This is a genomic window from Halomonas sp. JS92-SW72 (genome assembly GCF_003547075.1).
Lineage (GTDB): Bacteria > Pseudomonadota > Gammaproteobacteria > Pseudomonadales > Halomonadaceae > Halomonas > Halomonas alkalicola.
This window is the reverse complement of record NZ_CP032147.1, coordinates 899,627-1,009,429: the sequence shown is the minus strand read 5'-3', so window position 1 is coordinate 1,009,429 and position 109,803 is coordinate 899,627. Positions and strand designations below refer to the sequence as shown.

At 69.0% G+C, this 109,803-nt stretch carries 110 protein-coding genes and 1 tRNA gene (2 of these 111 only partly in view); 36 read left to right on the top strand and 75 right to left on the bottom strand.

Going from position 1 to position 109,803, the window contains the following annotated elements:
* From D1793_RS04775 to D1793_RS04765, 3 genes are all read right to left on the bottom strand, one after another.
* Positions 1-777: the 5' portion of a fumarylacetoacetate hydrolase family protein gene (locus D1793_RS04775; RefSeq protein WP_119021125.1), read on the bottom strand. The gene continues 75 nt to the left of window position 1, outside the view; 777 of the gene's 852 nt are visible here — the first part of the coding sequence; it begins with the start codon at positions 775-777; the stop codon falls past the left edge of the window.
* A gap of 94 nt (positions 778-871) precedes the next feature.
* Positions 872-1,621, bottom strand: a complete 750-nt coding sequence (locus D1793_RS04770) for an SDR family oxidoreductase (RefSeq protein WP_119021124.1) — start codon at positions 1,619-1,621, stop codon at positions 872-874.
* A gap of 206 nt (positions 1,622-1,827) precedes the next feature.
* Positions 1,828-3,396 (bottom strand): aldehyde dehydrogenase (NADP(+)), encoded by a 1,569-nt coding sequence (locus D1793_RS04765; RefSeq protein ID WP_119021123.1) that lies wholly within the window; start codon positions 3,394-3,396, stop codon positions 1,828-1,830.
* 172 nt (positions 3,397-3,568) lie between these two features.
* Here D1793_RS04765 and D1793_RS04760 point away from each other — a divergent pair, with 172 nt between their 5' ends.
* Together D1793_RS04760 and D1793_RS04755 are read left to right on the top strand one after the other, a co-directional pair.
* The gene (locus D1793_RS04760) at positions 3,569-5,374 is read left to right on the top strand and encodes an IlvD/Edd family dehydratase (protein WP_119021122.1); all 1,806 of its coding nucleotides are present in this window, start codon (positions 3,569-3,571) and stop codon (positions 5,372-5,374) included.
* Positions 5,375-5,416: 42 nt separating this feature from the next.
* Entirely contained in the window at positions 5,417-6,883 is a 1,467-nt protein-coding gene (locus tag D1793_RS04755; RefSeq protein ID WP_119021121.1) for a mannitol dehydrogenase family protein, read from the top strand.
* 43 nt (positions 6,884-6,926) lie between these two features.
* Here the strand turns inward: D1793_RS04755 and kduD are convergent, their stop codons facing one another.
* The 10 genes from kduD to gloB all read right to left on the bottom strand — a co-directional run bounded on the left by kduD (position 6,927) and on the right by gloB (position 18,194).
* Positions 6,927-7,679 carry a 2-dehydro-3-deoxy-D-gluconate 5-dehydrogenase KduD gene (kduD, locus tag D1793_RS04750; protein ID WP_119021120.1) on the bottom strand — a complete coding sequence of 251 codons (753 nt, stop codon included), beginning with the start codon at positions 7,677-7,679 and terminating at the stop codon, positions 6,927-6,929.
* Complete coding sequence (locus tag D1793_RS04745; RefSeq protein ID WP_119021119.1) at positions 7,676-8,656, bottom strand: D-glycerate dehydrogenase; 981 nt, start codon at positions 8,654-8,656, stop codon at positions 7,676-7,678. The genes kduD and D1793_RS04745 overlap by 4 nt, the downstream gene beginning before the upstream one ends.
* A gap of 34 nt (positions 8,657-8,690) precedes the next feature.
* Positions 8,691-9,674: a sugar kinase gene (locus tag D1793_RS04740; RefSeq protein WP_119021118.1), complete on the bottom strand. Its 984-nt coding sequence runs from the start codon at positions 9,672-9,674 to the stop codon at positions 8,691-8,693.
* Between the two features lie 162 nt (positions 9,675-9,836).
* Entirely contained in the window at positions 9,837-10,118 is a 282-nt protein-coding gene (locus tag D1793_RS04735; protein WP_119021117.1) for a LacI family DNA-binding transcriptional regulator, read from the bottom strand.
* Between the two features lie 212 nt (positions 10,119-10,330).
* On the bottom strand, positions 10,331-11,935 hold the full coding sequence (locus tag D1793_RS04730; protein ID WP_119021116.1) for a dipeptide ABC transporter ATP-binding protein: 1,605 nt from the start codon (positions 11,933-11,935) through the stop codon (positions 10,331-10,333).
* On the bottom strand, positions 11,928-13,031 hold the full coding sequence (locus D1793_RS04725; RefSeq protein WP_119021115.1) for an ABC transporter permease: 1,104 nt from the start codon (positions 13,029-13,031) through the stop codon (positions 11,928-11,930). Before D1793_RS04725 ends, D1793_RS04730 begins: the two co-directional genes overlap by 8 nt.
* Positions 13,032-13,035: 4 nt before the next feature.
* Complete coding sequence (locus tag D1793_RS04720) at positions 13,036-14,106, bottom strand: microcin C ABC transporter permease YejB (RefSeq protein WP_119021114.1); 1,071 nt, start codon at positions 14,104-14,106, stop codon at positions 13,036-13,038.
* Between the two features lie 63 nt (positions 14,107-14,169).
* Entirely contained in the window at positions 14,170-15,936 is a 1,767-nt protein-coding gene (locus D1793_RS04715) for an extracellular solute-binding protein (RefSeq protein ID WP_240407818.1), read from the bottom strand.
* A gap of 208 nt (positions 15,937-16,144) precedes the next feature.
* Positions 16,145-17,350, bottom strand: coding sequence for a transglycosylase SLT domain-containing protein (locus tag D1793_RS04710; protein WP_119021112.1), 1,206 nt, complete (start codon positions 17,348-17,350; stop codon positions 16,145-16,147).
* A 76-nt stretch (positions 17,351-17,426) separates the two neighbouring features.
* The gene (gene gloB / locus D1793_RS04705) at positions 17,427-18,194 is read right to left on the bottom strand and encodes a hydroxyacylglutathione hydrolase (protein WP_119021111.1); all 768 of its coding nucleotides are present in this window, start codon (positions 18,192-18,194) and stop codon (positions 17,427-17,429) included.
* A 68-nt stretch (positions 18,195-18,262) separates the two neighbouring features.
* On the opposite strand from gloB, the gene D1793_RS04700 reads away from it, so the two are divergent.
* The 4 genes from D1793_RS04700 to nudC are packed head-to-tail and all read left to right on the top strand — an operon-like array spanning position 18,263 to position 21,103.
* Entirely contained in the window at positions 18,263-19,066 is an 804-nt protein-coding gene (locus D1793_RS04700) for a methyltransferase domain-containing protein (RefSeq protein WP_119021110.1), read from the top strand.
* Between the two features lie 4 nt (positions 19,067-19,070).
* Positions 19,071-19,538: a ribonuclease HI gene (gene rnhA, locus D1793_RS04695; protein ID WP_119023575.1), complete on the top strand. Its 468-nt coding sequence runs from the start codon at positions 19,071-19,073 to the stop codon at positions 19,536-19,538.
* Positions 19,539-19,583: 45 nt separating this feature from the next.
* On the top strand, positions 19,584-20,333 hold the full coding sequence (dnaQ, locus tag D1793_RS04690; protein ID WP_119021109.1) for a DNA polymerase III subunit epsilon: 750 nt from the start codon (positions 19,584-19,586) through the stop codon (positions 20,331-20,333).
* Positions 20,333-21,103, top strand: coding sequence for an NAD(+) diphosphatase (nudC, locus tag D1793_RS04685; RefSeq protein ID WP_119021108.1), 771 nt, complete (start codon positions 20,333-20,335; stop codon positions 21,101-21,103). The genes dnaQ and nudC overlap by 1 nt, the downstream gene beginning before the upstream one ends.
* Before the next feature lie 50 nt (positions 21,104-21,153).
* On the opposite strand, the gene D1793_RS04680 is transcribed toward nudC, so the two are convergent.
* The gene (locus tag D1793_RS04680) at positions 21,154-21,465 is read right to left on the bottom strand and encodes an SCP2 sterol-binding domain-containing protein (RefSeq protein ID WP_119021107.1); all 312 of its coding nucleotides are present in this window, start codon (positions 21,463-21,465) and stop codon (positions 21,154-21,156) included.
* Between the two features lie 141 nt (positions 21,466-21,606).
* Between D1793_RS04680 and sohB the strand changes: the two genes are divergently transcribed.
* The gene (sohB, locus tag D1793_RS04675) at positions 21,607-22,647 is read left to right on the top strand and encodes a protease SohB (protein ID WP_119021106.1); all 1,041 of its coding nucleotides are present in this window, start codon (positions 21,607-21,609) and stop codon (positions 22,645-22,647) included.
* Here sohB and D1793_RS04670 read toward each other — a convergent pair.
* Positions 22,644-22,967, bottom strand: coding sequence for a metalloregulator ArsR/SmtB family transcription factor (locus D1793_RS04670; protein ID WP_119021105.1), 324 nt, complete (start codon positions 22,965-22,967; stop codon positions 22,644-22,646). The two genes, sohB and D1793_RS04670, sit on opposite strands and share 4 nt — an antisense overlap.
* Positions 22,968-23,301: 334 nt before the next feature.
* Between D1793_RS04670 and D1793_RS04665 the strand changes: the two genes are divergently transcribed.
* From D1793_RS04665 to D1793_RS04655, 3 genes are all read left to right on the top strand, one after another.
* A complete protein-coding gene (locus D1793_RS04665; RefSeq protein ID WP_119021104.1) occupies positions 23,302-25,212 on the top strand; it encodes a propionyl-CoA synthetase in 1,911 nt (636 codons plus the stop codon).
* A 172-nt stretch (positions 25,213-25,384) separates the two neighbouring features.
* Positions 25,385-26,065, top strand: coding sequence for a 7-cyano-7-deazaguanine/7-aminomethyl-7-deazaguanine transporter (locus D1793_RS04660; protein WP_119021103.1), 681 nt, complete (start codon positions 25,385-25,387; stop codon positions 26,063-26,065).
* Positions 26,066-26,099: 34 nt separating this feature from the next.
* On the top strand, positions 26,100-26,888 hold the full coding sequence (locus D1793_RS04655; protein ID WP_119021102.1) for an alpha/beta fold hydrolase: 789 nt from the start codon (positions 26,100-26,102) through the stop codon (positions 26,886-26,888).
* Positions 26,889-26,906: 18 nt separating this feature from the next.
* Here the strand turns inward: D1793_RS04655 and D1793_RS04650 are convergent, their stop codons facing one another.
* A complete protein-coding gene (locus tag D1793_RS04650) occupies positions 26,907-28,304 on the bottom strand; it encodes an exonuclease domain-containing protein (RefSeq protein WP_346426390.1) in 1,398 nt (465 codons plus the stop codon).
* Positions 28,304-29,653 (bottom strand): ABC transporter substrate-binding protein, encoded by a 1,350-nt coding sequence (locus D1793_RS04645; RefSeq protein ID WP_119021100.1) that lies wholly within the window; start codon positions 29,651-29,653, stop codon positions 28,304-28,306. Before D1793_RS04645 ends, D1793_RS04650 begins: the two co-directional genes overlap by 1 nt.
* A 149-nt stretch (positions 29,654-29,802) precedes the next feature.
* Between D1793_RS04645 and D1793_RS04640 the strand changes: the two genes are divergently transcribed.
* Complete coding sequence (locus D1793_RS04640) at positions 29,803-31,509, top strand: potassium/proton antiporter (RefSeq protein WP_119023574.1); 1,707 nt, start codon at positions 29,803-29,805, stop codon at positions 31,507-31,509.
* Here the strand turns inward: D1793_RS04640 and D1793_RS04635 are convergent.
* Both D1793_RS04635 and D1793_RS04630 read right to left on the bottom strand, forming a co-directional pair.
* Positions 31,503-32,057: a YaeQ family protein gene (locus tag D1793_RS04635; protein ID WP_119021099.1), complete on the bottom strand. Its 555-nt coding sequence runs from the start codon at positions 32,055-32,057 to the stop codon at positions 31,503-31,505. The genes D1793_RS04640 and D1793_RS04635 overlap by 7 nt on opposite strands.
* Before the next feature lie 79 nt (positions 32,058-32,136).
* Positions 32,137-32,226 (bottom strand) — tRNA-Ser (locus tag D1793_RS04630).
* A gap of 119 nt (positions 32,227-32,345) precedes the next feature.
* Here D1793_RS04630 and D1793_RS04625 point away from each other — a divergent pair.
* From D1793_RS04625 to D1793_RS04595, 7 genes are all read left to right on the top strand, one after another.
* Positions 32,346-32,789 (top strand): NUDIX hydrolase, encoded by a 444-nt coding sequence (locus D1793_RS04625; RefSeq protein WP_119021098.1) that lies wholly within the window; start codon positions 32,346-32,348, stop codon positions 32,787-32,789.
* 92 nt (positions 32,790-32,881) lie between these two features.
* Positions 32,882-33,550, top strand: coding sequence for a Bax inhibitor-1/YccA family protein (locus tag D1793_RS04620; RefSeq protein WP_119021097.1), 669 nt, complete (start codon positions 32,882-32,884; stop codon positions 33,548-33,550).
* 76 nt (positions 33,551-33,626) lie between these two features.
* Positions 33,627-34,019: a sulfurtransferase complex subunit TusD gene (gene tusD / locus D1793_RS04615; protein WP_119023573.1), complete on the top strand. Its 393-nt coding sequence runs from the start codon at positions 33,627-33,629 to the stop codon at positions 34,017-34,019.
* Positions 34,020-34,028: 9 nt separating this feature from the next.
* A complete protein-coding gene (gene tusC / locus D1793_RS04610; RefSeq protein WP_119021096.1) occupies positions 34,029-34,412 on the top strand; it encodes a sulfurtransferase complex subunit TusC in 384 nt (127 codons plus the stop codon).
* 26 nt (positions 34,413-34,438) lie between these two features.
* Positions 34,439-34,732, top strand: coding sequence for a sulfurtransferase complex subunit TusB (gene tusB, locus D1793_RS04605; RefSeq protein WP_240407775.1), 294 nt, complete (start codon positions 34,439-34,441; stop codon positions 34,730-34,732).
* A complete protein-coding gene (locus D1793_RS04600) occupies positions 34,732-35,085 on the top strand; it encodes a TusE/DsrC/DsvC family sulfur relay protein (RefSeq protein ID WP_119021095.1) in 354 nt (117 codons plus the stop codon). The genes tusB and D1793_RS04600 overlap by 1 nt, the downstream gene beginning before the upstream one ends.
* A 7-nt stretch (positions 35,086-35,092) precedes the next feature.
* Entirely contained in the window at positions 35,093-35,665 is a 573-nt protein-coding gene (locus D1793_RS04595; RefSeq protein ID WP_119021094.1) for an ACP phosphodiesterase, read from the top strand.
* Between the two features lie 12 nt (positions 35,666-35,677).
* Here the strand turns inward: D1793_RS04595 and glp are convergent, their stop codons facing one another.
* The 11 genes from glp to D1793_RS04540 all read right to left on the bottom strand — a co-directional run bounded on the left by glp (position 35,678) and on the right by D1793_RS04540 (position 46,150).
* A complete protein-coding gene (gene glp, locus D1793_RS04590; protein WP_119021093.1) occupies positions 35,678-36,883 on the bottom strand; it encodes a gephyrin-like molybdotransferase Glp in 1,206 nt (401 codons plus the stop codon).
* Between the two features lie 77 nt (positions 36,884-36,960).
* Positions 36,961-37,482: a molybdenum cofactor biosynthesis protein B gene (gene moaB, locus D1793_RS04585; RefSeq protein WP_119021092.1), complete on the bottom strand. Its 522-nt coding sequence runs from the start codon at positions 37,480-37,482 to the stop codon at positions 36,961-36,963.
* Positions 37,479-37,799: a DUF1244 domain-containing protein gene (locus tag D1793_RS04580; protein WP_119021091.1), complete on the bottom strand. Its 321-nt coding sequence runs from the start codon at positions 37,797-37,799 to the stop codon at positions 37,479-37,481. The genes moaB and D1793_RS04580 overlap by 4 nt, the downstream gene beginning before the upstream one ends.
* Positions 37,800-37,900: 101 nt before the next feature.
* Entirely contained in the window at positions 37,901-38,956 is a 1,056-nt protein-coding gene (locus D1793_RS04575; protein WP_119021090.1) for a formate dehydrogenase subunit gamma, read from the bottom strand.
* Between the two features lie 11 nt (positions 38,957-38,967).
* Positions 38,968-39,612: a formate dehydrogenase FDH3 subunit beta gene (gene fdh3B, locus D1793_RS04570; RefSeq protein WP_119021089.1), complete on the bottom strand. Its 645-nt coding sequence runs from the start codon at positions 39,610-39,612 to the stop codon at positions 38,968-38,970.
* A 29-nt stretch (positions 39,613-39,641) separates the two neighbouring features.
* The gene (locus D1793_RS04565) at positions 39,642-42,494 is read right to left on the bottom strand and encodes a formate dehydrogenase subunit alpha (protein WP_119021088.1); all 2,853 of its coding nucleotides are present in this window, start codon (positions 42,492-42,494) and stop codon (positions 39,642-39,644) included.
* A gap of 31 nt (positions 42,495-42,525) precedes the next feature.
* Positions 42,526-42,729, bottom strand: coding sequence for a twin-arginine translocation signal domain-containing protein (locus D1793_RS04560; protein ID WP_110068731.1), 204 nt, complete (start codon positions 42,727-42,729; stop codon positions 42,526-42,528).
* 77 nt (positions 42,730-42,806) lie between these two features.
* The gene (locus D1793_RS04555) at positions 42,807-43,439 is read right to left on the bottom strand and encodes a molecular chaperone TorD family protein (RefSeq protein ID WP_119021087.1); all 633 of its coding nucleotides are present in this window, start codon (positions 43,437-43,439) and stop codon (positions 42,807-42,809) included.
* Between the two features lie 2 nt (positions 43,440-43,441).
* Positions 43,442-45,151 carry a 4Fe-4S dicluster domain-containing protein gene (locus D1793_RS04550; RefSeq protein ID WP_119021086.1) on the bottom strand — a complete coding sequence of 570 codons (1,710 nt, stop codon included), beginning with the start codon at positions 45,149-45,151 and terminating at the stop codon, positions 43,442-43,444.
* 34 nt (positions 45,152-45,185) lie between these two features.
* A complete protein-coding gene (locus D1793_RS04545; protein WP_119021085.1) occupies positions 45,186-45,722 on the bottom strand; it encodes a DUF3306 domain-containing protein in 537 nt (178 codons plus the stop codon).
* Positions 45,719-46,150 (bottom strand): DUF3305 domain-containing protein, encoded by a 432-nt coding sequence (locus D1793_RS04540; RefSeq protein WP_240407774.1) that lies wholly within the window; start codon positions 46,148-46,150, stop codon positions 45,719-45,721. Before D1793_RS04540 ends, D1793_RS04545 begins: the two co-directional genes overlap by 4 nt.
* A gap of 132 nt (positions 46,151-46,282) precedes the next feature.
* Here D1793_RS04540 and D1793_RS04535 point away from each other — a divergent pair, with 132 nt between their 5' ends.
* A complete protein-coding gene (locus tag D1793_RS04535) occupies positions 46,283-47,134 on the top strand; it encodes a formate dehydrogenase accessory sulfurtransferase FdhD (protein ID WP_119021084.1) in 852 nt (283 codons plus the stop codon).
* Position 47,135: 1 nt separating this feature from the next.
* On the opposite strand, the gene D1793_RS04530 is transcribed toward D1793_RS04535, so the two are convergent.
* Complete coding sequence (locus D1793_RS04530) at positions 47,136-47,768, bottom strand: XRE family transcriptional regulator (protein WP_119021083.1); 633 nt, start codon at positions 47,766-47,768, stop codon at positions 47,136-47,138.
* A 123-nt stretch (positions 47,769-47,891) separates the two neighbouring features.
* Positions 47,892-48,845, bottom strand: a complete 954-nt coding sequence (locus D1793_RS04525) for a histone deacetylase family protein (protein WP_119021082.1) — start codon at positions 48,843-48,845, stop codon at positions 47,892-47,894.
* A 115-nt stretch (positions 48,846-48,960) separates the two neighbouring features.
* Between D1793_RS04525 and D1793_RS04520 the strand changes: the two genes are divergently transcribed.
* A complete protein-coding gene (locus D1793_RS04520) occupies positions 48,961-51,708 on the top strand; it encodes a bifunctional acetate--CoA ligase family protein/GNAT family N-acetyltransferase (protein ID WP_119021081.1) in 2,748 nt (915 codons plus the stop codon).
* Positions 51,709-51,803: 95 nt separating this feature from the next.
* On the opposite strand, the gene pdxH is transcribed toward D1793_RS04520, so the two are convergent.
* The 3 genes from pdxH to D1793_RS04505 all read right to left on the bottom strand — a co-directional run bounded on the left by pdxH (position 51,804) and on the right by D1793_RS04505 (position 53,603).
* Positions 51,804-52,445: a pyridoxamine 5'-phosphate oxidase gene (gene pdxH, locus D1793_RS04515; RefSeq protein WP_110068723.1), complete on the bottom strand. Its 642-nt coding sequence runs from the start codon at positions 52,443-52,445 to the stop codon at positions 51,804-51,806.
* A gap of 109 nt (positions 52,446-52,554) precedes the next feature.
* On the bottom strand, positions 52,555-52,902 hold the full coding sequence (locus tag D1793_RS04510; protein ID WP_119021080.1) for an AzlD domain-containing protein: 348 nt from the start codon (positions 52,900-52,902) through the stop codon (positions 52,555-52,557).
* The gene (locus D1793_RS04505) at positions 52,899-53,603 is read right to left on the bottom strand and encodes an AzlC family ABC transporter permease (protein ID WP_240407773.1); all 705 of its coding nucleotides are present in this window, start codon (positions 53,601-53,603) and stop codon (positions 52,899-52,901) included. The genes D1793_RS04510 and D1793_RS04505 overlap by 4 nt, the downstream gene beginning before the upstream one ends.
* A 126-nt stretch (positions 53,604-53,729) precedes the next feature.
* On the opposite strand from D1793_RS04505, the gene D1793_RS04500 reads away from it, so the two are divergent.
* Entirely contained in the window at positions 53,730-54,416 is a 687-nt protein-coding gene (locus tag D1793_RS04500; RefSeq protein WP_119021079.1) for a cytochrome b/b6 domain-containing protein, read from the top strand.
* A 105-nt stretch (positions 54,417-54,521) separates the two neighbouring features.
* Here D1793_RS04500 and D1793_RS04495 read toward each other — a convergent pair whose 3' ends face one another.
* The 5 genes from D1793_RS04495 to D1793_RS04475 all read right to left on the bottom strand — a co-directional run bounded on the left by D1793_RS04495 (position 54,522) and on the right by D1793_RS04475 (position 57,019).
* The gene (locus D1793_RS04495) at positions 54,522-54,998 is read right to left on the bottom strand and encodes a cytochrome c (RefSeq protein ID WP_119021078.1); all 477 of its coding nucleotides are present in this window, start codon (positions 54,996-54,998) and stop codon (positions 54,522-54,524) included.
* Positions 54,999-55,090: 92 nt separating this feature from the next.
* Positions 55,091-55,492: a DUF2069 domain-containing protein gene (locus D1793_RS04490; protein ID WP_119021077.1), complete on the bottom strand. Its 402-nt coding sequence runs from the start codon at positions 55,490-55,492 to the stop codon at positions 55,091-55,093.
* Positions 55,492-56,115 carry an NAD(P)H:quinone oxidoreductase gene (wrbA, locus tag D1793_RS04485; protein WP_119021076.1) on the bottom strand — a complete coding sequence of 208 codons (624 nt, stop codon included), beginning with the start codon at positions 56,113-56,115 and terminating at the stop codon, positions 55,492-55,494. Before wrbA ends, D1793_RS04490 begins: the two co-directional genes overlap by 1 nt.
* A 34-nt stretch (positions 56,116-56,149) precedes the next feature.
* The gene (arsC, locus tag D1793_RS04480; protein WP_119021075.1) at positions 56,150-56,497 is read right to left on the bottom strand and encodes an arsenate reductase (glutaredoxin); all 348 of its coding nucleotides are present in this window, start codon (positions 56,495-56,497) and stop codon (positions 56,150-56,152) included.
* A gap of 78 nt (positions 56,498-56,575) precedes the next feature.
* Positions 56,576-57,019 (bottom strand): gamma-glutamylcyclotransferase family protein, encoded by a 444-nt coding sequence (locus tag D1793_RS04475; RefSeq protein WP_119021074.1) that lies wholly within the window; start codon positions 57,017-57,019, stop codon positions 56,576-56,578.
* Between the two features lie 137 nt (positions 57,020-57,156).
* Between D1793_RS04475 and smrA the strand changes: the two genes are divergently transcribed.
* On the top strand, positions 57,157-57,750 hold the full coding sequence (smrA, locus tag D1793_RS04470; RefSeq protein WP_110068716.1) for a DNA endonuclease SmrA: 594 nt from the start codon (positions 57,157-57,159) through the stop codon (positions 57,748-57,750).
* A 267-nt stretch (positions 57,751-58,017) separates the two neighbouring features.
* On the opposite strand, the gene D1793_RS04465 is transcribed toward smrA, so the two are convergent.
* The 4 genes from D1793_RS04465 to metH all read right to left on the bottom strand — a co-directional run bounded on the left by D1793_RS04465 (position 58,018) and on the right by metH (position 65,445).
* Positions 58,018-58,566, bottom strand: a complete 549-nt coding sequence (locus D1793_RS04465; protein ID WP_110068715.1) for a DUF934 domain-containing protein — start codon at positions 58,564-58,566, stop codon at positions 58,018-58,020.
* Positions 58,559-60,211: a nitrite/sulfite reductase gene (locus D1793_RS04460; protein ID WP_119021073.1), complete on the bottom strand. Its 1,653-nt coding sequence runs from the start codon at positions 60,209-60,211 to the stop codon at positions 58,559-58,561. The genes D1793_RS04465 and D1793_RS04460 overlap by 8 nt, the downstream gene beginning before the upstream one ends.
* A gap of 136 nt (positions 60,212-60,347) precedes the next feature.
* Complete coding sequence (locus tag D1793_RS04455; RefSeq protein ID WP_119021072.1) at positions 60,348-61,676, bottom strand: MATE family efflux transporter; 1,329 nt, start codon at positions 61,674-61,676, stop codon at positions 60,348-60,350.
* Positions 61,677-61,731: 55 nt separating this feature from the next.
* Positions 61,732-65,445 (bottom strand): methionine synthase, encoded by a 3,714-nt coding sequence (gene metH, locus D1793_RS04450; protein WP_119021071.1) that lies wholly within the window; start codon positions 65,443-65,445, stop codon positions 61,732-61,734.
* Between the two features lie 299 nt (positions 65,446-65,744).
* Between metH and nfuA the strand changes: the two genes are divergently transcribed.
* Complete coding sequence (nfuA, locus tag D1793_RS04445) at positions 65,745-66,335, top strand: Fe-S biogenesis protein NfuA (protein WP_110068711.1); 591 nt, start codon at positions 65,745-65,747, stop codon at positions 66,333-66,335.
* A gap of 174 nt (positions 66,336-66,509) precedes the next feature.
* Here the strand turns inward: nfuA and D1793_RS04440 are convergent, their stop codons facing one another.
* The gene (locus D1793_RS04440) at positions 66,510-67,535 is read right to left on the bottom strand and encodes a DNA-binding protein (RefSeq protein WP_119021070.1); all 1,026 of its coding nucleotides are present in this window, start codon (positions 67,533-67,535) and stop codon (positions 66,510-66,512) included.
* A gap of 278 nt (positions 67,536-67,813) precedes the next feature.
* On the opposite strand from D1793_RS04440, the gene D1793_RS04435 reads away from it, so the two are divergent.
* On the top strand, positions 67,814-68,959 hold the full coding sequence (locus D1793_RS04435) for a site-specific integrase (RefSeq protein ID WP_240407817.1): 1,146 nt from the start codon (positions 67,814-67,816) through the stop codon (positions 68,957-68,959).
* Positions 68,960-68,987: 28 nt separating this feature from the next.
* Positions 68,988-69,413, top strand: a complete 426-nt coding sequence (locus tag D1793_RS04430; protein ID WP_119021068.1) for a SufE family protein — start codon at positions 68,988-68,990, stop codon at positions 69,411-69,413.
* Positions 69,414-69,441: 28 nt separating this feature from the next.
* Here the strand turns inward: D1793_RS04430 and yidD are convergent, their stop codons facing one another.
* The 6 genes from yidD to D1793_RS04400 form a co-directional block, all read right to left on the bottom strand.
* Positions 69,442-69,807, bottom strand: coding sequence for a membrane protein insertion efficiency factor YidD (gene yidD / locus D1793_RS04425; protein WP_119021067.1), 366 nt, complete (start codon positions 69,805-69,807; stop codon positions 69,442-69,444).
* 2 nt (positions 69,808-69,809) lie between these two features.
* On the bottom strand, positions 69,810-70,256 hold the full coding sequence (hisI, locus tag D1793_RS04420) for a phosphoribosyl-AMP cyclohydrolase (RefSeq protein ID WP_119021066.1): 447 nt from the start codon (positions 70,254-70,256) through the stop codon (positions 69,810-69,812).
* A gap of 44 nt (positions 70,257-70,300) precedes the next feature.
* Positions 70,301-70,744 carry a transcriptional repressor gene (locus D1793_RS04415; RefSeq protein ID WP_119021065.1) on the bottom strand — a complete coding sequence of 148 codons (444 nt, stop codon included), beginning with the start codon at positions 70,742-70,744 and terminating at the stop codon, positions 70,301-70,303.
* 68 nt (positions 70,745-70,812) lie between these two features.
* Complete coding sequence (locus D1793_RS04410) at positions 70,813-71,811, bottom strand: alpha-L-glutamate ligase-like protein (protein ID WP_119021064.1); 999 nt, start codon at positions 71,809-71,811, stop codon at positions 70,813-70,815.
* Positions 71,808-73,313 (bottom strand): UUP1 family membrane protein, encoded by a 1,506-nt coding sequence (locus D1793_RS04405; protein WP_119021063.1) that lies wholly within the window; start codon positions 73,311-73,313, stop codon positions 71,808-71,810. Before D1793_RS04405 ends, D1793_RS04410 begins: the two co-directional genes overlap by 4 nt.
* A 47-nt stretch (positions 73,314-73,360) precedes the next feature.
* Positions 73,361-74,200, bottom strand: coding sequence for an ATP-dependent zinc protease (locus D1793_RS04400; RefSeq protein WP_119021062.1), 840 nt, complete (start codon positions 74,198-74,200; stop codon positions 73,361-73,363).
* A gap of 290 nt (positions 74,201-74,490) precedes the next feature.
* On the opposite strand from D1793_RS04400, the gene D1793_RS04395 reads away from it, so the two are divergent.
* A complete protein-coding gene (locus D1793_RS04395; RefSeq protein WP_119021061.1) occupies positions 74,491-75,072 on the top strand; it encodes a DUF3833 domain-containing protein in 582 nt (193 codons plus the stop codon).
* Between the two features lie 44 nt (positions 75,073-75,116).
* Here the strand turns inward: D1793_RS04395 and D1793_RS04390 are convergent, their stop codons facing one another.
* From D1793_RS04390 to gorA, 4 genes are all read right to left on the bottom strand, one after another.
* Positions 75,117-75,512, bottom strand: a complete 396-nt coding sequence (locus D1793_RS04390) for an ectoine synthase (RefSeq protein ID WP_119021060.1) — start codon at positions 75,510-75,512, stop codon at positions 75,117-75,119.
* A gap of 91 nt (positions 75,513-75,603) precedes the next feature.
* Positions 75,604-76,869, bottom strand: a complete 1,266-nt coding sequence (ectB, locus tag D1793_RS04385) for a diaminobutyrate--2-oxoglutarate transaminase (protein WP_119021059.1) — start codon at positions 76,867-76,869, stop codon at positions 75,604-75,606.
* 93 nt (positions 76,870-76,962) lie between these two features.
* Positions 76,963-77,541: a diaminobutyrate acetyltransferase gene (gene ectA, locus D1793_RS04380; protein WP_119021058.1), complete on the bottom strand. Its 579-nt coding sequence runs from the start codon at positions 77,539-77,541 to the stop codon at positions 76,963-76,965.
* Between the two features lie 279 nt (positions 77,542-77,820).
* Positions 77,821-79,200 carry a glutathione-disulfide reductase gene (gene gorA / locus D1793_RS04375; RefSeq protein ID WP_119021057.1) on the bottom strand — a complete coding sequence of 460 codons (1,380 nt, stop codon included), beginning with the start codon at positions 79,198-79,200 and terminating at the stop codon, positions 77,821-77,823.
* Between the two features lie 164 nt (positions 79,201-79,364).
* Between gorA and can the strand changes: the two genes are divergently transcribed.
* Complete coding sequence (gene can / locus D1793_RS04370) at positions 79,365-80,012, top strand: carbonate dehydratase (RefSeq protein WP_119021056.1); 648 nt, start codon at positions 79,365-79,367, stop codon at positions 80,010-80,012.
* 15 nt (positions 80,013-80,027) lie between these two features.
* On the opposite strand, the gene D1793_RS04365 is transcribed toward can, so the two are convergent.
* On the bottom strand, positions 80,028-80,513 hold the full coding sequence (locus tag D1793_RS04365) for a cytochrome c (protein ID WP_205527626.1): 486 nt from the start codon (positions 80,511-80,513) through the stop codon (positions 80,028-80,030).
* Positions 80,514-80,655: 142 nt separating this feature from the next.
* Between D1793_RS04365 and pepQ the strand changes: the two genes are divergently transcribed.
* Together pepQ and D1793_RS04355 are read left to right on the top strand one after the other, a co-directional pair.
* Positions 80,656-81,951: a Xaa-Pro dipeptidase gene (gene pepQ, locus D1793_RS04360; protein ID WP_119021054.1), complete on the top strand. Its 1,296-nt coding sequence runs from the start codon at positions 80,656-80,658 to the stop codon at positions 81,949-81,951.
* Between the two features lie 7 nt (positions 81,952-81,958).
* A complete protein-coding gene (locus D1793_RS04355) occupies positions 81,959-82,993 on the top strand; it encodes a hydrolase (protein ID WP_119021053.1) in 1,035 nt (344 codons plus the stop codon).
* 24 nt (positions 82,994-83,017) lie between these two features.
* Here the strand turns inward: D1793_RS04355 and msrA are convergent, their stop codons facing one another.
* From msrA to D1793_RS04335, 4 genes are read right to left on the bottom strand one after another with little or no spacing between them, the layout of a single operon-like run.
* Complete coding sequence (msrA, locus tag D1793_RS04350; protein ID WP_240407772.1) at positions 83,018-83,548, bottom strand: peptide-methionine (S)-S-oxide reductase MsrA; 531 nt, start codon at positions 83,546-83,548, stop codon at positions 83,018-83,020.
* 24 nt (positions 83,549-83,572) lie between these two features.
* Positions 83,573-87,598 carry a translocation/assembly module TamB domain-containing protein gene (locus D1793_RS04345; protein ID WP_240407771.1) on the bottom strand — a complete coding sequence of 1,342 codons (4,026 nt, stop codon included), beginning with the start codon at positions 87,596-87,598 and terminating at the stop codon, positions 83,573-83,575.
* Entirely contained in the window at positions 87,562-89,439 is a 1,878-nt protein-coding gene (locus D1793_RS04340) for an autotransporter assembly complex family protein (RefSeq protein WP_119021051.1), read from the bottom strand. The genes D1793_RS04345 and D1793_RS04340 overlap by 37 nt, the downstream gene beginning before the upstream one ends.
* A 56-nt stretch (positions 89,440-89,495) precedes the next feature.
* A complete protein-coding gene (locus D1793_RS04335) occupies positions 89,496-90,407 on the bottom strand; it encodes a hypothetical protein (RefSeq protein ID WP_119021050.1) in 912 nt (303 codons plus the stop codon).
* Between the two features lie 222 nt (positions 90,408-90,629).
* Here D1793_RS04335 and D1793_RS04330 point away from each other — a divergent pair, with 222 nt between their 5' ends.
* Entirely contained in the window at positions 90,630-91,211 is a 582-nt protein-coding gene (locus D1793_RS04330; protein WP_119021049.1) for a Fe-Mn family superoxide dismutase, read from the top strand.
* A gap of 94 nt (positions 91,212-91,305) precedes the next feature.
* On the opposite strand, the gene D1793_RS04325 is transcribed toward D1793_RS04330, so the two are convergent.
* Positions 91,306-92,589, bottom strand: coding sequence for a nucleotide sugar dehydrogenase (locus D1793_RS04325; RefSeq protein WP_119021048.1), 1,284 nt, complete (start codon positions 92,587-92,589; stop codon positions 91,306-91,308).
* 4 nt (positions 92,590-92,593) lie between these two features.
* Positions 92,594-93,484 (bottom strand): UTP--glucose-1-phosphate uridylyltransferase GalU, encoded by an 891-nt coding sequence (gene galU, locus D1793_RS04320; RefSeq protein ID WP_119021047.1) that lies wholly within the window; start codon positions 93,482-93,484, stop codon positions 92,594-92,596.
* Between the two features lie 230 nt (positions 93,485-93,714).
* Between galU and ubiG the strand changes: the two genes are divergently transcribed.
* The 3 genes from ubiG to D1793_RS04305 all read left to right on the top strand — a co-directional run bounded on the left by ubiG (position 93,715) and on the right by D1793_RS04305 (position 96,069).
* Positions 93,715-94,440, top strand: coding sequence for a bifunctional 2-polyprenyl-6-hydroxyphenol methylase/3-demethylubiquinol 3-O-methyltransferase UbiG (ubiG, locus tag D1793_RS04315; RefSeq protein WP_119021046.1), 726 nt, complete (start codon positions 93,715-93,717; stop codon positions 94,438-94,440).
* The gene (locus tag D1793_RS04310; RefSeq protein WP_119023568.1) at positions 94,440-95,120 is read left to right on the top strand and encodes an HAD-IA family hydrolase; all 681 of its coding nucleotides are present in this window, start codon (positions 94,440-94,442) and stop codon (positions 95,118-95,120) included. Before ubiG ends, D1793_RS04310 begins: the two co-directional genes overlap by 1 nt.
* Before the next feature lie 106 nt (positions 95,121-95,226).
* Positions 95,227-96,069 (top strand): hypothetical protein, encoded by an 843-nt coding sequence (locus D1793_RS04305; RefSeq protein ID WP_162899907.1) that lies wholly within the window; start codon positions 95,227-95,229, stop codon positions 96,067-96,069.
* Here D1793_RS04305 and D1793_RS04300 read toward each other — a convergent pair.
* The 13 genes from D1793_RS04300 to D1793_RS04240 form a co-directional block, all read right to left on the bottom strand.
* Entirely contained in the window at positions 96,064-96,828 is a 765-nt protein-coding gene (locus tag D1793_RS04300) for a YciK family oxidoreductase (protein WP_119021044.1), read from the bottom strand. The two genes, D1793_RS04305 and D1793_RS04300, sit on opposite strands and share 6 nt — an antisense overlap.
* A gap of 16 nt (positions 96,829-96,844) precedes the next feature.
* Positions 96,845-97,621: a tol-pal system protein YbgF gene (ybgF, locus tag D1793_RS04295; RefSeq protein WP_119021043.1), complete on the bottom strand. Its 777-nt coding sequence runs from the start codon at positions 97,619-97,621 to the stop codon at positions 96,845-96,847.
* 31 nt (positions 97,622-97,652) lie between these two features.
* Positions 97,653-98,189: a peptidoglycan-associated lipoprotein Pal gene (pal, locus tag D1793_RS04290; RefSeq protein WP_119021042.1), complete on the bottom strand. Its 537-nt coding sequence runs from the start codon at positions 98,187-98,189 to the stop codon at positions 97,653-97,655.
* 44 nt (positions 98,190-98,233) lie between these two features.
* Positions 98,234-99,520, bottom strand: a complete 1,287-nt coding sequence (gene tolB / locus D1793_RS04285) for a Tol-Pal system beta propeller repeat protein TolB (RefSeq protein ID WP_119021041.1) — start codon at positions 99,518-99,520, stop codon at positions 98,234-98,236.
* Positions 99,520-101,004, bottom strand: a complete 1,485-nt coding sequence (tolA, locus tag D1793_RS04280) for a cell envelope integrity protein TolA (RefSeq protein WP_240407770.1) — start codon at positions 101,002-101,004, stop codon at positions 99,520-99,522. The genes tolB and tolA overlap by 1 nt, the downstream gene beginning before the upstream one ends.
* A gap of 9 nt (positions 101,005-101,013) precedes the next feature.
* Positions 101,014-101,451 (bottom strand): protein TolR, encoded by a 438-nt coding sequence (gene tolR, locus D1793_RS04275; RefSeq protein WP_119021040.1) that lies wholly within the window; start codon positions 101,449-101,451, stop codon positions 101,014-101,016.
* A 12-nt stretch (positions 101,452-101,463) separates the two neighbouring features.
* Positions 101,464-102,141 carry a protein TolQ gene (tolQ, locus tag D1793_RS04270; protein ID WP_240407769.1) on the bottom strand — a complete coding sequence of 226 codons (678 nt, stop codon included), beginning with the start codon at positions 102,139-102,141 and terminating at the stop codon, positions 101,464-101,466.
* Between the two features lie 23 nt (positions 102,142-102,164).
* On the bottom strand, positions 102,165-102,581 hold the full coding sequence (gene ybgC / locus D1793_RS04265) for a tol-pal system-associated acyl-CoA thioesterase (protein WP_276110793.1): 417 nt from the start codon (positions 102,579-102,581) through the stop codon (positions 102,165-102,167).
* Positions 102,578-103,615, bottom strand: coding sequence for a Holliday junction branch migration DNA helicase RuvB (ruvB, locus tag D1793_RS04260; protein WP_119021039.1), 1,038 nt, complete (start codon positions 103,613-103,615; stop codon positions 102,578-102,580). The genes ybgC and ruvB overlap by 4 nt, the downstream gene beginning before the upstream one ends.
* Positions 103,616-103,619: 4 nt before the next feature.
* The gene (ruvA, locus tag D1793_RS04255) at positions 103,620-104,231 is read right to left on the bottom strand and encodes a Holliday junction branch migration protein RuvA (protein ID WP_119021038.1); all 612 of its coding nucleotides are present in this window, start codon (positions 104,229-104,231) and stop codon (positions 103,620-103,622) included.
* Between the two features lie 152 nt (positions 104,232-104,383).
* A complete protein-coding gene (gene ruvC / locus D1793_RS04250) occupies positions 104,384-104,923 on the bottom strand; it encodes a crossover junction endodeoxyribonuclease RuvC (RefSeq protein ID WP_119021037.1) in 540 nt (179 codons plus the stop codon).
* Positions 104,924-105,061: 138 nt separating this feature from the next.
* The gene (aspS, locus tag D1793_RS04245) at positions 105,062-106,840 is read right to left on the bottom strand and encodes an aspartate--tRNA ligase (protein WP_119021036.1); all 1,779 of its coding nucleotides are present in this window, start codon (positions 106,838-106,840) and stop codon (positions 105,062-105,064) included.
* Positions 106,841-106,893: 53 nt separating this feature from the next.
* Positions 106,894-107,160 (bottom strand): zinc ribbon domain-containing protein, encoded by a 267-nt coding sequence (locus D1793_RS04240; protein WP_119021035.1) that lies wholly within the window; start codon positions 107,158-107,160, stop codon positions 106,894-106,896.
* Between the two features lie 180 nt (positions 107,161-107,340).
* Here D1793_RS04240 and D1793_RS04235 point away from each other — a divergent pair, with 180 nt between their 5' ends.
* The 3 genes in view from D1793_RS04235 to D1793_RS04225 are tightly spaced (at most 15 nt apart) and all read left to right on the top strand, a layout consistent with a single transcriptional unit that may run on beyond the window.
* Positions 107,341-108,273: a D-2-hydroxyacid dehydrogenase gene (locus D1793_RS04235; protein WP_119021034.1), complete on the top strand. Its 933-nt coding sequence runs from the start codon at positions 107,341-107,343 to the stop codon at positions 108,271-108,273.
* Positions 108,274-108,288: 15 nt separating this feature from the next.
* On the top strand, positions 108,289-109,209 hold the full coding sequence (locus tag D1793_RS04230) for a ribokinase (protein WP_119021033.1): 921 nt from the start codon (positions 108,289-108,291) through the stop codon (positions 109,207-109,209).
* 10 nt (positions 109,210-109,219) lie between these two features.
* A protein-coding gene (locus tag D1793_RS04225; RefSeq protein ID WP_119021032.1) for a nucleoside hydrolase crosses the window boundary here: on the top strand, positions 109,220-109,803 show its 5' portion. 361 nt of this gene lie beyond the right edge of the window; the window shows 584 of its 945 coding nt (coding positions 1-584); its start codon is at positions 109,220-109,222; its stop codon lies off the right edge, out of view.

Here is a 109,803-nt window from a genome sequence, read left to right as displayed (position 1 = left end):
TGGCCGGAGGTAGGTCGGCGGCTGCTGGCCCATGCCCACCCCGGGCGGGGTGCCGGTAGAGATGACATCGCCCGGCTGCAGGCTCATGAAGCGGCTCAGGTAGCTGATCAGGAAGGGGATGCGGTAGACCATGGTGCGGGTATTGCCGTCCTGGTAGCGGTGGCCGTCTACCTCTAGCCACATGTCCAGCTCATGGGGGTCGGCGATCTCGTCCGGGGTGACCAGCCACGGTCCCAGGGGGCCGAAGGTGTCGCAGCCCTTGCCCTTGTCCCAGGTGCCGCTGCGCTCGAGCTGGAACTCGCGTTCGGAGACGTCGTTGACCACGCAGTAGCCAGCCACATGGTCCATGGCGTCGGCCTCGCTCACGTAGCGGGCCTCCTTGCCGATCACCACGCCCAGCTCCACTTCCCAGTCGGTCTTGGTGGAATCCCGCGGGATGATGACATCGTCGTCGGGCCCGCAGATGGCGCTGGTCCACTTGTTGAAGACCACCGGCTCGGGCGGGACCTCGGCGCCGGTCTCGGCGGCGTGGTCGGAGTAGTTGAGGCCGATGCAGATGAACTTGCCGACCCGGCCGACACAGGGGCCGAGGCGGGTATCTGTCGGGACCTTGGGCAGGCGAGAGGCGTCGAGCTCGGCCAGTCGGGCCAGCAGGTCGCGGTCGAGGTGGCGCCCATCCAGGTCCGGCAGGTGGGCCGAGAGGTCGCGGATCACTCCGTCGGCGTCGAGCAGGCCGGGTTTCTCGTGGCCCGGGGGGCCGAAGCGCAACAGTTTCATGAGCTCTCCTTAGTGGTTTTGTGATTCGCTGTTCGTGATTCGCTGCTGGTGAATCGGTGTTCGTGACGCGTTGCTACTTGTTCCGTCGGTCGCTTCAGATCAGCCAGCCGCCGTCGATCACCTGGGCGGTGCCGGTGGTGTAGGCGGACTCGTCCGCGGCCAGGTAGGTGGCCAGGGCGGCGATCTCTTCTGACGTGCCCAGGCGACCCAGCGGCTGGCGGGCGAGGAACTCGGCCTGAACCTCGGCCTCCGGGCGACCCTGCTGGTGTGCCTGCGCCTGGATACGTTGGCGCAGCGAGGGAGAGTCCACGGTGCCGGGGCAGATGGCGTTGCAGCGAATGCCCCGGTCGATGAAGTCGGCGGCAATCGACTTGGTCAGGCCGATCACCGCGGCCTTGGTGGTGCCGTAGGCGCAGCGGTTGGGCACGCCCTTGAGGCTCGAGGCCACCGAGGCCATGTTGATGATGCTGCCGCCGCCGTGGTCGATCATGGCCGGTAGCAGGACGCGGGTCAGCCGCGCCATGGCGGTGACGTTGAGCGCCATCGACAGTTCCCAGTCGTCGTCGGTGCCGGTCAGCAGCGAGCCGCTGGCCACGAAGCCGGCACAGTTGAAGAGCACGTCCAGGGGCGGCAGCTCGGCCGCCAGCGCGGTCACGGCCGCGGCATCCAGCACGTCCAGGCGGCGGGTCTCGATCCCTTCCCGTCCTTCCAGTGCCTTGAGCTTGTCACCGTCGATGTCGGTGGCGATGACCCGGGCGCCCTCCGCTGCGAAGCGCAGCGCGGTGGCGTGGCCGATGCCCTGGCCGGCGGCGGTGATCAGGGCCGTCTTGTCCTTCAATCGCATCTTTCGGGCGTCCTCGGCGGGTGTCGGATGGCGGAGCCGTCCTGGATTTTATGGTATGACAGGATGCTAGGATGATGGTCGGTCAGAGTATGGCCCAGTTTCTGGGGGCTTGCCAATCGGGCTCGTGGCCTCATCCACTCGACCGAGTCACCAAAAAGGCGGCCCGCAGGCCGCCAAGCACCATCGTCATTCTCTTGCTGTTTCGTTCATTCACGCTTGCCGTCGACCAGGCGGCTCACGCCGAGCGGGTTGCCGTCCTGGAGTGACTCGGGCAGCAGGCCGGCCGGCAGGTTCTGGTAGCACACCGGGCGCAGGAAGCGGTGGATGGCCGCGCTGCCCACCGAGGTGGTTCGAGCGTCTGAGGTGGCGGGGAAGGGGCCACCGTGGACCATGGCGTGACACACCTCGACCCCGGTGGGCCAGCCGTTGGCCAGGATGCGTCCGGCCTTGCGCTCGAGTACCGGGAGCAACGCACGGGCGGCCTCCAGATCACCGTCGTCCATCTGCAGAGTGGCGGTGAGCTGGCCCTCCAGATGCTCGGCTACGGCCGTGACCTGATCGAGGTCGTCACACTCGACCACCAGCGACGCCGCGCCAAAGACCTCGGCCTGCAGTGTGTCGCTCTTGAGGAAATCATCCGCCGAGGCGGCAAACAGCGCCGGCTGACAGGCACAGGGTCCGTCGCCCAGCGGACCGCGGGCGATCTCGCGAGCTTCGCCCACCAGGGCGCCCACGCCATCCTGGTAGGCAGCGTGGATCCCTGGGGTGAGCATGGTCTGGGCCGCACTGCCCATGATGGCTTCCCCGGCGGCTTCGATGAAGGCATCTAGGGCCTGGCCCTTGATGCCGATCACCAGCCCCGGGTTGGTGCAGAACTGGCCGGCGCCCATGTTCAGCGAGCCAACGAAGCCTTCGGCGATTGCCTGGCCCCGCGCCGCCAGTGCCTCCGGGAACAGAAACACCGGGTTGATGGAGCTCATCTCGGCGTAGACCGGGATCGGCTGCGGCCGCGCCTGGGCGGTGGCCAGCAGCGCCAGGCCGCCGGCGCGGGAGCCGGTGAACCCCACCGCCTGGATGCGCGGGTCGGCGACCAGCGCCTGGCCGATCTCCTTGCCGGCGCCGAACAGCAGCGAGAAGACCCCCTCGGGGAGCTGGCAGCGGGTCACGGCCGCCTGCACGGCACGGCCCACCAGCTCGGAGGTGCCGGGATGAGCGGAATGGGCCTTGACCACCACGGGGCAGCCGGCGGCCAATGCCGAAGCGGTGTCGCCCCCGGCTACGCTGAAGGCCAGCGGGAAATTGGAGGCGCCGAACACCGCTACGGGGCCCAGGGCCACGTGGCGTTGGCGCAGATCGACCCGCGGCAGTGGCTGGCGATCGGGAAGCGCGGGGTCGATGCGCACATCAAGCCACTCGCCGGCACGTACCACGCCGGCAAACAGGCGCAGCTGGCCGCAGGTGCGGCCGCGCTCGCCCTCGATCCGCGCCCGGGGCAGGCCGGTCTCGGCCATGGCGCGGGTGATCAGCTCATCACCGATGGCCTCGATCTCGGCGGCAATGGCCTCGAGAAAGGCCGCCCGCACCTCCGGCGAGGTCTCGCGGTAGGCGGCGAAGGCCTCCTCGGCAAGCTGGCAGGCCCGGGCGACCGCGTGGCGGTCCAGGCCCGGATAGCCGGGGGCGAGGGCCTCGCCACTGGCCGGGTCGATGGCGTGGATCATGGCCTGATCGCCGGTAACGGCCTCGCGGCCGATCAGGGAAGTGCCTTGCAGTGTCATGGGGACTCCTTCTGGGAAGTTCGGCTTCTCGAAAATTCGGCTTCTCGGGGATACGGCTTGTGGTACCAGGGCAGGCGTGCTACCTATCATGTCATCATACAGCCCTACACTAGGGCAATTCTCGCCGTCACGCCATTGACCGGCCACACGGCCCCGATCAGTCGGAGTTCCCATGTCACCTACTCGTCCCCGAGTCCGCCCGGACCAGCTACGGTCCCGCTGGTGGTTCGACAATCCCGACCATCCCGGCACCACCGCCCTGTGCATCGAGCGCTACATGAACCAGGGCATCACCCTGGAGGAACTCACCGGGGGCCGGCCGATCATCGGCATCTGCCAGTCGGGCTCCGACCTGACGCCCTGTAACCGACACCACATGGAACTCGCCAAGCGGGTCAAGGAAGGCATCCGCGCCGCCGGCGGCGTGCCCTTCGAATTCCCCATGCATCCTATCCACGAGAACGTGCGCCGGCCCACGGCGGCGCTGGATCGCAACCTGGCCTATCTGGGGCTGGTGGAGGTACTTCATGGTTATCCGCTTGATGGCGTGGTGCTGACCACCGGCTGCGACAAGACCACCCCGGCGGCGCTGATGGCCGCGTCGACGGTGAACATTCCGGCCATCGTGCTTTCCGGGGGACCCATGCTCAACGGCTGGCACGGCGCCGAGCGCGTCGGCTCGGGCACCATCGTCTGGGAGATGCGCCGCCGGCTGGCCGCCGGCGACATCGACTACGCCGAGTTCCTGTCGCGCATTACCGAGTCCGCCCCTTCGGTGGGTCACTGCAACACCATGGGCACCGCCTCGACCATGAACTCCTTGGCCGAGGCGCTGGGCATGAGCCTGCCCGGTTCGGCGATGATCCCGGGCCCTTACAAGGAGCGTGCCATGGTCGCTTACCAGACCGGCGAGCGGATCACCGAGATGGTCTGGGAGGATCTTAGGCCCAGCGACATCCTCACCCGGGAAGCCTTCGAAAACGCCATCGTGACCTGCTCGGCGCTTGGGGGCTCCTCCAATGCGCCCATCCATATCAATGCCATCGCGCGGCACGCCGGGATCGAACTGGACAACGACGACTGGCAGCGTCTGGGGTATGCGGTTCCGCTGCTGGCCAACGTCATGCCCGCCGGGGCCTACCTCGGCGAGGAGTTCCACCGTGCCGGGGGCGTGCCGGCGGTGATGCATGAGCTGCTTGAGGCCGGCCGGCTCCACGGCGAGGCGCTCACGGTCAACGGGCAGCCGATGGCCGTCAACCTGGCGGGGCGCGAGACCCGGGACCCCGAGGTGATCCGCCGCTACGCCAATCCGCTGGTGGAGCACGCCGGATTCCTCAACCTCAAGGGCAACCTCTTCGACTCGGCGCTGATGAAGACCAGCGTCATTTCTGCGGATTTTCGTGAGCGCTTCCTCAGTGACCCGGAGGATCCCGAGGCCTTCGAGGGCCGGGTGGCGGTGTTCGATGGCTCGGAGGATTACCATGCGCGTATCGATGACCCGAGTCTCGGCATCGATGAGCACACCATCCTGGTGATGCGTGGGGCCGGTCCGGTAGGGCATCCCGGCGGTGCCGAGGTGGTGAACATGCAGCCGCCGGAGGCGCTGATCAGGCGCGGCATCGAATCGCTACCCTGCCTGGGGGACGGCCGCCAGTCGGGCACCTCGGGGTCGCCGTCGATCCTCAACGCCTCGCCTGAGGCGGCGACCGGCGGCGGCCTGGCCTTGCTGGAGAGCGGTGACCGGCTGCGCATCGACCTGCGCCAGGGAGAGGTGATGTTGCTGATCGACGAGGCCGTGCTCGCGGCGCGGCGGCAGCGGCTGGAGGCGCAGGGGGGCTATCGCTACCCCGAGCACCAGACCCCATGGCAGGAGATTCAGCGTTCGATGGTCGAGCCGCTGGACCGCGGCATGACCCTGGCGCCGGCCACCCGGTACCGGGACGTGGCGCGCCACAGCCCGCCTCGCGACAACCACTGAACGGGGCGGTGCCGATCGAGCACCGCGCCGGGAGCCTCACCCATGCCGCATCCAGTCGTTTTGCCTGCGGGGCCCCGGGCGGGCACCCTGCGCATCGTCCATCTCGGGCTCGGGGCCTTTCACCGCGCCCACCAGGCGGTCTACCTGGAGCGCTACCGCCAACGCAGCGGCGATGCCTCCTGGGGCATCTGCAGCGCCAATCTGCGCTCGAGCATCGCCCTGGTGGATGGCCTGCGTGAGGCGGACCATCGCTATCACGTGGCCCAGTTCACCGACAGCGAGACCGTCACCCTACGCGAGGTCGGGGTGATCGAGGAGGCCCTGTTCACCGGCCGAGACGCCGAAGGGCGATGGGGTCGCGACCTCGAGGCCCTGCTGGCGCGGCTCGCCGACCCCGAGACCCGGCTCGTCACCCTCACCGTCACCGAGAAGGGCTACTTCCTCAACCCGGCCAGCGGCATGCTGCTCGCCGACGACCCCATGATCGCCGCCGACATCGCCGACCCCGCACGGCCGCGCACCGCGCCGGGGATCCTGGTGGCGGCGCTGGCGCGACGCCGCGTGCGGGGGATCGCGCCCTTCACGGTGCTCTCCTGCGACAACATGCCGGACAACGGTCGGTGCGCCCGCCATGCGGTGGTCCAGCTCGCCGAGCGCCAGGACGCCACCCTGGCGGCCTGGATCGAGCGCGAGGGGGCCTTCCCCAGCAGCATGGTCGACGGCATCGTGCCGGCCATGACCGAGGCCGATTTCACCAGGCTCTCGGCGCTGAGGATCGATGACCCTAACGCCGTGGTGGCCGAGGCCTACCTCCAGTGGGTGGTGGAGGATGACTTCCCCCTGGGGCGCCCGGACTGGGCGGCAGACGGCGTGGAGATGGTCGCCGACGTCGCCCCCTTCGAAGCCATGAAGCTGCGCCTGCTCAACGGCAGCCACTCGTTGCTGGCCTACTTGGGGGCTCCCGAGGGCATCGAGACCGTCTACGAGGCGGTGAGCCGGGACGATCTGAGGAGACTGCTGCGCCGTTACATGCTGGAGGAGGCGGCGCCGACTCTTGTCATGCCCGAGGGCACCGACCTGAAAACCTACGCCGTATCGCTGCTGGCGCGCTTCGCCAACGACAGCCTGCGCCACCGCCTGCACCAGATCGCCATGGACGGCAGCCAGAAGCTGCCTCAGCGCTGGTTGATCGGTACCTCGGCACGCCGAGAAAAAGGCTGGGAATCGCCTTGTATTGCCCTGGGCCTGGCGGGCTGGATCCGCTATACCGCCGGTCGGGACGCCCGCGGCAACGCCTACGTGGTAGACGATCCCCTGGCGGGGCGGTTTGTCGACCTGCACGCCCGTCACGGGCAGGTGCCCGAGGCGCTGGTCGGTGCCTTCCTGGCCATGGATGATGTCGTCCCGTCGGCGCTGGCGACGGATGCCGACTTCGCCGAGGCGGTGCTCGCCGCCTACCGCCGACTGACCGAGCAGGGGCTCGAGGCAGCGCTTGCCTACCTGACGTAGGGGCCAGGCGCCGCTCCGCCAGTCCGGCGAGCGTTCCCGTCGGTCAGCGAGCCAACCAGCCGCCGTCCACCGCCAGCGCATGGCCGTTGACGTAGGCGGCGGCGTCGGAGCAGAGGAAGATCGCCGCGCCGGCCAGGTCCTCGGGGGTCCCCCAGCGCCCGGCGGGGATCCGCGCCAGGATCTCGGCGCTGCGGTCGGGGTCCTCGCGCAGCGCCTGGGTGTTGTCGGTGGCCATGTACCCGGGGGCGATGGCGTTGACGGTGATCCCATGGGTCGCCCATTCGTTGGCCAGTAAACGGGTCAGGCCGAGCAGGCCGCTCTTGCTGGCGGTATAGGAGGGCACGCGAATCCCGCCCTGGAAAGAGAGCACCGAGGCGACGTTGACGATGCGGCCGGGGGCCCGGCGCGCCACCAGGTGGCGGGCCACCGCCTGGGCCAGGAAGAAGGCCGCCTTGAGGTTGACGTCCACCACCGCGTCCCAGTCCGCCTCGCTGAACTCCAGGGCGGGGGCGCGGCGAATGGTGCCGGCATTGTTAACCAGGATATCCAGCTTGCCGGCGACGCCCAGGGCCTGTTCGACGATCTCGGCCGGCGCGTCACGGCCAAGTTCTGCCTCGACCCCGGTATAGCGTCGCCCCAGGGCTTCGATGCGCTCGCGGGTCTCCGCGGCGTCGCGGCGGGTGACGCCGACGATGTCGGCGCCGGCCTCGGCCAGCGCGATGGCCAGCCCCTGACCGAGCCCCTTGTTGCAGCCGGTGACCATGGCCACGCGGCCGTCCAGCGAGAAGCGCGTCATGCGGGCCTCCAGGCGGCCTCGTTGACTAGGCTGATCGGACGCTCGCCGTTGAGTGCCAGGATGAGGTTGTCCACGGCGCGCTGGGCCATGGCGGTGCGCGTCTCGTGGGTGGCCGAGCCGATGTGGGGCAGGGCCACCACGTTGGTCATGTGGGGCAGCGGTGATTCCGGAGACAGCGGCTCCTGCTCGAAGACATCCAGTCCGGCGGCGCGGATGCGCCCCATCTCCAGCGCCTCAATCAGCGCCGCCTCGTGGACCACCTTGCCGCGGGCGATGTTGACGAAGATGGCCGAGGGCTTCATCAAGGCAAACTCGCGCTCGCCGATCAGGTGCTCGGTCTCGGCGGTGAGCGGGACGGTGACGCAGACGAAGTCCGACTCGGTGAGCAGTGCGTCCAGCTCGCAGCGCTGGGCCCCCAACTCCGCCTCCAGCGCCGGCTTGGGCGATGCATTGGAATAGAGCACGCGCATGCCGAAGCCCAGCGCACCGCGACGGGCGATAGCGGCACCGATGCGCCCGAAGCCGATCATGCCGAGGGTCTTGCCGTGGACGTCGCTGCCGAAGTGCTCGGGCCCCACGCCGGCCTGCCAGTCGCCGCGCTTGAGCCACTCGGCCAGCTCGATGGCGCGCCGTGCTGCGGCCATCACCAGCAGGAAACCGGTATCGGCGGTGGTCTCGGTCAGCACGTCCGGCGTGTTGCAGAGCAGGATGCCGCGTCGGGTCAGCTCATCGACCGGGTAGTTGTCGTAGCCCACCGAGATGGTGGCGATGGCCTCCAGCTTTGGGGCCGCATCCAGCAACTCGGGGGTGACGGTCAGGCTGGCACCGATCAGGCCATGGGCACCCGGCAGCGCGGCGCGGAAGTCGGGATCATCGGCGGATGCTAGGTCGCGGAAGGTCTGGACCTCGAACTGTTCGGCGAGCTGGGCCAGCTGGGCCTCGTTGAGTCGGCCATAGGCCAGAACACGCTTCTTCATGGGTCAGGCTCCTTGGAGGCGATGGGCGGGGTGTCTATCGAGAAGGCAGTTTAGCTTCAAGTTCCGTGAGGCGGGCGCGATTGGGGAGCCCTTCCATGTCACCCACCACCTGCACGGCCAGCGAGCCGACCAGGTTGCCGCGGCGGACGGCCTCCCTGGGCGAGCGACCGTCGAGCAGTGCGCTGACCACCCCCACGGCGAAGGCGTCGCCGGCCCCCACCGTATCCACCACCTCAGCCACTGCAAAGCCCGGCAGGGTAAAGCTCTCCAGCTGGCCACCCAAGAGGCCGCGATAGTAGCTGCCCTCGGGCCCCAGCTTGATGATCACGGCCTTGGCGCCGCGATCGAGATAGAAGTCGGCGATCGCCTCGGGGCTGTCGCGTCCGGTGAGCAGCCGCCCCTCGGCGAGGCCAGGTAGCACCCAGTCGCTATGCGAGGCCAGCTCGTTCAAGGTGTCGCGCATATCGGCCTCGCTCGACCACAGGCTGGGCCTCAGGTTGGGATCGAAGGAGACGCTGGCGCCGGCGTTGCGAGCCTGAGTGATCATGTGTCGGGAGAGCTCCCGAGCGCTGGAGGAGAGCGCGGGAGGAATGCCGGTGGCATGGAGGTGGCGCAAGGCGGCGAAGTCGACGCCGTCGGTATCCCCCAGGGCCAGGCAGCTGGCGGCGCTGCCGCGGCGGAAGTAGGTGACGCGGGGGTCGGCACCGCCCTCGGCGCGCTCCTTGAAGAGCAGGCCGGTGGGATGGTCGGGGTCCACCCGCAGGTGGCGACAGTCCAGCCCCTCGGCCTCCAGGGTGCGGCGGATGAAGGTGCCGAAGCCGTCGCTGCCCACCCGGCTCAGCCAGCCGACATGAAAGCCCAGCCGGGCCAGGCCGATCGCCACGTTGGTGTCGGCGCCGGCGATGCGGCGCTGGAAGCGCTCCACATCGGCCAGCTCCCCGGGGCTTTCGGCGACAAACATCGCCATGGCCTCGCCGAAGGTGAGGAGTTCGGGGCTGGGCGTCTGGGGCTGCGTCATGCGGTGCCTCGTGTGAGCGGAAAGGGTGTCGTGATATCGGCGGAAAGGAAGGCCGGCCTTGCCGCCGTCCTGCCTCAAGCCGAACGGCGGATGGAGCCTATGGCGATCAGGGTCGGTGCGTGGCGTCGTGCTGCGACCGTTGAGGCGCCCTCATGGGCAGGCTCAGCCAACAGGCCCTGCATGGCGTCGCGGCCGATGGAGTCGGTGGGTCGGTACAGCGTGGAGGTCGGCGACCAGCATGCCGATCAACCGCGAGCCCCCGCCCTTGAGGCTTCGGGCGAGCTTATTGGGCTGGTACCCCAGGTGGCGTGCCGCCTCGGCGATGCGCTGCTGAAGCTCGCCGAGGCGCTGGCGTTCACTGCCGAAATAGCGCGAGACGCTGGTCTTGGAGGCACCTGCGGCGCGAGAGACATCGAGAATGGTGCTGCGCAGTGATGGATTCATTGGCTCAATGACTCGATGGAACCGTTACCATAGCAGTCAACGCCGTGTTTTTCGTCCGTCATGCACCGCCCAAAAGGCAGCTTTGACTTTCACGAAGCGTGAGACCGCGAAGGTGAAGTCGAATTCTGACGTAGAGTCCGGCCTCAATTGTGCCCCGGATGCAGGGGGAGGGGATGAAAACCCATTATCCCCTCCGGGGGATAATTGACGGGTCATCCTAGCCGCGGCGCCAGCCCCGCCGCGGCCACCAGCGCCCGGGTGTAGTCGCTGCTCGGGTTCTCGAGCACCGCGAGGCAGTCGCCGCTCTCCACCACCTCACCCTCCTTGAGCACCATGATGCGGTGCGCCATGGCGCGCACCACGGCGAGGTCGTGGCTGATGAAGAGGTAGCTCAGGCCGCGGCGGGCCTGGAGGTCGCGCAAGAGCGCCACCAGCTGCTTCTGCACGGTGCGGTCCAGCGCCGAGGTGGGCTCGTCGAGCACCAGCAACTCGGGCTCGAGGATGATCGCCCGGGCCACGGCGATGCGCTGGCGCTGGCCGCCGGAGAATTCGTGGGGGTAGCGGTCGGCGCAGTCCTCGGGCAGCCCCACCTCGGTAAGCGTGGCGGCCACGCGGCGGGCGACCTCGTCGGGGGATAGCTCGGGGTGGTGGAAGCGCAGCCCCTCGCTGACGATCTCGGAGACGGGAAGACGCGGGGAGAGCGAGCCGAAGGGGTCCTGGAAGACGATCTGGAAGCGCTGGCGCATGCGGCGCAGGGCGGCGCCGGTGAGGGTATCCAGGCGGGTGTCGCCGAAGGTGATCTCGCCGCGGCTCTGAGTGAGGCGCAGCAGCGCCAGCGCCAGGGTGGTCTTGCCGGAGCCCGACTCGCCGACGATGCCGAGGGTCTCCCCCGGCGCCAGGGTGAGCGCCAGCGGCCTGACCGCCTCGAAGGCCGGCGGGCGCTTCATGAAGAGCTTCTTGGGGCGCTGGAAGCTGACGCCGAGGCCGGAGGCGCTGATCAAGGGGGCACCCCGGAGCACCGGCCCCGGGCGCCCCACGGGCTCGGCGTCGAGCAGGGTGCGGGTGTAGGCGCTGGAAGGCGCGTCGAATACCCGAGCCACCGGCCCGGTCTCCTGCTCGCGCCCCTGGTAGAGCACGCAGACCCGGTCGGCGTGGCGGCGTACCAGGTTGAGGTCGTGGGTGATGAAGAGCATGCCCATGCCGTGGCGGTCGCGCAGCTCGGCGAGCAGTGCCAGGATCTCCTGCTGCACGGTGACGTCGAGCGCCGTGGTGGGCTCGTCGGCGATCAGGAGCTCCGGGTCGTTGGCGATGGCCATGGCGATCATCACCCGCTGGCGCTGCCCGCCGGAGAGCTGGTGGGGCCAGGCGTCGATCAGCTCCACGGGGCGCGGTAGCTTCACCTGGCCAAGCAGCTCGATGATGCGAGCGCGGGCGGCCCGCCCCGAGAGCCCCTGGTGTAGGCGCAGGGTCTCGCCGATCTGCTTGCCCACGGTATGCAGCGGGTTCAGCGAGGTCATCGGCTCCTGGAAGACGAAGCCCACCCGGCCGCCGCGCAGCCCCTGCCAGTCGCGGCGTTTCAGGCGGCCAAGGTCGGTGTCGCCGAGCCGGCGGGTGCCGCTGACCGCGGCGTTGCCCGGCAGCAGGTCCATGGCGCCCAGCGCCGAGACCGACTTGCCGGAGCCGGACTCGCCCACCAGGGCCAGGGTCTCGCCACGGTTCACGGTGAGCGTGAGGCGGTCCACCACGGTGACGCCGTCGAAGGCGACGGAAAACTCCTCGAGGCGCAGCAGCGGGGAGCGGGACGGGGCATCAGGCATCGGTCTGGCTCCGGGCGGGCGAGGTGGGCGACCCGGCGGCGGGCACCGGGGTGGCGGCATGGCGCACGTGGCGGGGGTCGAAGGCGTCGCGCAGCCCCTCGCCGATGAACACCAGCAGCGAGAGCATCAGCGACAGGCTGACGAAGGCGGTGATGCCGAGCCAGGGGGCGTGCAGGTTGTTCTTGCCCTGAGCCACCAGCTCGCCCAGCGACGGCGAGCCCGGGGGCAGTCCGAAGCCCAGGAAATCCAGGGCGGTAAGGGTGGTGATGGCCCCGGTGAAGAGGAAGGGCACGAAGGTGAGGGTGGCCACCATGGCGTTGGGCAGCACGTGGCGCCACATGATCAGCCGCGGCGGCAGCCCCATGGCCCGGGCGGCACGCACGTACTCCAGATTGCGGGCGCGCAGGAACTCGGCGCGCACCACGTCGACCAGCCCCAGCCAGGAGAAGAGCAACATGATGCCGAGCAGCCACCAGAAGCCGGGCTGCACGAAGCTCGCCAGGATGATCAGCAGGAAGAGCACCGGCAGCCCCGACCAGATCTCGGTGAAGCGCTGGCCGATCAGGTCGGTCCTGCCGCCGAAGTAGCCCTGGATGCCGCCCACCAGCACCCCCATCACCAGCGAACCGGCGGTGAGCACCAGGGCGAAGGCCACCGAGAGGCGGAAGCCGTAGATCACCCGGGCGAGCACGTCGCGCCCCTGGTCGTCGGTGCCGAGCCAGTGGCGCCCATCCGGTGGGGCCGGCGACGGGCGCATCATCTGCATGTCCAGGGTCTGGTAGGAGAAGGGGACCGGCGGCCAGAGCGCCCAGCCGTGCTCGGCGATCTGGGCCTGGACGAAGGGGTCGTGGTAGTCGGCGGTGGTGGGGAGGAAGCCGCCGAACTCGGTCTCGGGGTAGTCGACCAGCAGCGGCACGTACCACTGGCCGTCGTAGCGCATCACCAGCGGCTTGTCGTTGGCGATCAGCTCGGCGCCGAGGCTCACCACGAAGAGCGCCAGGAACACCCACAGCGAGACCCTGGCGCGGCGGTTGGCCTTGAACACCGCCAGGCGGCGGCGGGTGATGGGGGAGAGAGGCTTGAAAAGCGCGGTCATCGGCTCACGACTCCCGTGTCTCGAAGTCGATGCGCGGGTCCACCCACACATAGGTCAGATCGGAGATCAGCTTCAGCAGCAGGCCGATCAGCGTGTACAGGTACAGCGTGCCGAAGATCACCGGGTAGTCGCGCTGCATCACCGCCTCGAAGCCGAGCAGCCCCAGCCCCTCGAGCGAGAAGATCACCTCGATCAAGAGCGACCCGGTGAAGAAGATGGCGATCAGCGCGCCGGGCAGGCCGGCGATGATGATCAGCATGGCGTTGCGGAAGACGTGGCCGTAGAGCACGCCGCCGTCGCTTGCCCCCTTGGCCCGGGCGGTGAGCACGTACTGCTTGTGGATCTCGTCGAGGAAGCTGTTCTTGGTCAGCATGGTGAGGGTGGCGAAGCTGCCGATGGTCATCGCCACCACCGGCAGGGTGATGTGCCAGGCGTAGTCCTTCACCTTGCCCCAGGTGGAGAGCTCGTGGAAGTCCGGCGAGGTCAGTCCGCGCAGGGGGAAGAGGTCCCAGTAGCTGCCCCCGGCGAAGAGCACGATCAGCAGGATCGCGAACAGAAAGCCCGGGATGGCGTAGCCGACGATCACCAGCCCCGAGGTCCAGACGTCGAAGCGCGAGCCGTGATGGAGCGCCTTGCGGATGCCGAGCGGGATCGAGATCAGGTAGACCAGCAGGGTGGTCCAGAGCCCCAGGGAGATCGATACCGGCAGCCGCTCGATCATCAGTTCCACCACCGGTCGGTCGCGGAAGAAGCTCGTGCCGAAGTCGAAGGTGGCGTAGTCGCGCATCATGCCGAGGAAGCGCACGTGGGCGGGCTGGTCGAAGCCGAACTGCGCCTCGAGCTGCTCGATGAAACGGGGGGCGATGCCCCGTGCCCCGCGAGACTCGTCGCGCACCATCACCTCGCCGCCGGCCTCCAGCCGGGTGCTGGCCATGGCGTCGGCGCCCTCGAAGCGGGCCAGCATCTGGTCGATGGGCCCGCCCGGGGCGGCCTGCACGATGATGAAGTTGAGCAGCATGATCCCGATCAGGGTCGGGATCATCAGCAGCAGGCGGCGCAGGATATAGCGGCTCACGATGGGGTGTCCTTTTGCATATCAGGCTCTGGCATCTCGGGCTTGGCGACATCGCCAGCCGCGTCAGCGGCGGCGCAGGCGCTGGTTGATCTCGGCTTCGCGTTCGGCGTTCACCCACCAGGCGGCCAGGTCCATGCCGTAGGCCGGGAAGGGCTCGGGCCAGCCGAACTTGTCCCAGATGGCGATGCGGGTCTCGCCAGAGTGGTAGTGGGGGATCATCGGGAAGCGCCACAGCAGTACCCGATCCAGGGCGCGGGCGGTGACGTTGAGCGCCTCGCGGCTGTCGGCGCGGATCAGCCGCTCCACCAGGTCGTCCACCACCGGGTCGGCCAGTCCCATCAGGTTGCGGCTCTGGGGCGTCTCGGCGGCGGCGCTGGTCCAGAAGTCGCGCTGCTCGTTGCCGGGGTTGTTCGACTGGGGGAACTGTCCCACGGTGATGTCGAAGTCGAAGCTGCGCAGGCGGTTGAGGTACTGGTTGATGTCGACGATGCGGATGCTGCCCTGGATGCCCAGGCGCGCCATATTGCGCAGCATCGGCTGGGTGACCCGCTCCATGCCGGTGTCGAAGAGCAGCACCTCCACGCTCAGCGGCTGGCCGGTCTCGGCGTGGACCAGGCGATTGCCCTCTACTTCGTAGCCCGCCTCGCGCAGCAGGTCCAGCGCCAGGCGCAGCCGTTCGCGCAGCTCCAGCGGGTGCTCGTGGGGCACCGGCTCCCGGAAGAGCCGCTCGGGTAGCAAGTCCCGCCAGGGCTCCAGCAGGGCCAGCTCCTCGCCCTCCGGCAGCCCGTCGGCTGCCATCTCGGAGTTCTGGAAGTAGCTCTCGGTGCGCCGGTAGGCGTCGTAGAAGAGGTTGGCGTTGAGCCAGGGGAAGTCGAAGGTGAGCGAGAGCGCCTCGCGTACCCGAGGGTCGTCGAACTTGTCGCGGCGCAGGTTGAAGACGAAGGCCTGCATGCGGGCCGGCTGGCCGTCCGGTACCGCCAGACGGCGCACCAGGCCGTCGCGGTAGGCGGGGAAGTCATAGCCGATGGCCCAGGTGGCGGCGCGAGCGTCGATACGGTAGTCCAGGACCCCGGCCTTGAAGGCCTCCCAGGCGATGTCGCGGTCGCGGTAGTAGTCGTAGACTAGCCGGTCGATGTTGTGGCGCCCGCGCTTCACCGCAAGGTCCTGCCCCCAGTAGTCGGGATCGCGCTGGTAGACGATGCGCCGGCCCGGGTCCACCTCGGCGATGCGGTAGGGGCCGGAGCCCGGGTGGGCGGCGAGGCTCGGCGCGGTGAAGTCGCGCTCCTCCCAGTAGTGCCTGGGCAGCACCGGCAGCTGGCCGACGATCAGCGGCAGCTCCCGGGAGTGCACCTCCGCGAAGTCGAAGCGCACGGTGCGCTCGTCCAGGGCCGTGACGCTCTCCACGTCGGCGTAGTAGGCGCCATAGAAGGGGTTTCCCTGCTCGGTGAGCAGCTCGAAGCTGTAGACCACGTCGTCGGCGGTGACCGGCGTGCCGTCGTGGAAGCGCGCCTCGGGGCGCAGGTCGAACTCGATCCAGTTGCGCTCGGGGTCGAGGCGCATGCCCTCGGCCAGCAGGCCATAGACCGAGAAGGGCTCGTCGGGGTTGCCCTCCACCAGGGTGTCATAGATCTCGAAGAGCCCCGCCGCCGGGGTGCCACGGATGATGAAGGGGTTGGTGGAGTCGAAGCTGCCGCCCACCGCGGCCTGGGTCAGGGTGCCGCCCCGGGGAGCCTCGGGATTGACGTGGGGGAAGTGAGGGAAGTCCGCCGGCAGCGCCGGCTCGTCATAGAGCGCCAGGCCGTGGACGGTGGGGGTCTGATCCAGCGCCATCGGGTCCGGTGAGGCCGCCACCGCGGCAGCGGTCGTCAGCAGCCAGACGAGGGCCAGGGAGGCGGCCAGGGGCAGGCGGCACAGGGCTACGGGCATCGGCGACATCCTTGGTCGGTGGAAGCCGGCCCGCGGGGCCGGCATCGGTCGGCCAATAAGGTGTCAGGCCCCGGGCGGCTTGGCAAGCCTGCCGCCGCTCGGGGCGCCCTGCCTATCGGGAGGCGAGGCTCTGGCGGGGCAGGTCGAGGACCTGGCCAGGCTGGAGGATGTCGCCGTTGAGCCCATTGGCCTGGCGGATCTGGGTGACGCTCACGCCCTCGCGAGAGGCGATGGCCGAGAGGCTGTCACCCTGCTGCACCACGTAGCGGCCTTCGCCGCTGCCGACCGGTGAGGCGGGGGTCTCCAGGCGGGCCATCAGGGTGTCGGCGCGGTCGGCGGGCACCAGCAGGACCCGGGCCTGGTTAGGGTTGGCGGTGCCGTTGCGCAGTGCCGGATTGAGCTCGGCCAGCTCGCCACGGCTGGCGCCCGAGAGGCGGGCGGCCTCGTCCAGGGCCAGGGGGCGATCCACGGGGATCTTGGCAAATGCCGGCGCGTCCTCGATCTCGGGGAGGGCGACCCGGTATTGGTCAGGATCGTTGATGATGGCGGCGATGGCCTTGAGCTTGGGCACGTAGTTCATGGTCTCCCGGGGCAGGGAGAGGCTCCAGTAGTCGCCGGCGTGGCCCTGGGCGATGGCGTTGCGGCGCGACCGGTTCACAGTGCCGGCACCGGCGTTGTAGGCGGCCAGCGACAGCTCAAGGTCGCCGTCGTACCACTGGTCGGCCTGCAGCTCCAGGTAGTCCAGGGCGGCGCGGGTGGAGGCGACCACGTCCAGTCGACCGTCATAGCCGTTGCCTCGGCGCAGGCCCAGGGCGTCACCGGTGCCGGGCATGAACTGCCACAGGCCGGCGGCGCCGCGGTGGCTGCGGGCGGTCGGGTCGAACGAGCTCTCGACGAAGGGGATCAGGGCGATCTCGCCGGGCAGGCCGCGCTCCTCCACCTGCTCGACGATCCAGGCCAGCCAGGGGCGGGCGCGCTCGGTGATCTCGACGATGTTATGGGGGCTCTGGCGATAGTACTCGATCCACTCCTGGACCCGGGGCTCGTCGAGGCTCTCCTGCCACTGGAAGCTGGCACGCAGCCGGCTCCAGGCGTCGCGGGGCTCGAGGGCCAGGGCATCCCAGAAGTGCTGTTCTGCCGGCAGCCGTTGGGCCTCGGCTGTCTGCGGGGGGGCAGTGGTGCCCTTGAGGGCGTTCTGGCGCTGTTCGGGGCTCAGGGTGGCGGCCTGGCTGTAGACGCCGCTGGCCAGCAGCGAGCCGATCAGGGCCGTGGTGCTGGCGAAGCCGATCAACCTGCGTCGCTTGGTGTGGTAGGTCATCCGGAAGGGTTCCTCCTGGTCGTGAGCGGTCCCGCCGACAGCGGGGCAATCCGCATGACGTCCAATCGGGGCTGTATCAAAAGGTGTCTTTCCAGCTGCGCAGCGTGGCGAAGGTGGCCGATTCGCTGTCGGTGTCGCCATGGGCCGAGGCCGCCTGGCGTACGCCGGCATCCCGGCAGCGCAGGAAAGGATTGATGCGCTTCTCGCGGGCCAGGGTGCTCGGTAGCGTGGGGCGATCGAGCTCCCGGGCACGCTGGCACTCCTCCATGGCCTTGGCCACATCCGGATTGTGAGGATCCGCGGCCAACGCGAAGCGCAGGTTGGCCAGGGTGTATTCGTGGGCGGCGAATACCAGGGTGTCGTCGGGCAGCGCCGCGAGCTTGCCGAGTGAGGTGTGCATCTGCTCGGGGGTGCCCTCGAAGAGCCGGCCGCAGCCGGCGCTGAACAGGGCATCGCCGCAGAACAGCAGCGGCGGGATGCCAGCGGTGAAGAAGGCGATATGATCGAGGGTGTGCCCGGGTACCTCGTGCACCTCGAACAGCCTGCCCAGGGCGCGGAATTCGTCACCCTGGCCGACCCGCTCGTCGATGCCGGCAATCTTCGGGTTGTCGGGGCCGATGACCCGCGGCGCATAGCGTTCGATCAGCTCGGGCAGGCCGCCGGTGTGATCCTGATGGTGATGGGTGATCAGTACCGTGGAGAGGGTCAGTCCCTCCCGCTCGATCAGCTCGATCACCGGGGCGGCATCACCCGGGTCGACCACGCAGATTTCGGAGTTCGTGTCCTGGCGCAGCAGCCAGATATAGTTGTCGCCAAACGCGGGAATCGGTGTCACGCTCAACATGGGCATGGCGTCCTGAATGGGCATGAACGGGTCGCAAAATCCGCCCAGAATGGAGGAACCTGCTGCCAATGTCAATTTCCCCCACACTTTCGTCCCTGGCCGCGCTGGTGCGGGACGGGCGCCGCTTCTGGGCCACGCCCGGCGGCCAGGCGGCGCGCCAGGCCGAGCGCGCCTGTCTGGGGCCGGTGTGCGAGCGGCTGTTCGGCGGGCACAGCCTCGAGCTGGGCATGAGCGGAGCGCTGGCGGACATGTGTCCGGTGCGCCATCCCATGGCCTGGGCCCCGACCCGGGAGCTGGCCGAGCATCCCGCCACCCTGATCTGCCCCCTTGACGCCCTGCCGTTGCCCGACAGCTGCCTGAGCCTGGTGGTGATCCACCACCTGCTCGAGGTGGCGCCCGACCCCCACCGCACGCTGCAGGAGGCCGCCCGGGTGACCCGCAACGACGGTCGGCTGATCATCTTCGGCTGGATGCCCCTCTCGCCGGGGGCCCTGCCGCGGGTGTGGCCCGGCCGGCGGCGGCGGCTGCCCTGGCGCGGCCACTGGCGCACGCCGGCTCGCCTGCGCGACTGGCTGGCATTTGTCGACTTCGAGATCGAGCGGGTAGACTACTGCGGCTTTCATCTGCCCGGCGGCATGCCCCGCAACGCCTCCCTCGAAACCCTCGGGCGGCGGCACAACCTGCCGCTCGGCGATAGCTACATGATCCAAGCGAGCCGACGCCCCCAGCTGGCCCAGCGCCAGGGGAGCTCGCTCGGCTTTGCCAGGCCCTTCGGTGGCTCGGCGCTGGGTGCGACCCGGCTCGGCCAGTCGCGTTGGCTGCCCGAGCCATGCCCTCCAAACGACCAGGAAAGGATGACAGAGGTTGACTGAGACGCTGACCGAGACAGGGGCCGACGCCCTGCCCGAGGTGATCATCTATACCGACGGCGCCTGCCGCGGTAATCCCGGCCCCGGCGGCTGGGGCGCCGTGCTCAGGAGCGGACAGCACGAGAAGGCGCTGAACGGTTTTGAGCCCCGCACCACCAACAACCGCATGGAGCTGATGGCTGCGATCATGTCGCTGCGCGAGCTCAAGCGGCCCTGTCGGGTGCAGCTGTGGACCGACTCCGAGTATCTGCGTCGCGGCATCACCGAGTGGATCCACAACTGGGTCAAGCGGGGCTGGAAGACGGCCGGCAAGCAGCCGGTGAAGAACGCAGAGCTGTGGCGCGAGCTGCTCGAGGAGACCCACCGCCATCGCATCGAGTGGCACTGGGTCAAGGGCCACAGCGGCCACCCGGGCAACGAACGCGCCGATGCGCTTGCCAACGAGGCCATCGATGCGGCGCTCTCCCGGGCCTGAGCCAGTCGCCTTCCTCCCCCTCCTTCCTGAGCCAGAGAGTTTCCCATGCGCCAGATCATCCTCGACACCGAGACCACCGGCATCGACCCCCGGGAAGGCCACCGCCTGATCGAGATCGGGGCGGTGGAGATGGTCAACCGCCGGCTCACCGGCAACACCTATCACCAGTACATCAACCCCGAGCGGCAGATCGAGGCGGAGGCGGTGGGCGTGCACGGCATCACCGACGAGCGCGTGGCCAATGAGCCGCGGTTCGCCGAGATCGCCGATGCGTTCTGGGCCTTCATCGAGGGCGCCGAGCTGGTCATCCATAACGCCCCCTTCGATGTCGGTTTCATCGACCACGAGTTCGAGCGGCTCAATCGAGCGCGCGGTGAACCTCGCCTGGGCCCTGTGGCGGCGCACTGCAGGATCCTCGATACGCTGGTGATGGCCCGCGAAAAGCACCCGGGTCAGCGCAACAACCTCGACGCCCTGTGCAAGCGCTACGAAATCGACAACGGCCATCGGGTGCTCCACGGCGCCCTGCTGGATGCCGAGATCCTTGCCGACGTCTACCTGGCGATGACCGGCGGCCAGACCGCGCTCTCCCTGGACGCCTCGGCCGGCGGAGACAGCGGCGTGGCCGGCAGCGGCGGGCTGGCGATTCGCCGCCTCGCTCTGGAGCCTGGCCGCCTGGCGGTGCTCTCTCCCAGCGAGCAGGAGCTGGCCGCCCATCGCGCCAAGCTGACGGCGATCCGCGAGGCGTGCGGGGAGTGTCGCTGGGACCGCATGGGCGAGGGGGTGCCGCACTGATGCTGCGCCGTGAGCTGCCCCTCGAGGCGGCGGCGGGGCGCGTGATTCGCCTGGCCGAGGGGCGCATCGCCCCGGGTCCCGATGGCGACCTGCTGCAGCCGCCCCAGCCCTGGACGCCGGCCATGCAGCCTCTCTGCTACTGGCATGACGAGCCTGTGGCGCTGTCGCTGGAGGCGGCGCCGGAAGAGACGTGGCCGGACGGTCGGGGCTGGCTGGCCAGGCTGCCGGAGTCGCGCTTCGCGCTGCTTTCCACCGCCCTGCAGGTCGGCGCCTGGCTGCGCGACCATCGCTTCTGTGGCCGCTGCGGCACCCCCGCCGAGCGCCTCGACGCCGAGTTCGCCATGCACTGCCGGGCCTGCGGCCACCGCAACTACCCGCGCATCTCGCCCTGCATCATCACCCTGGTGACCCATGGCGATGCGCTGCTGCTGGCGCGCAGCCCGCGCTTCCCGCCGGGACGCTACTCCACCCTGGCCGGTTTCATCGAGCCTGGCGAGTCCGCCGAGGAGGCGGTTCGGCGCGAGGTCTTCGAGGAGGTGGGCCTGCAGGTGGGGCGCATCCGCTACTTCCGCAGCCAGGCCTGGCCCTTCCCGCACTCGCTCATGCTCGGCTTCTTCGCCGAGGCGGCCAGCCGGCGCATCCGCATCGACGGTGTGGAGATCGCCGATGCGGCCTGGTACTCGCCGCGCCGGCTGCCGCAGCTTCCGCCGCTCTACTCCATCTCGCGGGCGCTGATCGAGACCCACCTGACCGAGGTGGCGGCCCGCTAGAACGACATCGGGCCGCCCAGGGCGGCCCGATGGTGGCGGGGCGTGCTGCCTCAGCCCTTGGGGAAGAGGCTGGTCAGCTTGGTGGCCAGCATCACGTTGCCGGTGGCCTTGAGCTTGCCGGTCATGAAGGCTGTCATGCCGTTGACCTCACCGTTCATGAGGCCCTTGAGGGTGTCGGTGGACATGCTCAGGCTGACGGAGGGGTCGTCATGCTCACCCTCCTGGATGTCGAGAGTGCCGTCCTTGACCACCAGGTAGTGGCTGCCGGCATCGCTGAAGTGGAACTGGAAGACGTCATCCATGCCCAGGGCGGACTGGGCGTCGAAGCGGGACTGCAGCTTGTCGAGGGTGGAGAGGCTCATCGGGACTCCTGGGGGTGGGTTGGCATCGGCCATCAGGTTATTTCAAACGGTTGTTTCATTCAAGCGCCTTGACGACGCCCGGCCCGCCTGGCGTGCTAGGGGCGACATGGGCAAGCGCTCGGACACGGACAGGAGAGCATCATGAACGATTGGCTGGCCGATTTTGGCATGTTCCTGGCTCAGCTGGTGAGCCTGGTGGTGATCATCGCTTTGGCGGTGGCGCTGGTGGCCCGGGTGCGCGGCGAGGTGGGGGATCGCAGCCGACTGCGCCTGGACGAGCTCAATGATGCCCGGGACTACCGCCGGCGGCGGCTGACCTTGGCCGCCAGCGAACCCGGGGCCCGCAAGCGCCTCATCAAGGCCTTTCGCCGCGAGGACAAGGCCCGCGACAAGACCGGGCGCAAGGGGGAGAAGGCGCGGCAGTCCATCGCCTGGGTGATCGACTTCCATGGCGACCTGCGTGCCAGCGCCACGGGCCGGCTGGCCGAGGAGGTTTCGGCGCTGATCGATGCCGCCGACCAGGGGGACGAGGTGATCGTGCGGCTGGAGTCGGCCGGAGGGCTGGTGCATGCCTACGGTCTGGCGGCCGCCGAGCTCGACCGGCTGCGCGAGGCGGGCCTGAGGACCACGGTGTGCGTGGACAAGGTGGCGGCCAGCGGTGGCTACCTGATGGCCTGCGGGGCGGACCAGCTGCGCGCCGCGCCGCTGGCGGTGGTGGGCTCCATCGGCGTGGTGGCCCAGGTGCCCAACGTGCACCGGCTGCTCAAGCGGCACGACATCGACGTGGAGGTGCTGACCGCCGGGCGCTACAAGCGCACCCTGACCGTGTTCGGCGAGAACAGCGAGGAGGGGCGCGAGAAGTTCATCGACGAGTTGGAGGGGGTTCACGCGCTCTTCAAGCGTCACGTGGCCGAGCGTCGCCCGTCGCTGGATATCGAGGCGGTGGCCACCGGGGAGACCTGGTACGGCCGCGAGGCCCTCGAGCGCGGCCTGGTGGACGCCCTGGGCACCAGCGAGGCCTACCTGGTGGAGCGCATGAAGGAGGCACGGGTGATCCATCTGCGCCTGGAGCCGCGCCGCCGCCTGGCGGATCGGCTCGGGGCGGCGGTCTCGGTCGGCGTAGAGCGGGCGCTGGAGAAGGGGCTCGAGGTGCTGGAGCAGAGCCCCCTGCGCCGCCGCTAGTCGGCCATGCCGAGCTGGCCTAGGGCCTCGATGATGGTCTGTGCGCTGTCGCCCTGCCAGGAGTAGTAGATGGTCTGGGAGGCCCGCCTGGTGGAGACCAGGTTCTCCCGGCGCAGGATCGCCAGATGCTGGGAGAGGGCCGACTGGCTGAGGGTGAGCCGGCTGTTGAGCTCGGTCACCGAGAGCTCCTGCCCGTCCAGCAGGCAGAGGATGCGCAGCCGGTTGTCGTTGGCCATGGCCTTGAGCAGCGCCGTGGCCCGATCGATGGTGGCGTCACCTCCGGCGAGGAGGCGCGCTGCCGTGCTGTTGGAATTGCCCATGTGAATTCCCCGCGCTGGCAGGTGCAGAAGTGGTATGCCGTGCTGGCCTCGTGCCCTCAGGGGCCAGCGGCTCCGATCAGGCCGTTGTGATCGCTCCTTGGCGAGCGTCCTTTCCTCATTTAGGACTTGATTAAAGCATAGACCACCCGGCGGGGAGTGGAAGAGTGTCCCCGCGCGTTGAGAGAGGGTTGGCGCGCGCCCTTGTTGTTGACAATGTTTCCCCTGATATCTCCTCCTTTTGTCGAAAGTTAGCCTATCGTATGAGGGCGTCGGCGGCCTGGTGCATTACAGTGTCAACAATCCTTCGATGTCACTGACCTGCTACAGGACGATCATGAGCACCTACGCCAACGAATTTCGCCGCTCCATCGAGCAGCCGGAGAGCTTCTGGGCCGAGCAGGCCCGTCGTATCCCCTGGTTCAAGGCGCCGACCCAGATCCTTCACTATGACGAGGCCAATCACGCCCGCTGGTTCGCCGACGGTGAGCTGAACATCTGCCACGCGGCGCTGGACCACCACGTGGAGCAGGGCCGCGGCGACCAGCCGGCGATCTTCTGGGACTCGCCGGTCACCGACAGCAAGCGCACCCTGACCTATCGCGAGATGCGCGACCAGGTGGCGACCTTCGCCGGCGCCCTCAGGGGGCTCGGCGTGGAGAAGGGCGATCGCGTGGTGATCTACATGCCCATGGTGCCCGAGGCGCTGGTGGCCATGTACGCCTGTGCGCGCCTGGGTGCCGTCCACTCAGTGGTGTTTGGCGGCTTCGCGCCCCACGAGCTCGCCGTGCGCATCGATGACGCCACCCCCAAGGTGGTGGTGGCCGCCTCCTGCGGGGTCGAAGTCAACAAGGTGCTGCCCTACAAGGGGATCATCGATGCGGCCGTCGAGCAGAGCAGCCACAAGCCGAATGCCTGCGTGATCTTCCAGCGCGAGCAGCACACCGCCGAGCTGGGCGAGCGCGACCACGACTGGGCCGCCCTGATGGCCGCGGCCGAGCCCGCTGACTGCGTGCCGGTGAAGGGCACCGATCCGCTCTACGTGCTCTATACCTCCGGTACCACCGGCAAGCCCAAGGGCGTGGTGCGCGATACCGGCGGCTACGCGGTGGCACTGGCCTACTCCATGGAGGCCATCTACGACATCGCTCCCGGCGAGGTCTTCTTCTCCGCCTCGGACGTGGGCTGGGTGGTGGGCCACTCCTATATCGTCTATGCGCCGCTGCTGCGCGGGGCCACCAGCGTGGTCTACGAGGGCAAGCCGGTGAAGACCCCAGACGCCGGCGCCTTCTGGCGGCTGATCAGCGAATACCAGGTGAAGAGCTTCTTCACCGCCCCGACGGCGTTCCGCGCCATCAAGAAGGAGGACCCGGACGGCAAGCTGCTGGCCCAGTACGATATCTCCTGCATGAAGGCGCTGTTCCTGGCCGGCGAGCGGCTCGACCCGCCCACCTTCCACTGGCTCGACGACCTGCTCGAGGTGCCGGTGATCGATCACTGGTGGCAGACCGAGACCGGCTGGCCCATCGCCGCCAACCTGCATGGCCTGGAGCCGATGCCCACCAAGGCGGGCAGTGCCACCGTGCCGGTGCCGGGTTTCGACGTGCAGATCCTCGACCGCGAGGGCGAGCGCATGGGCCCGATGGAGCAGGGCAGCGTGGTGATAAAGCAGCCGATGCCGCCGGGCTGCCTGGTGGGGGTGTGGGGCGATCCCCAGCGCTTCCACGCGGCCTACATGGCGGCCTTCCCGGGCTTCTACCTGACCGGCGATGGCGGCTATGTGGACGAGGACGGCTATCTGTTCATCATGGGCCGCACCGATGACGTCATCAACGTGGCCGGCCACCGTCTCTCCACCGGCGAGATGGAGGAGGTCGTCGGCGCCCATCCCGCCGTGGCGGAGTGCGCGGTGATCGGCATCCACGATGCCCTCAAGGGGCAGCTGCCCATCGGCCTGGTGATTCCGAAGGACGGCTTCGAGGGGCGCGAGGACGACCTCGAGCAGGAGCTGATCGCCCTGGTGCGTGAGAGGATTGGCCCCATCGCCTGCTTCAAGCAGGTGCTGGTGGTGGACCGCCTGCCCAAGACCCGGTCCGGCAAGATCCTGCGCAAGCTGCTGCGCAGCATCGCCGACGGCAAGGAGTTCGGCATCCCCTCCACCATCGACGACCCGGCCAGCCTGCAGGACGTGCACGAGGCGATGAAGGCCCGCGAGGTAGGCGCCGCCCACGAGGCGCGCCAGGTCTGATGCCCTGACGGCATTCGCCAGACTGCCCCCATGACGCCGCCCCCCGGGGCGGCGTTCTTGCTGGCGCCATGGCCAGCGGCGGGCGAGGTCCGTATAATGCGCGACCGCACGCTGCTCCGGCAGCCCGTTCCACGAGGGTTCCCTCACCCCTCCCGTAAAAAAAGGATGCTCCATGTTCGCGCTTTCCGATGCCCAGCAGCGTCGCCTGCTGGCCCTGCTGATCGGCTTCCATATCCTGGTGATCGCCGCCAGCAACTACCTGGTGCAGCTTCCCTTCACCCTGTTCGGCTTCCATACCACCTGGGGTGCTTTCAGCTTTCCGTTCATCTTCCTGGCCACCGACCTCACGGTGCGACTGTTCGGCAAGGAGCCGGCCCGGGCCATCGTGATGCGGGTGATGCTGCCGGCCCTGGTGATCTCCTATGTGGTCTCGGTGGTCTTTCCGCGGGGCAGCTATGCGGGCCTGGGGGCGCTTGGGGAGTGGAACCTGTTCGTGGCACGCATCGCCGTGGCGAGCTTCATGGCCTACCTGCTGGGCCAGCTCCTCGACGTGCACGTCTTCGACCGCCTGCGGGGCCTCAAGGCCTGGTGGGTGGCGCCGGCGATCTCCACCGTGCTCGGCAACCTGGCCGACACCTTCGCCTTCTTTTCGATCGCCTTCTACAACAGTCCCGACCCCTTCATGGCGGCCAACTGGCTGGAGATCGCCTGGGTCGACTATGTCATCAAGCTGGGCATCAGCCTGCTGTTCTTCGTGCCGCTGTATGGCGTGCTGCTGTCGACCCTGAGCCGCCGCCTGGTGGCGGCTACCGAGGCCGAGCCTGCCGCTGCGGCGGCGAGGACCCGCCCCTGACACAGGCCGGGAAGCCGGCCAAGGAGAGAGTGCCATGTCCGTAGAGCTCAACTATCTGGATACCGGTGGTGAAGGCGTGCCGCTGGTGGTGGTCCACGGCCTGTTCGGCAGCGCCGACAATTGGCGCTCCCACGTCAAGGCGTGGGAGGGGATGCGGCGAGTGATCACCGTGGACCTGCGCAATCATGGCCGCTCTCCCCACGTCGAGGGGATGGGCTACGACGCCATGGCCGAGGATGTGACCCGCCTGCTCGACCGCCTCGAGGTCCCCCGCGCCCACCTGCTCGGCCACTCCATGGGCGGCAAGGTGGTGATCTCGCTGGCTCGCCTTGCGCCCGAGCGGGTGGCGTCGCTGATCGTCGGCGATATCGCGCCTGTGGCCTATGGCCACGACCACGACGCGGTGTTCGCTGGGCTGCGCCGCCTCGAGGAGGGGAAGCCGGCCAATCGCCGCGAGGCGGACGACCTGCTGGGCGAGCACGTCAAGGAGCGGGCGGTGAGGCTGTTCCTGGCCACCAATCTGGAGCGTGGCGAAGAGGGCGCGCTCAGGCTGCGCCTGGGGCTCGACGAGATCCAGGAAGACTACGAGACCATCATGGGGCCGACGGCGGGCGAGGGTGCCTTCAGCGGGCCGACCCTGGTGCTGCGCGGCGCAAATTCCCACTACGTCACCGATGACATGCTGCCGGCCCTGCGGGAGGTGCTGCCCGAGGCCGAGGTGGTGACCCTGGAAGCCGGCCACTGGCTGCATGCCGAGCAGCCAGAGGCGTTTCGGGAGGCAGTGGAGACCTTTCTGGACCGGCTCGCGGTCCCGTCACGGTAGGTGTGCCGACGCTTGCGCCTAGGCGTCTGCCTGGCGCGGCAGCGTGACCAGCGTCAGCCGATCGGCGCCCTCGCCATCGAGAAAGCGGCGCAGGATTCGGTAGGTGTCGACGTCGAAGCGCCCCTTCTCCTCGGCAAGAGCGGTGAGGCCGGCCAGGGAGTCGGCACTGCCAAGGTGACACCAGTGGTCCACCAGGTGCCAGCCCTGTGCGCCGGTGGGTCCACGCTCGCCGATAGCCAGGCGGCCCTCCCAGGGCCAGTGGTGAATCTGCAGCCGCGCGAGGGCGTCCCGGGCGCGCGCCGTGTGCTCCGCCAGCGGTTCGTCGCCCCGGCAGGCGCCGCGACAGCGCCCGAGCTGGCTCGCGAAGCAGGCGCCTCGTCCCTTTTCAAGCCCTAGCAGGCGCAGGCAGAGCCCCTGGTCGGCGGCGATCTGATGCAGCGCCTGGCGGGCATCACGGGTGCTGCGAAACAGGCCCATCATCGACTCGGCCTCTTGGCCGGTCAGGGTGTCGGCTTGACACAGCTCAGGACGGCTTGCCGTCATCGGCCAGGACCATCCCACCAGTCGCCCAGAGCGGCGCAGGCGCCGGTTCAAGATCGGCTGGCGCTTCTTGATCAGCCTCGCCTCCAGCAGCTGGGCGCCCAGGTCGCCGGCCGTTTCCCTCCAGTCGATGTGACGCACCTGCTGGGCCAGGCGCATCTCGCGGTCGTCCCGGTGGTCGGCCTGAAAATGGCTCATGACCCGAGAGCGGATGTTGACGCTCTTGCCGATGTAAAGGGGCAGATCGTTCTCCCCATGCATCAGGTAGACACCGGGGGTAGCGGGAAGCGCCTGGATCATGCCTGGATCGAGGTGTGCCGGCAGGCTGGGGAGGCGTCGCTGCCGCTGCAGTTCGTCGGCCAGGCGTGTGGGGGGATAGGCTACCTGCCACTGTCGCCAGAGGGCGAGCAGGGCCTCGGCGTCGGCCATGGCGCGATGGCGAGTCGCCGTGACGATGCCGTGCCGTTCCAGCAGGGCGGCCAGGTTGTGTTCACGCTCCTGCGGTGCCAGGCGTCGTGACAGACGCAGGGTGCAGATCACTTCGGCGCTAAATTCCACTCCGGCGAGCCGGAAGGCGTTGCGCAGGAAGCCGTAATCGAAGCGCGCATTGTGGGCGACCAGGAGGGCGGGCCCGAGCCACTCTCGGAGCTCTTCGGCGACCTCGGTGAAGGTCGGGGCGTCCTCGACCATGGCGTCATCAATGCCGGTCAGCGCGCTGATAGGGGCAGGGATGCGTACCTTGGGGTTGATCAGCCGGTGCCAGCGGGACGTCACTTCGCCGTGCTCCACGCGCAGGGCGGCAATCTCGGTGATGCGGTCCCGGGTGGTGCGGATGCCGGTGGTTTCGAGATCGAGGAAGATCAGCGGCTCGTCCATCAGGGCGCGCCCAGGTCGACCCCGAGCCTGCCGACCGGGGTCAGGGTCTCGGTCACGCCGCGCTCATGGAGGAACGCCTCGAAGCGCGCGTAGCCGCCCCAGTCGAAGGCGGCGGGGCGGGCGCTCAGGCGCAACAGCATGGGCAGCCAGGCGTCCCGATTCGCCGGGGTGTCCATGGCGGGTTCCTTCTCTGCCAGGAGCGCCCAGGCCGCCTCCGGATGCTCCAGGCTCCAGGCGGTGGCCTCGGCGAGGGCCTCCAGCAGGCGCCGCAGACTCTCCCACTGGCCACCCATCCGGTCGCGGTTGGCCACCAGGATCAGCCCCTCGTGGCGCGGGATCCCGTGCTCCTCGAGCCGCAGTAGGTGGGTGGAGAGGCCTTCGTCGCCCAGTCGCCGGGGCAGGCCTAGGCGCTGCGGCGTCATAACGCCGTCCAGTCCCTGATCGACCATCTCGTTCACGGCGCTGAAGTTGACGTCCACCAGCTCGAGTTCCTCGATGGCGATGCCGTGGGGCCTGAGCAGCAGCGGCAGCAGCAGCTCGCGGCTCTCCTCCACCGAGTAACCGATGCGCCTGCCCGCCAGCTGGGCAGGTGACGCCAGGTCGCCGTCGTCGCGCAGCAGCAGGCCCGCCAGGGGCAGCTCGACCAGGGTGCCGACCCGCACCAGCGGCAGGCCGCGATCCACCTGCAGGTGCAGCAGCGGCTGACGACTCACGGCAAGATCGATGCGACCGGCGGCCAGCAGTCGCGTCGGCAGGGTGGGGTCGGCGGGGGTAGTTACGGTCACCTGCAGGCCGTTGCGCTCCAGCATGCCCTTATGCAGGGCGATGAACAGGGCGGCATGCTGGGGGCCGGGGTACCAGTCCAGCATGATCTCCAGGGTCTTGAGGGGCGGCGGCTCGAGGGGCTCGGGAGGCGTGAGTGCCACTCTGGGCCCCTCGTCGACCAGGTCGCTAGTCGCGACGGCGTCCAGCGAATCCGAGCTGACCTGAGATGCCGGGGCGGCGCCGATGGCGTCCTCTCCCTCCGGGTGGCCGGTGGTGTCGCCGGCCGGGGGCAGCGGTGCCGGCGTCTCGATGGGGGGCTCGCTGTCTGCCTCCCTAGCCTCCTCTGGCAGGGTCTCTGACGGGGCCTCGAGGGCGTGCTCCCGCGCCGGGATCTCGGGCACCAGGACGGTCGTCTCCAGCTTGCCGGGGGCTAGTTCTTCCCGGGGGAGGTCGGGCACCACCAGAGGCGGGGGCTCCTCGGCCGATACGCTTGGCATCGGCGCCAGGCTCGAGAGTGTCGCCATCAGCAGGATGAGGACGGACGCCACGGCGATCGGTCGCCTGGGCTGGGCGGGGTCGGGCATGCACGGGCTCCGGCAGTGGTGCCGGCAACTGGCCGGCTGGCGGCAACAGAGTGTATCCGCTCGCGGGAAGGGCTGGCCAGCCCGGGCGAGCGGCGTCGCGCCGCTGCAACCCTCATGCGATAATGGCCCTTCATCGCCTCGAGGATGCCATGGACGCCATCAATACCCTCTTCATGCTGAGCGGCCTGCTGATCGCGCTCAGCGTGCTGGCCAGTCGCCTCTCCAGTCTGGTGGGGCTGCCTTTGCTGTTGATCTTCCTCGGCCTCGGCATGCTGGCGGGGGAGGAGGGCCTGCTCGGCATCCAGTTCGACGACTATACCCTTGCCTTCACCATCGGCCACCTGGCGCTGGCGATGATCCTGCTCGATGGCGGGCTGCGCACCCGCCTCAAGACCTTCCGGGTCGGCTTCCGGCCGGCGCTCTCGCTGGCGACTCTCGGCGTCTTCATCACCAGCGGGCTGATCGGGCTGCTGGCCATGTGGATCTTCGACCTCTCGCTGCTGCAGGGGCTGCTGGTGGGGGCGATCGTGGGCTCCACCGACGCCGCCGCGGTGTTCTCGATGCTCAGCGGACGAGGCGTCAACCTCAACGAGCGGGTGGGGGCGACCCTCGAGATCGAGTCCGGCACCAACGACCCCATGGCGATCTTTCTGACCCTGGTGCTGGTGGAGATGTTGGTGGGGCAGGTGAGCGGCACCGCCGATACCCTGCTGCTGCTGGTCCAACAGTTCGGGCTGGGCCTCTCTATCGGCGTGGGTGCTGGCTGGCTCAGCGGAAAGCTGCTGCGCTGGGTGGACCTGGCCCCTGGGCTCTACTCGCTGCTGGCGCTAGCGCTGGGCTTCTGCGTGTTCGGCCTGACCAGCTTCCTCGGCGGCAGCGGCTTCCTGGCGATCTACCTGGCGGGGCTGATGATCGGCAACCAGCCCGGGCGCCACCTCAACTTCATCCTGCCGGTTCACGATGGCCTGGCTTGGCTCAGCCAGATTGGTCTCTTCCTGGTGCTGGGGCTGCTGGTGACTCCGAGCGAGATGCTCGAGTACGCGCTGCCTGCCAGCTTGGTGGCTTTGGCGCTGATCTTCGTGGCCAGGCCCCTGGCGGTGCTGATCAGCATCAAACCCTTCTTCAAGTTCCGCTGGCGAGAGACCGGCTTCATCGCCTGGGTCGGCCTGCGCGGCGCCGTTCCCATCGTGTTGGCGATCTTCCCGGTCATTGGCGGGGTGGAGAACGCCTCGCTCTACTTCAACGTGGCCTTTGCGGTGGTGCTTCTCTCGCTGCTGGTCCAAGGGGGGACCCTGGGCTGGATGGCGCGGCTGATGAAGGTCGAGGTGCCGTCATCGGTGACCCCCAACCAGCGCGGCCCGCTAGGCATCCTGCCGGAAAACGACTTCGAGATGTTCGTCTACCGAGTGGAAAACTCCGACCTCGAGGACGTGCCTATCCGGCTGCTGCGCTTCCCCTCGGGGGCGCTGATCTCGGCGCTGTTCCGCGACCATGTGATGCTGCACCCCAAGGGCAGCACCCGCCTGCAGCTGGATGACGTGATCTGCGTGATCGGCCGCAGCGAGGATCTGCCGGCGCTGAACCGACTCTTCAACGGCGATGCCAAGCTCAAGCAGGAGCGCGCCTTCTTCGGCACATTCACCTTCGCCGGCGAGGCGCGCATGCAGGATATCGCCGATGCCTATGGCCTGACGCTCAGCCAGGCGGAGAAGGAGATGACCCTGGCGGACTTCATCTCCCTGCGGGTGGGCGGGCATCCGGTGGTGGGGGACGACGTGGACTGGCACGGCATCCACTGGGTAGTTAGCGAGATGGAAGGCAACACCGTGACCAAGGTGGGGCTGAGGCTCTACTGAGCCGCACTGGCCTGCTGGCGGATCTCGACGCTGACCTCAACGGAGGCCTCCGGCGTGGCCAGCCACATCATGCCGTCTTGCAGGGTCGCATTGAGGTCCATCCCCCGGGCGGCCAGCCTGCCGAGCTCGCCAACGGTCTCGGGCGCGACATCGATGACCGTGAGGTTGCCCAGGCTTCTCAGCTTGCCGGCGAGCTGGTCCCACCAGAGCCGGGAGCCGTGGCCGCCATAGGTGTAGATCACCACCTGCCGCGAACGGCCGCAGGCCCGGCGAATCTCCCGCTCGTCCGGCTGGCCGAGCTGGATCCACAGCTCGATCTCGCCGGTGAGGCTCCTGAACCACAGGTCCGGTTCGTCATCGGTGCTGACGCCGCGCCCGAAGGCCAGGTCCGGGTGGGCGTGGCGCGCGAAGGCCAGCAGGCGCAGCATCATGCGCTCGTCAGTCTCCGACGGGTGGCGGGCAACGGTCAGCACGTGCTCGCCGTAGTAGTGCCGATCCATGTCGGCAACCTGCAGGCGCGCCTTGCAGATGGTGGCCTTCAGCGCCATGGCGCCCTCCTGGGAATGGTGGGGGTGGATGGCCAGAAACGAAAAAGGCACCCGCAGGTGCCTGATTCGCTTGATGCGATGGCGGAGGGACAGGGATTCGAACCCTGGAAAGGCTTTCACCTTTGCCGGTTTTCAAGACCGGTGCATTCAACCGCTCTGCCATCCCTCCGGCTTACGGCGGTGAATATTACCAGCTTTCGGGGCCGGGTCAAGAGGGCCTTGGGATCAAGGCGTTAGCTAGGATGCCGTCAGGGTGCCAGACGTCATCCCGCGACCAGGGAGCCTGCCATGACCAGAAGTGAATCCAATGCCTTTCCGGCCGCCGCCGTCTCCTGCGCGGTGGTGAGAGGAGGGCGGCTGTTGATGGTGCGGCGCCGCTACCCGCCCAACGCCGGACGGCTAGCGCTGCCGGGCGGCAAGGTGGAGGCGGGGGAGCCCCTCGCCGTGGCGGCGGAGCGCGAGCTGCTCGAGGAGACCGGCGTGCGGGCCTGCGCCATCGAGCCGCTCACCGCCTTCGATGTCATCGAGCGGGAGCGCGATGGCCTGCTGCGCTTCCACTACGTGGTGGTGGTGATGCGCATGGCGTGGGTAGCGGGCGAGCCGGTCGCCGGCGATGACGCCAGCGAGGCCTGTTGGATGGAGCTCGAGGCCCTGATGGCGGCCGGCGATGGGGTCTGCGCGACGGCTGCCGCGGTGGCCGCCAGGCTGCTGGGCGCAGGGAAACAGCGTTGAGCGATGCCCCATCAAGGGCTTGCGCGGGGAACCTCGAGTCGGCATTCTAGGTCCACTGCCACGACCAACCAAACACAGGGAGCACTGGATCCATGGCATACCAAGACACCCAGCTTACCCGTCAGCAGAGCCAGACGGTCAGCACCAACAAGGTGCTGCGCAACACCTACGGCTTGCTCGCCATGACGTTGATGTTCTCGGCGGTTACCGCTGGCGCCGCCATGGCGATGGGCGTTGAACGCCTCAATATCTTCGTGTTCTTCATCGGCGCCTACGGCCTGATGTTCCTGGTGCACAAGACCGCCAATTCGGCAGCCGGCCTGCTGGCGACCTTCGCCTTCACCGGCTTCATGGGGTTCACCCTGGGGCCGATCCTCAACGCCTACCTGGCGCTGCCCAACGGTGCCGCCCTGGTCATGAACGCCCTGGCCATGACCGGCCTGACCTTCATCGGTCTCTCCGCTGTGGCGCTGGTCTCCAAGAAGGACTTCAGCTTCTTGGGTAACTTCCTGATGGCCGGTGCCATCGTGCTGATCCTGGCCATGGTAGCCGGTCTGATCTTCCAGATTCCGACTCTGATGCTGATGGTCTCCGCCGGCTTCGTGCTGTTCGCCTCGGCGGCGATCCTCTATCAGACCAGCGAGATCGTGCACCGGGCCGGCGAGACCAACTACATCCTCGCCACCATCACCCTCTATGTGTCGATTTACAACCTCTTCATCAGCCTGCTGTCGCTGCTCGGCATTATGAGCAACGACTGATCCTGGCGGGTCACGAGGACCTCGGCTGGCCCCGCCTCGGCGGGGCCAGCCTGTTTGTGGAGTGTCGAGTGCAATGATGCGCTATGCGATTCTGTTGATGGGGGCGCCCTACAGCAGCCAGGCCGCCCATTCCGCCCTGCGCTTTGCCCGGACGCTGTTGGGCCGTGGCCACCGCCTGGAGGGGGTGTTCTTCTACCATGACGGTGTCCACAATGCCGCCCGACTGGCCGCTCCGCCTCAGGACGAACCGCATCTGGTAGATGGTTGGGCGGCGCTGGCCGCCGAGCACGGCGTGCCGCTGCAAGTCTGCATCGCCGCGGCGCTGCGCCGCGGCCTGCTCGATGAGCGCGAGGCGGCCCGCCACGGCAAGCAGGGCCACAGCATCGAGCCCCCCTTCGAGCTGACCGGGCTGGGGCAGCTGGTGGATCTCGGGCTGCACTGCGATCGCCTGGTCACCTTCGGACCCTGAGGAGAGCCCATGCGAAACGACACGCTGCAAGGCGTCGACGGGGATCTGCTGGTCATCCTGCGTCACGCCCCCCACGGCACCAGCTGGCTGCGCGAGGGTCTGGATGCCGCCCTGGTGGCCGCCGCCTTCGGGCGCCGGGTGACGCTGCTGTTCATGGGCGAGGGCGTCACCGCCCTGGTGCCCGGCCAGGCGAGCGGCCCCCTGGGGCAGAAGGGCACCGCGCCGACCCTCGAGATGCTCGAGATGTACGATATCGATACTCTGCTGGTGGAGGAGGAGGCGCTGGCGCGTTTTGGCCTGGCGGTCGAGGGACTCATGCTTCCCGCCAGGGCGGTCGCGGCCGCGCAGCTGCCTGCGCTGACCGCCGATCATTCGCTGGTACTGACCTTCTGAGGGCGGCGGGGCCGCCCGGAGAGACCATGATGCTGCTGCATATTCTCAATCGCTCGCCGGCCACCAGCGAGGTCTATCGCCAGGCGCTGGCCGCCATGGGGCCGACCGATCGGCTTCTGATGATCGAGGACGGGGTGCAGGGCGCCCTGGAAAGCCTGGCGTGCCGCTTCGGTGACCTGCAGGGGCGCCTCTACGTGCTGGAGGAGGACCTCGCCGCTCGCGGACTGGTGCCGCTCTGCGCTGCCTCGGTGATCCGGGTCGATATGGAGGGCTTCGTCACGCTCACCGAAGAGGCGCAGCGCACGGTGAGCTGGTTCTGATGGCAACCACACAAATATACCGTTATCTTCTTGTCGGCGAACAGCAGGTGGCCCTGGATCCGGAAGGCTACCTGGTAAATCTCAACGACTGGACACCCGAAGTCGCCAGGAGCCTGGCCGAGGAGGAGGGCATCACGCTGACCGACGAGCACTGGGAGGTGGTCCAGGTGCTGCGTGACTTCTACCAGCGCTTCGAGCAGGCCCCGGCGATGCGACCCTTGGTGAAGGCCGTGGCCAGGGCCCTGGGCGAGGAGAAGGGTCGCTCGATCCACCTGATGCGGCTTTTCCCCGGCAGCCCGGCCAAGCTCGCCGCGCGTATCGCCGGGCTGCCCAAGCCCACCCACTGCCTGTGAACGACCCGTGAACTTCCTCGCCCATGCCTGGCTGGCCCGTGGCGGCAGTGATGACTTCCTGTGGGGCAACCTGATCGCCGACGGGGTCAAGGGGAGCGATCTCTCCGCCTGGCCGGAGGGGGTTGCCGCCGGCATTCGCCATCACCGTCGCGTGGACGCCTTCGTGGATGCCCATCCCGTCGTGGCGAAGATCCGTCGGCGGGCGCCCGATCGCCAGCGTCGCTATGCCGGGATCGCTCTGGATCTGGTGTGGGATCACTTCGTGGCGCGGGAGCTGGGCCTTCAGGCCGGCCACTCCCCCCTGGTGGCCCGCACCTACCGGGTGCTGCGGGCCCGGCCGGCGCCGGCGCGCCTGGCCACGCTGGTGCCGGTGCTGGTGGAACAGGACTGGCTGCATCGCTATGCGGATTTCGCCTTCACCTGTCGGGCGATTGCCGGTATCGGGCGCCGCCTCTCCGGGCCCAATCGGCTGGCCGAGCTTGTGCCGTGGCTCGAGGAGGAGCAGCGGCGCCTGGAGGAGGACTTCCATCGCCTGTGGCCGGAGGTGCGCCGGGCGCTGGAGGTTCCGGAACATCGCTAGCCGGCGAGGCGCTCAGGCCCCGCCGATCCAAAGACAGTCGACTCGGTCGCCCACCTCGAGACCCGTCTCAGGCGGGACCACCGCCAGGGCATCCGCCGCGATGCAGGAGGAGAGCACCCCGGAGTTCTGGTCGCGGAATGCGTGGGCGATGATCCCGTCCGCACCGAACTCGAGTCGAACGCGCATGTAGTGGGCGCGGGGCCCGGTCCGGGTGGCAAAGGCGGCTCTCGCGGCGAGTCGCGGCAGCTTGAGCAGCGACGGCGTGCCGAGCAGGGCGCCCATCAGGGGGCGCAGGAACAGCCAGGCCCCCACGAAGCTCGACACGGGGTTACCCGGTAGGCCCACGAAGCGGGCCTCGTGACCCTCGGCGGTGAGCCGCCCCAGGGCCAGCGGCTTGCCGGGCCGGATGGCCAGGCGCCACAGGTCCAGCTGCCCCAGCGCCTCCACCGCCGCCTTGACGTGATCCTCCTCGCCGACGCTGACGCCTCCCGTAGTGATCACTACATCGGCTTCCCTGGCCGCCGCGGCCAGGGCCTGGCGGGTGCCCTCAGCATCGTCGGGAATCGCGGCGACCCTCACCACCTCGGCGCCGAATCGCTCCAGCAGGCGCCTGAGCATGGGGCGGTTGGAGTTATAGATCTGCCCCGGACCGAGGGGGCGGCCGGGATCGACGATCTCGTCCCCGGTGGAAAGCAGCGCCACCCGGGGGCGGCGGCGCACCGTCACCTCGGTGATGCCCTGTCCGGCGAGGTGACCGAGCGCCGCTGCCTCGAGGGGCTCGCCGGCCGGCAGCAGTTCGGCACCCGCGCTGACGTCGCGGCCGCGGCGGCGGACATTGTCGCCAGCCGGGACCTCCGACGGGATCAGCACGCGCTCTCCCTCGACCTCGCAGCGCTCCTGCATCACCACGCAGTCGGCCCCCGGGGGAATGGCCCCCCCGGTGAAGATGCGTGCGCAGGTGCCGCGCCCCAGGGGGCCACCGGTGGCGCCCGCGGCGATGCGCTGGCTCACCCTGAGCCAGCCGCCGGCATCGCCGTGGTAAAGCGCGTAGCCGTCCATGGCGCTGTTGTCGAAGGGGGGCACGTCGAGGCGTGCCGGCACCGCCTCGGCGAGGATGCGCCCGGCGGCCTCTTCGCAGGAGATTCGCTCCCCGTAAAGGGGGATGACCCCTTCCAGCAGCGCCGTGAGTGCCGCCTCGACGGGCTTGAGATCAGACATGCCGGCCTCGCTCAGGGATCACGTAGTTGGCCCGAACTTGCAAGGATCTACACGGCTTGTGCCGGGAGATATTGGCGTCAGACATGCTGGCCTCGCTCCGGGATCACGAGGTTTGCGAAGTTACATGGCTTGTGCCGACTGTCGAGCTGCTCGGCGAGGATGCCGTCCCACCCGGTGCGACAGGCGCCGGTGGAGCCGGGCAGGCAGAACACCACGGTGGCGTTGGCCAGGCCGCCCAGGCAGCGGCTCTGGACCGTGGAGCTGCCGATCTCGTCCCAGCTGAGCTGGCGGAACAGTTCGCCGAAGCCCTCAATCTCCTTGTCGAGCAGGGCCCTGACAGCCTCGGGGGTGGAGTCCCTGCCGGTAAAGCCGGTGCCGCCGGTGGTCAGCACTACCTGGACGTCGGGGTCGGCGATCCACGCCGAGACCACTGCACGGATACGGTAGATATCGTCGGGGACGATCTGCCGGTCGGCCAGGCGGTGGCCGGCCTCGGTCAGGCGATCCACTAGCGACTGGCCGCTGCGATCGGTGGCCTCGGTGCGGGTGTCGGAGATGGTCAGCACGGCTATGGAGAGGGGGAGCATCGCTTCGCTCATCGTGCCTTCTCCTGCTTCTGGGCCTGGCGCGCCGCGAAGGCGGCCTGCTGCTCGCGGGTGGCCTCCTGCTGGTAGTGTGTCTTCCACTCCGAGTAGGGCATGCCGTAGACGTACTCGCGGGCGGCCTCATAGTCGAGCGCCTTCCCACGCTCCTCGGCGGCACTGACCAGCCACTTGGAGAGGCAGTTGCGGCAGAAGTCGGCCAGGATCATCAGGTCGATGTTCTGCACCTCCTTGTGCTCGTCGAGGTGCCTGAGCAGGCGGCGGAAGGCGGCGGCCTCGAGTTCGGTGCGGGTGGCGTCGTCGAGATGGTCCATGGCGCTCTCGTTCTCCCTGGGTGAGTTGGGTCAGGATGGAGCCAGCATAACAAAAGACACCGCCCGTAGGCGGTGTCGTGTGGGGGGCGGTTCAACGCGGTTCATCCGGGGCGAGAGGCCGTCTCGTTGCGGTCGCCATCGGTGGCACTGGCCGCGTCAAGGCGCTCCTCGGGCACCGCCTGGTCCTTGACCTCCTCGTACCAGAGATTGTGGTGGTCCTTGGCCCAGGTCTCGTCCACATAGCCGGTGGTCATGCCCTCCAGCGATCCCTCCGAGCCGATGGTGCCGATGTAGATATGGCCCAGCGCCACCGCGGTGAGCCCCAGGGCGCCGACCCCGTGGATCAGGTTGGCCCACTGCATGGTGTCGCGGCTCTGGCCGTAGTTGGGGAAGTCCAGCACGAAGCCGCTGGCCACCACGGCCAGGCCGGCGGTGGCCAGCAGCCAGAACCACAGCTTCTCGCCGCCGTTGGCAAAGCCGGCATCGGGATGGCCCTTGCCCACCAAGCCGCCGCCCTGGCGGAACCATTCCAGATCGTGGCGCTTCGGCCAGTTGTGCTTGAGCACCCTGGCCAGCAGCACGATGAGCAGCACCCCGAACAACGGGCCAAGGTAGTTGTGGGCCAGCTTCGAGGCCGAGATCATCGAGCCCCAGACCGCATCGCCGAACAGCGAGCGAAACACGTACTTGCCGTAGAGCAGGTTCAGGCCAGTGAGCGCCAGGACGATGAACAGCGTGGCCACCGTCCAGTGCAGCGAGCGCACGAATAGTGGCCAGCGCAAGAGCTTGCGGCCGGTACGCGGCTCGCTGAGGTCCTTGCGGCCGATGATCACGTAGAAGAGCGCAATCGCCGCGAACATCCCGCCTACGGCGATCAGGCCGAAGGGGGAGACCCAGCGGTTGCGCAGCTGCCGCCAGCGCTCGCCGCTGGAGTTGACCAGGTTGTAGGTGGAATCGAAGCGGGTGTCGCGGAAGTTGGCATCCACCTCGCCGCTGCGCACCTGGCGCCAGATATCGGGACTGACGCCGCCCACCGCGGTAGCCGCTTCGCGTTCGGTCTCCGCCTGGGCCATGGCGGGAGCGGCGAGCAGGGCGGTCAGGGCCAGCAGCACCGCCAGCAGCAGCCCCAACAGGGGCCCATTTCGGCACAGGCTCATGGCATCACCTCCTAGCCCTGGCGGGTCGCGTCATAGGCCAGCGCATCGGCCTGTGAGAGATCCGCGCCGGCGCGCGCCTGCTCGCGGCGCTGGTTGCCCGACCAGCCACCGTCGGGATGCCCGCGATGGATGACCCGCTGGCGAAAGATATCGGCCACCGTCTGGGCGTCGCCGGCGAGCAGCGCCTTGGTGGAACACATCTCGGCGCACAGCGGCAGCTTGCCCTCGGCAATGCGGTTGGCCCCGTACTTCTCGTACTCTTCCTCCTTGCTGTCTGCCGGCCCGCCGGCGCAGAAGGTACACTTGTCCATCTTTCCGCGCTCGCCGAAGGCATTCTGCTTCGGAAACTGCGGGGCCCCGAAGGGACAGGCGTAGAGGCAGTAGCCGCAGCCGATGCAGAGGTCCTTGTCGTGCAGGACGATGCCGTCGTCGGTCTTGTAGAAGCAGTCCGTGGGGCAGACCGCCATGCAGGGGGCATCGTCGCAGTGCATGCAGGCCACCGAGATCGAGACCTCATCGGCCAGGCCGTCGTTGAGGGTCACCACCCGCCGGCGCTGGATGCCCCAGGGGACATCGTTGGCGTTCTTGCAGGCGGTGACGCAGCCGTTGCAGTCGATGCAGCGCTCGGCGTCGCACATGAATTTCATCTGTGCCATGTCTTGTTCTCCTGGTCGCTGTCGATCGCTCAGGCGCGCTCGATCCTACAGATGGTGCACTTGGTTTCCTGCATCAGGGTCACAGGATCATAGCCGTAGGTCGTGGCCGTGTTGGCCGCCTCGCCCAGCACATAGGGGGCAGAGCCCTCCGGGTAGCGGGCATGCAGGTTCTCGCCCTGGAAGATGCCGCCGAAGTGGAAGGGCATGAAGGCCACCCCGCGGCCGACCCGCGGCGTGACCAGCGCCTTGACCCGCACGCGGCCGCCCTCGGCGCCCTCGACCCAGACGGTGTCGCCATCCCGGATGCCGATGTCGTTGGCATCCGCCGGATTGACCTCGACGAACATCTCCTGCTGCAGCTCGGCAAGCCACGACATGGAGCGGGTCTCCTCGCCGCCACCCTCGTATTCCACCAGGCGCCCCGAGGTGAGGATGATCGGGTAGCGATCGGAGTTGTCGTTCTCCTGGATGCTGCGATAGAGGGTGGGCAGCCGGAACAGTGAGCGGAAGTCGTCCCAGGTGGGGAACTGCTCGACCAGGTCGCGACGGGTGGTGTAGAGCGGCTCGCGGTGCTTGGGCACCTGGTCCGGGAAGGTCCATACCACGGCGCGTGCCTTGGCGTTGCCGTAGGGGGCGCAACCGTGTTCGATGGCCACCCGCTGGATGCCCCCAGACAGATCCGTCTTCCAGTTCTCGCCCTCGGCGGCGGCCTTCTCCTCGTCGGTGAGGTCGTCCCACCAGCCCAGGTCCTTGAGCATCTGGTCGGTGAACTCGGGATAGCCATCGTCGAGCTCGCCGGCGACCGGGGCCGAGCCCTCGGCCAGCAGGTTGACGCCATTGCGCTCGATGCCGAAGCGCGCCCGGAAGCCCATGCCGCCCTCCTTGACCGGGACGCTGGGGTCGTAGAGGTTGGGGGAGCCGGGGTGGGCGAACTCCGGCGTGCCCCAGCAGGGCCAGGGCAGGCCGTAGTAGTCGCCGTCGGCGGGACCGCCCTCGGCGCGCAGGTCCTCGAAGCTGAAGGTATGCCAGTTCTTCTGGTGCTCCTTGAGGCGCTCCGGGCTCTGGCCGGTGTAGCCGATGGTCCAGGTGCCGCGGTTGATCTCGCGCAGGATGTCCTCGATCAGCGGCTCCTTGCCGTTGACCTGGATATGGCGGGTCAGCTCCTCGGCGTAGCCGAACTTCTCGGCCAGCAGGTACATGATCTCGTGGTCGGGCTTGGACTCGAACAGCGGCTCGATCACCTTGTCGCGCCACTGCAGCGAGCGATTGGTGGCGGTCACGCTGCCGGTGGTCTCGAATTGGGTGCAGGCGGGCAGCAGATAGACGCCGTCGGTCCGGTCATGCATGACCGCGGCCACCGTGGGGTAGGGGTCGACGATCACCATCATCTCGAGCTTCTGCATGGCGCGGCGCATCTCGGGGCCGCGGGTCTGGGAGTTGACCGCGTGGCCCCAGTAGAACATCGCCTTGAGCGCGGTGCGCTGGGAGATCGCCTCGTCCTCCTCGAGCACCCCGTCGACCCAGCGCGAGACCGTGATGCCGCTGCTGTTCATGGGCAGGCCGTCGTGGTACTCGGTCTGGTCGAAGCGGCCCTTGAGCCATTCGTAGTCAACGTCCCAGACCCGCGCCCAGTGCTGCCAGGCCCCTTCGGCCAGGCCGTAGTAGGCCGGCAGGGAGCTGGAGTCGAGGCCTAGGTCGGTGGCGCCCTGGACGTTGTCGTGGCCGCGCAGGATATTCGCTCCGCCGCCGGACTTGCCGATGTTGCCCAGCGCCAACTCGAGGATGCAGTAGGCGCGGGTGTTGTTGTTGCCGGTGGTGTGCTGGGTGCCGCCCATGCACCAGACGATGCAGCCCGGCTTCTGGGTGGCCAGGCGCTGGGCCACGTCGCGCATGGTCGCCTCCGGCACCCCGGTGACGTCCTCCACCACTCTCGGGGTAAAGGTCGCCACCTCGGCGCGCACCTCGTCCATGCCGTAGACCCGCTGCTCGATGTACTGGCGATCTTCCCAGCCGTTCTCGAAGATGTGCCACAAGAGGCCCCAGATGAAGGCGACATCGGAGCCGGGGCGGATGCGCACATGGGTATCGGCCTTGGCCGCGGTGCGGGTGAAGCGCGGGTCGGCGACGATGATGTCGCAGTTGTTGCGCTCCTTGGCGATCAGGAAGTGCTGCATCGCCACCGGATGGGCCTCGGCGGGGTTGGAGCCGATGAACAGCATCGAGCGGCTGTTGTGCATGTCGTTGAGCGAGTTGGTCATCGCTCCGTAGCCCCAGGTGTTGGCTACCCCGGCGACCGTGGTGGAGTGGCAGATGCGCGCCTGGTGGTCGGTATTGTTGGTGCCCCACAGGGCGGCAAACTTGCGCAGCAGGTAGGCCTGCTCGTTGTTGAACTTGGCCGAGCCGAGCCAGAAGATGCTGTCGGGGCCGTGGGCCTCGCGCAGGGCCAGGACCTTGTCGCCGATCTCCTCGATGGCCTCGTCCCAGCTCATCCGCTGCCACTGGCCGCCGACCAGCTTCATGGGGTACTTGAGTCGACGGCTGGAGTGGCCATGCTGCCGCAGCGAGGCGCCCTTGGCGCAGTGGGCGCCGCGGTTGATAGGGTGGTCGAAGGCAGGCTCCTGGCGAGTCCAGATACCCTCCTGTACCTCGGCGTAGGTGCCGCAGCCCACCGAGCAGTGGGAGCAGATGGTGCGCTTGACCTCGATCGGGGAGTCAAGCACCGGTGTCTTGCCGCTCGCCTCGACGGGTCGCATCATCCCGTGGCCCATGAAGCCGGCGGCCGCCAGGCCCCCGGTGGCCGCGCCGCTGCGCTTGAGGAACTGCCGGCGGGAAATGCCGAGCCCCGCCGGGCGTGGGGTGTCTTGCTTGCGTGTCAGACGCATGGTGTCTTACCTCCTGACCTGGGCGGAGCGCTCAGTCGCGCAGGGTGGCGTAGTAGGTGCGGATATGCTCGGTTTCCCGATAGTTCCTCTCCGCCGGTTCGCGCTCAGGGGAAGGTGGGGCGTCTGCCTGGCTGAGGCTGACGTGGCCGATGACGGCGGTAGTGCCGGCCAGGGCGCCGCCGGCCCCCAGGGTGCGGAGGAAGCGGCGACGCTGGGCGTCATGGGGTCGGTTCATGGCGTGTTTCCTCGAATCAGGCGTTGGGACGTTCTTGTTGATTGTTGTTGACCGGGCCAGTCGAGTGGCCAGGGTGGCTAACCGGCAGCCGGGTCGATCATGCGCACCGGTGACTCCTCGGCCATGGCCTCGAAGCGCTGCCTCTCCTGCGCCAGAAAGGCAAGGCCCAGGCGCCCACTACCAGCGTAGATAGGGGGGTGCACCCTCGCCAGGTCACCCAGACAACGCTGCGCCCACGACGCCAGGTGCCGATGGAAGAAGACCGCCTGGTCCGGGGTGCCGCCCTCGACCAGCAGCGCCATCACCTCGAGCAGAGCGCCCAGGTGGTCCTCGGGGTCGCGGCTCTCCTCGGCCCGGGCGATGCCCAGCCGGCGCAGGTCGCGGCGCAGGGCCACCAGAGGCTCGTCCATCAGGGTGCCGTGCAGATACCAGGAGGCGTAGGGCGTGATCTCCCCCTGGATCACCCCGACCAGCAGCTCGAAATGCGCCCGGGCGGCGGCCTCGGGAGAAGTCGTCCGGGCGGCATCGGCCAGCTCCCGCCAGGCGGCGCTCATCTCGCCGCCTTCCTCGTCGGGCTCCAGGTGTGCAAGAAAATCGAGCAGTTCGGCATCCGGCGGCGCGAGCAGAAGCCGGGCAAGCAGGCGGTAGATATCGGCGCGCAGGGCCTCTCGCTCATTCAGCGTGGCCACGGTCTGGCGGTTGTCATGCATGGCTACACCTTCAGCTGGCGTTCGGGGTTGCGGGCGAGCTCCTGCCAGACGTCCTGGACGCGGCAGTCCTCGCACATCTCGAGGCGTGCTCGGGCCTCGCCGGCGAAATAGGGGTGGTCGGCCAGCTTGCGCTGGATGCTGGCGATGGTGCTGGCGGTGGCGAAGGGCTTGCCGCAGCGGATGCAGGCGAAGGCCGGCTCCTCCTTGATTACACGGGTCTCGCACCGCTCGGGCGCGGCGAGGAACCCCGGCGCGAGGCGGATCGCCTGCTCCGGGCAGCCGGCCGCACACAGACCGCACTGGATGCAGTCTGCCTCGCGGAAGGCCAGGCGCGGAGTAGTGTCGTCGCCGCCGGAGAGCGCCGGAGTGGGGCAGAGCGCCACGCAGCCCTGGCACAGCGTGCAGCGCTCGGTGTCCACCTCGATGGCGCCGAAGGGGGCTCCGGCGGGTAGAGGGTGGCTCTCGCCGCTCGGGGCACCCTGGGCGGCCAGCCAGTCGAGAGTGGCGTTGAGGCGTTCGCGCTTGCCTCCCGCAGGCTCGGCCCGGGGGCGCGCGATCAGCGCCGCTTCCCTGGGCAGGGCGTCGCGAGCACTGCCGTCGTCCTCGATGGGGAGCCACGCCAGGCGCTCGGGGCGGTGCCCCAGGGCCACCAGCAGCTCGCTGGCCTGGACAACCTGCGCCTCGAGCTGCTGCTGCAGGGTCGAAGGGGTATCGGCATCGCGCTGAAGGCGCACCCCGGCGGCGCCGGCTGCCAGGGCGGCGAGCCAGTGATCGAGCCCGGCGGCGCCGAGCTCCTCCAACTCGATGTCGAGCACATGGCCGGCCGGCTCGGTGGCTTCACAGCGGCGGCGCGCCTCGGTGACGAAGCGAACCACCGGGTGCTCGCCCCCGGCCTCGGTATAGGCGCCGAGCAGCCCTGCGAGGTAACCCTCCAAGGGCGCAGGGTGCGGCAGGCGATACTCGATGGCCCCGGTGGGGCAGGCGCTGGCACAGCTGCCTGCTCCGTGGCAGCGGTGCGGGTCGACCTCGATCCAGGCCTCGACCCGGCCCTGGCGGCTGGCCAGGGCGTCGGCCGGGCAGGTCTCCAGGCAGCGGGTGCACCCGGGCAGGCCGCTGCGCTGGTGGGCGCAGAGATCGGCGTTGATCTGCACGTGACGAGGGGCCTCGAAGACCCCGACGGAGGAGGTCAGCGTCTCCAGCGCCTGGTCGGTCTCGGCGCTGCCCCAGCGCACGGCATGGTAGCCCGGTGGGGGCAGCTCCAGGGGCAGGTGCGGCCGGCCGCCGAGGTCGAGGACCTGATCGAAGCGGGGCCGCCCCAGGGTGGCCTGGGCCAGGTTCACACTCTCCCCGTCCAGCGCGAGGGTGGCCAGGAAGCGGCCTAGGTAGCCCTCGAGGCGCAGGGCGTCGGCGCGGGCGACGGCATGGCAGGGCAGGGCAGCGGTGGTCTGCCAGATCTGCTCCAGCGCCGGGTCATCCTCGGCGCTGGAGCGCTCGGTCACCAGCAGGGCGATGCCCGGCAGCCGGTCGATCAGTCGGGCGGCGGCCCGCCGTGCGTCGAGTTCGCTACCCAGGATCAGCAGATGGCCCTGGCTCTCGAACTCCACGGTCTCGGGGGCCAGGTTGGCCGGCCAGGAGATGCGGCGCCTGGCGGCGTCGCGGGCGGCACGGTTGCGCCGGTCATCCAGCGACGTCAGGGCGATGGGAACGGGCATGAACACCTCTTGTTGTTGGGGGGTATGGCGCCTCTCAGTCTTGTCGATAATCGCTAATATGACCTATGCCACCTTGGTCGCGTCCGCCCGGTGCCGCATCCGGATCGGGCTCGCCTGGGGGCAGCGCCTCGTCGCCGGCGACTCGCGCCTCCTCCTCGTCAGGGCTGGCTTCCTCGATGGCTTCCTCGGGCTCGAGGGCCTCGTTGACCCGACGGCTCCAGTGGCGCAGGCGTTCGGCGACCTCGCGGGTCATGGGCTCGAGCTGGCTGTAGTCACCATCGTAGTCGTCGAGGCCGTCGCGGACCTGGTAGTGGTCTGCTTGCCATAGTCGGCGCAGCGCGCGCCGTCGCAGGGCCTGGCTGACGCCTTCCTGCAGATAGCGGCTTACCTCGCTGCCGGGGGGCAGGCTCTCGGGGTCGGGGAGGGTATCGTCCAGCAGGGGGGGCGGGGCGTCAGGCTCGTCGGTGACGGTCGCCACCTCGGGCGGTGGGGGCGGCGCCGCCTCCGCCGAGGCGGTGGGCTCGGCCTCCAGGCCGCGCTTGCGGCGCGACCAGCGCTCCAGGCGGTTCATGGCTGAGTCTCCCGCGCGCGTCCGGCGCCCTTGCGCTTCTTCTTGCGCTCCTCGACGGGCGCCTCGCCGCGGCGGGCCAGATAGGCCTCGATCCACACCTGGATGGCAAGGGGCATGGGCGCCTCGAGCACCTGCTGCTCGCCGTCCATCCAGGCGGCGGCCACGTCCTGGCTGGCGGTGATGCCGGCGGCGCTGGCGGGGCCGCCAGTAAATCCGGCGCGCACGAAGAGGCGAGGGTTGCCCGAGGAGAGGTTGAAGCGGTAGGCGGCGCGCTCGGTCATGGTGAGCTGCAGCCATAGGGTGGCGTCGCCGCCCCGCTCCGGGGTCAGCTCGGCAATATGCCACTGAGTGGCCCGAAAACCGTTGATGGTGTGCTCCCGGGCCGTCAGGGTGATGCCGACGGGGCGCAGGTGGTGGGCGTCTGTCACGGCGCGCTCCTGTTGTTGTGGATGGGGTGACGCGAGGACGGTGATAGCGGTGGCAGTGAAGACAGTAAGGCGCCAGGGTGCCATGATGGTCAAGTCGCCGTCGGCACCCACCCACCACAGACGAGACGCGTCATGCCGTTCACCCGCAGCCATGCCCGCCTGCCTGCCACCCTGGAGATCGAGGTCCTCGACGAGTTCGGCGAGCCCCGTCGCCAGGCCATCGCCGCCGAGCGCGCGCTGACCCTCTACCTCAACAGGCGCGAGATAGTCACCCTGATGACCCTGGGCGATGACCCCGAGGCGCTGGTGGTGGGCTACCTGCGCAACCAGGGACTGCTGACCAGCGGCGACGATCTCGTCGCGGTACATGTGGACTGGGAGGTCGAGGCCGCGGCGGTGGTGACTCGACACCTGCCGGAGGATCTCGAGGAGCGCCTGGGGCATCGCACCGTGACCACCGGCTGCGGCCAGGGCACGGTGTTCGGCCGGCTGCTCGATGCGGTGCCTCGCCGCCCGCTTGCCGAGACGCCGCTGCGCCAGTCGACCCTCTATGCACTGCTGGAGAACCTCGGCGATCACAACCAGACCTACCGCAGCGCCGGGGCGGTGCATGGCTGTGCGCTGTGCCATCAGGCTCAGGTACTGGACTTCGTGGAGGACGTAGGTCGGCACAACGCCGTGGATACCCTGGCGGGGCGGCAGTGGCTGGCGGAGGCGGATTCGGGGCAGGCGGATATCTTCTACACCACCGGGCGGCTCACCTCGGAGATGGTGCTCAAGGTGGCCCAGATGGGCATCGGGGTACTGGTGTCACGCTCCGGGGTGACCCAGAAAGGGGTGGAGCTCGCCAGCCGCTTCGGGGTGATGCTGATCGCCCGCGCCAAGGGGCGCCACTTCCAGGCGATCCACGCCGGCGAGCGCCTGGTGCTGGATGCCATCCCGACGCGCCGCCCGGGAGACCGGGCGGCCGGCACCGGGGGCTGACTCAGGCGGCGTCGACGCGGGTGCAGACCGACAGCACCACGGCATCCTCATCACTCACCGAGATCAGGGCGTGGCCCATGTCACTGTCGAAGTAGATGCTGTCGCCCTGCTCGAGCCGCAGCGGCTCGTAGAACTCGGTGTAGAGCAGGATCTCGCCGTCGAGCACCATCAGGAACTCCTCGCCGTCGTGGCGCACCCACTCGCCGAACTCATCGAAGCTGCGTGCCCGCACAATGGTCTTGAAGGGAATCATGCGCTTCTGGGCCAGCTCGCAGCTGAGCAGCTCGTGCTCATAGGTGGGGGTGGGGTGCTGCTGCCCGTGGCCGCGGCGGGTCAGGTCGCGGCGGCCCATGGTACGGCTCTGCTGGCGAGGCGGCGTGAGCAGCTGGGGCAGGTCGATGCCGAGCCCGCCGATCAGCTTCTGCACGGCGGTGAAGGTGGGCGAGATCTGGTCGTTCTCGATCTTGGAGAGGGTGGAGCGGGCTAGCCCGGTGCGCTGGCTGACGTCTTCCAGGGTCCACTGGTTGGCCAGGCGGATCTCTCGCAGGCGCTCGCCGAGGCGCAGCGGTTCGACGAGCGGCTTGCGGCCCGAGGCGATGCGCAGGGCGGCGTCCTGATCGGTGGTGGCGGTCATCGGCAGAAATTCACTATCGGAAACAGGTTTCCTCAAGCTTACCACAGCTGTCGACGATAACGCCGTTCTCAGGCCGGCCCGGCGCCGCCGTCGGCGGGAAACGTTTCCGCCCGACAAGAAACCTCAGGCCGAGGGCGCGGAGGCGTCACCGAAGGGCTGGCCGAGCAGCGCCTTGAGGTGGGCCTCGACGCTGCGGCCCAGGGAGTCCAGGTGATAGCCGCCCTCGAGCACCGAGACCAGCCGATTGTCCGCGTAGAGGGCGGCGATCTCCATGGCCAGGTGGGTGATCCAGTAGAAGTCCTCCTCTTCCAGGCACAGCTCGGCCATCTCGTCCTCGCGGTGGGCATCGAAGCCCGAGGAGAGCAGCACCAGCTCCGGCTTGAAGCGGTGCAGGGCGGGCAGCCAGTCGTCCTCGATGGCGCGACGGAAGGCGGCGCCGTCGGTGCCGGCCTCCAGCGGGGTGTTGACCACGTTCTGCCACTCACTGCGCAGGTAGCGCCAGGGATAGAAGGGGTACTGGAAGCTGGTGCAGACCAGCACATCGGGGTCATCCTTGAAGATGTCGATGGTGCCGTTGCACTGGTGCACGTCGAAGTCGAGGATGGCGATGCGCCGCGCTCCGTACCTGGCGCGGGCGTGGGCGGCCCCCACCGCCACATTGTTATAGAAGCAGAAGCCCATGGCATCGGTGGCCTCGGCATGGTGGCCGGGGGGGCGCACCGCACAGAAGACGTTGTCGGCCTGGTGGCGAAAGACCTGGTCGACGCCGCGGATCACCGCCCCCGCGGCCACCCGGGCGGCGTTGAGGCTGTCCGGGTTCATCATGGTGTCGCTGTCCAGGGTGACGATGCCCTCTTCGGGCACGCACTTGTCCAGGGCACGCAGGTGGCGCAGGGGGTGGACCCGCGCCAGCTCCTCCTCGGTGGCCTCGCGGGCCTCGGACTGCATGGTCTGCTGCAGCAGCCCGGAGAGGGACAGCCTGGCTCGGATCGCCTCCAGCCGCAGCGGGCTCTCGGGGTGCTCGGGGCCCATGTGGTGGAGCTGGCAGTGGGGATGGGTGATGTAACCGGTGATCATCGGTGCCTCCAGGCTGACTGGCGTCACTTTACTTTGCCTAATCCCTTGCCAGACAGTGTCAATAGGTCGTACACAGTAGGCAGCCAATCCAGCCACCAGCCGTCGGGAGAGCGTCTTGAGCACCCGTTTCCTGCGTCATTTCTTCGAACCTCGCACCATCGCCGTGATCGGCGCCTCGGAAAAGGCCAGTTCCCTGGGCGGGCTGGTGATCCGTAACCTGCAGGAGGCTGGCTTTCCAGGCACCATCTGGGCGGTGAACCCCAAGGGGTACGAGAGCGTCTTCGGCCAGCCTGCCTTCGCGCGCATCGGCCAGCTTCCCGAGGCCCCCGACCTCGCCGTCATCTGCTCGCCGGTGGCCACGGTGCCGGGGCGCATCGCTCGGCTGGGCAGCATCGGGGTGCGCGCCGCCCTGGTGCTCTCCGGTGGCTCCCACCTGGACGAGGCTCGCGACGGCAAGGCCTCTATCCGCCAGCGCATGCTCGATGCCGCTCGCCAGTCGGGGATCCGCGTGCTGGGGCCCGAATGCATGGGGCTGATCGTGCCGGGGCGCAAGCTCAACGCCTCCTACGCCAACCGGCCGATCAAGGCCGGCAAGGTCGCCTACCTGGGCCAGTCGGGCATGCTCGGCACGGCGATGATCGACTGGGCGGCGGGGCGCGGCGTCGGCTTCTCGCACCTGATCACCCTCGGCGACAGCGTCGATGTGATGCTTCCCGACCTGCTCGACTACATCAACCAGTTCTCGCCGACCCAGGCGATCCTGCTCCACCTGGAGAAGATCCTCGACGCCCAGCACTTCATGACCGCGCTGCGCGACGCCTCGCGCAACCGCCTGGTGCTGGCCATCAAGAGCGGCCGCACGCCCCAGTCGGACCTTACCGGCCTGCCGCCCACGCCGGGGGTCGCCAACCGCGACCAGATCTTCGATGCGGCCTTCTCCCGGGCCGGGGTGGTGCGCGTCCATGACTCCGATGAGCTCTTCGATGCGCTGATGACCCTGTCACGCATGAAGCCGCTGCGCGGTGACCGCCTGGCGATCGTCTCCAACGGCCTGGGCCCCGCCATGCTGGCGATCGACAAGCTGATCCATGCCGGGGGCAAGCTGGCCATGTTCACCGAGGAAACGCGCCGCGCCCTCAGGCAGGGCGACTTCGACATGAGCAAGCCGGGGGAGAACCCGGTGGACCTGGGTGGCAACGCCACCCCCGAGAAATTCGTCGATGCCATCGAGATCGTGGCCGCTGACCCCGGCGTCGATGCCGTGCTGGTGGTGCATGCGCCGACCCGCCTGGCGCCCTCCCGGACCACCGCCGAGGCGGTGGTGGCCAACCGCAAGCGCTTTCGCCGCAACCTGCTGACCAGCTTCATGGGGCTCGAGGAGGCGCTCTCGGCGCGCCACGAATGCAACCTGGCGGGGATTCCCACCTATGTCTCCCCCGAGAAGGCGATCAACGCCTTCATGCACATGGTGGACTACCAGCGGGTGCAGGCGCTGCTGCAGGAGACCCCTCCCAGCCTGCCGTTTGCCACCACGCCGGACATCCGCGCCCGCTGCCGCACCCTGATCCAGGAGGCCAAGGCCGAGGGACGCGAGACGCTCTCCCACTCGGAGACCGCCCAGGTGCTGGAGGCCTACGGCATTCCGGTGGCCCAGAGCCGCTACGTGGCGACCCCCGAGGAGGGCGCCGAGGCGGCGGTGGAGTTCGATGGCGCCATGGCGCTCAAGGTGGTGCACGAGGGGAACTGCCGGCCGTTTCGCTATCGCAAGCACCCCCACCGGGTCTCGGCGGGGCTGCTGCAGGACCTGAAGAGCCCCGAGCAGGTGGCGGAGGGGATCGCGCTGCTTGGCGAACAGGTGAGCGAGAAGTATCCCGCCTTCAGGGTCCGCGAGTACTGTCTGCAGCCCATGCAGCGCGGCAAGCACTCGCTGCAGGTGTGCGCCGGTGTCACCCGGGACCCGGTGTTCGGCCCGGTGATCGTCTTCGGCATCGGCGGTTACAAGGTCAATATCCTGGCCGACCGCCAGGTGGCGCTGCCCCCCCTCAACATGACCCTGGCCGAGGACATGGTGGATCGTACCCATGTGGCGCGCCTGATCAACGAGCACTCCAGCGACCCGCAGCGCGATATCGGCCGGCTCTGCCAGCTGCTGGTCAAGCTGTCGCAGATGGCCAGCGACCTGCTGGAGCTCCGCGGCATGGAGATCAACCCGCTGCTGCTCAACCGTGACGAGATGGTGGCGGTGGACTTCGCCATGGACCTCGGCACCCCGGCCCGCTTCGCAATCATGCCCTACCCGGAGGAGCTGCGTGAGTGGGTGACCCTCAAGAACGGCTGGGAGGTGGAGGTGCGCCCGATCCGGGCCGAGGACGCCCCGCTGATCACCAGCTTCCACCGTCAGCTCTCCGAGGAGAGCATCCGTTTCCGCTACTTCCACAACAAGTCGGACCTGACCCAGCGCGACCTGTCGATGCTCTCGCACATCAATTACGACCGGCAGATGGCGTTCATCGCCGAGCATCGGCGCGAAGATGGCAGCAAGGAGATGCTCGGCGTGGTGCGGGTGTGGAACGACCCGGACAACATCCGCACTGAGTTCTCGGTGATCATCCGCGATGACCTCCAGGGGCTCGGCATCGGCAGCCTGCTGATGAACAAGATGATCGACTACTGTCGCAGCGTCGGCACCCTGGAGATGATCGGCAAGATCATGGTGGATAACCACCCGATGCGCGCTCTGATGAAGCACCTCGGGTTCAGCCAGCGCTACAACATGGAGGAGCAGGTGGTGGATGCGGTGCTGCGCCTCAACGAACCCGAGAGCGAGTGGCAGCGCCATCGCCTGGAAAGCCTGCCCGACTGAGGGCGCCCGGCACGAACTGCCCCAACGCGAGACCCCCGCCGGTGGCGGGGGTCTCGCGTTGCCGATCAGCGGGCCCGTGTTGGCCGCCGGGTCGCTCAGGGGGCCATGCGGAAGTGCTGCCACTGGCCATCGCGGGCCTCGTAGCGGATGCGGTCGTGGAGGCGGCTGGGCTGGCCCTGCCAGAACTCGATCATGGTGGGCACCACGCGGTAGCCGCCCCAGTGCACGGGGCGCGGGATCTCCTGTCCCTCGTAGGCCTGCTCGAAGCGGCTCTGGCGCTCCTCGATCCAGGTGCGTCCGGGGATCACCACGCTCTGGGTGGCCACCCAGGCGCCCAGCTGACTGGCCCGCGGACGGCTGGCGAAATAGGCGTCGGACTCCTCGGCGCTGACCTGCTCGACGCTGCCCTCGACCCGCACCTGGCGCGCCAGGCTGGGCCACCAGAACACCAGGGCGGCATTCGGGACGTTGGTGAGCTCGCTGCCCTTGTGGCTGTGGTAGTTGGTGTAGAAGACCAGGCCCTGGTCGTCGATGCCCTTGAGCAGGACGATGCGCGCATGGGGCAGCCCCTGGCTGTCCACGGTGGCAAGGGTCATGGCGTTGCCGTCATCGCCCTCGCTCTCGAGCGCGAGGGCCAGCCACTCCTCGAACAGCTCCATGGGGTTCTCGGTGGCCTGGGCCTCGTCGAGTTGCCCTCCCTCATAGTCGCGGCGGATATCGGCGATGTTGCGTGTCATGGAAATCTCCTCGAAGTTTCTAGCATGGTCGCCTCTGCGCGCCTTCAGCTCAACACCCTTTGCCGTTCTCGAGCGGGATTTGTGATCCTAAGCATATGGCGATGCGCGCTCAGGGTGTCCAGCCCAGCTGCACCATGGCCATGTAGGCCGCGGTGCCGCCGATGATGGAGAGCAGGGCGTTGCGCCGCCACAGGTGCAGCGTGACCACCTCCAGGGAGGCCAGGATCATCGGCCAGCCATTGGCCGCGGCGTTGAGCTGGCCCTCGGCCAGCGGGCGGAAGTCGCGCAGCGCATAGATCACCAGGATCATCATCACCGTGGGGGGCAGGTAGCGGCCCAGGTGCAGGATCAGCGGGTGCTCGGCCTGGCGGGCCAAGGCCACGAAGGGGATCACCCGGGTGGCGAAGGTGGCCAGGGCGCATACCGCGATGAACAGCAGCAGGGGGGTGTGGCTCATGAGCGGCTCTCCTGGGGGCGTGCCGGGCGCTGGAACCGGTAGTGGGCCAGCAGCACCAGGCTCGCCGCGCCGATGGCGCCGAGCAGCAGGTGACGGTCGGGCAGCAGCAGCAGGGCGCCGATGCCCGTTGCCAGGGCAATCACGAAGGGCAGCGCCTGGCGCAGCCGGCGCGCCTGCTCCAGGGTGAGCACAATGAAGAGCGCGGTGAGGGCGAACTCGATGCCGCGGCTGTCGAACGCCAGCGTGCTGCCGATCAGCGCCCCGGCCAGGGAGCCGAGCACCCACCAGACCTGATTCAGCAGGCCGATGCGAAAGGCCAGGGCATGGTCCCGGGCGCGCTCCGGCGGCAGGGTGGTCAACAGCGAGTAGGTCTCGTCGGTGAGCGAGAAGATCAGGTAGGGCTTGCGCCAGCCGGCACCCTGGAAGCGCCTGAGCAGCGAGAGTCCGTAGAAGAGGTGCCGCGAGTTGAGCATCAGGGTGGCCACCGCCACCTCGATCAGGCCGGCACCGGCGGCCAGCAGCGCCACCGCCAGGAACTGGCCGGCCCCGGCGTAGATGGCCATCGACATCAGCAGGGCGGCCCAGACCGGGATACCCACCTCGATGGCCAGGATGCCGAAGGCGGCCCCCAGCGGCAGGTAGCCGAACATCACCGGGACGGTCAGGGTGCCGGCCTCGCGCCAGGCGTTGGGCGATGACAAGAGGTACACTCCTTCTGCGAGCCACCGGGATGGGGGTGGTGTCCATGGAATCGCCCATGGTAAGCCAAAAACCCGGTATTGGCAGCCCGCAGCCGGAGAATCCACTGTAATCAGCAAGGAGGCAAGATGACGCGACTGAAAGTCTGGGATGTGCCGACACGGCTCTTTCACTGGGGTCTGGTCGGCTGCGTGGCACTGGCGTTCTACACCATGAAGACCGACGGGGCGCCCTTCATCTTCCCGATCGATATCCACGCCCGGGGCGGCTACGTGCTGATCGGCCTGCTGCTGTTCCGCTGGATGTGGGGCCTGGTGGGCAGCCATCACGCCCGCTTCGGCAGCTTCCTCTATTCGCCGGCCACCCTGTGGGGCTATGCCCGGCGCCTGGTGGGCGGGCGTCTGCCCCTCTTCGCCGGCCACAATCCCCTGGGCGGCCTCATGGTGATGGTAATGCTGCTGTCGCTGACCTTCCAGGCCGCAAGCGGCCTCTTCCTGACCGACGACATCTTCTTCAATGCGCCCCTGCATGGCCTGGTGGACCGCAGCACCGCCCGCACCCTGGCCGGGCTGCACGACCTCAACGCCAACCTGCTGATGGGGCTGATCGCGGCGCACCTGCTGGCCCTGGTGGTGCATCGCCTGAAGGGGGAGCGTCTGGTGGGGGCGATGATCACCGGCCGCAAGTCCCTGGCGGGCGAGCCCGAAGACGCCCCCTCGACCGGCGCCCAGGCCCGCCATCCCGCCCGTTCCTGGCTGGCCCTGGTGGTGATCACCATCGCCGCACTGCCGGTGATCTGGCTCTGGAACGCCTGATCGCCATCCGTGCGGCAATGTCATGCCAGATGCACAAAGAAAGCGGGGCGGCCTTTAGGCCGCCCCGCGCGATGTTGACGCTGCAACCGCAGCCGGGACCGTGCCTCAGTCCGCGCGGTAGTTGTCGTGGCAGCCGCGACAGCTGTTGACCACGGCCCCCATCTGGCGACGCAGGTCGCTGAACTCCGCCTGGTCATCGACCATCTCGGCCAGGGTCGCCGCCTCCCGGCGGAAGGTGGCCTGGCGCTCCTCGAAGCCCGCCCAGTCGTCGCCGATGACCGCCAGCGCCCGCGTCTCGATGCCGTGACCATCCCCCTGCAGCGAGCCCTCGATGAAGGCCTCCCAGGGCAGGTGCGCGAGGGCCGCCAGGTTGCCCGCGCGCAGCGCGAACTCCTCGGCGTCATAGTCGATGTTGCCCTGGACCATGTCGCCCAGCGGGCCGGTCTGGAAGGCCATCACGCGCAGTGCGTCCTGGCGATACTCGATCGCCTTGTCGACCTCCAGCGCCTGGGCGGAGGCGGAGGCGAGCAGGGCGGCGCAGAGGCCGAGGGGGGCGAGCAGGGAGCGTCGGGTTGCGGTCATCACGATCTCCTTTCGTGTGGCGGGTCATGAATTGTATGGCTTGAGTCAGCCGTCTTGAGCTGAATCAAGCCTTCCAAGCGTAGCACGTGGGCCTAGTTCCCGCGGGCCGCGCGCTGCTGGCGGCTGCGAAAGCGGGCATAAAAGGTGCAGCCGCCGAACAGCGCCAGCGCCGCCAGGGCGATCAGCCAGCCCAGCCAGCCGAGCCCGGGCAGGATCGCGACGTTCACCCCGATCATGAAGTAGAGCAGGCTGACGAAGGCCAGCCAGGCGTGCCCGCGGGGTCGCTTCGCCAGCAGGGAGGGCAGGAACAGCACCAGCGGCAGCAGGAAGGCCAGCAGCGGACGCAGGTTGCCATCGTCGCGAGCCAGCAGCAGGCCCCAGACCAGCAGGGCCACGACCAGGACCCCATAGCTGCCCAGCACCCAGCGGCGCGATCGGTCGGTCAGGTGATCCAGCCCCTTCTCGGCCTCCAGGGCTTCGAGCCAGCGCCTCATCAGCGTTCCTCCCTGGGCATCGCCGACAGCGCCAGGGCGAGCCTGGCCAGGCGGCGGCCCTGGGCGTGGGCCAGGTGGCGCTCCTGATCGTCCAGGGGGCGGTCGCTGCGCTTGCCGGCCAGGTGGCTGGCCCCGTAGGGGGTGCCGCCGCTGGTGGTCTCCATCAGCTCGGTCTCGCTGTAGGGCAGGCCCGCATAGAGCATGCCGTGGTGCAGCAGGGGCACCAGCATGGTCAGCAGGGTGCTCTCCTGGCCGCCGTGCAGGCTGGAGGTGGAGGTGAAGGCAGTGGCCGGCTTGTCGATCAGCGCCCCGCCGAGCCACAGTTCGCTGGTGCCATCGAGGAAGTGCTTGAGGGGGGCGGCCATATTGCCGAAGCGGGTCGGACTGCCGATCGCCAGCCCCGCGCAGTGACGCAGGTCGTCGAGGCTGGCGTAGATGGCCCCCTCGGCGGGAATCTCCGGGTCCACCGCCTCGCAGGTCGGCGAGACCGGCGGCACGCTGCGCAGCCGCGCCTCGATGCCGCGAACGGACTCGACACCGGCGGCCAGCCGTTCGGCCATGGCACGGGTGGCGCCGTGGCGGGAATAGTAGAGTATCAGCACATAGGGCAGGGAGGCGCTCATCGGGGCTCCTGGGGCAGGGAGGGATGGGAAGGGGTCACGCGAGCAGACGAAGAATGTCTTCGGGCGGGCGGCCGATCACGGCGCGCCGGCCGTCGTCGGCGATGGGGCGCTCCATGAGCCGCGGATGGGCGACGATCGCCGAGATCACCTGCTCGACGTCGCTGGCATCGGCATCCAGGGCTTTCCACTCGGGCTCCTTGGTGCGGATCAGGGCCGAGTGGTCGCCGTCGAGGCGGGCGATCAGCGCGCGCAGCTCGTCGGCGTCGAGCGGCGCCTCCAGGTAACGGCGTACCTCCACCGGCACGCCGCGCTCCTCGAGCAGGGCCAGCGCCTGGCGGGACTTCGAGCAGCGCGGATTGTGGAGGAGGGTGATGGCGGTCATGTCGACTCCTTGTCGAGGGCGGTTCGCCGCCGGGACCGGCCCGGGGCAGCGGCCATTGTATTCGGCGGCGTGGGGCGCTCACAACCGAGCCCCGTCGAGGGCCTCCTCGGGCAGGCGCCGGTAGACCCAGGCGTCGCTGCCGTCGGCCAGGGTGAGGCGCACCCGTTCGTAGCGCAGGCCGAGGCGCTCGTAGCGATCGAGCCGGGCGAGCTCCTCGGCGCTCACCGTGATCACCTCGCCCTCGACGCGCTCGCCGGGGGCCTCCTCCAGGTCGAGGGCGCTGCGGCGGAAGTCCTCGAGCGTGGCCGGTCGTGACTCGCCGGCGCGGCCGGTGACGATCCAGCGCACCAGCCCCGAGCGCAGGGTGCCATAGACGAAGACCTCGTGAGGCCCCGCCTCGATGGGAGGCAGGTGGTCGGGGCGGTCGTAGGTGAAGGGGCTGAGCATGGTGAGCCAGAGCCAGCCGGCGAGGGCAAGGGGCAGGCCGAGCAGGGTGGCGAGCAGCAGGTGTAGGCGTCGCATGGGGCTCCTTCCGGGAGGGGAGCGTCCCATCCTGCCATGCCGCGAGGGCGTTGTCCGGTGTTCGTCATCGGGCGGCTTAAGCCGGGCCGAGCGCTCTGCTAGGATGGAGCCTCCCCATGACGAACGTGAGGTGCCCCATGACCCGGCAGGCGTGTTATGACCTCGACTTCCAGGCCTTGATGGGTGACGTACGCCCACTCTCCCGGGACCTCAATCGCGCCGACCCCGGCCGCACGCGTCGCGCGCCCAGCGAGGCACAGCTGGCCAGGCGGGAAAGCGCCGCCGCTGCGCCAGCAGGCCATGGCTTTCTCTCCGATGATTTCGTCGACCTGGTGCCTCCCTTCGACCCCCTCGAGTACCGGCGCGACGGCATCCAGCAGGGGGTGGTGGACCGCCTGCGCCATGGCGGCTACGCGGACCAGGCGCGCCTGCACCTGCTGCGTCGCCCGCTGGAAGAGTGCCGGCGAGCGCTGCCGCCCTTCATCCACGAGGCCTTCGCCCACGACCTGCGCTCGGTGCTGATCGTCCACGGCCGCGGCCAGGCGATCGACAGCCCGGCCAACGTGCTGCGCTCCTACCTGGCCAAGTGGCTGCTGCAGTTTCCGGAGGTGCAGGCCTATGTCTCCGCCCAGCCATCGGACGGCGGCCTCGGCGCTACCTGGGTGATGCTGCGCAAGAGCGAGCGGGCGAAGGCGGCCAACCGCGAGCGGCAGCAGAAGCGAAGGGGGTAAGCGGGTAATGTAGGTGAGGTTGGTGATTGCGGGGCTTTCCCGGCGACAGGCCTGTACGGGGGCGCTGTGAATACCTCCCTGTACGCTACTTTTTCCCTGCGGCGCTCTCGCATCCTGCTCCGCTTGCAGGGCCGGTGCTGGCCATCCTTGGCCAGCCCGTTCGGAGCAATGCTCCTCACCCCTGGAAAAAGACCCCCTTCAGGCCTGCCCCCGGCGCCCCGCCTCAAGCGTGAGCAAGCCCTTGCTGGCGACAGGCCCTGATGATGGTCAGGCGAAGGCAGCCGCCTCTTCGCGGGCCTGGGCCCACTCCCGCTCGCGGCGGCGGAACAGCGGCTCCGGCTGGTCCACGGCCGGTTGGTAGGCGCGGCTGAAGGCGCCCAGGGCGCGCTGGGCATCCTCCAGCCACTGGTCCTCGCGCAGCGAGAGGCCATCGAACCCGCAGCGCGTCATGAAATAGAGCTGATCCACCAGCACGTCGCCCACCGCACGGATCTCGCCGCCAAAGCCGTGGCGCTCGCGCAGCAGCCGCGCCAGGCTGTAGCCGCGCCCGTCGGTGAACTTCGGGAAGTCCACGGCGATCAGCGGCGCCTCGGCCAACCGCTCGGCCAGGGCGTCGGTCAACTCGGTGTCGGCCGGGAGCCAGGGGGCCAGGGTGGCGCTCGGTGCGGCCTCGAGCCAGTCGGCGAGGGGCACGATGGCGGCGGCACCGGCCGGCGCCTCGCCCTCGCGAACCAGGGTCCAGGCGTCCGCGGCGGGCTGGCCGCGAAACAGGTAGGGGCGTGACTCGGGGCGTGCGTTGGGGGCTTGATCAGGCATAGACCCGCTCCTTGAAGGGTTTGAGGCCGATACGGCGGTAGGTGTCGAGGAAGGTCTCGCCGTCACTGCGCTCGCCGACGTAGACCTTGAGCAGCTTGTCGATCACCTCGGGAACGCTTTCGCGGCTGAAGGAGGGACCGAGGATCTTGCCCAGCGAGGTGGCGTTGCCCTGGGCGCCGCCGAGCGAGATCTGGTACCACTCCTCGCCCTTCTTGTCGACGCCGAGGATGCCGATGTGCCCCACATGGTGGTGGCCACAGGCGTTCATGCAGCCCGAGATGTTCAGCTCCAGCGGGCCCAGGTCATAGAGGAAGTCGAGGTCATCGAAGCGTTCCTGGATCGCCTGAGCCACCGGGATCGACTTGGCATTGGCCAGGGCGCAGTAGTCGCCCCCCGGGCAGCAGATCAGGTCGGCCAGGGTGCCCACGGTGGGGTTGGCCAGGCCCAGGGCATCCAGGCGCTGCCACAGCTCGTGGAGGCGATCCACCGGCACGTCGGAGAGCACCAGGTTCTGCTCGTGGGTGACCCGCAGCTCACCGAAGCTGTACTCGTCGGCAAGATCGGCGATCTGGTGCATCTGCTCGGCGGTCACGTCGCCTGGGGATTGACCGGCTCGCTTGAGCGACAGGGTCACCGCCTTGTAGCCGGGCACCTTGTGGCCGGTGACGTTGTTGGTCACGAAGCGGGCGAAGGCACGATTCTCGCCGCGCAGCCGCTGGAAAGCCTCGATGGCCTCGGCGCTGACCGGGCGGCGTTCCGGGTCGACGAAGTGGCCGGCAACCGCCTCGACGGTCTCCCGGGTCAGGGTCTGGGGGCCATCCTTGAGATGGGCCCACTCGGCATCCACACGGCGGCGGAACTCCTCGATGCCCAGCGCCTTGACCAGGATCTTGATGCGCGCCTTGAACTTGTTGTCGCGGCGACCGAACTGGTTGTAGACCCGCACCAGCGCCTCGAGGTAGGTCAGCAGGTGACGCCAGGGGAGGTCCTCGCGCACTACGTCCCCGATCATCGGCGTGCGGCCCAGGCCCCCACCGGCCAGCACCCTGACGCGCACCTCGCCGCTGTCGTCGCGCCACAGGCGCAGGCCCACGTCGTGGACCTGGATGGCCGCGCGATCCTCCGCGGCACCGGTGACGGCGATCTTGAACTTGCGCGGCAGGTAGGCGAACTCGGGATGGAAGGTCGACCACTGGCGAATCAGCTCGCACCAGGGGCGCGGATCAACCTCCTCGTCCTCGGCCACCCCGGCGAACTGGTCGGTGGTGGTGTTGCGAATGTCGTTGCCGCTGGTCTGGATCGCATGCATCTGCACGCTGGCCAACTCCGCCAGCATGTCCGGTACCGTCTCAAGCTTCGGCCAGTTCAGCTGCAGGTTGGTGCGGGTGGTGAAATGGCCATAGCCGCGATCATAGTCGCGGGCCAGATCGCCGAGCTTGCGCAGCTGGTGGGAGGCCAGCATCCCGTAGGGGATGGCGATGCGCAGCATGGGGGCGTGACGCTGGACATAGAGCCCATTCTGCACGCGCAGCGGAAGGAACTCCTCCTCGCTGAGGCGGCCGGCCAGATAGCGCTCCATCTGGTCGCGGAACTGGGCAACGCGTTCATTGACGAGGGTCTGGTCGTGGGTGTCGTAGCGGTACATTCAGCCGTTCCTGCTGCAGTGAAGGGTGGCGGAGCCTGAAGGTGCACCATACGCGCCCCGCGTTATACTTGGAAAGAATAAATGCTTATAGTTTTTATGCGAAAAGTAATTACCGGGCCGCAGCAGGGGCGGCCCGTCACACCCTGAGGCGCTGCCAGCGACGGCGCTGCCAGATGACCGCGAACCAGGCGGAGTTGAGGCAGCGATAGCCGAGCTGTGCCCACCAGATGCCGAGCAGGCCCTGCTCGAGGACCACGCCGATCCACCACGCCAGCGGCAGGAACACCAGCCACTGCAGGCCGAGGGTCGTGGTCATCACGGTGCGATTGGCGCCGGCGCCGAGCAGCGCCTGGGCCAGCACCAGGGCGGCGGCGTCCAGCACGATCATCAGCGCGGTGAGCTGCAGGGGGAGCCGGCCCAGGGCCACCAGCGCCGGGTCATGCAGGAAGAGCCCGAGCACTACCTCGGGAAACAGGGCCATGGGCAGCGCGAGGGCCGCGAGGCACAGCCAGGCCAGGTGCACCACCTCCCAGCCCCAGCGATGGGCATCGCCATGGGCCTCGCGGCCCAGCGCCTGGCCCACCAGGCTCATGGCAGCCATGCCGAGCCCCACTCCGGGCAGGATCAGCAGCAGCGAGAGGTTCACCAGCACATGGCCCACGGCTACGCTGCGGGTATCGATCTGGCCGAGGATCCAGAACAGCACCGCATAGCCGGCGGCGAACCACAGCTGCTGGAAGGAGTGAGGGGTCGCCAGGCGCAGAGTGGTCGCGAAGGTGAAGCGCCGCGGCAGGCCGGCGAGGAAACCGCTGCCCCTGGCATGGCGCGTGCTGAGAACCGCCCAGATGGCCAGCCCCAGGAACAGTGACAGGCTGGTGCCGGCCCCGGCGCCGGCGGCCCCCATGGCCGGCAGGCCCAAGTACCCGAAGATCAGCGCCAGGCTCGCCGCCACGTTGACGGCATGCATCACGAGGATGATGCGCAGGTAGATGCCGGTCTGCTGGATGCCGTTCCAGTAACCGCGAAAGCAGAAGATCATCGCCACGGCGGTAAGCGACACCACCCGCCAGCGGAAATACTCGACCGCCACGGCGTTGACCGCCGGGTCCTGGTTGATCAGCGCCAGCAGCCGCGGCGCCTGCCACAGGCAGAGCAGCGTGATCGGCAGCGATGCGACGACCGCGATCACCAGCCCCGCATTGAGCGGCACCGCGCGCCGCTCCCAGGCCTCCTCACCGTGGCGCCGGGCGGTCTGGGCCTGGACGCCGGAGGAGAGGCCGAACACCAGGGCGGTGATCAGGAACATGGCATAGCCGCCGATGCCGACGCCGGCCAGGGGCACCTCGCCCAGCGACCCCACCATGGCGGCGTCGATCAGGTTGATCAGGCTCTGGGAGAGCATGCCGGCGATGATCGGCAGGGCGAGGCGCAGGATTGTCTGGCGGCGAGTGGGCTTGGGCAGCATGGGGGTCCGTCGAGTCAGGGCCCGCAAAGCGAGCCCCTGGGCGGCTGGCGACCGATCAGGCCGGGTCGTAGGAGAGCACCGGCGAGAGCCAGCGCTCCATCTCGTCCAGGGCCATGCCCTTGCGCTCGGCCAGCGCCTCGACTTGGTCGCGGGTGATCTTGCCGGTGGAGAAGTACTTCGACTGGGGATGCGAGAAGTACCAGCCGGCCACCGCAGCGGCGGGCCACATGGCGTAGCTCTCGGTGAGCGTAAGGCCGCTGTTGGCCTCGGCGTCGAGCAGCCGGAAGAGGGTCGCCTTCTCGGTGTGGTCCGGGCAAGCCGGGTAGCCGGGGGCGGGGCGTATGCCCTGGTACTTCTCGGCGATCAGCGCCTCGTTGTCCAGCGTCTCCTCCGGCACATAGCCCCAGATCTCCTTGCGCACCCGCTCGTGGAGGCGCTCGGCGAAGGCCTCGGCCAGGCGGTCGGTGAGCGCCTGGACCATGATGGCGTTGTAGTCGTCACCGGCGGCCTTGTAGCGCTCGGCGAGCTCCTCCACGCCATGCCCGGCGGTGACCGCGAAGCCACCGATCCAGTCGGGCTTGCCGCTCTCCTTCGGGGCGATGAAGTCGGCCAGGCTGTAGCAGACCCCGTCGCGATTCTTGGTGGTCTGCTGGCGGATATGGTGGAGCCGCTCGATCACCACCTGACGCGACTCGTCGGCGTAGACCTCGATGACGTCATCGTCGACGCTGTTGGCCGGCCAGAGGCCGATCACCCCGCGGGCCTGCACCAGCTTCTCGTCGATCAGCCGGGCGAGCATCGCCTGGGCATCGCGGAACAGATTGCGCGCGGCCTCGCCCACCACCGCATCGTCGAGGATCTTCGGGTACTTGCCGGCCAGCTGCCAGCTCATGAAGAAGGGGGTCCAGTCGATGCGCTCGACCAGCTCCGCGAGATCGTACTCCTCGAACACCGTGAGGCCGGTGACGGCCGGACGGGGCGGAGTGTAGCTGGTCCAGTCGATGACGAACTTGCGCGCGCGGGCCTCGGCATAGCCGAGATCGGCGGCCTTGGGGCGACGCTTGGCGTTGCGCTCGCGGACCTGCTCGTACTCGCTGCGGATCTCGGCGACATAGGCCTCCTTGAGGCCGGGAGAGAGCAGCTTGCCGGCCACGCCCACGGCGCGGGAGGCATCGGGCACATAGACCACCGGGTGCTCGTAGCCGGGCTCGATCTTGACCGCGGTGTGGGCCTTGGAAGTGGTGGCGCCGCCGATCAGCAGCGGCAGGCTGAAGCCCTGGCGCTGCATTTCCTTGGCCACGTGCACCATCTCGTCAAGCGACGGGGTGATCAGCCCGGAGAGGCCGATGATGTCGGCATTTACCTCCCTGGCGGTCTGCAGGATCTTCTCCGCCGGCACCATCACGCCGAGGTCGATCACCTCGTAGTTGTTGCACTGGAGCACCACGCCGACGATGTTCTTGCCGATGTCGTGGACGTCGCCCTTGACCGTGGCCATGACGATCTTGCCCTTGGCCTGGCTGTCGCCCTGGGCCAGCTCGCGCTTCTCCGCCTCGATGTAGGGAATCAGGTAGGCCACCGCCTGCTTCATCACCCGGGCCGACTTGACCACCTGGGGCAGGAACATCTTGCCGGCGCCGAACAGGTCTCCGACCACGTTCATGCCGTCCATCAGCGGCCCCTCAATCACCTCGATGGGGCGCGCCGCCTCTTGGCGCGCCTGCTCGGTGTCCTCTTCGATGTAGGCGGTGACGCCCTTGACCAGAGCATGCTCGATGCGCTTGTTCACCGGCCAGGAGCGCCACTCGAGGTCCTCCTTGCGAGCCGGGCCCGAGCCATCGCCCTTGTACTTGTCGGCGAGATCCACCAGGCGCTCGGTGCCGTCGGGGCGGCGGTTGAGCACCACGTCCTCGACCGCCTCGCGCAGCTCCTGCGGCAGGTCGTCGTAGACCGCCAGCTGGCCGGCGTTGACGATGCCCATGGTGAGTCCGGCGCGGATGGCGTGGTAGAGGAACACCGAGTGGATCGCCTCGCGCACCGGGTTGTTGCCGCGGAAGGAGAAGGAGACGTTGGAGACCCCCCCGGAGACCATGGCGTGGGGCAGGTGCTCGCGGATCCAGCGGGTGGCATCGATGAAGTCCACGGCGTAGTTGTCGTGCTCCTCGATGCCGGTGGCGATGGCGAAGATGTTGGGGTCGAAGATGATGTCTTCCGGCGGAAAGTCGAGTTCGTCCACCAGGATGCGATAGGCCCGCTGGCAGATCTCGGTCTTTCGCGCGAAGGTGTCGGCCTGGCCGGTCTCGTCGAAGGCCATCACCACCACGGCAGCGCCGTGGCGGCGGCAGATGGTGGCCTGCTCACGGAAGGCCTCCTCGCCCTCCTTCATGGAGATCGAGTTGACCACCGCCTTGCCCTGCACGCACTTCAGGCCCGCCTCGATGATCTCCCACTTGGAGGAGTCGATCATGATCGGCACCCGGGCGATGTCGGGCTCGCCGGCGATCAGGTTCAGGAAGCGCACCATGGCCTCCTGGGACTCGAGCATGCCCTCGTCCATGTTGATGTCGATCACCTGGGCGCCGTTCTCGACCTGCTCAAGGGCCACCTCCAGGGCGGTGGTGAAGTCCTCCTCCACGATCAGTCGCTTGAAGCGCGCCGAGCCGGTGACGTTGGTGCGCTCACCGACGTTGACGAACAGCGAGTCCGCGGCGATGTTGAAGGGCTCGAGGCCCGAGAGGCGACAGGCCCTGGGGATCTGGGGCACCCGGCGCGGCGCGAGTCCCGCGATGGCCCGGTGGATGGCCGCAATATGCTCGGGCGTCGAGCCGCAGCAGCCGCCGATGATATTGACCAGGCCGCTCTGGGCGAATTCGGCGACGATGGCCGCCATCTCCTCGGGGGTCTGGTCGTACTCGCCGAACTCGTTGGGCAAGCCGGCGTTGGGGTGGGCGGAGACGAAGGTGTCCGCCTTGGTGGAGAGCTCCTCCACATAGGGGCGCAGCTCTGCGGCCCCCAGCGCGCAGTTGAGGCCGACGCTAAGGGGGCGGGCATGGCGCACCGAGTTCCAGAAGGCCTCGGTGGTCTGGCCGGAGAGGGTGCGGCCGGACGCATCGGTGATGGTGCCGGAGATCATCACCGGCAGGCGCTGCCCGCGATCCTCGAACAGCTCCTCCAGGGCGTAGATCGCCGCCTTGGCGTTGAGCGTGTCGAAGATGGTCTCGATCATGATCAGGTCGCTGCCGCCCTCGATCAGCGCCTCGGCCGCCTCGTAGTAATTCTCGCGCAGGGCGTCGAAGGTGACGTTGCGCTTGGCCGGGTCGTTGACGTCCGGCGAGAGCGAGGCGGTGCGCGAGGTGGGGCCCAGCACCCCGGCCACGTAGCGGGGCACGCCGGTCTCGGCGGCCACGGCGTCACACGCCTGACGCGCCAGGCGGGCCGCCTCGCGGTTGAGCTCGACCACCAGCGCTTCCATGCCGTAGTCCGCCTGGGAGAGCCGGGTGCTGTTGAAGGTGTTGGTCTCGACGATGTCGGCACCGGCTTCGAGGTACTCGCGATGGATGCGCGCGACCAGCTCCGGGCAGGTGAGCACCAGCAGGTCGTTGTTGCCCTTGAGGTCGGAGGGCCAGTCGATGAAGCGCTCGCCGCGGAAATCGGCTTCGGACAGGCCGGCATTCTGCAGCATGGTGCCCATGCCGCCATCGAGCATGAGGATGCGCTCGTTGAGGCTGTCGATGAGGGAAGCGGTCTGAGCGGTGGGAAGGGCGGCCATGGGCAGGTCTTGTCTCCAGCGAAAGTCGCATCCAGGGGCAGGGCCGCACGGACGCCTCGGGGCGTCTTCTGCCTGCTGCAGCGCTCCGGTAGAGCCGGCGGTGTCAGTCAGGGGCGGCCAGGGATGGCGGCCCATGTTACCAAAAGGCGCGCCCAAAGGCAGGCCGTTGCGCAAAGACCCACCAATTCACTCGGGATTGTCAGTTCCGGCCCGCTGTCTTACCATGGGAGACAGTCAATCCCCGACGCGCGGCCTGCCGAGGGAACGCACCAGGCCGCAGCCCGACCAGCGAGAACACCATGAGCAACCCGATCCAGATCACCGACAGTGCCCAGGACTACCTTGCCGAGCTGCTCGAGAAGCAGAACGTCGAGGGCATCGCCGTGCGCATCTTCATCACGCAGCCCGGCACCCCCTATGCCGAGACCTGCCTGGCCTACTGCCGCCCCGGTGAGGAGGAGCCGACGGACGAGCGTCTCGAGCTGCCGAAACTCGCGGTCTACCTGGACAAGAACAGCCTGCCGTTTCTCGAGGAGGCGGTGGTCGACTTCAACAAGGATCGCATGGGCGGTCAGCTGACCATCAAGGCGCCCAACGCCAAGATGCCCAAGGTCAACGCCGACAGTCCGCTGGAGGATCGCATCAACTACATCCTCTACAGCGAGATCAACCCCGGCCTTGCCGCCCACGGCGGCGAGATCAAGCTGATCGAGCTCACCGAGGAGCAGGTGGCGGTGCTGGCCTTCGGCGGCGGCTGCCAGGGCTGCGCCGCGGTGGACCTGACCCTCAAGGAGGGCGTCGAAAAGACCCTCATGGAGCGCATTCCGGAGCTGGCCGGCATCCGCGACGTGACCGACCATACCGACACCACCAACGCCTACTACCGCTAGGCTCTGCCCGAAAACTGGCTGCGCTCGACCATACGGCGTTAAAAATCAGCTCAAAGTACTCATTTACACCCCGCAAACTCCGTCTTTTCGCTGATTTTTGCCTTGTCTGACCTTCGCTCGCCGACGTTTCAGGCAAAGCCTAGGCAGGCCGGGCGGGCAGGCGCCCGCCCTCGGTTATTTCTCTGAAGGCTCCGCCGTCGCGGGGCCTTCGTCGTTGTCGGCCTCCTCGCCGTCAGGCGTCGACGGGGTCTGCCACAGGCAGCGGTGGAGCTGCTGCTCCAGGTCGCGCAGGCGGCGGGCCTGCTCTTCCAGCAGGCGCTTTTGCTCGTCGATGCGCGCCTGCTGCAGGGCCTGCTCGTGCTGGCGGGTCTCGGCCCGGGTCTCGGCCTGGCGGCGCGCCCAGTCGGTCTCCCGGTGTTGCTTTTCCTCCTCGGTCAGGCGCCCGCGGGCCTCCTGCAGCTGCTGCTCCAGGCGCTCCAGGCGGACCGCGACCTGCTTCTCCCGATCCGCGGCGGCCTTCTCGCCGGCCAGGCGTTCCTGGCGCGCCTCGTCCAGCAGCCCCATCAGCCGCGCCTCGGCGCTCTCGTGGCGCTGCTCCTCCCTGGCCAGGCGCTCGCGCTGCGCCGCTTCCAGGGCCTCCATGGCCTGCTGGTGCTCCCGGCCCTGCTGGGCCATCTCGCCGCGGATCCGCTCGAGCAGCCCCTCAAGCTCGGCGTGGCGGCTCTCCAGGCGGTGAGCCTTCTCGATGAGCTGTTCCCGCTGCGCCTCGCTGCGGGCCAGGGCCGTGCTGCGCTCCTCCAGGCGCTGCTCGGTGCTGGCCAGGTGGGCCGCCAGGGCCGATTCCCGCTGCTCGGCGTCCTCGGCCTGGCGGCGCGCCTCGGCCACCGCCTCGTCGGCCGCCGCGATGCGACGGTCTGCCTCCTCCCGGTAGTGGGCAAGGGCCTCGTTCGCACTCTCCTGGGCCCTGTGCCATAGCGCCTCCGCCAGCTCCTGCAGGGCCGCAGGCATGCCGCGGGGCGGCGGTACGTCGCGGTTCTCCTCGCGCCGCTGTCGCCACTCGCGCAGGTGGTCGCTGATGGTGGTGAAGCTGCCGGTGCCCAGCACCTCGCGCACCTTCTGCACGCTGGGGGCCTCGCCCCGCGCCAGCAGGTCATCGATCGCCCGCTGCACATCCTCGTACTGCACGCCGGTGCGTGCCATATCGCCTCTCCTTGCTCTGCTCCCGCCTGCGGGCCACCTCGCGATCGGGGCGCGGCCGCAAGCGCTGATGGGGCGCAGCATAGCCCGTGGCAGGGCGAAAGGGAAGATAATTACATACTACGTAATACGTAATTTACGATATGAAATTGACAGTAAAAGCAAGATTACGCGGCTTATCTTGCTTTTATATGCGTGGAGGCGGGATACTAAGGCGCAAGGGCAAGCAGAAGGGGAAAGGGGTGGATCGCCAGACCCGTGACGAGACGAGCAGCGAGCTCCTGCCCGCGCCGTCAGGAGAGCTACTTCCCGCCGCGCCCCCCGGGCGCAGCGCCCATATCAATGCGCACAGCGATGCCGAGGCGGTGGGGCTGTGGCTTGCCGAGTACCGCGCGAGCCCTCGCACGCAGCGCGCCTACCGCCGCGAGGCCGAGCGGCTGTTGCTGTGGTTGGCGGAGCAGGGGCTCGGCCTTGGGGAGGTGCGGCGAGACCATCTGGACGCCTTCGAGGCCTTCCTGGCCGACCCGCGCCCGCGGGAGCGCTGGGTCGGGCCGCCCAGGCCGCGCCACGCCGATGACTGGCGGCCCTTTCGCGGGCCGCTGGCCTCCGCCAGCCGGCGCCAGTCCCTGGTGATCCTGCAGGGCATGTGTGCCTGGCTGGCCGAGGCCGGCTGGGTGGCCCACAACCCCTTCCGGTTGATGCGCGACAAGCGCCGGCGGCTCGACAACCGCCAGGGGGGCATCGAGCGCTACCTGGAGCGCCCGCTGTGGGCATGGTTCTGGGCCTGGCTGGGTCGGCCAGTGGAGGAGGGCGCTTCGCCCAGGCGGCGCTACGAGTGGCAGCGTCGCCGCCTGGTGTTCGGCTTCGCCTACCTGCTGGCCCCGCGGATCGGCGAGATGAGCGCGGCCCGCATGGGGGACTTCCATCGCCGCGAGGGACGGTGGTGGTGGCGGGTGACGGGCAAGGGCGACAAGACGGCGACCATTCCGGTGCCGCCCGACATGGTCGCACTGCTCACCGAGTGGCGCCGAACGCTGGGGCTCGCCGCCGAACCGCTGCCGGACGACGCCACGCCGGTGCTGCGCGCCCTGGACGGCCGGCGCGGCCTCGGCGACAACCGGCTTTATCGGCTTATCCGCGAGGCGTTCGGCGAGGCCGCCGAGGCGCTGGAGACTGAACAGGGGGAGGAGGGCAGGCCATGGGCCATGCGGCTGCGCGCCGCCACTCCCCATTGGCTGCGCCACACCGCGCTGACCCATCAGGCCCAGGCCGGGGTGGAGCTGCGGTACCTGGCCGCCACCGCACGCCATTCGAGGCTCGACACCACGGCGCGCTACCTCCACGCCGAGGACGAGGCCTGGCACCGCCAGCAGTCGGCCCATCGCCTGGCCGCAGGGGCGGACGAGGGCAGCAACCAGCCGGTATAATCAGCGCGAAAATGACCAAGGAGCCCCCATGACGACCGAAGCCACCACCGAGCAGGCACAGCAGGCGCTGCTGGAAGAGTTCGAGATGTTCGACAACTGGATGGATCGCTACCAGTACATCATCGACATGGGCAAGGCGCTGCCGGACTTTCCCGAGGCGTGGAAGACCGACGAGCTGAAGATCCAGGGGTGCCAGTCCAACGTCTGGATGCGCCATGAGCGCGACGGCGAGCGGATCCACTTCGACGCCATCTCCGATGCGGCCATCGTCTCCGGGCTGATCGCCGTGCTGATGCGCATCTACAGCGACCGGCCCGCCGCCGAGATCCGTGACACCAGCCCGCACTTCCTTGCGGACCTGGGCCTCGACAAGCACCTCTCGCCGACCCGCAGCAACGGCCTGCACGCCATGCTCAAGCGCATCTACGAGGTGGCCGAGCAGGAGGCGGCCTGACACCGGGCTGGCTAGCCAGGTAGGGGACTCACTCCGCCTTCTTCTGCTCCCGCGCCGGATCCGCGGAGTCCCGGGGCCGGAAGTGCTCATCCAGCTCAGGGTCCTCGCGGCACAGTCGTTCGCTGGGCCCGCCCGGTACCGGGTCGATGCCACCCTCGCAGCCGGGGTGGCAGCGCACGATGCGCCGCGCCGCCATGACGCCTCCCCTGAGGGGGCCGTGCACCTGGATCGCCTCCACCGTGTAGTGGGAGCAGCTCGGCCAGTAGCGACAGCGCGGCCCCAGCAGCGGACTCAGGGTGACCTGGTAGACCCTCACCAGAGCGATCATCAGCCAGGCCATGCCCCTGCGCAGGGCGCGCAGCAGACGGGCCAGCCAGGCGGCGAGGCAGGGCATCGCTATCCCTTGCCGCTGCCGTAGAGGGTGTCGGGATCGATCAGCGGTTCCGCAGTGATGCGCGCCTCGTTGTTCTCCAGGGCCACATAGAAGCAGCTGCGCCTGCCGGTGTGGCAGGCCGGACCGGTCTGCTCCACCTGCAGCAGCAGGGTATCGCCGTCGCAGTCCAGGGCGGCGCTCTTCAGGTGCTGCTGCTGGCCGGAGCTCTCGCCCTTGCGCCACAGTTTCCCTCGCGAGCGAGACCAGTAGCAGACCCGGCCGGTGCGCAGGGTCTCCTCCAGCGCCTCACGATTCATCCAGGCCATCATCAGCACCTCACCGGAGTCATGCTGCTGGGCGATGGCGGGCATCAGTCCGTCGGCATTGAAGCGTGCGGCATCGAGGATCTCGGCCAGGGGGTAGCGGCTGTCGCGGGGAGCCCGTTCGAGGGCCTTGAAGGGTTCGCTCATGGTCGGTCCGGCAGGCAGTGGTGGAAAGGGGCAGGGTGGCCGGCTCAGGGCGCGGCGTGGCACGCCTCGCAGTGGCCGAGCAGTTCGATGGTCTGGCGCTCCACGCGGAAGCCCAGGTCACGGGCACGCTGCGAGAGCTGGGCATTGACGTCATCAAGGTGCAGCTCCTCGACCCGCCCGCAGAGCCGACAGATCAGCAGCTGGAAGCCATGGGTGTGCTCCGGGCAGGGGCAGGCCACGTAGGCGTTGAGCGATTCGATGCGGTGCACCAGGCCCTGGTCGATCAGGAATTCCAGGGCGCGGTAGACGGTGGGCGGGCGGGCAGAGGCATGCTCCTCGGCCAGGCGGTCGAGCAGATCATAGGCCTTGAGGCCGCCGGGGGCCTCGGCGATCATCTCCAGCACCCGTCGCCGGATCGGAGTGAAGCGCACGCCGCGCACTTGGCACTGCTGGGCGGCCTGGTCGAGCAGGGCGCGTGAGTCTGACATGACGACCGTCGAGTGGCGGAATGGAAGGCCCTATTCTACGCGTCGCACCGCGGCCCGGCCAGCCGCTGTCAGACGGCCACGGCCGTCGCCTCGGCGATGGGTTCGAGCTCGCTGCGTCTGGCGAAATGGTGCTGGGCGAAGGCCACGCGCGCCTCGGGGGAGGCGCCAGGGGCCTGGCGCTCGATCAGATCGAGCCGGCGGCGCAGCCCCTCGCCGTTGGCCATCTGGATGGCGAGCCCCGGGCGGGCGTTGAGCTCCAGCAGCATGGGACCCTGGTCGCGGTCCAGCACCATGTCGGTGCCGAGGTAGCCAAGCCCGGTCATCTCGTAGCAGCCGGCGGCCAGCAGCAGCAGGGTGCGCCAGTCGGGGATATGCAGGCTGGACAGTTCGTGCCCGGTATCCGGGTGGTCGACGCGGGAGCGGTCGAACTGCACGCCGCGGATGGCGGTCCCGGTGGCGATGTCCAGCCCCACCCCCACGGCCCCCTGGTGGAGATTGGCCTTGCCGTCCGAGGCCGCGGTGGAGAGTCGCATCATCGCCATCACCGGGTAGCCGAGAAAGACGATGACGCGGATGTCGGGCACCCCCTCATAGGTGTACTCAGAGAGCCGCTCGTCGAAGTTGATCAGTGCCTCGACCACCGCCACGTCGGGAGAGCCGCCCAGCGAGTAGAGCCCCGAGAGGATGTTGGAGGTATGGCGCTCGATATCCTCCAGGGTGAGCCGGGCGCCGCTCGGCTTGACGAAGGCGCCGCCGTCGACGTGGTCGATCACCAGGATCCCCTTGCCGCCGCTGCCCTTGGCCGGCTTGATCACGAAGCCGTTGTGGCCGCGCAACATCTCGTCGAGGTGCTTGACCCCGAACTGGGTAGTCACCGTGCCGATCAGCGCCGGCGTGGTGATACCGTACTCCTGGGCCAGCAGCTTAGTCTTGAGCTTGTCGTCCACCAGCGGGTAGAGGCGCCGATCGTTGTAGCGGCCGATGTAGCGGATGTTGCGCCGGTTCATGCCGATGATGCCCTTCAGGCGCAGCTTGTCCGGGGTGGTCCAGTTCCACATGACGCTCAATCCTCGGTCACAGGCTTGAAACGGCGCAGCTCGAGCAGCCGGTAGCCGGTGTAGTTGCCGAGCAGCAAGATCAGCGCCATCAGGATCAGCTGCACCCCCAGGAAGTTGAAGGTGATGTGGCGTACCCAGGGGTTGTTCATGGCCAGGTAGGCGAGCACCGCGGTGAGCAGGCTACCGCCGCCCTGGATCAGTACCTCCTTGGGACCTTCCTCCTCCCAGAGGATCGACATGCGCTCGATGGTCCATGAGAGGATGATCATCGGGAAGAAGGTGATGGTCAGGCCCGCGTTGAGGCCGAAGCGGTAGGAGAGCACCGAGAAAAGCGAGATGATGGCGATCACCGTGATGATTACCGCCGAGACCCTCGCCACCAGCAGCAGGTTGAGGTAGGAGAGGTAGTTGCGGATCACCAGGCCCACCGCCACCACCAGCAGGAAGCCTACCAGGCCGGTGATCAGCGTGGTCTGGATGAAGGCCAGCGCGATCAGCACCGGCATGAAGGTGCCTGAGGTCTTGATGCCCACCAGGATCCGCAGCAGTACCACCACCAGGGCGCCGATGGGGATCAGCAGAATGGTCTGGAACAGCGCCTGCTCCTCCAGCGGCAGGCTGTGGATGGAGAAGTTGAGCAGGGTGTCCTCGGCCATCTGGCTGCGCACCGCGGCCGCCGCCGGCTGGTTGCGGTTGAGCATCGAGAAGGTGACCCGGGAGTTGGTGCCGCCCTGGACCTCCAGCACCGCCTGGCCCGAGGACTCCCAGAGCAGCAGGTTGTCCGGGCGGCCCTGTTCGCCGGTGACGGGATTGAACAGGGTCCAGCGGTCGCCGTCGAATACCTGGACCCACTGGCTGAGGGACTGACGGCGACGGCCATCCTCCAGCAGCAGGCCGCTGACCTCCCGGGCCGGTACGCCGGCCTGGTTGAGCAGGCGCACCAGCAGCGGGCCGCGCTCGAACTGGGTCAGCAGCAGGCGCGAATTCTCGCCCTGGCGCTCGTCGCCGAAGTCGCGGATCAGCTCCCGGGCGAAGGTGAAGGCATCGGCGCTGCGGTTCCAGGCGCGTTCGATCACCTGGGTTGCCGCGGTGTCGTAGGGGCGCTCCCAGACGATGTCGCGGCGCAGTTCAGGCGGCTCGATCTCCGGGGGGCGGGCGTTCGGGGTCGCCAGCATCTGGGTGGTGTAGTAGAGCTGCTGGCTGCCGGAGGCGTCGCGAATCGACCACTGGGCGCGACGCCCGCCGTTCTCCTCCAGGAAGGCCAGGCCGTAGCCGGGCGAGGCGGTGTGCTCGGTGAGCAGCCGATACGCCTGTTGATTCGAGGGCAGCGCCATGTTGACCAGCACCGGCCCACCCTGGGCGGTGAAGTTGACCAGCGCCTCGACCTCCCAGACCTCGCGCTGTTCGCCGGGGGTCCAGGGGACTTCGAGGGTGATATGACGGTGCACGCTGAGGCCGATGCCGGTCACCAGCAACAGGCCGACCAGCAGATAGAAGGGGAGTCGTGACATGGGGCTTCCTTGGCGAGATCAGGACGAGATGGGCCGGGCAGGGCGCCTCAGCGCTCCTCGTCTTCCCGGTCGTTCTCGTCGGCTTCGGCCTCGTCGGCCGGGCGGCCGCCGGGGAACTCGGGGCGCTCGTGCAGGTAGGTCTCCGCGACATCGATCATCGCGATGTCCATCAGGAAGCGCCGGCCGAGCAGCACCGGGTAGTTGAGGTGAGTACGGTCGTTCAGGGTGAACTCCACGGACTCGCGGATCGGCCCCAGGGTCATCATCAGGCTGACCACCGGGCGGGTTCCCTCGCCGAAGGCCTGCACGATCCGCACCCGGCGCTCCACCGGCGCCTCGATCCACTCATCGCGCACGCCGTCGACCACCACGTCATCGTCGGTGAGGCCAAGCTTAAAGCGCACCCAGTTGACGCCGTCGCGCTCGAACCGGGTGATCTCACTTGCCGAGAGCGACGAGGTGTTGGCGCCAGAATCGATGCGCGCCTTCAGGTAGGTGCCCACGTCGGGCAGACCGATCCACTCGCTGCGGCCGACCACCGTCTTACCGCCCATGGCTGGCTCGACGGTGGCACACTCCTGGGGAACCAGAGTCGGCTCTCCATCGGTGCGCTCCAGGCGCTCGATGTCGGCGCGCAGGTGCCGGACCAGGCTGCCGACCTCGCGCACGTCGGCCACCAGGGTGTCCTGGCGGCGAGCCTGTTCACCAAGCTGCGCCTGCTGCAACTCGCAGCGGGCCGCTAGATCGGACTCGAGTCGATCGATGCGCAGCGCGAACTCTTCCGGCCCCAGCACGGGGTCCGGTTCCGGCGGCTGATGGGTCAGGGCGCAGCCGGAGAGCAACAGGCCGAGGGAGAGGGCTCCGGTGAACAGCAGGGGTCGGGACATGGGACAGGAGTGTTCCTTGTAGCGGTCGCGTGATGATAAGGAGTCGCCGGCCGGCTTGTCCAACCGGGGAGGGCCAAAGGGAGTGAAGTTTCAGGCCATCAGGGTGAAAAAGTGTCACCGAGGGCGGTATGGATCCGCCGAGACCTATTTGATTTAACATAATATACATTATGCGCACTTCAAGGTGCCGTGAGCGAGGTAGCCGTCTCAACCGGTGTTTCCACTGGCCGCCGGACCTTTCCGGGGCTAGGATGACAATATCTCTACCAATATTATACGAGTAAATATCAATGTATCGAAAAGTCCGCTCTCATTCGCTGGCACTGCTCCTGCTGGCCCTGCCTCTTCTGCTGGCCGGCTGCAGCAGCGTGGATATCGAGCGCTATGCGGGCACGACGCCGGAGCTCGATATCGGCGAGTACTTCGAGGGACGCACCCGGGCCTGGGGCATGGTCCAGGACTATCGCGGCGAGGTGCAGCGGCGCTTCGTGGTCGACATCGACGGCGAGCACGACGGCACCACCCTGGTACTCGACGAGCACTTCGTTTACGACGACGGCGAGACCGACCGCCGGGTCTGGACCTTCGAACGCCAGGGCGACGGCCGCTGGGTGGGCAGCGCCAACGACGTCGAGGGCCCCGTGGCGGCGCGCCAGGCGGGCCACGCCTTCACCATGACCTACCGGCTGCCGGTGGTGGTCTCGGGCCGCGAGATCACCTTCACCATGGAGGACTGGATGTTCCTGCAGCCCGACGGGCGCCTGCTCAACCGCACCGACATGAAGAAGTTCGGCATCACCCTGGCGCGTATCACTATCGTCTTCGAGCGCATAGCTGCTGATGCCCCCAACGATAACGCCCCCGACACCTGAGGTGCCGGGGGCGTCATCGTTCGGTCGGGCGCGCAGGGCCAGGCTCAGCCTTCGTCGGCCGGCGCGTAGGAGCCATCCTCGCGGTGGACCTCCTTGCCGGTCAGGCCCGGCGTGAATACACAGGCGAGGTGCATGGTCTTGTGCGCGCGCAGCAGGTGCTCATCGTGCTGGTCGAGGATATAGATGTCGCCCGGCTTGATCGGCCAGATCTTGCCGTCGGCCAGGGTCTCCACCTCGCCTTCCCCTTCGATGCAGTAGACCGCCTCGAAGTGGTGCTTGTAGTGGATATGGGTCTCGGTACCCTCGTAGATCCGAGTGATATGGAAGGAGCAGTTGCCACCGTCGTCGGCCAGGCTCAGGCGGGTGCTGTCCCAGTTGCCGTTCTCGGCCTTGACCAGGCGGTCGGTCTTGCGGCACTCCTCGAGATTGCGAACGATCATATGATGTCTCCGTAATAGATCCTGTCCGGTCGGGCTCTCTTTCGCCCGACCGCCGGTGTCACCTGCGGGGCTTCCCCCGCAGAGCAGCCTATCAGCTCAGCGCCTGCCGCGCGCTCTCCTCGAGGATGGCCAGGCCCTGCTCCAGATCCTCGTCGGTGATGGTCAGCGGACAGAGACACTTGACCACTTCGCCATCCTGACCGCTGGTCTCGATGACCAGACCGTTCTCAAAGGCCTGGTGGGTGATCTTGTCGGCGATCTCGCCGGTACCCACGTCGATGCCGCGCATCAGGCCGCGGCCACGCACGCTGGCCTCGATCCCCTGGGTGCCAAGCCAGGCGGCGATCTTGGCGAAGCGCTCGGCGACGATCTCGCCCTTGCGCTGGACGTCGCGCTCGAAGGTATCGTCGCGCCAGTAGTGGTTCAGGGCGGCGGCGGCGGTGGTGAAAGCCAGCGCGAAGCCGCGGAAGGTGCCGTTGTACTGGCCCGGCTTCCAGGCGTCGAGCTCCGGGCGCATCAGCACCTGGGCAAACGGCAGGCCGAGGCCCGAGAGGGACTTGGAGTTGGTGACGATGTCCGGCACCACGCCGGCGTGCTCGAAGCTGAAGAACTTGCCGGTGCGGCCGCAGCCCGCCTGGATGTCGTCGACGATCAGCAGGATGTCGTGGGCCTGGCAGATCTGCTCCAGGCGCTTGAGCCATTCGGGGCTGCAGGCGTTGATACCGCCCTCCCCCTGCACGGTCTCGACGATCACGCCGGCCGGCACGTCAAGGCCGCCGGACTTGTCGCTGAGCAGCTTCTCGAAGTAATTCAGGGTGTCGGTGCCGTCACCCAGGTAGCCATCGTAGGGCAGGAAGGTGCCGCCCACGGTGGGCACGCCGCCGGTGGCCTCGCGGAACTTGCGGTTGCCGGTGGTGGCCAGCGCCCCCATGGTCACGCCGTGGAAGCCGTTGGTGAAGGTGACGATGTTGTGGCGACCCTTGGCGTTGCGCGCCAGGCGGATGGCCGCCTCGACGGCGTTGGTGCCGGTGGGCCCGGGGAACTGCACCTTGTAGTCCAGCCCGCGGGGCTTGAGGATCACCTCCTCCAGGGTCTCGAGGTAGTGGCGCTTGGCTTCGGTCCAGAAGTCCAGGCCGTGGATGATGTTGTCCTCGGCCAGGTAGTCGAGCAGCGCCTGCTTGATCTGGGGATTGTTGTGTCCGTAGTTGAGGGTACCGGCACCGGCCAGGAAGTCGATGTACTCGCGGCCATTCTCGTCGGTGAGACGCGCATTCCTGGCCCGGGTGAAGACCACCGGGAAGGAGCGTGAGTAGGTCCGGACTTCGGATTCCATGCGTTCGAGGATCTGGGTCTGCATTGGCGACCTCCTGTCGGTAGGTGAGTAGCGGGGAAAAAAGGCGTGCGCATGCCGTGACCGGTCACGGGACCGGTCAGGCGTCACGATGGGGGGTCAGATGCGATCGGTCTGGAAGGGGCCGATGCGCACCAGGTTCTCCGGGTCGTGCTCCCCGCCGAGCTGGTCGGTGGAGAAGTACTCGCGGCTGTTGAGCGGCGCCTGCCAGCGATCGGCGAGGCGGCGGAACAGCCCCCAGGAGGCCTGGTTGTCGGGGGTGATGGTGGTCTCGAGGTGATGCACCTCGGCCAGTTCGGGGCGTGACATGACGGCCTCAACCAGGCGGCGGGCCAGCCCGGTGCCTCGGGCCTTCTCGCCCACCGCTACCTGCCACAGAAAGTAGGTGTCCGGGGCGTTGCTCTTCACGTAGCCGGAGACGAAGCCGACGATCTCGCCCTCCTCGTTGGTGGCCACCGCGCAGCTATCGCGGAACTGGGTGGCCAGCAGCAGGTAGGCATAGGCGGAGTTGACGTCCAGCGGGGGACAGGACTTGACCAGCTCGTAGATGCCCCAGCCGTCATCGGGGTTGGGCTTACGGATGAAGAGCGAGGTGCTCTCGGCGCCGACCACGGCATCGGCCACGCTCGGGCGGGCCAGGTCGGCGGAGGGAGTGAAGGGCTCGGTTGTTGTCATCATGGGCAGGTTCGCTGTGCGAATTTGGAAAGGATTATACCAGCGCCGGGCGATAATTCAAATCTGGAGTTATTTTCCATGCCATTATCTATAACGAAAAATTATGCAATGCGCGCTGCCGGCAGCGAAACCGCCTGCCGGGGCCAGAGGGGCCGTGCCTTTCCGCCTGTTGCGCCCTCCTCCTCTGCAGTCTAGTTCAGCCCGCTGTGTCCGGGGCCGCCACCCAAACGCCATCGGGCCACCCGAAGGTGGCCCGATGGTGGGGTGCCGCAGGGAGAAGGCTCAGCGCCGCGTCGGCGTGCGCAGGGTGACGAACTCCTCGGCCCCGGTGGGGTGGATGCCCACGGTGGCGTCGAAATCGGCCTTGGTGAGGCCCGCCCGCACGGCGATGGCGATGCCCTGGATCACCTCCCCGGCCTCCTCGCCCACCATATGGGCGCCCACCACCACGTCGCTTTCGTCATCCACCACCAGCTTCATCAGGCAGCGCTCTTGGCTCCCCGAGAGGGTGTGCTTCATGGGGCGGAAGTCGGTGACGTAGACGCGGATCTCGCCGCACTGCTCGCGGGCCTGCTCCTCGGAGAGCCCCACGGTGCCGATGTTAGGATGGCAAAACACCGCGGTGGCAATGTTGCGGTAGTCCAGGGGGGCCGCCGGCGGGGTGTCGCCGAAGTGGTGGGCCACCAGGTGCATGGCCTCGGCCAGGGCCACCGGGGTCAGTTCGAGGCCGCCGGTGACGTCACCAAGTGCCAAGATCGAGGGCACCGAGCTCTCGAAGCGGTCGTTGACCCTCACGTGACCGCTCTCGGTGAGTTCGACCCCCAGGGCATCGAGGCCGAGCCCCGCCAGGTGCGGTCGGCGACCGGTGGCGGCCAGCACAGCGTCCACCTCCAGCACCTCGCCGTTGGTCAGGGTCACCGCCAGGCCGCCTTCGCTGCGCTCGATGCGCTCGATATTGGCCTCAAAGTGCAGGTTGACTCCCTTGGCGGCCATCTGGTCGCGGGTGAACTCACGCACCTGCTGGTCGAAGCCGCGCAGGAACAGCTCCCCGCGGTAGACCAGATGGGTCTGGCTGCCCAGGCCGTTGAAGATGCTGGCAAACTCCACGGCGATGTAGCCGCCCCCCAGCACCAGGAAGCGCTCGGGGAAGGCATCGAGATCGAACACCTCGTTGGAGGTCAGGGCCAGGTCGCTGCCCGGAAACTCCGGCACGAAGGGCCAGCCGCCCACAGCGACCAGGATCTTCTCGGCACGGTGGGTCTCGCCGGCCACCTCGACGGTGTGGGCATCGAGGATCCGGGCACGCCCGTTGATCAGGCGGACCCCGGCACCCTCCAGCAGGCGTCCGTAGATGCCGTTGAGGCGCTTGATCTCGCCGACCTTGTTGTCGCGCAGGGTCGCCCAGTCGAACCGCGGCGCCTCGCCGAGCTGCCAGCCGAAGCCGGCGGCGTCCTCGAAGGCGTCGTGGAAGTGGGCGGCGTAGGAGTAGAGCTTCTTGGGCACGCAGCCCACGTTTACGCAGGTGCCGCCGAGATAGCGATCCTCGGCCACGGCGACCCGGGCACCGGTGGCCGCGGCGGTACGTGCCGCCCGCACGCCGCCGGAGCCGGCGCCGATGACGAAGAGGTCCCAGTGGTAGAGGGAGTCGGTAGGCTCGGACACGAGATTCTCCTGTTGCTTGGGGCTCTGGGCCCGATACGTCGTGGCGCCATGATAGCAGTCGGACCCCGGCCCCGGCAGGCGGCGATTTGACCCAGTGCGTCTCTACCGGGTAAAAACCCTCGCCAACGGTCGCACGGCCCCCGCCCCTTGATTAGAGCCCCGCCATGAAGAAGGAAATCCACGGCCTGCTGGAAAACAACCGCCTCTGGGCCGAGAAGGTCTGCCGCGACGATCCGGAGTTCTTTGCCCGCCTCTCCCGGCAGCAGAACCCCGACTACCTGTGGATCGGCTGCTCCGACAGCCGCGTGCCGGCCAACCAGATCATCTCGCTGCCGCCGGGCGAGGTCTTCGTGCACCGCAACGTCGCCAACCTGGTGCACCACAACGACCTCAATGCCCTCTCGGTGTTGCAGTATGCCGTCGAGGTGTTGGGCGTCTCCCATATTATGGTGGTCGGCCACTACGGATGCGGGGGGGTGCGGGCGGCGGTCACCGGCGGCGACCATGGCATGGTGGATATCTGGTTGCACACGGTGCGCGAGCTCTACAGCTGTCACAGCGACGCCCTCGCTTCCCTGCCTCTGGATGCGCAGGTGGACCGCATGTGCGAACTCAATGTCGAGGCCCAGGTGCTCAACCTGTGCCGAACCAAGATCGTCCAGCACGCCTGGCAGCGCGGCCAGGAGGTCTCGGTGCACGGCTGGGTCTACGGGCTAGCAGACGGTCGGGTCAAGGACCTGGGCTGCAGCATCTCCGGCCTCGACCAGGTCGAGACCCTGTACCACATCCAGGGTCTCTCCCCGGCCAGCTAGGTGGCTCTCGGTCGGCTAGTAGCGGTAGCGGCGGTGGCAGCTGCGGCAGGTCAGGCTGAGATCGGATAGCTCCCGGGTCGCCAGGCGGTAGTCCTCCGCCTCGGCGGCCTCGCGCAGGGCCGCGACCCGCTCCTCCAGGGCCGCGAACCCCGCCTCGAACTCCTCCCACTCCTCCCAGATGCGCGCGCGGGCCTCGGAGCCCCGTCCGTGGCTGCCCTCGATGAAGGCGGGCAGCAGGTGTTCGCCGCTGGCGACCTCGGCGAGTTCCGCCAGGCGCGGCTCGGCGCCGCGGGCGTCCCGATTGTTGACCAGGTCGAAGCGCAGCTGGCGCACCAGGCGCTCGATGCCCTTGAGCTCCTCGCGGCGCCAGGTGACGGCCTCGCGCGGATCCTCGAAGCGGGGCCCCTCCCCGTTCGGCGACTCGGCCTGCAGTGGACCGGCCAGCGCCAGGGTTACGCCTGTCGCCAGGACGGCCATCACCGATTTCCGCAGCATCAGCATCTCGATCCTCCCCGTGTGACTCATGCGCTGCGCATGATGCCAGCCGAACCGAGCCCTGTCTGCCCTGCCCGTCATACCTAAGGAGGGCTACAATGCGACCAGTCAGCGCATCGGCTCACCCACCCGCCAGGATTCCGACCCCATGACCGAACGTGATCGCCAGCAGCACGCTCATCTGATCGCCCTGACCCAGGCCTACGCCGAGGTGCTGGCGGCCCAGGGGTTCGACGGCGTGCTGCTCTACAGCGGCCGGCCGGCCCGCCATTTCGGCGATGACCAGCATGCCAGCTTCGCCGCCTACGGCCACTTCGTGCACTGGACCGGCCAGGCGCAGCTGGCCCATAGCTGGCTGCTGATCCGCCCGGGCGAGCCGCCGTCCCTCTATCTGCATGCCCCTCAGGATTTCTGGCACCTCCCCGCCGAGTTGCCCGAGGAGCCCTGGGTCGCGAACTTGCGGGTGGTACGGCGAGATACGACCGAGGCCCCGGGGCTGCCCCCCGGGCGTTTCGCGGTGCTGGGGGATCTCGACAACGGGGTAGCAAGGGCGCTGGGCGCCGAAGCCAATCCCCCGGGCCTCGTGGCCGCGCTCGACGAGCGCCGGGTACGCAAGAGCGACTACGAGGTGAGCTGCCTGCGCGAGGCCAACCGCCGCGCCCTGGCCGGCCACCTGGCCGCGCGGGAGGCGTTCGAGGCAGGCGGCGCCGAGCTCGATATCCAGCTGGCGTACCTGGCCGCGGCCCGCCAGCGCGAGAGCGAGCTGCCCTACCCCAACATCGTCGGGCTCAACGCCCACGCCGGGGTGCTCCACTACCAGCACTACGACACGGCGCCGCCACCGGTCCGGTACAGCCTGCTGCTGGATGGCGGCAGGCGCTACCGGGGCTACTGCGCCGACATCACCCGCACCTGGGCCGGCCCCGCGGCGGCGCCCGAGTTCGCGCCGCTGATCGAGGGCGTCACCGCGCTGCAGCAGCGGCTGATCGCCGGGCTCGCGCCCGGGGTGAGCTACGCGGGCCTGCACGCGCGGATGCACGAGGAGCTCGCGGCACTGCTGGTGTCCCACGGCCTGGTGGCGGCCTCGCCCGAGGCAGTGCTGGCGAGCGGCCTGACCCGCGCCTTCTGCCCCCATGGGCTCGGCCACCTGCTCGGCGTGCAGGTCCACGACGTGGCCGGCCGGGTGAGTGCCGACGGTGAGCCACTGCCGCCCCCCGCCGAGCACTCGGCGCTGCGCCTCACCCGGGAACTGGAAGCCGGCATGGTGGTCACCATGGAGCCGGGGCTCTATGTCATCCCCATGCTGCTGGAGGCCCATCGCCACCGGACCGAGGTGAACTGGGGACGGGTGGAGCGCCTGGCGGACCACGGTGGCATCCGCATCGAGGACAACGTGCTGGTGACCGCCGAGGGCCCGGACAACCTCACTCCCCAGGAGGCGTGAGCCCGCCATGACCGGTCAGCTGCATCGCGCCGACTTCGTCCCTCCCGCGGGGCTGGCCAACCGCCACGTCCAGACCCTGCTGCCCCGCCTGCTGCCGCGGCGCCATCTGCCGCATCGCTGGGAGACCCTGACGCTGCCGGATGGCGACTTCGTGGAGCTGGCCTGGGTGGCGCCGGGTCCCACGGCCCCGGACGCGCCTCTGTTCCTGCTCTTCCACGGCCTGGAGGGCTCCTTCGATTCCCCCTATGCCCGCGAGCTACTGGCCGCGGCCGATGCCCTGGGCTGGCGGGCGGTGCTGATGCACTTCCGCGGCTGCGGCCGCCGGCCCAACCGGCTGTCGCGGGCCTACCACAGCGGCGACACCGCCGACGCCTACTGGCTGATCGGCCAGCTGGCCCACCGCTACCCCCGCGCCCTCAAGGTGGCCGCGGGTGTCTCGCTGGGCGCCAACATGCTGGTCAAGCTGGTGGCCGAACAGGGGGGCGACGGCCTCGACCTGGCCGGCGCCATTGCCATCAGCGCCCCGCTGGATCTCGCCGCCAGCGCCGACTGCCTGCAGCGCGGGTTCGCCCGGGTCTACGAGCGCCACCTGCTCGCCTCGCTAAAGGCCAAGACCGCCGGCCGGCTGAGTGACTTCCCGCTGGCGCTCGATGGTGAGCGACTCGGGCGGCTGCGCACCCTGCGCGACTATGACGACGCCGTGACTGCGCCGCTGCACGGGTTCCGCGACGCGGCGGACTACTACCGCCGCGCCTCGGCGGGCCGCTGGCTCGGCGAGCTGGAGTTGCCGACCCTGATCCTGCATGCCGAGGATGATCCCTTCATGCCCGGGGACCTGTTCGAGCGGCTGCCGCCCCCGGGGGCGGCGGTGCGGGTCGAGCTGGCCCGCCAGGGTGGCCACGTGGGCTTCATGGAGTGGCGCGAGGGGCGACTGCGCTCCTGGCTGGCGCGCCGGGTGAGTCGCCAGCTCGAGGACTGGGCGCCGACCTTCGCCGGCCGGCCTCGTCGCCTGGCCGCCGAGAGCGAACCCCCCGGTCGCTGAGGGCTACCCTCGGCGCCGTGGCCCTCAGCCCTTGAGCCGGTGGCCGAAGTGCTGTGCCAGCTTGTGACGCTTGGGGGGAATCACGTACTGGCAATAGGCATTGCCGGGGTTCTTCGTGAAGTAGTCCTGGTGATAGGCCTCGGCGGCATGGAACACCGCCAGGGGGGCCACCTCGGTGACGATGGGGGCCGCGTAGTCGACCGCCAGCGCATCGATCATCTCCCGCGCCTCCCTGGCCTGGTCCTCGTCCAGGGTGTAGATCGCCGAGCGGTACTGGGTACCCACGTCATTGCCCTGGCGGTTTGGCGTCGTGGGGTCATGCAGGGCGAAGAAGATCGTCAGCAGGTCGCGAAATCCGATCACCGCCGGGTCATAGGTCAGCTCGACCACCTCGGCGTGGCCGGTGGTGCCGCGGCAGACCGCCTCGTAGGTCGGCGCCGGGTCATCGCCCCCGGCATAGCCGCACACCACCTGCTCCACGCCCTCCACCAGGCGGAAGCTGGCATCCAGGCACCAGAAGCAGCCGCCGCCCAGCACGCAGGTCTTCATCGCCATCGTCTCGTCCCTCCCGGGTTGTCGCTATCGGTCTTGCTCGGTGATCCTCGGCGGCTTGCCGGGACGGCTGAAGGCGTAGACCAGGTCCACCGCCTGTGCCGCCCCGGAGACCGCCTGCAGGTAGAGATTGCGCCACAGGGTATAGCGTAGCGTCAGCTCGGCGATCGGCGAGAAGACCCCGACCCCGTAGCTGATGCGCAGGTCATCGGTGAGCTGCCCGGCCACCACCACCTGGCTCTCCTCGCCGGTGCCGGCGGTCTCCAGGGCGAGATCGGAGATGCCGAAGGCCTCGCCGATGGCGCCCACGGCGCCGCCGGTCTGGCCAAGGGTCAGGCCGATCAAGGCCTGGGTCAGGGCGCCGTCGGTATCGCCGCCGTCCGGGGCGCGTCCGCGCAACAGGTAGGAGAGCGCCCGCGCCTCGTCCATGGCCGGCTCGGAGAAGACCCTCAGCTGCGGCTCCGCGGCGGTGCCGGTGACGCGCAGCCCGGCGATCACGCCGTCCTGGGTGACGTTGGGGTTGCGGATCGCCTCGAAGCTGAGCAGCGGCTGGTCCGGCGGGCCGCTGAACAGCAGCTGCCCCTCGCGAATCAGCAGGTCCTGGCCGTAGGCCCGGAAGCGGCCATCCACCAGGCTGACATCGCCGAACAGCTGCACCGGCCCGCTCTGCTGGCGTACCTCCAGGGTGCCGGAGAGGCCGGACTCCAGGCCATAGGCCGACAGCTGCATGTCGGGGCCCAGGCGCAGGTTCAGCTGTACATCGACCGCCATGCCGGCCCGGGCCAGGGCCTCGGCGGCCTCCTCACCGGGTTCGCCCGCGGCCGCCTCGGCGGCCCGCTGGGCCTGGCGTTGCGCGCGCTCCTCGTCGCGGCGGGTGATGATGATCTCGTCCGGGCTCGGCGACACGGCGGAGGGCGGCAGCTCGCCCACCTCCAGGCGCGCCCAGGGCACCCGCACCTCGCCGCGCACCTGCAGCAGCGAGGGCGTCACCAGCACGGTCATGTCCGGAGCCAGGCGCAGGCGGCCGAAGGCCGGCAGTACCGCCAGCAGCGGCTGGTCGCGGCCATCCAGGGCGATGCTGATGCGCCAGTCGTCGGCGCTGGGCCAGGCGGCATCGCCGCGAATGGCCAGGCGCCCCTCCTCGGCGGCGATGAAGCCGTCGATGCGGCCCTGGTCGCCGCTGAGCGTGATCGCCACCTCCCCGTCGCGCACCTCCACCGGCACATCGGCCCCGCGCAGGCGCAGCCCGGCCAGGTCGATGCGACCGTCCAGGGAGGGCACCTGGGTGGTGCCGGTGATGGCCACCTGGCCATTCAGGCGCCCCTCCAGGGTCTCCATCCCCGCCACCAGGGTGCGATAGCGATCGAGGCGCAGGTCGTCCAGGCGCAGCTGGCCGTCGAGTCGTCCCGCCCCCGCCGGATCCTCGATGGTCAGCGCCAGGCTCACCTGCCCCGCCTCGGCCACGTTCAGGTCGAGCTCCACCTCGGCCCGCGCCTGGGTGGCGGAGACCCGAGCCGCCAGGCGTGAGGCCGGCAGCGACCAGGGCTGGCCGTAGGCATCGAGCCCCTCGACGGCCAGGTCGCTCTCAAGGCGCAGGTCGGCCTGCCAGGCGCTCCCGCCCTGGCGCCACTCAGCCACCAGGTCGAGCTCGCTTCCGCCCTCGAGAGTCCACTCCTCCGGCACCCACTCGTCGAGCAGCGACATGGGCAGGTCACGCAGGCTCAGCGCGGCGCGCCCGCGGTCGGCAGAGGCCTCGAGCGTCTCGACGAGGCAGAGTTCGCCGCCCTGCTCGCGACGCAGGCAGAAGGGCTCGGCTCTGACGCTGCCGGTGGGCAGGTTGGCCTCGAAGGCGATCGCCTCCTCCAGGTGGATGTCGCCGAACTCGGTATCGACCTCCAGCGGTGTGAGCGCGCCGCGATAGCGTTCCCGGGCCTCATCGAGCCCGCCCTCGAGGGCGAGGGCCGCACGCGACAGGGGCATGCCGCGACCGGCCTGGGCCGCCACGGTCAGGCGATGGTCGGAGAGGCGGCCGTCGAGCCCCAGGGTGATCTCGCTGAAGCGCTGGCCGGCGGCGTTGAGGCGCTCGAGCTCGAGGCTCACGTCGAGGGCCGGGTCCTCGATGCCGCTGATATCGGCGCTCAGGCGCAGCGAGTCCACCCGATGCTGGGCGAAGGCCAGGTCGTCGCCGCCGAGCTCGAGGTCGAGCTGGGGCGCCTCGAGGCTGCCACCGGCGGCGAAGCGCCCGGCCAGGGTGCCGGAGAGCTCGTCGTGGAGGCTCCCGAGGTCAGGCATGTCCAGCTCGCCGGCCAGGTCGATGAGGGCCTCGCTGACCCGGCCGGCGGCATTGAGGCGATTCGCCCCCTGACGGAAGTCGAGGGTGTCGATCTCCCAGCGCATGTCGCTGTTGCCGCTCAGGCGGGCGTCGAGGGCCAGCGGCAGCTCCTGGAGCACGCCGCTGATGGAGAGGGTCGGGATGGCCAGCTGCCAGCCCTCTGCCGACTGGGTGAAGCTCGCCACGATGTCGCCGTCGAGGCGCCCGTCGAGCCCCTCCACGAAGCGCCCGGGCTCCACGCGATCCAGGCGCGCCACGGCCTCCACCGCCAGCTCCTCGGCCCAGTCGACGCGTCCGCGGGTCACCAGGGAGCCGCCGGCGAGGCTGATCGAGAGCGGGGTCCAGGCGAAGTGCTCGAGATCGCCGCTGCCGACCAACGCCACCCGGGTGAAGGGGACCTCGGGGCCCTCCACCATCAGCGAGGCGGCCAGCCGGTAGTCGGTCAGGCGGCCCTCGGCGCGCAGCGTCAGCTCCTCCACCAGCCAGGGCTCGGGGGCGGCCTCCTCCTCCTCCGGCATGGCGCCGGGCAGCGGCCACTGCACCAGGTCGCTGGCCAGGGAGGCGCTGAAGGGCAGCGTCGGCTCCAGCGCATCCAGGCGCGCATCCAGGGCGGCGTTGACCGGCCCCTCCAGCTGCAGCCGCACCAGCAGGTCGGCCAGGCTGCCGTCCAGGGCCAGGTCGATGCGCTGACCGGCAAGCTCGGGAAGGCGGTCCGGCAACCACAGGGCGCTCTGCAGCCGCGCCTCGAGCGGGTAGTCGTCGCGCAGCGAGACGCGCGCCTGGAGGCGGGCATCGGCGTCGCGGCTGCTCACCTCCAGGGGGTGGAGCTCCACGTCGTGCCCACTGGCGGAGAGCGTCAGGGCCAGGCGCCGTATGCCGTACTCCACGGCGCCTTCCACGGCGCTGTCCTCCACCAGCAGCTCCGGGACCTCCAGGCGCAGCGGCAGGTGGATCTCGGGCAGCCCGCGGCGGGGCTGCTCGGCGAGCGGCGTGGCGGCGAGCCCCTCGAGCTCCGCGGCCACTTCCGCCGGCAGCGGCGAGCGCACGGCGATGGCGGCATCGATAGCGGCGGCGGCGATGCGCGGTCCCTCGTGCTCGGCCTCGCTCAGGGCGAGCCGGGCGCCCGGCGACAGGGGCAGCAGCAGCCGCATGCCGGCCAGGCGCGTGGGGCGCAGGGTGACGCTCTGCTCCTCGGCCAGCGCCCCGCTGGTGAAGGTGTCCCAGCGCAGCCGGGTGCCGTCGGCCAGCATCACCTCCACATCATTGAAGGCCAGGGTGCGCAGCTCCACCGGAAACGGCAGGCGGATCTCATCCAGAGGCTCGCCGGGGGGCGCCGGGTCGTCATCGCCCTCCTCGCCCTCCCCGACCCGGATGCGGGCGCCGTCCACCGCCAGGGTGTCCAGGCAGAGCCGACCCTGCAGCAGGCAGTCGTCGGCCCAGGCGAGCTCGAGGCGCTCGAGCGCCACGCGTGCCGGACCGGCCTCGAGCTTGAACCCGTGCAGCACCAGGCGATCGAGCGGCGCGCCCTCATGGCTCTCCAGCTGGTAGAAACCCTGGCGCGCCCCGGCATCCAGCAGCAGCCCCGTGCCCCAGGGGGAGAGCGCCAGGCCCAGGGCCAGGACGGCAAGCCCCAGCAGGGTGAGCGGGAGCACGATCAGCAGGCGAATCAGGGCCCAGAGCAGGCTCAGAACTCTGGACCGATGGCGAAGTGGATGCGCCACGCATTGTCCTCGTCGTCGAAGGGGTGAGCGATGTCGAAACGGATCGGGCCCACCGGAGAGATCCAGCGGACGCCGAGGCCGGCACCGGTGTTGAGGTCATCGGGACCCCACTCCTCGAAGGCGTCGCCGGTGTCGACGAAGGCGGCGCCCCACCAGTCGCCGGTCAGCCGTCGCTGCAGCTCCACGCTGGCGGTCAACAGCTGCTGGCCACCGGTCAGCTTGCCCTCCTCGTTGCGGGGCGAGAGGCTCTCGTAGCCATAGCCGCGCACGCTGCGGTCACCGCCGGCGAAGAAGCGCAGTGAGGGGGGGATCTTGCTGAAGTCATCGGTCTCGATGGCGCCGATGCCCATGCCGGTCACCAGGCGCATGTCGTCGCCGAACAGGCGGATCCACTGGGTCTCACCGGTCATGCGCAGGAAGTCGGCGTCGGAGCCCCAGGCGCCGTCGGAGACCTCGAAGGCGATGCGCTGGCGATCCCCCCAGGTGGGGAAGGTGGGATTTCGGGTCCGGGTCCGGGACCAGCTGACGCCAGGGTAGAGGATCACCACCTGCTCGTCGTCGCCGCCCTGGGTGAAGTCCTCGAAGGTGCTGCGCACGTAGATCGTCTGCACCCAGCGGTTTTCGAACTCCCAGCGCCGCGCGCCCTCGAGGGTCGCCTCCAGCGAGCGGGTATCCTTGTTGTCGCGATGGCGAAAGCCGTACTGGAAGCGGTAGCTGTCGCGCAGCGGATCATCCAGCGGCATGCTGTAGACCCCGGAGAAGCGCTGCTCCGGCGCGGAGATGAAGAGGTCGTGATCCAGCCCATGGCCATAGCGGTTGATCCACGGCTGGTCCCAGGAGAAGCGCAGCCGAGGCCCCACGTCGGTGGCGAAGCCCACCCCCACCTCGAACTGGTGACGATCGGCCGGAGTGAGGGTGACGTCGACCGGCACCTCGGGGGGGCCGCGACGCCCGACCGCGGCGGCTGCGTCCACCGCGGCCATGGTCAAGGTCGGCGTGTCGACCTCAGAGGGCGAGGCCTCGAGCTCGCCCCACCAGCCGTCGGCCTCGGCTGCCGCGGCGTTGGCGTCGGCGTCGCGAAACAGCGCCTGGCCCTCGATCAGCCGCGGGCGCACAGTGATCGAGCCGAACCAGCGGGTCTGGCCGAGGCGCTGGTTGTAGCGAGCCAGCTCGCCGGCCAGGTAGGGGTCTCCGGGGGCGAAGGTCAGCATGTTGCGCAGGCGCTCGGGCTCGATATGGCTGCCGCTCAGGGTAACGTTGCCGAAGCGATAGCGGGGCCCGCTGTCCAGGGCGAGATAGAGCCGCGCGCTCTCGGCGAAGGGACGTACCTCCATGCGGCGGTCGGTGAAGCGCCAGTCGAAGTAGCCCCGCTCCAGGGAGAGGTTGGCCAGCCGGGCCCGCAGGCGGTCGTACGGGGCGTGCACCAGGGGGTCGCCCACGGCCAGGGGAAAGGCGTCGATGGCTTCCTGGAAGGGCGGGTCCTCGCGGGCATCGCCGGCCAGGCGAAAGGAGAGGTGCTCGATGGTGACGCGGGGGCCGGGATCGATGGCCAGCTCGACGTGGCGCGGTGGGTCGCGCTCGTCGAGGCGCAGCCGGATATCGGGCTCGTAGTAGCCGTAGACCCGCATCGCCTCGCGGGTACGGCGCTGGGCCTCGCCCTCGACCCGCGCGCGGCTGAACTGCTCGGGATCCAGCCCGTCCAGATAGTGGCGGATATTCTCGGCCACGTTGCCGTCGATGCCGTCGATGCGTACATCCAGGGCGAGGGCCCAGCCCGGCATCAGGGCAAGGGTCGCCACCAGAGTCGCGGTTCCCAGGCGTTTTCCCACATGATCTCCCATCTCTCGACGCCTTCGCTCCATGCGACTCGTTGTCCCGCCCCCATGGCAGGTCGCCATCAGGGACGCAGGGCCTCCAGGCGCGCACTCAGCGCAAGCTGGCTGCGCCGCAGCTCCCCGACCTCCACCGCCAGGGCTGCGAGGCGTGCCGCCAGGACTTCCTGAGCGCTGCCCTCATCATCCCTTGCCGCGGCGAGGGCTTCAACCTCTCCCTCCAGTGCGGCCAGCCGCTCTTCGAGGCTCAGACGCTCGCGCTCGGCGCCCTCCTCGGACTCGATGAGGCGCTCGGCCAGGGCCTGCTGGTCGGCCTCTAGGCGCGCCACGGCCTCGTCCTGGCCGCTCTCCACGGCAAGCTGGCCAAGCCGCTCGTCCAGCGCGTCCAGGCGCCGGCGCTCGCTGGCCTGGGCCTCGGCCAGGCCGTCCAGCTGGCCGCGCTGGGCCTCGAGGGCATCGCCCAGGGCGGCCCGCCCCTCGGCGCCGGCGCGCTCCAGGGCATCCAGGGAGAGCTGGGTCGCCGCCAGCATCGCCTCCCGGGTGGCGGCGGCCTCGGCAATCCGTACCAGGCGCTGCTGGAGGGCGTCGTGGCGGACCTCCTGGGCCTCCAGCCCCGCGGCAAGGTCCTCCTCGAGCACCGCCAGCAGCCCGTCGTGGGCCTCGTCGCGGCGCTCGAGCGCCATCAGGCGTGCCTCGATGTCGGTGAGCGCATCGCCCTCACCGAGGGCCGCGTCGAAGCGCGCATGGACATTGGAGAGCTCCCCGGTGAGCCGGGCCAGTTCGGCATCGAGGCGCGCGCGCTCCTCCCAGGCCAGATAGCCCGCCCCGCCCACTGCGGCGGCCAGCCCCAGGACCAGCAGCCACAGCGGCCATACCCTGGGCGGCGGCGGTCCCCGATGGCGCCGGGAGGCCAGGCTGGCCTCGGGATCGGGCACGATGGAGGCGGCATGACGGCGGTCTTCATGGCGATCAGCCATGGTCAACTCCTTCTCTGGCGGTGGGCGGGGGGCACAATTGGCGCCCCCTGCGACGGGTGCTATGATGCCGCGGCACCCTGTACAGCGTCGCCGTAGTGTAAGGTTTTTTTGCCCCACGGCGCACGGGGTCCGGCCAACGGAGCGGCCCCCTTGAAGTCCAGGCAAGGAATACCCACCATGGACGACCGCTGTGACTCATTGTGACGACCGAGGAGAACCTGAATGGCATTTGAACTGCCCGCCCTGCCGTACGACAAGAACGCTCTGGAGCCGCACATCTCCGCCGAGACCCTCGAGTACCACTACGGCAAGCACCATCAGGCCTACGTGACCAAGCTCAACGAGCTGACCGAAGGCACCGCTGATGCCAGCAAGTCTCTGGAAGAGATCATCAAGTCCTCCTCCGGCGGCCTCTTCAACCAGGCGGCCCAGGTGTGGAACCACACCTTCTACTGGCACTGCCTGGCGCCCAACGGCGGCGGTGAGCCCTCAGGCGCCCTGGCCGACGCCATCAACGCCAAGTTCGGCTCCTTCGCGAAGTTCAAGGAGACCTTCAACGCCAACGCCGTGGCCAACTTCGGCTCCGGCTGGACCTGGCTGATCAAGACCGAGGACGGCGGCGTCGACATCGTCAACACCAGCAACGCCGACACCCCGATCGCCCATGGCCAGACCCCGCTGATGACCATCGACGTGTGGGAGCATGCCTACTACATTGACTACCGCAACGCCCGCCCGAAGTACCTGGAGAGCGTGTGGAACGTGCTGAACTGGGAGTTCGTCGCCCAGAACTTCGCCGGCTGATCGGCAGGCGCGTCAGGCGTCTCTGACGCCCGACAGAGACGAGCGGCCCCGCCATTGGCGGGGCCGCTTGCTGTGGAGGGAATGCCCGAGGCGCTCAGGGGTCAGCGCGACGGCCGATGCCCCGATAGTGAAGGCCCTGGGCGGCCACCCAGCCCGGGTCGAAGATGTTGCGGCCATCCAGCACCAGGCCATCTCCCAGCAGGCCGGCGAGCCGTTCCCAGTCGGGGTTCCAGTAGGCCTTCCATTCGGTCACCAGCATCAGCGCGCAGGCGCCCTCGCAGGCGACGTGGGGGTCGCCATCGAACACCTCCAGCAGCGGCTGCTCGCCCACCTCCTCCAGCAGTGCTGGAATCGCCGCGGGATCGTGGAGCCGGACCCGCACCCCCTCCGCCCACAGCGCCCGCAGCAGGCGCAGCACCGGGGCATGGTCGATGCGCGCCGTGCCGGGCTTGAACGCCGCCCCCCAGATGGCCACGGTGCGCCCCTCGAGGCGGCCATGGAAGTGGGACCACAGCTTGCGGAACAGCGTCTCCTTCTTGTGCTCGTTGATGTCGAGCACCTGCTCGAGCAGCGCCGAGCGCCGCCCGCTGGCGGACTGGACGTCGGCCAGGCGCATCAGGTCCCGGGAGAAGTTGGGGCCGCCGAAGCCGCAGCCGGGGTAGAGATACTCGTAGCCGATGCGGGAATCCGCCCCCATGCCTCGGCGCACGTACTCGACATCGACGCCCAGGCTGTCGGCCAGGCCGGCCATCTCGTTCATGTAGCTGATACGGGTGGCCAGCATGCCGTTGATGGCGAACTTGGTGAGCTCGGCGGCGCGGCGCGGCATGCGCTGGATCACCTCGCTGCGGCGGTTGAAGGCCCGCAGCAGCTCACGCATCTGCGCCTCGGCGGCGGCATCGTCGCTGCCGAGCAGCCAGCGTCCTGGGCGCGTGAAGGTGTCCCAGGCGCGCCCCTCCTCCAGCAGGTCCGGCAGGGAGACCGTCCGGCCGCGGCCGTCGAGCTGGGCCTCCAGGCGCTCGGTCTCGCCCACCGGGAAGGTGGAGTTGTTGACCACTAGGGTCGCGGCGCCGCCGGCAAGGGCGGCCAGCAGCGGGGCCAGGTCGCCGCGCTGCCCGGGGGCGACAGCCAGCCAGAGCACCTCCTGGTCGGCGGGGCGCGCCGCCTCGAGGGACTCGACGAGGCGCAGGCTGCCGCCCTGGCGGCTCTCCTCCAGCTGGGCCAGCAGCCGAGGCTCACGGCGCAGCCAGTCGGCGTGCTCGAGTTCTGCCCAGGGCGTCTCGGGATGGGGCAGCCAGGTGACGCGATGGCCCACCGAGGAGAGCGCGGCGGCGGCGGTGGCCGCGGCCAGTTCACTGCCGTGGATCAGCACACGCATGGCGTCAGGCCTCGTTGGCGTAGCGGGTGAGCAACTCGCGGAATCCCTCGCCATAGCGGGCATGGCGGCGTCCGTAAGCGAGGATCGCTTCCAGGTAGCCGAGCTGGTGACCGCAGTCGTAGGTCTTGCCGCGCATGCGGAAGGCATCGACGCCCTCGCACTGGCGGAGGGTCTCGATGGCGTCGGTGAGCTGGATCTCGCCCCCGGCCCCCGGGGCCGTCTCGGCCAGCAGCTGGAAGATGCTGCCGGGCAGCGCGTAGCGGCCGATCACCGCCAGGTTGGAGGGCGCCTCCTCCACAGCCGGCTTCTCCACCACGCCGGCCAGCGGGCGCGACTCGCCGGGAGCGGGTGTCTCGCCCCCGGTATCGACGATGCCGTACTTGTAGGTCAGCTCGCGGGGCACCTCCTCTACCATCAGCTGGGCGCGACCGCTGGCGTCGAAGGCGCCGAGCATGCAGGCCAGGTCATTGCGCTCGAGGCCCTCGGCATCCACCAGCACGTCGGGGAGCAGCACCGCAAAGGGCTCGTCGTCCCCCACCACCGGGCGGGCGCAGAGCACGGCATGGCCGAGCCCGAGGGGCTCGGGCTGGCGCACGCTGATGATATTGACCTCCTCCGGGACGATGCTGCGCAGCTCGGCGAGCAGCTCGTGTTTGCCCTTGGCCTCGAGGCTCGCCTCCAGCTCGAAGTGCTTGTCGAAGTGGTTCTCGATGGCCGACTTGCTGCCATGGGTCACCAGCACGATATCGCGGATGCCGGCGGCGACCGCCTCCTCGACCACGTACTGGATCACCGGACGGTCAACGATGGTGATCATCTCCTTGGGAATTGCCTTGGAGGCCGGCAGGCAGCGGGTGCCGAAGCCGGCGACGGGAAGCACGGCCTTCTTGATCATGGTGAAATCCTTGTCCGTAACGTCATCGTCAGTGAATGGCCGCGACACGGCCAGCCCCGGAGAGCCCCGCCGCGTTGCGTCAGGCGACTCCCGCCCCTGGCCATGGGAATGCGGCCTTAAGAGCGGGTAGAATGGTGCCATGATACCGGACGAGCCTGGCCCTGCCACTGTGCCGGCCAGGCAACACCCATGGTTAGGACTGCATCGTGATTCCTGAACGGAGAGCTCAGATGGGCGCAAGTCAGACGCAAGCGGGCAACGTCGATCCCGGCGAGATTGCCAAGTTCGAGGCCCTGGCCAGCCGCTGGTGGGACCCGGAGAGCGAGTTCAAGCCGCTCCATGAGATCAACCCGCTGCGTCTGGACTTCATCGATGCCCGCGCGGGCCTTGCCGGCAAGCGTGTCGTGGACGTGGGCTGCGGCGGCGGCATCCTGGCCGAGGCGATGGCCCACCGCGGCGCCCGGGTCACCGGCATCGATCTCGGCGAGGCGCCCCTGGCGGTGGCCAGGCTGCATGCCGAGGAGAGCGGCGTCGAGGTCGACTATCGCCGCATCAGCGTGGAGGCGCTGGCCGAGGAGATGCCCGGCGAGTTCGACGTGGTGACCTGCCTGGAGATGCTCGAGCACGTGCCCGACCCGGCCTCGGTGGTGCGCGCCTGCGCCACCCTGGTCAAGCCCGGCGGTCAGCTCTTCTTCTCTACCCTCAACCGCAACCCCAAGGCCTATGCCCTGGCGATCCTCGGCGCGGAATACCTGCTGCGCCTGCTGCCCCGCGGGACCCACGACTACGAGAAGTTCATCCGCCCGGCGGAGCTGGCCGGCTGGTGCCGCGCGGCTCACCTCGAGATCCAGGAGCAGAGCGGCTTGGTCTACAACCCGCTGACCCGGCGCTACCGCCTGCACCCCACCGACGTTTCGGTGAACTACCTGATGCACTGCCGCCGGGAGGCCGAGTGATCACCCCGACACGTCCGGCCGCCCTGCTCTTCGACCTCGACGGTACCCTGGTGGATACCGCGCCGGACCTGGCCCGGGCCACCAACGCGCTGCGCGCCCACCATGGGCTCGCCCCGCTGCCCTATCCGGTGATCCGCGCCCAGGTCTCCAACGGCGGCAGCGCCCTGGTGACCCTGGCACTCGGACTCGCCAGAGAGGCCGAGGGCCACGACGAAGCGCGCACCTTCCTGCTCACCGCCTACGGCGAGGCGGTGGCCGACGAGAGCCGTGTCTTCCCGCCGCTGGTGCGGCTGCTGGAGCAGTGGGAGAGTGCCGATCGCCCCTGGGGCATCGTCACCAACAAGCCGCGGGCCTATGCCGAGCCTCTGGTGGCCGCCCTGGGGCTGGCCCCGGGGGCGATGCTGTGTGCTGACGATCTGCCGGTGAAGAAGCCGGATCCGGCCCCGCTGCTGGAGGCCGCCCGCCGTCTTGCGGTGGCGCCCCAGGCCTGCTGGTACCTGGGCGACCACCTGCGCGACATCCAGGCCGCTCGCGCCGCCGGCATGGCGGCCGTGGCGGTGGGCTGGGGCTATGTGGAGGAAGGTGACGACTATCGCGCCTGGCCCGCCGACCTCTGGTTCGAGAGCGGTGAGGCCCTGGTGGAAGCCATCATCCTGGCTGAGACAGCTCCCACCCGCTGATCAGGGATTTGATCTGGCCGCCCTTGACGGCCGCCACGATACTGGAGGACGCGCCTGCCACCGTTCGTGGCGGGGCCTCGCACTTGCATCGGCGGAGGGCCCGGCGATGAAGCGTTGTCCTCACTGCGCGAGCCACGGCCTCTACCGAAATAGACGTGCGCTCTGGCGGCGGCTGCTCGGGCTTCCTCACACCTACAGCTGTATCGACTGCGGCGCCGACTTCTCGAGACGGCGCCTGCTGGCGGCGCAAGCGAAGCAGCTGGCCGCTGCGCAAGGCTGCGTCCATGAGATGTCCGGGGGCCGGCAGGGCCTGGCGCCCGGTGGCATCCGACGCCTCATGGCCCCCGCACCGGCGCTCCTGCGCCGCCTCACGCTGCCTCGGCGCCGGCTCGCCGCGCCGGGCCGGGACGGCGGCCTGGCCGGACGAGGGCGGCACGCCCTCGATACCCTCCTGCAGGGCGCCGGGCTCACCCCCATCTCGGTCTGGGCCCTCAAGCAGGTCGATGGCGACCTCCTCCACCTCTGCGGCAGCGGCACTCTGGAGCACCAGCAGTCACCCTGGGGCGCCCTGAGCGCGCTGCGCCAGGGTCGCTACCGAGGCGGCGTGCGCATGGGGGACTCCGGTATCGTGCTCAACAGTCGGCTGTTCGCGGCCTTGATTCCCCTCGATGAAATGACCCTTAAGGGACCGGCACGAGGCCATTGGCAAGGGCGCGAGTGGCGCGTGGCCCTGGTGCCGCGTCGCAGTTGGGAGCACGAGGGGCGGCTGGTGGCACATCGCGACGTGAGCGGAGAGGACGAGCGACTGATCAGCAGCGAGGACGTCACGGGGATTCGCGATCACATCGACCCGCAGGCCGCCGCACCCGGCTCGGCCAGCTTCCGGGCGGGCATCGGCCGCCCGGAAGGCTTCGTGGTGCGGGGACCTATCCGGCGTCGGGACTCATGACCGGGGCGGCTGGGCGTCGAAGCTCTCGCCGTTGTGGCCGCGGCTATCGGGCCCCATCAGCCACAGGTAGGTAGGCATGATCTCCTCGGGAGTGCGCAGGGTCTCCGGCAGCTCGCCCGGATAGGCCTGCTTGCGCATCTGGGTGCGGGTGGCGCCGGGATTCAGGCTGTTGACCCGCACGTTGCCCAGGTGCTCGACCTCGTCGGCCAGCACCTCCATGAGCCCCTCGGTGGCGAACTTGGAAACCGCGTAGGCCCCCCAGTAGGCACGTCCGCGGCGCCCGACGCTGGAGGAGGTGAACACCAGCGAGGCATCCGCGGACGCCTTGAGCAGCGGCAGCAGCGCCTGGGTCATCCAGACGGGACCGTTGAAGTTGACCTGCATCACCTGCTCCCACAGCTCCGGGTTGTACTGCTCGAAGGGCGTGATGCGCCCCAGCAGGCCGGCGTTGTGCAGGATACCGTCGAGGCGGCCGAACTCCCGGTCCAGGGTTTCGGCCATGTCGTGGTAGTCCTTGAGGGTGGCGCCCTCGAAGTTGAGCGGGAAGATCGCCGGCTGAGGCCCGCCCGCGGCCTCGATCTCGTCGTAGACCTTCTCCAGCTTGGCGATGGTACGGCCCAGCAGGATCACCGTGGCCCCGTGGCGGGCAAAGGACAGGGCCGCGGCCCGGCCGATCCCGTCACCCGCGCCCGTTACCAGGATGATGCGGTCCTTGAGCAGGTCCGCAGGGGCCTGATAGTCGATCTTGCAGGTCGTCATGGGGTCTCCTTGGTGATCAGTTGCCGGACTGGCGCAGGAAGTCGTTGGCCAGGCCCGCTGCGGTGGTGTCCGGGTAGTCGTCGCGCACCCGCTCGAGCAGCTCGCGGCTGGCCTGGGGGTCGCCCTGGCGCGCCTTGAGCAGGCCCAGCTTGTAGAGGGAGTCGGGCACCTTGTTGCTCTGCGGGAAGTCGTCGAGCACGGTGCGGAACTCGCGCTCGGCCGCCTCGAGGTCGCCCTCCGCGGCGTGCAGCTCTCCCAGCCAGTAGTAGGCATTGGCGGTCAGGCTGTTGTCGGGGTGCTGGGCCACGAAGCGTTCGAAGGCGCCGATGGCCTCGCTGAACTCCCGGGCCTGGACCCTGGCGAAGGCCTGCTGATAGGCCTGCTGGGCCTCGGGGCTCGCGCCGCTGGGCGACGGAGCCTGGGCCACCTGGCGTGCGGCCTCGTCATCGACCTGGGCGCTCGCATCCCCGCCGACGCCGACCGGCGCTGTGGCGAGCCTGTCCTCGAGGTCCAGGTACTGGTCGCGAGTCTGGCGGCGCAGCTGCTCGAGCTGGTGCCGAAGCTCCTCGACCTGGCCGCGCAGCTGGCGGATCTCCTCCTCGTGCTGCTGGACCTGATTGAAGATCACCAGGCTGCCGCCGGCAGCCTCGCGGGTTTCCGTCTGCTGGTAGAAGGTGCGCGGCTGGGAGGTGAGGTCTTCGACCACCGGCTGCTGCGCGACTGCGGGGAGCCATACGGACAGCGGGAGCACCAGGGCTCCCGCGCCGCACAGTCCTTTCAGACCGTGTTTCATGCGTGTCTCCATCGACGCGGGTGCCGACGACTCAGTAGGCGAAGACGACCCGACGGTTCTGGGCGTAGGCTTCCTCGTTCTGGCCACGGGCGGCCGGGCGCTCCTCGCCGTAGCTCACTACCTCGACCTGGGAGGGCGACACGCCCTGCACGGAGAGGAAGCGCTCCACGGAGCGGGCACGACGCTCGCCCAGTGCCATGTTGTATTCGCGGGTGCCACGCTCATCGGTATGGCCCTGCAGGACCACACGGGAGTTGCCGTTCTCGCGCAGGTAGCGGGCGTGGGCGGCCAGCACCGGTTCGAACTCGCTGCGGATGCGGTCGCTGTCGAACTCGAAGTAGATGGTGCGCTGCTGGGGGATGCGGCCATCGGCCTCCTGGCCCGCGGTGCCGCTGCCGAAACCGGTGCCGCCTACCTGGCTACCGGAGACGCCGCTGCCGGCCACGCCGTTGCCGGTGCGGGAACTGTCCATGGACCCGTCCTGGGTCCCGCCACTGCTGGAACAACCTGCCACGAAGGCCAGGGACAGAGCGACCGCCAGGGTCCTGGCGTAGGGCTTGAGTTGCATTGTGTTACTCCTTACTGAATCGAAGAGCACCAACATCACTGTGGTCAGTTGAGAAAGGGAGACCATGCGGGTTCACGCACGTCGCCCGATGCGGAAGGCAGCCGGAAGGACGCACGTCCGTCGGCGGTCACTGCCCCCAATACCCCGCTGTTACCCTGCTGGGTGGCGAAGATTACCATGGTCCCGTTGGGCGCAACACTGGGGGATTCATCCCAGCGCGAATCGCTCAGCACGACCAGTCGTCCGCTGTCCAGGTCCTGGCGCGCCACCTGGTAGCCGTTGCTGGAGCGATGGACGAGGAAGATCGATTCCCCGTCGGGCGCGAAGCGCCCACGGGCATTGTAGTTACCGGTGAAGGTGAGTCGCTGCTGCTGGCCGCTGCCGAAGTCGTGGCGGTAGAGCTGCGGCCCGCCGCTGCGGTCCGAGGTGAACAGCAGGCTGCGACCGTCGGGTGCCCAGGCCGGCTCGGTGTCGATGCTCGAGCTGTTGGTGATGCGCTGGAAATCCCGCGAGGCGATATCCATTACGTAGATCTCCGGCTGGCCATCCTTGGAGAGGGACATGGCCAGGCGACGGCCATCCGGTGACCAGGCCGGGGCCCCGTTGATGCCCTCGAAGGAGGTCGCGCGCACCCGCTGGCCCGAAGCCAGGTCCTGGATATAGATCGCCGGCCGCTCGGTCTCGAAGGAGACATAGGCCAGGCGGCGCCCGTCGGGCGACCAGGCCGGCGACAGGATCGGTTCCCGTGAGCTCAGCACCTGCTGGCTGTTGCGGCCGTCGGCATCCGCCACGTAGAGGGTGAACTGCATGTTGTCACCCACGCCCTGGGCCGTCACGTAGGCGATGCGGGTCGAGAAGGCGCCGCGAATGCCGGTGATCGCCTCGAAGATCTGGTCGCTGATGTAGTGGGCGGCGCCGCGCAGTTCGTTCTGGTCGGCGGTGACCACCTCCCCCAGCATGCGGCGCTCGCCGCTGACGTCCATCAGCTCGTAGCGCAGGCGGTAGCCGTTGCCTTCGCGGCTGGCACGCCCCACCACCAGGTAGCGCACGTCCAGACTGCGCCAGGTGCCATAGCGCACCTCGTCGCTCTCGCTGGGGCGGTCGAGCATCTGACGGCGCGGCAGCGGGTCGAAGTAGCCGCTGCGCTCCAGGTTGTCGTGGATCACCTGGGCGACGTCCTCGGGGAAGTCGTCGCCGCCGGCGAAGGGCACCACGGCGACCGGGGTCGCCCGGTCACTGCCGCGGGTGATCTCGATGGTCAGGTTGGCCTGGGCCATGCCGCTGAAGAACAGCAGCAGAGCCGTCAGCCAGGAAGTGATCAGGGCTTTCATCAGCGCACGTCTCCCGGTGTGAAACGCAGATTGAATTGACGGTAGTCCCGTTGCAGGTTGGCTGGCAACTGTCGCAGTTCGGCGAACGGTGCCGCGGCCTCGACCGCCTGGATCGCCGAGCGATCGAAGGCGCTGTCGCCGCTGCTGCGGGTGATCGAGGCGCCGAACAGCTCGCCGGAGGGGCCGAGACGCACCGCGACCTCCGTGGTGGCACCGCCCGGTACATTGGGGGGAATCACCCAGGCCTGCTCCACCGCGCGGCGAACCAGGTTGATGAAGCTGTTGGCGGCCTCCTGGCCCTGTCGCGCATTGGCAACGGCGTCGCTCTCGCCATCGATGGCGCGATCGAGCCCCTGGCTTGCCGCCTCGGCGGCGCGGCGTGCGGCCTCCTCGGCCTCGCGCTGACGCTGGGCTTCCTGCTCCCGGCGGCGCTGCTCCTCCGCTTCGCGCTGACGACGGGCCTCTTCCTCGGCCTGGCGCTGGCGTTCAGCTTCCGCCTGGCGCTGGCGTTCGGCCTCCGCTTCCGCCTGACGCTGGCGTTCGGCCTCCGCTTCCGCCTGACGCTGGCGTTCGGCCTCCGCTTCCGCCTGGCGCTGGCGTTCGGCTTCCGCTTCCGCCTGACGCTGGCGTTCGGCTTCCGCCTCGGCCTGACGCTGGCGTTCGGCCTCCGCTTCCGCCTGGCGCTGGCGTTCGGCCTCCGCTTCCGCCTGACGCTGGCGTTCGGCCTCCGCTTCCGCCTGGCGCTGGCGTTCGGCTTCCGCCTCCGCCTGACGCTGGCGTTCGGCTTCCGCCTCGGCCTGACGCTGGCGTTCGGCCTCCGCTTCCGCCTGGCGCTGGCGTTCGGCCTCCGCTTCCGCCTGGCGCTGGCGTTCGGCTTCCGTCTCGACCTGACGCTGGCGTTCGGCTTCCGCCTCGGCCTGGCGCTGCCGCTCGGCCTCTTCCTGCTGAAGGCGCTGCTCCTCCCGCTGCTGGGCTTGGCGTTCGGCCTCCGCTTCCGGCTGACGCTGGCGTTCGGCTTCCGCCTCGGCCTGGCGCTGCCGCTCGGCCTCTTCCTGCTGAAGGCGCTGCTCCTCACGCTGCTGGGCTTGGCGTTCGGCCTCCTCGGCGCGCCGGGCGGCTTCGGCCTCGGCCGCCTCAGCGGCACTCCGGGCCTCCTCCTGAGCCCGGGTCTCGGCCTCCTGCTCCGCCTGTCGCGCGGCCTCGACGGCGGCCGCCGCCTCCTCTGCCTCGCGTGCGGCCTCCTCGGCCTGACGCTGCTCCTCCGCTTCCCGCGCCAGGGCGCGCGAGCGCGCCGCCTCGGCACGCTGCGCCTGATCGGTCACCGTCTCGGTGCTGACCAGGGTAGCCTGAACAATGGAGGATGAGGTCGGTTCCGGCTCGCGGCTGGGCAGGCTGATCACGCTGAACAGCACCACCACCACGTGCAGCGCCACCGCGAGGATCGTCGGCAGGCCGTACCCTACCCGTGGGTCCTGTGTGGCCATCGATAATCCTCAGCCTTCCCCGCCGGGTGGTTCGGATATCAATCCGACGTTGGCCACGCCGGCCACCTGCAGGGTACTCATCAGGGTGACCACCTGACCGTAGGTAACATTGCGATCCCCGCGCACCATCACCGGCGTGCCGGGGCGGCGCTCGAGCAGGATGATCACCCGATCGGCGAGCTCGTCGAGGTCCACGGCGCTCTCCTCGCCGCCGATGGAGAGGTAGTAGCCGCCGTCGCGATCCACCGAGACGATGATCGGGTCGCTCTCATCAGCGTTCTCGATGGGCTCGGAGGTCACCTGGGGCAGATCGACCTGCACGCCCTGGGTCATCATGGGGGCGGTGATCATGAAGATCACCAGCAGCACCAGCATGACGTCGATGAAGGGCACGACGTTGATCTCGCCCATGGGCTTGCGCCCGCTGCGATTGAAAGGTCCATGCATGGCCAGACTCCCTCAGGCGGCGCCGGATTCGGCCCGGCCCTGCAGGTTGCGGTGCAGGATGGAGTGGAACTCCTCGGCGAAGTCCTCGTACTTGCCCAGCAGCCGCGCAGACTCGGACGACAGGCGGTTGTAGAAGATCACCGCCGGGATGGCGGCGAACAGCCCCATGGCGGTGGCGATCAGCGCCTCGGCGATCCAGGGGGCCACGGTGGCGAGGGTCGCCTGCTGGGTCATGGAGAGCGCCTGGAAGGAGCCCATGATGCCCCAGACGGTGCCGAACAGCCCGATATAGGGGCTGGCCGAAGCCACGGTGGCCAGGAACACCAGGTGCAGGCTGAGGCGCTCCTCCTCCCGGGACCAGGCCACCCGCATGCTGCGCTGGACGCCATCGAGGATCGCCTGGGGGCTCTTGGTCTTGGGCAGCAGGCGGTTGAATTCGCGGAAGCCGGCGCGGAACACGTGCTCGGCGCCCTGGGTCTCCTGCTCCGCCGGGGTCTCCCGGTAGAGCTCGTTGAGGTCGACCCCGGACCAGAAGCGCTCCTCGAAGGCCTGGTGGGTCTGCTTGGCACGGCGCATCACGAAGGTGCGCTGGAAGATCACGACCCAGGAGAGGATCGAGCCCACCGTGAGCAGCAGCATGACCAGCTGCACCACGGTACTGGCGCTCATGATCAGGTGGGGTATGGACATGGAGTCGTTCACGGGCATCCTCGTCAGTCTTGCGGTTGGGCAGAGGGTTGGGCCAGGGCCGCGGCCAGCGCCGGCGGCCAGGGTACGGGCTTGAGGCGCGTCGCATCGATGCAGGCGATGTCGACCCGCGCCTCGCACAAGGGTTCCCCGCGACGGCTCACGACCTGGCCGAACTGCAGCCGGGCGCGGCCATGGGACCGGATCTCTGCGCTCACCTCGAGCGCGTCGTCCAGTCGGGCGGGCTTGGCATAGCGACACTCCAGCTTGTGCACCACCAGCTGGATGCCGGCCTCGAACAGCTCGCGCTGGGTGATCCCCTGCGCGCGCAGCCACTCGCTGCGTGCCCGCTCCATGTACTTGAGGTAGTTGACGTAGTAGACGATGCCACCGGCATCGGTGTCCTCGATATAGACGCGCACCGGCAGACGGAAATCGCTCACGGCCGAGTCTCCCCAGCGGCGTCCGCGGCATCCTCGGCGGGTGTCAGGCCGAAGTGCAGCCAGGCCTGGCGGGTCACCACCCGCCCCCGCGCGGTGCGCATCATCAGCCCCTGCTGGATCAGGTAGGGCTCGATGACGTCCTCGATGGTGTCGCGTTCCTCGCCGATGGCGGCGGCCAGCGAGTCGACCCCCACCGGGCCGCCGTCGAACTTCTCGATCATCGCCAGCAGCAGGCGGCGGTCCATATGGTCCAGGCCGTGGTGGTCGACGTGGAGCATGTCCAGCGCCCGGTCGGCGATCTCGGCGTCGATACGGCCGCTGCCGCGCACCTCGGCGTAGTCGCGCACGCGGCGCAGCAGGCGGTTGGCGATGCGCGGGGTACCCCGGGAGCGGCGTGCCACTTCCCTGGCGCCGTCGGCGTCCGCCTCGACCCCCATCAGCCGCGCCGAGCGGGTGACGATCTCGGTGAGCTCGCCGATGGCATAGAACTCCAGGCGCTGGACGATGCCGAAGCGATCGCGCAGCGGTGAGGTCAAAAGCCCCGCCCGGGTGGTCGCCCCCACCAGGGTGAAGGGTGGCAGGTCGAGCTTGATGGAGCGTGCCGCCGGCCCCTCGCCGATCATGATGTCGAGCTGGAAGTCCTCCATGGCGGGGTAGAGGATCTCTTCCACCACCGGCGAGAGGCGATGGATCTCGTCGATGAAGAGCACATCGCCGGCTTCGAGGTTGGTCAGCATGGCGGCTAGGTCGCCGGCGCGCTCCAGCACCGGGCCGGAGGTGGACTTGAGCCCCACTCCCATCTCGGCGGCGATGATGTTGGCCAGGGTCGTCTTGCCCAGCCCCGGGGGGCCGAACACCAGGGTGTGGTCGAGGCTCTCGTCCCGGGCGCGGGCGGCGCCGATGAAGATCTCCAGCTGCTCGCGCACTCGCGGCTGGCCGATGTAGTCGGCCAGCCGCTTCGGGCGGATGGCGCGGTCGATGGGCTCCTCGCCCTCGCGGACGTCGGCAGCGATCAGGCGATCGTTCTCCAGCATCGCGCTACCCCGCCATCCGGCGGCTCAGGGCCGCCTTGATCATCGCCTCGGTGCTCCCCTCGCCCTCGAGGCCCGCCAGCATCCTGGCCGCCTCGGCGGGCTTGTAGCCAAGGCTGACCAGGGCCGCCTCGGCATCGGCCAGGGGGTCGTGGCGCGAGGCGGTGGGCTGGGCGCCGCTGGCCAGCTCCGCCAGGGCGTCGTCACCGGGCTCCCAGTGGGGGAAGCGGTCGCGCATCTCGATGATCAGCCGCTCGGCGGTCTTCCTGCCCACTCCGGGCAGGCGCATCAGCGCCTTGACGTCGTCGTCGAGCACGCAGCGCCGGAAGGCGGCCTCGTCCATGCCGGAGAGGATCGCCAGGGCAAGTCTGGGGCCTACGCCATTGACCTTGATCAGTGCGCGGAACAACGCCCGCTCCTGCTCCCGGGCGAAGCCGTAGAGCAGGTGGGCGTCATCGCGCACGATCAGGTGGGTGTGCAGGGAGACGGCCTCGCCGGTGGCCGGCAGGGCCACCAGGGTGGTCATGGAGGCCTCGAGCTCGTAGCCGACCCCGGCCACATCCACCACCAGCCAGGGAGGCTGCTTCTCAAGCAGGGTGCCGCGCAGGCGTCCAATCATGGAGAAATCCGTGTCCTTCACTGCAGGAAAGGCGGCTCAGGGCCGCCGATGACGCCACTATACTGGTCGCCCGTGCGGCTGACCAGCCCATGCTGAAACAGCGTTCGACAACTCGTGAAAGCCTCCGTCGACGTCGCCGGAGAGCGACAGCCTCAGGGTTGGAAATCGCGCCAGGAAAGGCCCTTCCTGCGGCTGCGGTGGCCGCCGAAGCTGCCGGCCTGGAGCAGGCCGAGGCGAGCATAAGCGTGAGTCAGGGCAATGGCCAGTGCGTCGGCGGCATCGGCCTGGGGCGTGGCGGAGAGCTTGAGGATGGCCGTCACCATATGCTGCACTTGGGCCTTGTCGGCGCCACCGGTGCCGGTCACCGCCTGCTTGATCTGCCGCGGACCGTACTCGCTCACCGGGAGGCCGTGGTTGGCGGCACAGACGATGGCGGTGCCCCGGGCCTGGCCGAGCTTGAGCGCCGAATCGGCGTTCTTGGCCATGAACACCTGCTCGATGGCGAATTCACCGGGGCGATGGATGGCGATCAGCTCACTCACCCCCGCATAGACCTGGGCCAGCTTCTGGGCCAGGTCGTCGGCCCGGATGCGGATGCAGCCGCTCGCCACATAGCGTGGCGTCGAGGTCGAGACGTCGAGCACCCCGTAGCCGGTGAGCCGCGAGCCGGGGTCGATGCCGAGAATCAGCACGACCCTGCCCCGCCATCGGTTCGCTGCGTGCTCCTCATGGGGCCTCCCTGCTCGGCTCGGTGATCGGATCAATCGTCATCATACGATACCGGCGCCCATCGGGCGCCGGTCTCTTGCTGCGTCAGGGGCCAGGAGGAATCACTCCTGACCTTCCGCCTTGGCCTTCTGGCGCAGCCGGATGCTCAGCTCGCGCAGCTGCTCGACGCTCACCTCGCCCGGGGCGTCGGTCATCAGGCAGCCAGCGCTCTGGGTCTTCGGGAAGGCAATCACCTCGCGGATGGTGCGGGCACCCGCCATCAGCATCACCAGGCGGTCGAGGCCGAAGGCCAGGCCGCCATGGGGCGGTGCACCATACTGCAGGGCGTCGAGCAGGAAGCCGAACTTCTCGCGGGCCTCCTCCTCACCGATGCCGAGGATCTCGAACACGGTGGTCTGCATGGCCTGGTCGTGGATACGGATGGAGCCGCCGCCCAGCTCGGTGCCGTTGAGCACCATGTCGTAGGCCCGGGAGAGCGCGCCCGCCGGGTTGGCCTTGAGCTCCTCGGGGCTGCAGGAGGGCGAGGTGAAGGGGTGGTGCAGCGGGCTCAGGCGACCGTCGTCGTCGGCCTCGAACATCGGGAAATCCACCACCCACAGCGGCGCCCAGGGCCGGGTGTAGAGGTCGAGGTCCTCGCCCAGCCTGACGCGCAGCGCGCCGATCGCCTCGTTGACGATGCGCGCCTTGTCGGCACCGAAGAAGATGATGTCGCCGTCCTCGGCGCCGACGCGGTCGAGCAGCTGCTCCACCACGTTCTCCATGAACTTGACGATGGGCGACTGCAGGCCCTCGAGGCCCTTGGCGCGCTCGTTGACCTTGATCCAGGCCAGGCCCTTGGCGCCATAGATGCCGACGAACTTGGTGTAGTCGTCGATCTCCTTGCGCGAGAGCTTGGCCCCACCCGGCACGCGCAGCGCGGCCACGCGGCCATCCTCGGCGCTGGCCGGGCCTGAGAAGACCTTGAAGTCCACCTGCTGCATCAGGTCGTCGACATCAGTGAGCTCGAGCGGGATGCGCAGATCCGGCTTGTCGGAGCCGAAGCGGTTCATCGCCTCGCTCCAGGTCATGCGCGGGAACTCGGGCAGCTCAACCTTGAGCACCTCCTGGAAGAGCTGGCGGATCATCGCCTCGGTGATCCCCATGATGTCGTTCTCGGAGACGAAGGAGGCCTCGAGGTCGATCTGGGTGAACTCCGGCTGGCGGTCGGCGCGCAGGTCCTCGTCGCGGAAGCACTTCGCGATCTGGTAGTAGCGGTCGAAGCCGGCCACCATCAGCAGCTGCTTGAACAGCTGCGGCGACTGGGGTAGCGCGAAGAAGCTGCCCGGATGGGTGCGGCTCGGCACCAGGTAATCGCGGGCCCCTTCCGGGGTCGCGCGGGTGAGGATCGGGGTCTCGATGTCGAGGAAGCCCTGTCCCTCCAGGAAGGCGCGCACGCTGTGGGAGATCCGCGAACGCAGGCGCAGTTTCTCGATCATCTCGGGACGGCGCAGGTCGATGTAGCGGTGCTTAAGGCGCACCTCCTCGCCCACCTTGCCGTGCTCGTCGAGCTGGAAGGGCGGCGTGGCGGCGGTGTTGAGCACCTCCACCTCCTTGGCCAGCACCTCGATCATGCCGGTGGGCATGTTGGGGTTCTGGGTACCTTCCGGGCGCAGCCGCACGCGGCCCTGGATGCGCAGCACGTACTCGCTGCGCGCGCGGTCGGCGGTGGCGAAGGCCTCGGCGGTATCGGGGTCGACCACGACCTGAGCGATGCCGTCGCGATCGCGCATGTCGAGGAAGATCACGCCCCCGTGGTCACGGCGGCGATGTACCCAGCCGCACAGGGTGACCGTCTGGTCCACCAGGGTCTCGTTGAGCTGGCCGCAATAATGGCTGCGCATGTCGTATCCTGTTCTGTAGCGAAATGAGGGGTTGGCGAGTGGCTGGGCGGCCCTCAGGCCGCCGCGCCCTCCTTCTTGCTGGACGATGACTCGCTCTGGGCGGAGCCTCCTGCATCACCGGCCAGGTTCTTCTTACCGCCGGACTTAAAGTCGGTCTCGTACCAGCCGCCGCCGGCCAGGCGGAAACCGGCCGCCGAGACCAGCCGCGAAAGCGCGGGGGCCTCGCAGGCGGGACAGTCGGTCAGCGGAGCGGCGCTGATCTTCTGAAGCTTTTCCAGGCGCTGGCCGCAGGCCTTGCACTCGTATTCGTAGATGGGCATGGTTTGATCACTCCGGAAAATCACGGTATCCAGATCAGGACGCTGCCGGGCGTTCCCGGCGACAACGAATATGTGGCCGGCCCGCAGCGAATCCAAGCCTGCCAAAGCCGGACATTATAGCGTGCCCACCACCCGTGCGGGCAAGGCGCCTGCGCAAGGCCCCCAGAAGGAAGCCAACCGATGAATGCCGTCCTCCTCGATGCCTCAAGCCTCGGCCCCGATATCGACCTCGCCCCGATCCGTGAGCAGGTCGACTCCCTGGCGGTCCACGATCAGAGCACCACCGCCGAAGCCCGCGAGCGCCTGGCCGGGGCCCGGGTCGCCATCGTCAACAAGGTGGTGCTGGACGCCGCGACCCTCGAGGCGCTGCCCGAGCTCAGGTTGATCTGCGTGCTTGCCACTGGCACCAACAACATCGACATGGCCGCCGCCGAGCGCCTGGGCATCGCGGTGAAGAACGTCACCGCCTACGGCACCGCCAGCGTGGCCCAGCACACCCTGATGCTGATGCTCGCCCTGGCCAACCGCCTGCCCCTCTACCAGCGCGACGTGGCGACCGGGCGCTGGGGCGAGAGCCCCTTCTTCTGCCTGATGGACCACGGCACCCTGCAGCTGGAGGGCAAGCGCCTGGTGATCGTCGGCCAGGGGGTGCTCGGCAGCCGGGTCGCCCAGCTCGCCGAGGCCTTCGGCATGGCCGTGACCTTCGCGGCCCGGCCCGGCAAGGCGGATGACAGCCGCCCCACCCTGGCCGACCTCGCCCCCGAGGCCGACATCATCAGTCTGCACTGCCCGCTCAGCGAGGCGACCCGGCACCTGGTCGATGCCGACCTGCTGGCCACCCTCAAGCCTGGCGCCCTGCTGGTCAACTGCGCCCGCGGGGGCATCATCGACGAGCTGGCGGCCCTCGAGGCCCTCCGCGAGGGACGCCTGGGCGGGCTCGGCGTCGACGTGCTGCCGGTGGAGCCGCCCCGCGACGGCCATCCGCTGATCGATGCCCTGGCGGAGCCGCTGAACCTGATCGTGACCCCTCACAATGCCTGGATCACCCCGGAGTCGCGCCAGAATGTGGTGGCCCTCACCGCCGACAACCTGCGCGCCTGGCAGTCCGAGTGACGGAGGCCCCAGCCCATGCTGCACAACTTCGGCTCCATCAACCTCGACCACGTCTATCGCGTTCCCCACTTGGTCAGGCCCGGGGAGACGCTGGCCAGCCATGACTATCGCGTGGGGCTGGGCGGCAAGGGGGCCAACCAGTCCCTGGCCATGGCCCGGGCCGGCGGGCGGGTCTGTCACTGGGGCCGGCTGGGCCGCCAGGACGCCTGGGCTCGAGACAGCCTGGCCCGGGCCGGGGTCGATGTCACCCATGTCAGCCTGGTGGATGCCCCCAGCGGCCACGCCATCATCCAGGTGGACGATGCCGGCGAGAACGCCATCATCCTCTTTCCCGGCGCCAACCACGGCTTCCAGCGCGCCGGCCTAGAGGCCCTGGTGGCCGCGACCCGCCCCGGCGACTGGCTGCTACTCCAGAACGAGTGCAACGGCCTCGAGCAGCTGCTTCCCCTGGCCGCCGGCCACGGGCTCAGGATCGCCTTCAACCCGGCCCCCATGAGCGAGGCGGTGAGTGAGCTGCCGCTGTCGGCCTGCCAGCTGCTGTTTCTCAACCGCAGCGAGGCGGCCGGGATCACCGGGCTGGCCCTGGAGGCGGGCGCGAAGGCCCTGCTCGACGCCCTGGCCGACCGGCTGCCGGGCTGTGACGTCGTGCTCACCCTGGGTGATGAGGGGGCCTGGTACCAGCGGGGCGACCAGCGTTGCCATCAGCCGGCGCTGGCGGTGACGGCCGTGGATACCACCGGGGCGGGCGACACCTTCATCGGCTACTACCTGGCAGCGCTTCAGCGCGGTGCCGCGGTGGCCGACTGCCTGACGCAGGCCAGCGCGGCCGCCGCCCTGGCGGTGCAGCGCCCGGGGGCCGCCGAGAGCATCCCGGTCGCCGCCGAGGTGGCGCGCCTGCTGAACGACTCGACCCCGCCCACAGCCCCAGCCTCTTGAGGAGCCCCCCATGCGCCATCCGATCATCTTCGATACCGACCCCGGGGTGGATGACGCCCAGGCCATCGCCATCGCCCTCCGTCACCCCGAGCTCGAGCTGCTCGGCCTGACCACCACCTATGGCAACGTCGACGTGGCCACCGCCACTCACAATGCCCTGCTGCTGGCCGAGCTGGCCGGACGCAGCGATGTGCCGGTGGCCCAGGGGGCAGCCGCGCCGCTGGTCAAGACCCGCTGTCCGCCGCCGGCCCATATTCACGGCGCCAACGGCCTGGGGGACATCGCGCTGCCAGCGGTGAAGGGCCGGGCCGACGGGCGAAGTGCTGCGCAGTTCATCGTCGATACCGTCAATGCCCGCCCCGGCGAGGTCACCCTGGTGGCGGTGGGGCCGCTGGGCAACCTGGCCGCCGCCCTCCAGCTCGACCCGACGCTCATCGAGCAGGTGAAGCAGGTGGTGATCATGGGCGGTTCGATCCGCGAGGGGGGCAACGTCACCCCGGTGGCCGAGGCCAACATGTTCAACGACCCCCATGCAGCGAGTCGGGTGCTGACCGCCGGCTGGCCGCTGACCCTGGTCGGCCTCGATGTCACCCA

Excerpts from the sequence above, each read along its gene's own strand:
- D1793_RS04770 (WP_119021124.1), bottom strand. The coding sequence starts at position 1,621 with ATGCGATTGAAGGACAAGACGGCCCTGATCACCGCCGCCGGCCAGGGC.
- D1793_RS04765 (WP_119021123.1), bottom strand. The coding sequence starts at position 3,396 with ATGACACTGCAAGGCACTTCCCTGATCGGCCGCGAGGCCGTTACCGGC.
- D1793_RS04760 (WP_119021122.1), top strand. The coding sequence starts at position 3,569 with ATGTCACCTACTCGTCCCCGAGTCCGCCCGGACCAGCTACGGTCCCGC.
- D1793_RS04755 (WP_119021121.1), top strand. The coding sequence starts at position 5,417 with ATGCCGCATCCAGTCGTTTTGCCTGCGGGGCCCCGGGCGGGCACCCTG.
- kduD (WP_119021120.1), bottom strand. The coding sequence starts at position 7,679 with ATGACGCGCTTCTCGCTGGACGGCCGCGTGGCCATGGTCACCGGCTGC.
- D1793_RS04745 (WP_119021119.1), bottom strand. The coding sequence starts at position 8,656 with ATGAAGAAGCGTGTTCTGGCCTATGGCCGACTCAACGAGGCCCAGCTG.
- D1793_RS04740 (WP_119021118.1), bottom strand. The coding sequence starts at position 9,674 with ATGACGCAGCCCCAGACGCCCAGCCCCGAACTCCTCACCTTCGGCGAG.
- D1793_RS04735 (WP_119021117.1), bottom strand. The coding sequence starts at position 10,118 with ATGAATCCATCACTGCGCAGCACCATTCTCGATGTCTCTCGCGCCGCA.
- D1793_RS04730 (WP_119021116.1), bottom strand. The coding sequence starts at position 11,935 with ATGCCTGATGCCCCGTCCCGCTCCCCGCTGCTGCGCCTCGAGGAGTTT.
- D1793_RS04725 (WP_119021115.1), bottom strand. The coding sequence starts at position 13,031 with ATGACCGCGCTTTTCAAGCCTCTCTCCCCCATCACCCGCCGCCGCCTG.
- D1793_RS04715 (WP_240407818.1), bottom strand. The coding sequence starts at position 15,936 with ATGGCGCTGGATCAGACCCCCACCGTCCACGGCCTGGCGCTCTATGAC.
- D1793_RS04710 (WP_119021112.1), bottom strand. The coding sequence starts at position 17,350 with ATGACCTACCACACCAAGCGACGCAGGTTGATCGGCTTCGCCAGCACC.
- gloB (WP_119021111.1), bottom strand. The coding sequence starts at position 18,194 with ATGTTGAGCGTGACACCGATTCCCGCGTTTGGCGACAACTATATCTGG.
- D1793_RS04700 (WP_119021110.1), top strand. The coding sequence starts at position 18,263 with ATGTCAATTTCCCCCACACTTTCGTCCCTGGCCGCGCTGGTGCGGGAC.
- dnaQ (WP_119021109.1), top strand. The coding sequence starts at position 19,584 with ATGCGCCAGATCATCCTCGACACCGAGACCACCGGCATCGACCCCCGG.
- nudC (WP_119021108.1), top strand. The coding sequence starts at position 20,333 with ATGCTGCGCCGTGAGCTGCCCCTCGAGGCGGCGGCGGGGCGCGTGATT.
- D1793_RS04680 (WP_119021107.1), bottom strand. The coding sequence starts at position 21,465 with ATGAGCCTCTCCACCCTCGACAAGCTGCAGTCCCGCTTCGACGCCCAG.
- sohB (WP_119021106.1), top strand. The coding sequence starts at position 21,607 with ATGAACGATTGGCTGGCCGATTTTGGCATGTTCCTGGCTCAGCTGGTG.
- D1793_RS04670 (WP_119021105.1), bottom strand. The coding sequence starts at position 22,967 with ATGGGCAATTCCAACAGCACGGCAGCGCGCCTCCTCGCCGGAGGTGAC.
- D1793_RS04665 (WP_119021104.1), top strand. The coding sequence starts at position 23,302 with ATGAGCACCTACGCCAACGAATTTCGCCGCTCCATCGAGCAGCCGGAG.
- D1793_RS04660 (WP_119021103.1), top strand. The coding sequence starts at position 25,385 with ATGTTCGCGCTTTCCGATGCCCAGCAGCGTCGCCTGCTGGCCCTGCTG.
- D1793_RS04655 (WP_119021102.1), top strand. The coding sequence starts at position 26,100 with ATGTCCGTAGAGCTCAACTATCTGGATACCGGTGGTGAAGGCGTGCCG.
- D1793_RS04650 (WP_346426390.1), bottom strand. The coding sequence starts at position 28,304 with ATGGACGAGCCGCTGATCTTCCTCGATCTCGAAACCACCGGCATCCGC.
- D1793_RS04645 (WP_119021100.1), bottom strand. The coding sequence starts at position 29,653 with ATGCCCGACCCCGCCCAGCCCAGGCGACCGATCGCCGTGGCGTCCGTC.
- D1793_RS04640 (WP_119023574.1), top strand. The coding sequence starts at position 29,803 with ATGGACGCCATCAATACCCTCTTCATGCTGAGCGGCCTGCTGATCGCG.
- D1793_RS04635 (WP_119021099.1), bottom strand. The coding sequence starts at position 32,057 with ATGGCGCTGAAGGCCACCATCTGCAAGGCGCGCCTGCAGGTTGCCGAC.
- D1793_RS04625 (WP_119021098.1), top strand. The coding sequence starts at position 32,346 with ATGACCAGAAGTGAATCCAATGCCTTTCCGGCCGCCGCCGTCTCCTGC.
- D1793_RS04620 (WP_119021097.1), top strand. The coding sequence starts at position 32,882 with ATGGCATACCAAGACACCCAGCTTACCCGTCAGCAGAGCCAGACGGTC.
- tusD (WP_119023573.1), top strand. The coding sequence starts at position 33,627 with ATGCGCTATGCGATTCTGTTGATGGGGGCGCCCTACAGCAGCCAGGCC.
- tusC (WP_119021096.1), top strand. The coding sequence starts at position 34,029 with ATGCGAAACGACACGCTGCAAGGCGTCGACGGGGATCTGCTGGTCATC.
- tusB (WP_240407775.1), top strand. The coding sequence starts at position 34,439 with ATGATGCTGCTGCATATTCTCAATCGCTCGCCGGCCACCAGCGAGGTC.
- D1793_RS04600 (WP_119021095.1), top strand. The coding sequence starts at position 34,732 with ATGGCAACCACACAAATATACCGTTATCTTCTTGTCGGCGAACAGCAG.
- glp (WP_119021093.1), bottom strand. The coding sequence starts at position 36,883 with ATGTCTGATCTCAAGCCCGTCGAGGCGGCACTCACGGCGCTGCTGGAA.
- moaB (WP_119021092.1), bottom strand. The coding sequence starts at position 37,482 with ATGAGCGAAGCGATGCTCCCCCTCTCCATAGCCGTGCTGACCATCTCC.
- D1793_RS04580 (WP_119021091.1), bottom strand. The coding sequence starts at position 37,799 with ATGGACCATCTCGACGACGCCACCCGCACCGAACTCGAGGCCGCCGCC.
- D1793_RS04575 (WP_119021090.1), bottom strand. The coding sequence starts at position 38,956 with ATGAGCCTGTGCCGAAATGGGCCCCTGTTGGGGCTGCTGCTGGCGGTG.
- fdh3B (WP_119021089.1), bottom strand. The coding sequence starts at position 39,612 with ATGGCACAGATGAAATTCATGTGCGACGCCGAGCGCTGCATCGACTGC.
- D1793_RS04565 (WP_119021088.1), bottom strand. The coding sequence starts at position 42,494 with ATGCGTCTGACACGCAAGCAAGACACCCCACGCCCGGCGGGGCTCGGC.
- D1793_RS04560 (WP_110068731.1), bottom strand. The coding sequence starts at position 42,729 with ATGAACCGACCCCATGACGCCCAGCGTCGCCGCTTCCTCCGCACCCTG.
- D1793_RS04555 (WP_119021087.1), bottom strand. The coding sequence starts at position 43,439 with ATGCATGACAACCGCCAGACCGTGGCCACGCTGAATGAGCGAGAGGCC.
- D1793_RS04550 (WP_119021086.1), bottom strand. The coding sequence starts at position 45,151 with ATGCCCGTTCCCATCGCCCTGACGTCGCTGGATGACCGGCGCAACCGT.
- D1793_RS04545 (WP_119021085.1), bottom strand. The coding sequence starts at position 45,722 with ATGAACCGCCTGGAGCGCTGGTCGCGCCGCAAGCGCGGCCTGGAGGCC.
- D1793_RS04535 (WP_119021084.1), top strand. The coding sequence starts at position 46,283 with ATGCCGTTCACCCGCAGCCATGCCCGCCTGCCTGCCACCCTGGAGATC.
- D1793_RS04530 (WP_119021083.1), bottom strand. The coding sequence starts at position 47,768 with ATGACCGCCACCACCGATCAGGACGCCGCCCTGCGCATCGCCTCGGGC.
- D1793_RS04525 (WP_119021082.1), bottom strand. The coding sequence starts at position 48,845 with ATGATCACCGGTTACATCACCCATCCCCACTGCCAGCTCCACCACATG.
- pdxH (WP_110068723.1), bottom strand. The coding sequence starts at position 52,445 with ATGACACGCAACATCGCCGATATCCGCCGCGACTATGAGGGAGGGCAA.
- D1793_RS04510 (WP_119021080.1), bottom strand. The coding sequence starts at position 52,902 with ATGAGCCACACCCCCCTGCTGCTGTTCATCGCGGTATGCGCCCTGGCC.
- D1793_RS04500 (WP_119021079.1), top strand. The coding sequence starts at position 53,730 with ATGACGCGACTGAAAGTCTGGGATGTGCCGACACGGCTCTTTCACTGG.
- D1793_RS04495 (WP_119021078.1), bottom strand. The coding sequence starts at position 54,998 with ATGACCGCAACCCGACGCTCCCTGCTCGCCCCCCTCGGCCTCTGCGCC.
- D1793_RS04490 (WP_119021077.1), bottom strand. The coding sequence starts at position 55,492 with ATGAGGCGCTGGCTCGAAGCCCTGGAGGCCGAGAAGGGGCTGGATCAC.
- wrbA (WP_119021076.1), bottom strand. The coding sequence starts at position 56,115 with ATGAGCGCCTCCCTGCCCTATGTGCTGATACTCTACTATTCCCGCCAC.
- arsC (WP_119021075.1), bottom strand. The coding sequence starts at position 56,497 with ATGACCGCCATCACCCTCCTCCACAATCCGCGCTGCTCGAAGTCCCGC.
- D1793_RS04475 (WP_119021074.1), bottom strand. The coding sequence starts at position 57,019 with ATGCGACGCCTACACCTGCTGCTCGCCACCCTGCTCGGCCTGCCCCTT.
- smrA (WP_110068716.1), top strand. The coding sequence starts at position 57,157 with ATGACCCGGCAGGCGTGTTATGACCTCGACTTCCAGGCCTTGATGGGT.
- D1793_RS04465 (WP_110068715.1), bottom strand. The coding sequence starts at position 58,566 with ATGCCTGATCAAGCCCCCAACGCACGCCCCGAGTCACGCCCCTACCTG.
- D1793_RS04460 (WP_119021073.1), bottom strand. The coding sequence starts at position 60,211 with ATGTACCGCTACGACACCCACGACCAGACCCTCGTCAATGAACGCGTT.
- D1793_RS04455 (WP_119021072.1), bottom strand. The coding sequence starts at position 61,676 with ATGCTGCCCAAGCCCACTCGCCGCCAGACAATCCTGCGCCTCGCCCTG.
- metH (WP_119021071.1), bottom strand. The coding sequence starts at position 65,445 with ATGGCCGCCCTTCCCACCGCTCAGACCGCTTCCCTCATCGACAGCCTC.
- nfuA (WP_110068711.1), top strand. The coding sequence starts at position 65,745 with ATGAGCAACCCGATCCAGATCACCGACAGTGCCCAGGACTACCTTGCC.
- D1793_RS04440 (WP_119021070.1), bottom strand. The coding sequence starts at position 67,535 with ATGGCACGCACCGGCGTGCAGTACGAGGATGTGCAGCGGGCGATCGAT.
- D1793_RS04430 (WP_119021068.1), top strand. The coding sequence starts at position 68,988 with ATGACGACCGAAGCCACCACCGAGCAGGCACAGCAGGCGCTGCTGGAA.
- yidD (WP_119021067.1), bottom strand. The coding sequence starts at position 69,807 with ATGCCCTGCCTCGCCGCCTGGCTGGCCCGTCTGCTGCGCGCCCTGCGC.
- hisI (WP_119021066.1), bottom strand. The coding sequence starts at position 70,256 with ATGAGCGAACCCTTCAAGGCCCTCGAACGGGCTCCCCGCGACAGCCGC.
- D1793_RS04415 (WP_119021065.1), bottom strand. The coding sequence starts at position 70,744 with ATGTCAGACTCACGCGCCCTGCTCGACCAGGCCGCCCAGCAGTGCCAA.
- D1793_RS04405 (WP_119021063.1), bottom strand. The coding sequence starts at position 73,313 with ATGTCACGACTCCCCTTCTATCTGCTGGTCGGCCTGTTGCTGGTGACC.
- D1793_RS04400 (WP_119021062.1), bottom strand. The coding sequence starts at position 74,200 with ATGTCCCGACCCCTGCTGTTCACCGGAGCCCTCTCCCTCGGCCTGTTG.
- D1793_RS04395 (WP_119021061.1), top strand. The coding sequence starts at position 74,491 with ATGTATCGAAAAGTCCGCTCTCATTCGCTGGCACTGCTCCTGCTGGCC.
- D1793_RS04390 (WP_119021060.1), bottom strand. The coding sequence starts at position 75,512 with ATGATCGTTCGCAATCTCGAGGAGTGCCGCAAGACCGACCGCCTGGTC.
- ectB (WP_119021059.1), bottom strand. The coding sequence starts at position 76,869 with ATGCAGACCCAGATCCTCGAACGCATGGAATCCGAAGTCCGGACCTAC.
- ectA (WP_119021058.1), bottom strand. The coding sequence starts at position 77,541 with ATGATGACAACAACCGAGCCCTTCACTCCCTCCGCCGACCTGGCCCGC.
- can (WP_119021056.1), top strand. The coding sequence starts at position 79,365 with ATGAAGAAGGAAATCCACGGCCTGCTGGAAAACAACCGCCTCTGGGCC.
- D1793_RS04365 (WP_205527626.1), bottom strand. The coding sequence starts at position 80,513 with ATGCTGATGCTGCGGAAATCGGTGATGGCCGTCCTGGCGACAGGCGTA.
- pepQ (WP_119021054.1), top strand. The coding sequence starts at position 80,656 with ATGACCGAACGTGATCGCCAGCAGCACGCTCATCTGATCGCCCTGACC.
- D1793_RS04355 (WP_119021053.1), top strand. The coding sequence starts at position 81,959 with ATGACCGGTCAGCTGCATCGCGCCGACTTCGTCCCTCCCGCGGGGCTG.
- msrA (WP_240407772.1), bottom strand. The coding sequence starts at position 83,548 with ATGGCGATGAAGACCTGCGTGCTGGGCGGCGGCTGCTTCTGGTGCCTG.
- D1793_RS04340 (WP_119021051.1), bottom strand. The coding sequence starts at position 89,439 with ATGGGAGATCATGTGGGAAAACGCCTGGGAACCGCGACTCTGGTGGCG.
- D1793_RS04335 (WP_119021050.1), bottom strand. The coding sequence starts at position 90,407 with ATGGCTGATCGCCATGAAGACCGCCGTCATGCCGCCTCCATCGTGCCC.
- D1793_RS04330 (WP_119021049.1), top strand. The coding sequence starts at position 90,630 with ATGGCATTTGAACTGCCCGCCCTGCCGTACGACAAGAACGCTCTGGAG.
- D1793_RS04325 (WP_119021048.1), bottom strand. The coding sequence starts at position 92,589 with ATGCGTGTGCTGATCCACGGCAGTGAACTGGCCGCGGCCACCGCCGCC.
- galU (WP_119021047.1), bottom strand. The coding sequence starts at position 93,484 with ATGATCAAGAAGGCCGTGCTTCCCGTCGCCGGCTTCGGCACCCGCTGC.
- ubiG (WP_119021046.1), top strand. The coding sequence starts at position 93,715 with ATGGGCGCAAGTCAGACGCAAGCGGGCAACGTCGATCCCGGCGAGATT.
- D1793_RS04305 (WP_162899907.1), top strand. The coding sequence starts at position 95,227 with ATGAAGCGTTGTCCTCACTGCGCGAGCCACGGCCTCTACCGAAATAGA.
- D1793_RS04300 (WP_119021044.1), bottom strand. The coding sequence starts at position 96,828 with ATGACGACCTGCAAGATCGACTATCAGGCCCCTGCGGACCTGCTCAAG.
- ybgF (WP_119021043.1), bottom strand. The coding sequence starts at position 97,621 with ATGAAACACGGTCTGAAAGGACTGTGCGGCGCGGGAGCCCTGGTGCTC.
- pal (WP_119021042.1), bottom strand. The coding sequence starts at position 98,189 with ATGCAACTCAAGCCCTACGCCAGGACCCTGGCGGTCGCTCTGTCCCTG.
- tolB (WP_119021041.1), bottom strand. The coding sequence starts at position 99,520 with ATGAAAGCCCTGATCACTTCCTGGCTGACGGCTCTGCTGCTGTTCTTC.
- tolA (WP_240407770.1), bottom strand. The coding sequence starts at position 101,004 with ATGGCCACACAGGACCCACGGGTAGGGTACGGCCTGCCGACGATCCTC.
- tolR (WP_119021040.1), bottom strand. The coding sequence starts at position 101,451 with ATGCATGGACCTTTCAATCGCAGCGGGCGCAAGCCCATGGGCGAGATC.
- tolQ (WP_240407769.1), bottom strand. The coding sequence starts at position 102,141 with ATGTCCATACCCCACCTGATCATGAGCGCCAGTACCGTGGTGCAGCTG.
- ruvB (WP_119021039.1), bottom strand. The coding sequence starts at position 103,615 with ATGCTGGAGAACGATCGCCTGATCGCTGCCGACGTCCGCGAGGGCGAG.
- ruvA (WP_119021038.1), bottom strand. The coding sequence starts at position 104,231 with ATGATTGGACGCCTGCGCGGCACCCTGCTTGAGAAGCAGCCTCCCTGG.
- aspS (WP_119021036.1), bottom strand. The coding sequence starts at position 106,840 with ATGCGCAGCCATTATTGCGGCCAGCTCAACGAGACCCTGGTGGACCAG.
- D1793_RS04240 (WP_119021035.1), bottom strand. The coding sequence starts at position 107,160 with ATGCCCATCTACGAATACGAGTGCAAGGCCTGCGGCCAGCGCCTGGAA.
- D1793_RS04235 (WP_119021034.1), top strand. The coding sequence starts at position 107,341 with ATGAATGCCGTCCTCCTCGATGCCTCAAGCCTCGGCCCCGATATCGAC.
- D1793_RS04230 (WP_119021033.1), top strand. The coding sequence starts at position 108,289 with ATGCTGCACAACTTCGGCTCCATCAACCTCGACCACGTCTATCGCGTT.